Origin of the sequence: Nitrospira defluvii, from assembly GCF_905220995.1 — a bacterium.
GTDB classification, from domain to species: Bacteria; Nitrospirota; Nitrospiria; order Nitrospirales; family Nitrospiraceae; genus Nitrospira_A; species Nitrospira_A defluvii_C.
On sequence record NZ_CAJNBJ010000002.1, the window covers coordinates 1 to 114,002 of the forward strand.

110 protein-coding genes, 2 tRNA genes and 2 pseudogenes (1 of these 114 running past the window's edge) are annotated in these 114,002 nt (G+C 59.2%); 51 read left to right on the forward strand and 63 right to left on the reverse strand.

Annotation, left to right across the window (positions count from 1 at the left end; genetic code table 11):
- Window positions 1-109: 109 nt before the first annotated feature.
- The 3 genes from KJA79_RS07375 to KJA79_RS07385 form a co-directional block, all read right to left on the reverse strand.
- The gene (locus KJA79_RS07375; RefSeq protein ID WP_213041392.1) at window positions 110-268 is read right to left on the reverse strand and encodes a hypothetical protein; all 159 of its coding nucleotides are present in this window, start codon (window positions 266-268) and stop codon (window positions 110-112) included.
- Between the two features lie 867 nt (window positions 269-1,135).
- Complete coding sequence (locus KJA79_RS07380) at window positions 1,136-4,678, reverse strand: vitamin B12-dependent ribonucleotide reductase (protein WP_213041393.1); 3,543 nt, start codon at window positions 4,676-4,678, stop codon at window positions 1,136-1,138.
- A gap of 330 nt (window positions 4,679-5,008) precedes the next feature.
- Window positions 5,009-5,380 carry a DUF4359 domain-containing protein gene (locus KJA79_RS07385; protein ID WP_213041394.1) on the reverse strand — a complete coding sequence of 124 codons (372 nt, stop codon included), beginning with the start codon at window positions 5,378-5,380 and terminating at the stop codon, window positions 5,009-5,011.
- A gap of 158 nt (window positions 5,381-5,538) precedes the next feature.
- Here KJA79_RS07385 and KJA79_RS07390 point away from each other — a divergent pair, with 158 nt between their 5' ends.
- Window positions 5,539-5,829 (forward strand): hypothetical protein, encoded by a 291-nt coding sequence (locus KJA79_RS07390; RefSeq protein ID WP_213041395.1) that lies wholly within the window; start codon window positions 5,539-5,541, stop codon window positions 5,827-5,829.
- Between the two features lie 161 nt (window positions 5,830-5,990).
- Here the strand turns inward: KJA79_RS07390 and KJA79_RS07395 are convergent, their stop codons facing one another.
- The gene (locus KJA79_RS07395; RefSeq protein WP_213041396.1) at window positions 5,991-7,256 is read right to left on the reverse strand and encodes an AmpG family muropeptide MFS transporter; all 1,266 of its coding nucleotides are present in this window, start codon (window positions 7,254-7,256) and stop codon (window positions 5,991-5,993) included.
- A 241-nt stretch (window positions 7,257-7,497) separates the two neighbouring features.
- On the opposite strand from KJA79_RS07395, the gene KJA79_RS07400 reads away from it, so the two are divergent.
- The gene (locus KJA79_RS07400) at window positions 7,498-7,902 is read left to right on the forward strand and encodes a hypothetical protein (RefSeq protein WP_213041397.1); all 405 of its coding nucleotides are present in this window, start codon (window positions 7,498-7,500) and stop codon (window positions 7,900-7,902) included.
- 12 nt (window positions 7,903-7,914) lie between these two features.
- On the opposite strand, the gene KJA79_RS07405 is transcribed toward KJA79_RS07400, so the two are convergent.
- The 9 genes from KJA79_RS07405 to KJA79_RS07445 all read right to left on the reverse strand — a co-directional run bounded on the left by KJA79_RS07405 (window position 7,915) and on the right by KJA79_RS07445 (window position 17,208).
- Window positions 7,915-8,760, reverse strand: a complete 846-nt coding sequence (locus KJA79_RS07405) for a formate/nitrite transporter family protein (RefSeq protein ID WP_213041398.1) — start codon at window positions 8,758-8,760, stop codon at window positions 7,915-7,917.
- On the reverse strand, window positions 8,757-11,480 hold the full coding sequence (gene fdhF, locus KJA79_RS07410) for a formate dehydrogenase subunit alpha (RefSeq protein ID WP_213041399.1): 2,724 nt from the start codon (window positions 11,478-11,480) through the stop codon (window positions 8,757-8,759). The genes KJA79_RS07405 and fdhF overlap by 4 nt, the downstream gene beginning before the upstream one ends.
- Before the next feature lie 110 nt (window positions 11,481-11,590).
- Complete coding sequence (locus KJA79_RS07415) at window positions 11,591-13,081, reverse strand: NADH-ubiquinone oxidoreductase-F iron-sulfur binding region domain-containing protein (protein WP_213041400.1); 1,491 nt, start codon at window positions 13,079-13,081, stop codon at window positions 11,591-11,593.
- A 92-nt stretch (window positions 13,082-13,173) separates the two neighbouring features.
- The gene (locus tag KJA79_RS07420; protein ID WP_213041401.1) at window positions 13,174-13,623 is read right to left on the reverse strand and encodes an NADH-quinone oxidoreductase subunit NuoE family protein; all 450 of its coding nucleotides are present in this window, start codon (window positions 13,621-13,623) and stop codon (window positions 13,174-13,176) included.
- Between the two features lie 74 nt (window positions 13,624-13,697).
- Entirely contained in the window at window positions 13,698-15,068 is a 1,371-nt protein-coding gene (locus KJA79_RS07425; RefSeq protein ID WP_213041402.1) for a hypothetical protein, read from the reverse strand.
- Window positions 15,052-15,276, reverse strand: a complete 225-nt coding sequence (locus tag KJA79_RS07430) for a DUF2934 domain-containing protein (RefSeq protein ID WP_213041403.1) — start codon at window positions 15,274-15,276, stop codon at window positions 15,052-15,054. The genes KJA79_RS07425 and KJA79_RS07430 overlap by 17 nt, the downstream gene beginning before the upstream one ends.
- A gap of 30 nt (window positions 15,277-15,306) precedes the next feature.
- The gene (locus KJA79_RS07435; RefSeq protein ID WP_213041404.1) at window positions 15,307-16,245 is read right to left on the reverse strand and encodes a universal stress protein; all 939 of its coding nucleotides are present in this window, start codon (window positions 16,243-16,245) and stop codon (window positions 15,307-15,309) included.
- 3 nt (window positions 16,246-16,248) lie between these two features.
- Complete coding sequence (locus KJA79_RS07440) at window positions 16,249-16,677, reverse strand: cupredoxin domain-containing protein (RefSeq protein ID WP_213041405.1); 429 nt, start codon at window positions 16,675-16,677, stop codon at window positions 16,249-16,251.
- A gap of 30 nt (window positions 16,678-16,707) precedes the next feature.
- The gene (locus KJA79_RS07445) at window positions 16,708-17,208 is read right to left on the reverse strand and encodes a universal stress protein (protein ID WP_213041406.1); all 501 of its coding nucleotides are present in this window, start codon (window positions 17,206-17,208) and stop codon (window positions 16,708-16,710) included.
- A gap of 499 nt (window positions 17,209-17,707) precedes the next feature.
- Here KJA79_RS07445 and KJA79_RS07450 point away from each other — a divergent pair, with 499 nt between their 5' ends.
- Window positions 17,708-18,349, forward strand: coding sequence for a dienelactone hydrolase family protein (locus KJA79_RS07450; RefSeq protein ID WP_246507512.1), 642 nt, complete (start codon window positions 17,708-17,710; stop codon window positions 18,347-18,349).
- Window positions 18,350-18,359: 10 nt separating this feature from the next.
- Complete coding sequence (locus KJA79_RS07455) at window positions 18,360-19,223, forward strand: universal stress protein (protein WP_213041408.1); 864 nt, start codon at window positions 18,360-18,362, stop codon at window positions 19,221-19,223.
- Window positions 19,224-19,383: 160 nt separating this feature from the next.
- Here the strand turns inward: KJA79_RS07455 and KJA79_RS07460 are convergent, their stop codons facing one another.
- Entirely contained in the window at window positions 19,384-19,791 is a 408-nt protein-coding gene (locus tag KJA79_RS07460; RefSeq protein WP_213041409.1) for a hypothetical protein, read from the reverse strand.
- Between the two features lie 156 nt (window positions 19,792-19,947).
- Between KJA79_RS07460 and mtaB the strand changes: the two genes are divergently transcribed.
- The 4 genes from mtaB (at window position 19,948) to KJA79_RS07475 (ending at window position 24,362) form a co-directional block, all read left to right on the forward strand.
- On the forward strand, window positions 19,948-21,291 hold the full coding sequence (gene mtaB, locus KJA79_RS07465; RefSeq protein ID WP_213041410.1) for a tRNA (N(6)-L-threonylcarbamoyladenosine(37)-C(2))-methylthiotransferase MtaB: 1,344 nt from the start codon (window positions 19,948-19,950) through the stop codon (window positions 21,289-21,291).
- Window positions 21,288-22,646 (forward strand): tRNA (N6-isopentenyl adenosine(37)-C2)-methylthiotransferase MiaB, encoded by a 1,359-nt coding sequence (gene miaB / locus KJA79_RS07470; protein ID WP_213041411.1) that lies wholly within the window; start codon window positions 21,288-21,290, stop codon window positions 22,644-22,646. The genes mtaB and miaB overlap by 4 nt, the downstream gene beginning before the upstream one ends.
- A 463-nt stretch (window positions 22,647-23,109) precedes the next feature.
- Entirely contained in the window at window positions 23,110-23,241 is a 132-nt protein-coding gene (locus KJA79_RS22940) for a hypothetical protein (protein WP_281412667.1), read from the forward strand.
- A gap of 86 nt (window positions 23,242-23,327) precedes the next feature.
- Window positions 23,328-24,362, forward strand: coding sequence for a hypothetical protein (locus KJA79_RS07475; protein WP_213041412.1), 1,035 nt, complete (start codon window positions 23,328-23,330; stop codon window positions 24,360-24,362).
- A 14-nt stretch (window positions 24,363-24,376) separates the two neighbouring features.
- Here the strand turns inward: KJA79_RS07475 and KJA79_RS07480 are convergent, their stop codons facing one another.
- The 4 genes from KJA79_RS07480 to KJA79_RS07495 form a co-directional block, all read right to left on the reverse strand.
- Window positions 24,377-25,093: a 3'-5' exonuclease gene (locus KJA79_RS07480; protein WP_213041413.1), complete on the reverse strand. Its 717-nt coding sequence runs from the start codon at window positions 25,091-25,093 to the stop codon at window positions 24,377-24,379.
- Window positions 25,090-25,491, reverse strand: coding sequence for an 8-oxo-dGTP diphosphatase MutT (gene mutT / locus KJA79_RS07485; RefSeq protein WP_213041414.1), 402 nt, complete (start codon window positions 25,489-25,491; stop codon window positions 25,090-25,092). The genes KJA79_RS07480 and mutT overlap by 4 nt, the downstream gene beginning before the upstream one ends.
- Before the next feature lie 102 nt (window positions 25,492-25,593).
- Complete coding sequence (locus tag KJA79_RS07490; protein WP_213041415.1) at window positions 25,594-26,319, reverse strand: A/G-specific adenine glycosylase; 726 nt, start codon at window positions 26,317-26,319, stop codon at window positions 25,594-25,596.
- 154 nt (window positions 26,320-26,473) lie between these two features.
- Entirely contained in the window at window positions 26,474-26,839 is a 366-nt protein-coding gene (locus KJA79_RS07495; protein WP_213041416.1) for a hypothetical protein, read from the reverse strand.
- Window positions 26,840-27,223: 384 nt separating this feature from the next.
- On the opposite strand from KJA79_RS07495, the gene KJA79_RS07500 reads away from it, so the two are divergent.
- Together KJA79_RS07500 and KJA79_RS07505 are read left to right on the forward strand one after the other, a co-directional pair.
- The gene (locus tag KJA79_RS07500; RefSeq protein WP_213041417.1) at window positions 27,224-27,724 is read left to right on the forward strand and encodes a PilZ domain-containing protein; all 501 of its coding nucleotides are present in this window, start codon (window positions 27,224-27,226) and stop codon (window positions 27,722-27,724) included.
- A 139-nt stretch (window positions 27,725-27,863) separates the two neighbouring features.
- A complete protein-coding gene (locus tag KJA79_RS07505) occupies window positions 27,864-28,481 on the forward strand; it encodes an acetate uptake transporter (protein WP_213041418.1) in 618 nt (205 codons plus the stop codon).
- Window positions 28,482-28,485: 4 nt separating this feature from the next.
- On the opposite strand, the gene KJA79_RS07510 is transcribed toward KJA79_RS07505, so the two are convergent.
- From KJA79_RS07510 to KJA79_RS07530, 5 genes are all read right to left on the reverse strand, one after another.
- A complete protein-coding gene (locus KJA79_RS07510) occupies window positions 28,486-29,205 on the reverse strand; it encodes an SDR family NAD(P)-dependent oxidoreductase (RefSeq protein WP_213041419.1) in 720 nt (239 codons plus the stop codon).
- Window positions 29,206-29,361: 156 nt separating this feature from the next.
- Window positions 29,362-32,394, reverse strand: a complete 3,033-nt coding sequence (locus tag KJA79_RS07515; protein WP_213041420.1) for a PAS domain-containing hybrid sensor histidine kinase/response regulator — start codon at window positions 32,392-32,394, stop codon at window positions 29,362-29,364.
- A 249-nt stretch (window positions 32,395-32,643) separates the two neighbouring features.
- Window positions 32,644-36,174 carry an ATP-binding protein gene (locus tag KJA79_RS07520; RefSeq protein WP_213041421.1) on the reverse strand — a complete coding sequence of 1,177 codons (3,531 nt, stop codon included), beginning with the start codon at window positions 36,172-36,174 and terminating at the stop codon, window positions 32,644-32,646.
- Window positions 36,171-37,430, reverse strand: coding sequence for a metallophosphoesterase family protein (locus tag KJA79_RS07525; protein ID WP_213041422.1), 1,260 nt, complete (start codon window positions 37,428-37,430; stop codon window positions 36,171-36,173). Before KJA79_RS07525 ends, KJA79_RS07520 begins: the two co-directional genes overlap by 4 nt.
- Before the next feature lie 84 nt (window positions 37,431-37,514).
- Window positions 37,515-37,829, reverse strand: a complete 315-nt coding sequence (locus KJA79_RS07530; RefSeq protein WP_213041423.1) for a hypothetical protein — start codon at window positions 37,827-37,829, stop codon at window positions 37,515-37,517.
- A gap of 63 nt (window positions 37,830-37,892) precedes the next feature.
- Between KJA79_RS07530 and KJA79_RS07535 the strand changes: the two genes are divergently transcribed.
- A complete protein-coding gene (locus KJA79_RS07535) occupies window positions 37,893-38,480 on the forward strand; it encodes a sigma-70 family RNA polymerase sigma factor (RefSeq protein WP_213041424.1) in 588 nt (195 codons plus the stop codon).
- A 28-nt stretch (window positions 38,481-38,508) separates the two neighbouring features.
- Here the strand turns inward: KJA79_RS07535 and KJA79_RS07540 are convergent, their stop codons facing one another.
- The 7 genes and pseudogenes from KJA79_RS07540 to KJA79_RS22790 all read right to left on the reverse strand — a co-directional run bounded on the left by KJA79_RS07540 (window position 38,509) and on the right by KJA79_RS22790 (window position 46,997).
- Window positions 38,509-40,002 (reverse strand): type I restriction enzyme endonuclease domain-containing protein, encoded by a 1,494-nt coding sequence (locus KJA79_RS07540; protein WP_213041425.1) that lies wholly within the window; start codon window positions 40,000-40,002, stop codon window positions 38,509-38,511.
- A gap of 170 nt (window positions 40,003-40,172) precedes the next feature.
- Window positions 40,173-40,763, reverse strand: coding sequence for a DEAD/DEAH box helicase family protein (locus KJA79_RS22945; RefSeq protein WP_213041426.1), 591 nt, complete (start codon window positions 40,761-40,763; stop codon window positions 40,173-40,175).
- Window positions 40,763-41,932, reverse strand: coding sequence for a type I restriction endonuclease (locus tag KJA79_RS07550; protein ID WP_213041427.1), 1,170 nt, complete (start codon window positions 41,930-41,932; stop codon window positions 40,763-40,765). The genes KJA79_RS22945 and KJA79_RS07550 overlap by 1 nt, the downstream gene beginning before the upstream one ends.
- On the reverse strand, window positions 41,929-42,822 hold the full coding sequence (locus KJA79_RS07555; RefSeq protein WP_213041428.1) for a nucleotidyl transferase AbiEii/AbiGii toxin family protein: 894 nt from the start codon (window positions 42,820-42,822) through the stop codon (window positions 41,929-41,931). Before KJA79_RS07555 ends, KJA79_RS07550 begins: the two co-directional genes overlap by 4 nt.
- Window positions 42,809-43,609 carry a type IV toxin-antitoxin system AbiEi family antitoxin domain-containing protein gene (locus tag KJA79_RS07560; protein ID WP_213041429.1) on the reverse strand — a complete coding sequence of 267 codons (801 nt, stop codon included), beginning with the start codon at window positions 43,607-43,609 and terminating at the stop codon, window positions 42,809-42,811. The genes KJA79_RS07555 and KJA79_RS07560 overlap by 14 nt, the downstream gene beginning before the upstream one ends.
- 116 nt (window positions 43,610-43,725) lie before the next feature.
- Window positions 43,726-44,883, reverse strand: coding sequence for a restriction endonuclease subunit S (locus tag KJA79_RS07565; RefSeq protein ID WP_213041430.1), 1,158 nt, complete (start codon window positions 44,881-44,883; stop codon window positions 43,726-43,728).
- Window positions 44,880-46,997, reverse strand: a pseudogene (locus KJA79_RS22790) (class I SAM-dependent DNA methyltransferase). The gene KJA79_RS07565 and the pseudogene KJA79_RS22790 overlap by 4 nt, the downstream one beginning before the upstream one ends.
- Window positions 46,998-47,239: 242 nt before the next feature.
- Between KJA79_RS22790 and KJA79_RS07580 the strand changes: the two are divergent.
- The 3 genes from KJA79_RS07580 to KJA79_RS07590 are packed head-to-tail and all read left to right on the forward strand — an operon-like array spanning window position 47,240 to window position 48,047.
- Window positions 47,240-47,458 carry a hypothetical protein gene (locus KJA79_RS07580; RefSeq protein ID WP_213041433.1) on the forward strand — a complete coding sequence of 73 codons (219 nt, stop codon included), beginning with the start codon at window positions 47,240-47,242 and terminating at the stop codon, window positions 47,456-47,458.
- Window positions 47,459-47,460: 2 nt separating this feature from the next.
- A complete protein-coding gene (locus KJA79_RS07585) occupies window positions 47,461-47,736 on the forward strand; it encodes a type II toxin-antitoxin system RelE family toxin (RefSeq protein WP_213041434.1) in 276 nt (91 codons plus the stop codon).
- Between the two features lie 2 nt (window positions 47,737-47,738).
- Complete coding sequence (locus KJA79_RS07590; protein WP_213041435.1) at window positions 47,739-48,047, forward strand: iron-sulfur cluster biosynthesis family protein; 309 nt, start codon at window positions 47,739-47,741, stop codon at window positions 48,045-48,047.
- A 140-nt stretch (window positions 48,048-48,187) separates the two neighbouring features.
- Here the strand turns inward: KJA79_RS07590 and KJA79_RS07595 are convergent, their stop codons facing one another.
- The gene (locus KJA79_RS07595) at window positions 48,188-48,730 is read right to left on the reverse strand and encodes an NUDIX hydrolase (RefSeq protein WP_213041436.1); all 543 of its coding nucleotides are present in this window, start codon (window positions 48,728-48,730) and stop codon (window positions 48,188-48,190) included.
- 34 nt (window positions 48,731-48,764) lie between these two features.
- Here KJA79_RS07595 and KJA79_RS07600 point away from each other — a divergent pair, with 34 nt between their 5' ends.
- The 8 genes from KJA79_RS07600 (at window position 48,765) to KJA79_RS07635 (ending at window position 60,308) form a co-directional block, all read left to right on the forward strand.
- Window positions 48,765-49,934: a THUMP domain-containing class I SAM-dependent RNA methyltransferase gene (locus KJA79_RS07600; protein WP_213041437.1), complete on the forward strand. Its 1,170-nt coding sequence runs from the start codon at window positions 48,765-48,767 to the stop codon at window positions 49,932-49,934.
- A 237-nt stretch (window positions 49,935-50,171) separates the two neighbouring features.
- Window positions 50,172-51,698, forward strand: a complete 1,527-nt coding sequence (locus tag KJA79_RS07605) for an alpha,alpha-trehalose-phosphate synthase (UDP-forming) (protein WP_213041438.1) — start codon at window positions 50,172-50,174, stop codon at window positions 51,696-51,698.
- Window positions 51,699-51,868: 170 nt separating this feature from the next.
- Window positions 51,869-53,851 carry a hypothetical protein gene (locus KJA79_RS07610; RefSeq protein ID WP_213041439.1) on the forward strand — a complete coding sequence of 661 codons (1,983 nt, stop codon included), beginning with the start codon at window positions 51,869-51,871 and terminating at the stop codon, window positions 53,849-53,851.
- Between the two features lie 472 nt (window positions 53,852-54,323).
- Window positions 54,324-56,720 (forward strand): endopeptidase La, encoded by a 2,397-nt coding sequence (lon, locus tag KJA79_RS07615; protein WP_213041440.1) that lies wholly within the window; start codon window positions 54,324-54,326, stop codon window positions 56,718-56,720.
- Between the two features lie 180 nt (window positions 56,721-56,900).
- Complete coding sequence (msrB, locus tag KJA79_RS07620) at window positions 56,901-57,320, forward strand: peptide-methionine (R)-S-oxide reductase MsrB (protein ID WP_213041441.1); 420 nt, start codon at window positions 56,901-56,903, stop codon at window positions 57,318-57,320.
- Window positions 57,321-57,418: 98 nt separating this feature from the next.
- Window positions 57,419-58,582, forward strand: a complete 1,164-nt coding sequence (locus KJA79_RS07625; RefSeq protein WP_213041442.1) for a hypothetical protein — start codon at window positions 57,419-57,421, stop codon at window positions 58,580-58,582.
- An 89-nt stretch (window positions 58,583-58,671) separates the two neighbouring features.
- The gene (locus tag KJA79_RS07630) at window positions 58,672-59,079 is read left to right on the forward strand and encodes a hypothetical protein (protein WP_213041443.1); all 408 of its coding nucleotides are present in this window, start codon (window positions 58,672-58,674) and stop codon (window positions 59,077-59,079) included.
- 1,070 nt (window positions 59,080-60,149) lie between these two features.
- Window positions 60,150-60,308 carry a hypothetical protein gene (locus KJA79_RS07635; RefSeq protein ID WP_213041444.1) on the forward strand — a complete coding sequence of 53 codons (159 nt, stop codon included), beginning with the start codon at window positions 60,150-60,152 and terminating at the stop codon, window positions 60,306-60,308.
- Between the two features lie 129 nt (window positions 60,309-60,437).
- On the opposite strand, the gene clpX is transcribed toward KJA79_RS07635, so the two are convergent.
- From clpX to KJA79_RS07655, 4 genes are all read right to left on the reverse strand, one after another.
- Entirely contained in the window at window positions 60,438-61,721 is a 1,284-nt protein-coding gene (clpX, locus tag KJA79_RS07640) for an ATP-dependent Clp protease ATP-binding subunit ClpX (protein ID WP_213041445.1), read from the reverse strand.
- 182 nt (window positions 61,722-61,903) lie between these two features.
- The gene (locus tag KJA79_RS07645) at window positions 61,904-62,653 is read right to left on the reverse strand and encodes an outer membrane protein (protein ID WP_213041446.1); all 750 of its coding nucleotides are present in this window, start codon (window positions 62,651-62,653) and stop codon (window positions 61,904-61,906) included.
- 183 nt (window positions 62,654-62,836) lie between these two features.
- The gene (locus KJA79_RS07650) at window positions 62,837-63,415 is read right to left on the reverse strand and encodes a DsbA family oxidoreductase (protein ID WP_213041447.1); all 579 of its coding nucleotides are present in this window, start codon (window positions 63,413-63,415) and stop codon (window positions 62,837-62,839) included.
- Between the two features lie 104 nt (window positions 63,416-63,519).
- Window positions 63,520-64,335 (reverse strand): cyclase family protein, encoded by an 816-nt coding sequence (locus KJA79_RS07655; protein ID WP_213041448.1) that lies wholly within the window; start codon window positions 64,333-64,335, stop codon window positions 63,520-63,522.
- Window positions 64,336-64,451: 116 nt separating this feature from the next.
- On the opposite strand from KJA79_RS07655, the gene KJA79_RS07660 reads away from it, so the two are divergent.
- The 3 genes from KJA79_RS07660 to KJA79_RS07670 all read left to right on the forward strand — a co-directional run bounded on the left by KJA79_RS07660 (window position 64,452) and on the right by KJA79_RS07670 (window position 69,459).
- Window positions 64,452-65,597, forward strand: a complete 1,146-nt coding sequence (locus KJA79_RS07660; protein WP_213041449.1) for a RuBisCO large subunit C-terminal-like domain-containing protein — start codon at window positions 64,452-64,454, stop codon at window positions 65,595-65,597.
- Window positions 65,598-65,856: 259 nt separating this feature from the next.
- The gene (locus tag KJA79_RS07665) at window positions 65,857-67,200 is read left to right on the forward strand and encodes a cyclic di-GMP phosphodiesterase (protein ID WP_213041450.1); all 1,344 of its coding nucleotides are present in this window, start codon (window positions 65,857-65,859) and stop codon (window positions 67,198-67,200) included.
- 66 nt (window positions 67,201-67,266) lie between these two features.
- Window positions 67,267-69,459, forward strand: coding sequence for a B12-binding domain-containing radical SAM protein (locus KJA79_RS07670; RefSeq protein ID WP_213041451.1), 2,193 nt, complete (start codon window positions 67,267-67,269; stop codon window positions 69,457-69,459).
- 181 nt (window positions 69,460-69,640) lie between these two features.
- Here KJA79_RS07670 and KJA79_RS07675 read toward each other — a convergent pair whose 3' ends face one another.
- Window positions 69,641-70,276, reverse strand: coding sequence for a peroxiredoxin (locus KJA79_RS07675; RefSeq protein ID WP_213041452.1), 636 nt, complete (start codon window positions 70,274-70,276; stop codon window positions 69,641-69,643).
- 215 nt (window positions 70,277-70,491) lie between these two features.
- Between KJA79_RS07675 and KJA79_RS07680 the strand changes: the two genes are divergently transcribed.
- Entirely contained in the window at window positions 70,492-70,860 is a 369-nt protein-coding gene (locus KJA79_RS07680; RefSeq protein ID WP_213041453.1) for a pentapeptide repeat-containing protein, read from the forward strand.
- A gap of 14 nt (window positions 70,861-70,874) precedes the next feature.
- Here the strand turns inward: KJA79_RS07680 and KJA79_RS07685 are convergent, their stop codons facing one another.
- Window positions 70,875-73,820 carry a DUF748 domain-containing protein gene (locus KJA79_RS07685; protein WP_213041454.1) on the reverse strand — a complete coding sequence of 982 codons (2,946 nt, stop codon included), beginning with the start codon at window positions 73,818-73,820 and terminating at the stop codon, window positions 70,875-70,877.
- Window positions 73,821-74,115: 295 nt separating this feature from the next.
- Between KJA79_RS07685 and KJA79_RS07690 the strand changes: the two genes are divergently transcribed.
- Window positions 74,116-74,619, forward strand: coding sequence for a hypothetical protein (locus KJA79_RS07690; RefSeq protein ID WP_213041455.1), 504 nt, complete (start codon window positions 74,116-74,118; stop codon window positions 74,617-74,619).
- A 160-nt stretch (window positions 74,620-74,779) separates the two neighbouring features.
- Here KJA79_RS07690 and KJA79_RS07695 read toward each other — a convergent pair whose 3' ends face one another.
- The 4 genes from KJA79_RS07695 to KJA79_RS07710 all read right to left on the reverse strand — a co-directional run bounded on the left by KJA79_RS07695 (window position 74,780) and on the right by KJA79_RS07710 (window position 78,967).
- On the reverse strand, window positions 74,780-77,263 hold the full coding sequence (locus tag KJA79_RS07695) for a P-loop NTPase fold protein (protein WP_213041456.1): 2,484 nt from the start codon (window positions 77,261-77,263) through the stop codon (window positions 74,780-74,782).
- Window positions 77,264-77,802: 539 nt separating this feature from the next.
- On the reverse strand, window positions 77,803-78,045 hold the full coding sequence (locus tag KJA79_RS07700; protein WP_213041457.1) for a hypothetical protein: 243 nt from the start codon (window positions 78,043-78,045) through the stop codon (window positions 77,803-77,805).
- Between the two features lie 2 nt (window positions 78,046-78,047).
- Entirely contained in the window at window positions 78,048-78,761 is a 714-nt protein-coding gene (locus KJA79_RS07705; protein WP_213041458.1) for a hypothetical protein, read from the reverse strand.
- Entirely contained in the window at window positions 78,758-78,967 is a 210-nt protein-coding gene (locus KJA79_RS07710; protein ID WP_213041459.1) for a helix-turn-helix transcriptional regulator, read from the reverse strand. Before KJA79_RS07710 ends, KJA79_RS07705 begins: the two co-directional genes overlap by 4 nt.
- Before the next feature lie 202 nt (window positions 78,968-79,169).
- Here KJA79_RS07710 and KJA79_RS07715 point away from each other — a divergent pair, with 202 nt between their 5' ends.
- Window positions 79,170-79,835 carry a hypothetical protein gene (locus KJA79_RS07715; protein ID WP_213041460.1) on the forward strand — a complete coding sequence of 222 codons (666 nt, stop codon included), beginning with the start codon at window positions 79,170-79,172 and terminating at the stop codon, window positions 79,833-79,835.
- A 478-nt stretch (window positions 79,836-80,313) separates the two neighbouring features.
- Complete coding sequence (locus KJA79_RS23305) at window positions 80,314-81,012, forward strand: tyrosine-type recombinase/integrase (RefSeq protein WP_425518106.1); 699 nt, start codon at window positions 80,314-80,316, stop codon at window positions 81,010-81,012.
- On the opposite strand, the gene KJA79_RS07725 is transcribed toward KJA79_RS23305, so the two are convergent.
- The 8 genes and pseudogenes from KJA79_RS07725 to rph all read right to left on the reverse strand — a co-directional run bounded on the left by KJA79_RS07725 (window position 80,963) and on the right by rph (window position 85,916).
- Window positions 80,963-81,039, reverse strand: a tRNA-Arg gene (locus KJA79_RS07725). The genes KJA79_RS23305 and KJA79_RS07725 overlap by 50 nt on opposite strands.
- A gap of 315 nt (window positions 81,040-81,354) precedes the next feature.
- Complete coding sequence (locus KJA79_RS07730) at window positions 81,355-81,789, reverse strand: arsenate reductase ArsC (RefSeq protein ID WP_246507515.1); 435 nt, start codon at window positions 81,787-81,789, stop codon at window positions 81,355-81,357.
- Between the two features lie 165 nt (window positions 81,790-81,954).
- Window positions 81,955-82,695 (reverse strand): annotated as a pseudogene (locus tag KJA79_RS22795) (arsenic resistance protein).
- Between the two features lie 229 nt (window positions 82,696-82,924).
- Entirely contained in the window at window positions 82,925-83,800 is an 876-nt protein-coding gene (locus KJA79_RS07750; protein WP_425518103.1) for an arsenite methyltransferase, read from the reverse strand.
- Window positions 83,801-83,832: 32 nt separating this feature from the next.
- A complete protein-coding gene (locus KJA79_RS07755; protein ID WP_213041464.1) occupies window positions 83,833-84,156 on the reverse strand; it encodes an ArsR/SmtB family transcription factor in 324 nt (107 codons plus the stop codon).
- Window positions 84,157-84,506: 350 nt separating this feature from the next.
- A tRNA-Pro gene (locus tag KJA79_RS07760) sits at window positions 84,507-84,583 on the reverse strand.
- Window positions 84,574-85,188, reverse strand: a complete 615-nt coding sequence (locus KJA79_RS07765; RefSeq protein WP_213041465.1) for an XTP/dITP diphosphatase — start codon at window positions 85,186-85,188, stop codon at window positions 84,574-84,576. Before KJA79_RS07765 ends, KJA79_RS07760 begins: the two co-directional genes overlap by 10 nt.
- Before the next feature lie 2 nt (window positions 85,189-85,190).
- Entirely contained in the window at window positions 85,191-85,916 is a 726-nt protein-coding gene (gene rph, locus KJA79_RS07770; protein ID WP_343224245.1) for a ribonuclease PH, read from the reverse strand.
- A 488-nt stretch (window positions 85,917-86,404) separates the two neighbouring features.
- Here rph and KJA79_RS07775 point away from each other — a divergent pair, with 488 nt between their 5' ends.
- Together KJA79_RS07775 and KJA79_RS07780 are read left to right on the forward strand one after the other, a co-directional pair.
- Window positions 86,405-87,583: an HD domain-containing phosphohydrolase gene (locus tag KJA79_RS07775; RefSeq protein ID WP_213041467.1), complete on the forward strand. Its 1,179-nt coding sequence runs from the start codon at window positions 86,405-86,407 to the stop codon at window positions 87,581-87,583.
- Window positions 87,580-88,077, forward strand: coding sequence for a hypothetical protein (locus tag KJA79_RS07780; protein WP_213041468.1), 498 nt, complete (start codon window positions 87,580-87,582; stop codon window positions 88,075-88,077). The genes KJA79_RS07775 and KJA79_RS07780 overlap by 4 nt, the downstream gene beginning before the upstream one ends.
- 101 nt (window positions 88,078-88,178) lie before the next feature.
- Here KJA79_RS07780 and metH read toward each other — a convergent pair whose 3' ends face one another.
- The gene (metH, locus tag KJA79_RS07785) at window positions 88,179-91,862 is read right to left on the reverse strand and encodes a methionine synthase (RefSeq protein WP_213041469.1); all 3,684 of its coding nucleotides are present in this window, start codon (window positions 91,860-91,862) and stop codon (window positions 88,179-88,181) included.
- Between metH and KJA79_RS22950 the strand changes: the two genes are divergently transcribed.
- Together KJA79_RS22950 and KJA79_RS07790 are read left to right on the forward strand one after the other, a co-directional pair.
- Entirely contained in the window at window positions 91,861-91,989 is a 129-nt protein-coding gene (locus KJA79_RS22950) for a hypothetical protein (RefSeq protein ID WP_281412668.1), read from the forward strand. The genes metH and KJA79_RS22950 overlap by 2 nt on opposite strands.
- Before the next feature lie 63 nt (window positions 91,990-92,052).
- A complete protein-coding gene (locus KJA79_RS07790) occupies window positions 92,053-92,832 on the forward strand; it encodes a hypothetical protein (protein ID WP_213041470.1) in 780 nt (259 codons plus the stop codon).
- Between the two features lie 6 nt (window positions 92,833-92,838).
- Here KJA79_RS07790 and KJA79_RS07795 read toward each other — a convergent pair whose 3' ends face one another.
- The gene (locus KJA79_RS07795) at window positions 92,839-93,504 is read right to left on the reverse strand and encodes a hypothetical protein (RefSeq protein ID WP_213041471.1); all 666 of its coding nucleotides are present in this window, start codon (window positions 93,502-93,504) and stop codon (window positions 92,839-92,841) included.
- A gap of 157 nt (window positions 93,505-93,661) precedes the next feature.
- On the opposite strand from KJA79_RS07795, the gene KJA79_RS07800 reads away from it, so the two are divergent.
- Window positions 93,662-94,114, forward strand: a complete 453-nt coding sequence (locus tag KJA79_RS07800) for a hypothetical protein (RefSeq protein ID WP_213041472.1) — start codon at window positions 93,662-93,664, stop codon at window positions 94,112-94,114.
- Window positions 94,115-94,142: 28 nt separating this feature from the next.
- Here KJA79_RS07800 and KJA79_RS07805 read toward each other — a convergent pair whose 3' ends face one another.
- Together KJA79_RS07805 and KJA79_RS07810 are read right to left on the reverse strand one after the other, a co-directional pair.
- Window positions 94,143-94,412 carry a putative signal transducing protein gene (locus KJA79_RS07805; RefSeq protein ID WP_213041473.1) on the reverse strand — a complete coding sequence of 90 codons (270 nt, stop codon included), beginning with the start codon at window positions 94,410-94,412 and terminating at the stop codon, window positions 94,143-94,145.
- A 235-nt stretch (window positions 94,413-94,647) separates the two neighbouring features.
- A complete protein-coding gene (locus KJA79_RS07810) occupies window positions 94,648-94,932 on the reverse strand; it encodes a hypothetical protein (protein ID WP_213041474.1) in 285 nt (94 codons plus the stop codon).
- 46 nt (window positions 94,933-94,978) lie between these two features.
- Here KJA79_RS07810 and KJA79_RS07815 point away from each other — a divergent pair, with 46 nt between their 5' ends.
- From KJA79_RS07815 to KJA79_RS07830, 4 genes are all read left to right on the forward strand, one after another.
- Window positions 94,979-95,731: an iron-containing redox enzyme family protein gene (locus KJA79_RS07815; protein WP_213041475.1), complete on the forward strand. Its 753-nt coding sequence runs from the start codon at window positions 94,979-94,981 to the stop codon at window positions 95,729-95,731.
- A gap of 2 nt (window positions 95,732-95,733) precedes the next feature.
- Entirely contained in the window at window positions 95,734-96,630 is an 897-nt protein-coding gene (locus tag KJA79_RS07820; RefSeq protein WP_213041476.1) for a formylglycine-generating enzyme family protein, read from the forward strand.
- A 177-nt stretch (window positions 96,631-96,807) separates the two neighbouring features.
- Entirely contained in the window at window positions 96,808-97,557 is a 750-nt protein-coding gene (locus KJA79_RS07825; protein ID WP_213041477.1) for a response regulator, read from the forward strand.
- 41 nt (window positions 97,558-97,598) lie between these two features.
- A complete protein-coding gene (locus tag KJA79_RS07830; RefSeq protein WP_213041478.1) occupies window positions 97,599-98,243 on the forward strand; it encodes a response regulator in 645 nt (214 codons plus the stop codon).
- Window positions 98,244-98,273: 30 nt separating this feature from the next.
- Here KJA79_RS07830 and KJA79_RS07835 read toward each other — a convergent pair whose 3' ends face one another.
- From KJA79_RS07835 to KJA79_RS07845, 3 genes are read right to left on the reverse strand one after another with little or no spacing between them, the layout of a single operon-like run.
- Window positions 98,274-98,963 (reverse strand): hypothetical protein, encoded by a 690-nt coding sequence (locus tag KJA79_RS07835; protein WP_213041479.1) that lies wholly within the window; start codon window positions 98,961-98,963, stop codon window positions 98,274-98,276.
- 5 nt (window positions 98,964-98,968) lie between these two features.
- Entirely contained in the window at window positions 98,969-99,286 is a 318-nt protein-coding gene (locus KJA79_RS07840; RefSeq protein ID WP_213041480.1) for a hypothetical protein, read from the reverse strand.
- 19 nt (window positions 99,287-99,305) lie between these two features.
- Entirely contained in the window at window positions 99,306-99,533 is a 228-nt protein-coding gene (locus KJA79_RS07845; protein WP_213041481.1) for an FmdB family zinc ribbon protein, read from the reverse strand.
- A gap of 81 nt (window positions 99,534-99,614) precedes the next feature.
- Between KJA79_RS07845 and KJA79_RS07850 the strand changes: the two genes are divergently transcribed.
- From KJA79_RS07850 to KJA79_RS07870, 5 genes are all read left to right on the forward strand, one after another.
- On the forward strand, window positions 99,615-99,869 hold the full coding sequence (locus KJA79_RS07850; protein WP_213041482.1) for a hypothetical protein: 255 nt from the start codon (window positions 99,615-99,617) through the stop codon (window positions 99,867-99,869).
- Window positions 99,870-99,883: 14 nt separating this feature from the next.
- Window positions 99,884-101,137: a radical SAM family heme chaperone HemW gene (gene hemW, locus KJA79_RS07855; protein WP_213041483.1), complete on the forward strand. Its 1,254-nt coding sequence runs from the start codon at window positions 99,884-99,886 to the stop codon at window positions 101,135-101,137.
- A gap of 26 nt (window positions 101,138-101,163) precedes the next feature.
- Window positions 101,164-101,364 carry a hypothetical protein gene (locus KJA79_RS07860; protein ID WP_213041484.1) on the forward strand — a complete coding sequence of 67 codons (201 nt, stop codon included), beginning with the start codon at window positions 101,164-101,166 and terminating at the stop codon, window positions 101,362-101,364.
- An 88-nt stretch (window positions 101,365-101,452) separates the two neighbouring features.
- Window positions 101,453-102,124: a hypothetical protein gene (locus KJA79_RS07865; RefSeq protein WP_213041485.1), complete on the forward strand. Its 672-nt coding sequence runs from the start codon at window positions 101,453-101,455 to the stop codon at window positions 102,122-102,124.
- Window positions 102,125-102,194: 70 nt separating this feature from the next.
- On the forward strand, window positions 102,195-102,488 hold the full coding sequence (locus KJA79_RS07870; protein WP_213041486.1) for an ATP-dependent Clp protease adaptor ClpS: 294 nt from the start codon (window positions 102,195-102,197) through the stop codon (window positions 102,486-102,488).
- Between the two features lie 54 nt (window positions 102,489-102,542).
- On the opposite strand, the gene KJA79_RS07875 is transcribed toward KJA79_RS07870, so the two are convergent.
- Window positions 102,543-102,890 (reverse strand): hypothetical protein, encoded by a 348-nt coding sequence (locus KJA79_RS07875; protein ID WP_213041487.1) that lies wholly within the window; start codon window positions 102,888-102,890, stop codon window positions 102,543-102,545.
- Window positions 102,891-103,130: 240 nt separating this feature from the next.
- On the opposite strand from KJA79_RS07875, the gene KJA79_RS07880 reads away from it, so the two are divergent.
- The 5 genes from KJA79_RS07880 (at window position 103,131) to KJA79_RS07900 (ending at window position 106,594) form a co-directional block, all read left to right on the forward strand.
- Entirely contained in the window at window positions 103,131-103,808 is a 678-nt protein-coding gene (locus KJA79_RS07880) for a DUF3386 domain-containing protein (protein ID WP_213041488.1), read from the forward strand.
- Window positions 103,808-104,239, forward strand: a complete 432-nt coding sequence (locus KJA79_RS07885) for a DUF5069 domain-containing protein (RefSeq protein WP_213041489.1) — start codon at window positions 103,808-103,810, stop codon at window positions 104,237-104,239. Before KJA79_RS07880 ends, KJA79_RS07885 begins: the two co-directional genes overlap by 1 nt.
- 323 nt (window positions 104,240-104,562) lie before the next feature.
- Window positions 104,563-105,153 (forward strand): hypothetical protein, encoded by a 591-nt coding sequence (locus KJA79_RS07890; RefSeq protein ID WP_213041490.1) that lies wholly within the window; start codon window positions 104,563-104,565, stop codon window positions 105,151-105,153.
- Between the two features lie 297 nt (window positions 105,154-105,450).
- Window positions 105,451-106,008 (forward strand): universal stress protein, encoded by a 558-nt coding sequence (locus KJA79_RS07895; RefSeq protein WP_213041491.1) that lies wholly within the window; start codon window positions 105,451-105,453, stop codon window positions 106,006-106,008.
- A gap of 199 nt (window positions 106,009-106,207) precedes the next feature.
- Window positions 106,208-106,594: a nuclear transport factor 2 family protein gene (locus KJA79_RS07900; protein ID WP_213041492.1), complete on the forward strand. Its 387-nt coding sequence runs from the start codon at window positions 106,208-106,210 to the stop codon at window positions 106,592-106,594.
- 100 nt (window positions 106,595-106,694) lie between these two features.
- Here the strand turns inward: KJA79_RS07900 and KJA79_RS07905 are convergent, their stop codons facing one another.
- The 6 genes from KJA79_RS07905 to KJA79_RS07930 form a co-directional block, all read right to left on the reverse strand.
- On the reverse strand, window positions 106,695-107,081 hold the full coding sequence (locus tag KJA79_RS07905; RefSeq protein ID WP_213041493.1) for a hypothetical protein: 387 nt from the start codon (window positions 107,079-107,081) through the stop codon (window positions 106,695-106,697).
- Window positions 107,082-107,758: 677 nt separating this feature from the next.
- Window positions 107,759-108,475: a TPM domain-containing protein gene (locus tag KJA79_RS07910; protein ID WP_213041494.1), complete on the reverse strand. Its 717-nt coding sequence runs from the start codon at window positions 108,473-108,475 to the stop codon at window positions 107,759-107,761.
- Between the two features lie 17 nt (window positions 108,476-108,492).
- Window positions 108,493-109,251, reverse strand: coding sequence for a hypothetical protein (locus tag KJA79_RS07915; protein ID WP_213041495.1), 759 nt, complete (start codon window positions 109,249-109,251; stop codon window positions 108,493-108,495).
- A 185-nt stretch (window positions 109,252-109,436) separates the two neighbouring features.
- Window positions 109,437-110,705: an FAD-dependent monooxygenase gene (locus KJA79_RS07920; RefSeq protein WP_213041496.1), complete on the reverse strand. Its 1,269-nt coding sequence runs from the start codon at window positions 110,703-110,705 to the stop codon at window positions 109,437-109,439.
- A 10-nt stretch (window positions 110,706-110,715) separates the two neighbouring features.
- Entirely contained in the window at window positions 110,716-111,261 is a 546-nt protein-coding gene (locus KJA79_RS07925) for a phospholipase D-like domain-containing protein (protein ID WP_213041497.1), read from the reverse strand.
- A 204-nt stretch (window positions 111,262-111,465) separates the two neighbouring features.
- Window positions 111,466-111,846: a hypothetical protein gene (locus KJA79_RS07930; protein ID WP_213041498.1), complete on the reverse strand. Its 381-nt coding sequence runs from the start codon at window positions 111,844-111,846 to the stop codon at window positions 111,466-111,468.
- A gap of 395 nt (window positions 111,847-112,241) precedes the next feature.
- Here KJA79_RS07930 and thiS point away from each other — a divergent pair, with 395 nt between their 5' ends.
- From thiS to KJA79_RS07945, 3 genes are all read left to right on the forward strand, one after another.
- Entirely contained in the window at window positions 112,242-112,442 is a 201-nt protein-coding gene (thiS, locus tag KJA79_RS07935; protein WP_213041499.1) for a sulfur carrier protein ThiS, read from the forward strand.
- Window positions 112,439-113,368, forward strand: a complete 930-nt coding sequence (gene cysK, locus KJA79_RS07940) for a cysteine synthase A (protein WP_213041500.1) — start codon at window positions 112,439-112,441, stop codon at window positions 113,366-113,368. Before thiS ends, cysK begins: the two co-directional genes overlap by 4 nt.
- Window positions 113,369-113,678: 310 nt before the next feature.
- Window positions 113,679-114,002, forward strand: partial view of a HesA/MoeB/ThiF family protein gene (locus tag KJA79_RS07945; RefSeq protein WP_213041501.1) — the 5' portion only. The gene runs 501 nt beyond the window's last position; 324 of the gene's 825 nt are visible here — the first part of the coding sequence; the start codon lies at window positions 113,679-113,681; its stop codon lies off the right edge, out of view.

Here is a 114,002-nt window from a genome sequence, read left to right on the forward strand (position 1 = left end):
GCGCAATTGGGGATGTGACACCCCAGGAATTCATTCGTCACCATCAAGCCGGGGCTCATCGGGCACAGGACTCAACGACCTTGACCGTGGTGTAACAAACGGGGGAAGGTCAATCGAGCCGTCCGAGTCGTTGACCTGGCCCGACAGGCGGGGCGCCGGACTCATCTCCCGCCTGTTGCTGAGCGAGGTATCGAAGACGCCGGTCGAGCTGCTCGGCGGTCGCATCCGCTTCGAGCGCCTGATGCCACAGTTCCAGCGCTCGCAGCACCTCGCCCTGCTGCTGTGCCGTCGCAGCTTGACGGCTTAACTCCGCATGCCGTTCGTCCAGTGCCTTCAGATTGACGCTGCAAGCGTAAACCGTCCGATCCCGATCGAGGCGAGTCGGCGAATATTAGTGCGTTCCGCAGAGTCGGTATGCCGCTGAAGAATTTAGAGTCTGGAAAGCTAATATGGACCGTCTCCACCACATCGGAGGAGACTCTGTAAGAGAATCCCGCCTCGCTTATCTCCTGCTGGTGCGAGCTACCCCATCTACCCTCACCTCAAGACTCTTGATCACCTCAAGGCGCGCGCTCTTATCTGCATCCTCCTGGCTGACGGTGGAACGTCCCGCCGCGAACCGAGCCGACAACCGGTGGCGGCGACGCCGCCGTTCCCGGTGCCTTCGAGCCAGGCCTGGCCGCAGTTCATTTTCTTCGATACGGGAGTTTCCCTCCCTGTAGGAATTCAAGCCTGTCAATAAAGCCATGATCCTGCACGCTGTGCTGTATCATCTGAGCAAAACAATACAACCATTTCATAAGTAGTTGAGAAGTCACGAGTGAAGAAACTGTGGTCAACTTCGATCGACTCGGCCATACGTAGGTCACTCGTCGAAGTTTTTAGACGAGCTATTTATTTTAGGAAGGGCGAGTCTGAGTACGCTCACGTGATATAGGGAATAACAATGCAACCAATTTTCTCGTAACCGAACAGCTCCCTCCTCGATGGCCCTTCGGAGCATGTACTCCCCCCAAATAGGCACAAAAAAGCCGTTCCTGCCCTAGGGTTTGCCTAAAGCAGGAACGGCTTTCGCTGCACGGTACGTTTTCTACCGGGCTATCTGTACAGCACCGACGGGATCATTCAGTGCGCCCTACGAACACCCGCTTGTTTCCCCGCAGGTCATGCACTTCAGACAGGTCCCGTTGCGCACGAGCGTGAACTGTTTGCAATTCTGGCACGGATCACCCTCGTAGCCCTTCTCTCTCGCTTCTTGTCTCACCGAGGTCACGGTCAAGGTCTCTCGCTTCAACTCCAATTTATGGGCGACGCTGCCGTTGCCGGCTCTCTGTGAGTGACCGTTGCCACCGTTCATCCCGTTCCGTCGCACGGGCAGATGTTCGGTGAGGATCGAGGCTTTCTTCAACGCCGTCATGTCGACTTCTTCGTCGTCACATTCTGGGTCCTGATCGTCCTTCTTCATCGAATCCATCCGCAAATCGTCTTCCTGCACCTGTGCCAGATCCTTCCGTTCCAGATACGTGATCGCCAGCTCGCGGAAGATGTAGTCGATGATCGACGTGGCCATCTTGATCCGGTCGTTCAACTTCACCGGCCCGTTCGGCTCGAACCGGGTGAAGACGAAGGCTTCGACGAACTCCTCCAACGGCACGCCGTGCTGCAGGCCGAGGGAAATCGCGATGGCAAAGTTATTCATCAGGCTGCGGAAGGCCGCGCCTTCCTTGTGCATATCGAGGAAAATTTCGCCGAGCGTCCCGTCTTCATATTCGCCGGTGCGCAGATACAACTTGTGTCCGCCGATGATGGCTTTTTGCGTATACCCGCCGCGTCGCGCCGGCAATGAACGGCGCTTGTGGAGGTACCGCACCAACACCCGTTCGGCAACTTTTTCCGCCACCTGTGCGACGCTGGGCGCCGCCTCTGCACCTTTTCCGCTGTCGGATGAGGCGTTCAACGGCTGACTCAGCTTCGAACCGTCACGATACAGCGCCACGGCCTTCACCATGCTCTTCCAGGCGAAGAGGTAGGCCGCTTTGACGTCTTCCAACGTGGCATCGGAAGGCATGTTGATGGTCTTGCTGATTGCGCCGCTGATGAAGGGCTGGGCCGCTGCCATCATGCGGATATGCGCATCCACGGGAATGAACCGCTGGCCGATTCGGCCGCACCGGTTGGCGCAATCGAAGATCGGCAGATGCTCCAGCTTGAGATGGGGCGCACCTTCAACCGTCATCGTGCCGCAGCAATAGTCGTTCGCCGCCGAGACCTCCTCCTGCGTGAAGCCCAGCGACTTCAGCATGTTGAAGGTCGGATCGACCAACTGTGCCTCAGTGATGCCCAGATTCTGGCGGCAGAATTCTTCACCCAACGTATATTTGTTGAAGGCAAACTGGATTTCGAACGCCTGCGCCAACGACCCTTCCAACCGTTCCAAGGCCGCATCGTCGAACCCCTTTTGACGCAACACCTCATGGTTGATGAACGGCGCACCCTTGAGAGTTTGATGTCCGGCGCAATAGGCCACGATGTCACGGATCTGGCCTTCGGTGTAGCCGAGCGCCTGCAGCGCCGGCGGCAGACTTTGATTGATGATCTTGAAATAGCCTCCGCCTGCCAGTTTCTTGAACTTGACCAGGGCGAAGTCCGGCTCGATCCCGGTGGTATCGCAATCCATCACGAGTCCGATGGTACCGGTCGGCGCGATCACGGTGACCTGCGCGTTCCGGAATCCATAGGCTGTGCCCAACTCCAAGGCACGATCCCAGGCGCGTCTCGCCGCCAGCAACATCGCGGGCGGACAATGTTCCGGCTGAATCGAGGCCGGCAAAATCGTGAGCCCCTCATACTCTGCCTGCGGCGCGCTGTATGCCGCCCGCCGGTGATTCCGGATCACGCGTAACATCGACTCACGGTTCCGGCTATAACAGGGGAAGGGCCCGATTTCCGCCGCCATTTCTGCCGATGTCGCATAAGACTCGCCGGTCATGATGGCCGTGATCGCGGCGCAAATGGCCGTCGCCTTCGGAGAATCGTAGGGAATGCTTTGCTTCATGAGAATGGTGCCGAGATTGGCATAGCCCAATCCCAGCGTGCGATAGTCGTAGCTCTTCTGCGCAATCGCGCGGCTGGGAAACGAGGCCATCAGCACGCTGATTTCCAACGCCACCGTCCACAACCGGACGGCATGGCGGAACGACTCCAGATCGAACTCCCCTTCCTCATTAAAAAACTTCACCAGGTTCAACGAGGCCAGGTTACAGGCCGTGTCGTCCAGGAACATGTATTCCGAACAGGGGTTGGACGCGTTGATCCGACCGTCTTCCGGGCAGGTGTGCCACTCGTTGATCGTTGTATCGTACTGGGTGCCGGGATCGGCGCAAATCCACGCGGCCCAGGCAATCTTGTCCCACAGGTCGCGCGCCTTGAGCGTCTTGCTGACCTTGCCGTCGATCCTGCGACGCAGTTCCCAATCGCCGTCGCGCTCCAACGCGTCGAAGAACGCATTCGGAATCCGCACGCTATTGTTGGAGTTCTGTCCCGACACGGTCTGGTAGGCCTTGCCGTCCCAGTTGGTGTCGTACTCGTGGAACACGAAGTGGGTGTAGCCTTGCTTCGCATAGTCAAACATACGGTGGATATAGGCCTCGGGCACCATATCGCGCCGGGCCGTCGTCACGGCCTCGCGCAGTGACTGGTTCTTCTTCATGTCCAGTTCAAGCTGCACCATACCCTGCACATCCGTGGATTGGCAGGCCTTGAGCACGGCGTTCAGCCGTTGCGCACAAATCTTGGAGCCGGTCACCATGGCGGCGACCTTTTGCTCTTCGACGACTTTCCAATCGATGAACTCTTCGATATCAGGGTGATCGAGATCCAGACAGACCATCTTGGCCGCGCGTCTCGTCGTCCCGCCAGACTTGATCGCCCCGGCGGCGCGATCGCCGATTTTCAGGAACGACATGAGCCCGGAAGAGCGGCCGCCGCCCGACAGCGATTCGCCGTCGCCGCGCAAGCGCGAGAAATTGGTGCCGGTGCCTGATCCGTACTTGAAGAGCCGCGCCTCACGCACCCACAGATCCATGATGCCGTTCTCGTTGACGAGATCGTCTTCGATCGACTGGATGAAGCAGGCATGCGGCTGCGGATGTTCGAAGGCGTTCGTGGCCCGGACCACCTCACCCAGCGTGGGATCGACATAAAAGTGGCCTTGCGCCGGCCCCGAGAGCCCGTAGGCGTAATGCAGCCCCGTGTTGAACCACTGGGGACTGTTGGGGGCGGCCATCTGATGGGCCAGCATGTAACACATTTCATCGTGGAAGGCGGTCGCATCTTCCGGCGTCTTGAAATAGCCGTGGTTCTTGCCCCAGAAGGTCCAGCAGCCGGCCAGCCGCTCGAACACCTGCCGGGCATCACGCTCGCCGCCCAGGACGGGTTTGCCTGCGGCATCCACCACCGGCGTGCCGTCCTCGTGAACCTGCGGCACCCCGGCCTTACGGAAATATTTCTGCGCCAGAATATCGATCGCCAATTGCGTCCAATGTTCCGGGATGTCGATATGATCCAACTTGAACACGGTCGATCCGTCGGGATTCCGGATCTCCGAGGAACGTTTTACGAACGCAAGACCCTCATAGGGGCTCTGCCCACGCTTGGTGAATCTTCGTTCAATTCTCACTGGTTCCTCCTTAACAGGTACCGAACGTTCGGTGCTGGGGGCCGGATGGCAACTAGGGTACTGGGTGTGACTGGAAAAGAGGCTTGCCCATCAGGGTCGATCTCTTCAACAAACTCGCACTCAACTGCAATGCCTACTAGATATAGTGATCCCATTTTTTTGTCAAACAAAATGTTGTGGCACACCTGTGAGTAATGGGGATAAGCTGGTGATAGCGTCGATGCCAGAATTGATGCAGGTTTTCTTCATTTTTCGACCAGTTATCCACAGCAAATTCTGGGCTGTGGAGGGAGGTTTTTCACAGCGGGGCGAGAAAATTCATGGCACAGGTTAGAACGCGAGCCGACCGACCTTCAGGGTCGCCTCTTCCACCCCGCGCAACGGGACAAAGTGACCGGCCACTCCCAGCACCAGCACCGGCTGATCCAGCACGTTGGTTTCATACAGACTCAACAACCCCCAATTGTTCCGCGTCGTGTTCGGTTTCACCAACCCCTCCACGAGTTTGGGGCCTTGCGCCCGGAAAATCGCCTTGATCAGGTCGCGATCGTGACGAGGCCCGGATTGGTCCATCTTCTCGATCTCGGCAGTCAGACGAGCCTCGACGAACTGCACATAGGTCTCCATCGTCGGATTGGTCGCCGCCAACCACACGGCCACCATCAAGCCGACCACCACCGAGCTCAGCGTCAGGTTACTCATTACATTGCCCTATTGGGAAGCTGTTGCCGCATGATCTGGACGATCGTGCGGATGGTTTGACAAATGAACCGGCGCTGTTTAGCTTACGCCCGATTTCCAAAGAATGGAATCCCGAGGCGTGCCGAGACGCCGATTCGACGACAACGGAAGGAGTCCCTATGTTTGTGTGGAGTAAACGCCTCGTCACGGGCCTGCTGGCCGGATTCGTCCTGCTCATCGGCCTGTTTCTGATTCAAGGTGAGGCCGAATCGGTCAGCGGGCTGAAGATCCATACCACCCGCTGGATGGCTGTGAATTACATCGGATTGCTGGTCTGGGTCTTCATCTGGATGTTCGATCAAGCCCGGGTACGGGGGAAAAACGTGCTGCTGTGGCTGGTGCCCTTCGCATTGGCTCCGTTGCCGACCTTGATGTTATTCGTGCTGTTTTTGCAGCGGAAGGTGAAGTAGGAGGAGGATGCTGAAACAGGCCGGCAGCGGCGTTCTCGCTTCATTCAGACCCTCAACGTACCCCAAGGGTACGCCTCGGCTCTTCATGTGCTGCGGCCTTGCTGGACAGCCTGTTTGAGCATCCTGACAATGGCCTCACGGAACGAGTGTTTCGCAGCCTACTAGCAGGGCGCCTCGATTTCGCTCCTTCCCACGTTCATCTCGGCATGATCGGCCACCGGCTTCCGCAGATACCACAAGAGCCAGAGGCCCGGCAATGCGGCCAGAAAAGTAACAAAGAAAAACGGCCCCCAGCCGGCCAACCCCACCAGTTTTGCCGCAGGCCAACCGAGGAAGACACGACCGAGCGCCTCAACCGAGGACAGCAGCGCAAACTGGGTCGCCGTGTAGCGATGGTTGCAGAGCGACATGACCAGCGCCACGAACGCCGCCGTCCCCATGCCGCCGGTGAGATTTTCGACTCCGATCGCGAACGCCATCACGGGGTAACTCTTTCCCACCCAGGCCAACCACAAGAACGACAGGTTCGACAGGGCCTGCAGCACCCCGAACAGAAACAGAGCCCGAAAGAGTCCCATTCGCGGCAACAGCGCCCCGCCGATGAAGGCGCCGAGAATGGTCGCGCCAATCCCGAAGGCGCGCACCACGCCGATGTCTTCCGACGAAAATTGCATGCCGCGCAGGAGAAACGACGTCGTCAACGCACCGGCAAAGGCATCCCCGAGTTTGTAGAGTACGATCAGGCCCAGCAAGGCCAGAGCCATGGGACGTGAGAGAAATTCCGTCAATGGCCCCCACACCGCCTCCGCCATCGACTTCGGCGCAACCTGCGCCTCCTCCGGCTCAGGACTCAGGAGAATCGTGACAACGCCCAAGGCCATCAAACCGGCCATGCACAGATAGGCAACCGACCAGCCCATGCGAGAGGCCAGGATCAAGGCTAACGAGCCGGACGCGATCATGGCGATCCGATAGCCCATCACCCAGGTGGCGGCCCCCAATCCCCGTTCTTCCGGTTTCAGCACATCGGTCCGGTAGGCGTCATACACAATGTCTTGCGAGGCAGACAGAAAGGCCACACCCAACGCCAGGGCTGCGAAGACCTGCGCCCCACTGGATGGTCCGACCAAGGCCATGAGCGCCAGCGCGAGGGCGAGACCGGTCTGGGTCACAAGCATCCACCCTCGCCGGCGCCCCAGCCAAGGCGGCACGATCCGATCCATCACCGGGGCCCAGAGAAACTTCAGCGTATAGGGAAGACCCACATAGGCGAAGAGACCGATGGTAGTCAGGTCCATGCCGGCTTCCGTGAGCCAGGCTTGCAACGTCGCACCAGTGAGGGCGAGCGGGAGTCCGGAGGCAAAGCCCAGGGGCAGCATGATGCCGAGGCGCGGAGTCAGATAGGCGCGAATGGATGAATCGTTCATGCGATCAAGCACACAGGAGACTCACGAGGTGCAGCATACCACTGCGGCACGCGCTGACGGCATCAGAATCGTGAATCTCACGACCGACCTGAGGGTTTCTTCTATGGCGACTCGCGCACACCGTTGCCTCGACTACAGCATCACATGAACCGACGCTCCCCGACAAAATCCCTCTGTCATGAATCAGAGGAGGCTTTTGTGTGGCTGACCTGGTATAAGAGGCCATAGGGAGAGGGATGAGATGAACGTGACAAGCTTAGGCCTCTCGTGGAACTCCCGCTACCTGGAATTGGAGCCGACGGAACTCGCGATCGCCGTCGTGGCGGCGCTCCTGGTGGGCGGGGCTGCCCTGTATGTTCTCCTCAAGGTGCTGCGGAGCAAGCCCGTCAAGCTGCTCGGCATGGGTTTGCTGATCGGCGCAGTCGCATTGGTCGGCTGGCTGGCGATCGATCGGCATCAGCAGGATGAGCGCACACGCGTCTCCGAGATCTGGAGCCGCACCTTCGAAAACAGCGCGATCACGGACTTCGAATCCTGCGTGGTCCACAGAACACCGCGCAACCCCGGGGCTCAGTACCGCGTCGAGGTGGTGACGGAATGCGGCGACGTCGCAAAGGCGATCAAGGAAGGGTTGGAAGCCCGCTGATCCGAGGAGGCCTCATCGCGTTTGGGGAGCGGTTCGCAGGTAAATGAACCAATAGACCAGCGCCACTAACACCGTCCCGCCGATGATGTTGCCGAGGGTGACCAGTGCGAGGTTACTCAACGCGTCCGCGATGGAGAACGACGCAGGCCCGCCCGCGGCCAGGGCGAGACCTAACGGCAGGAAGAACATGTTCGCCACGGAATGCTCAAATCCACAGGCGACGAACGCGCTGATCGGAAAGAGGATGGCGAGAATTTTATCCGCCACGGTTCGCGCACCCATGCAGAGCCAGACCGCCAGGCACACCAGCACATTGCAGAGCATGCCGCGGGCGAAGGCCGCCATCGGATCCAGGGCGATCTTGCTGCGCGCGATGCGCACCATCGTTTCGCCGACCGCACCGTCCCCCAACGTCTGAACCCCGGCGAGGAGCACCAGCACCGCCGTTCCGACGGCCCCGAGCAAATTCCCGAGATAGACCCACAGCCAGTTCCGCACAACCTGTCGCGTCTGAACACATCCGGTCGCCCAGGCCATCGCAATCAAATTATTCCCCGTAAAGAGTTCCGCGCCACCGACCACCACCAGGATCAGCCCCAAACTGAAGGTCATCCCTCCGACCAAGCGCAACAACCCGAACGGCAAGGTCGGGCCCTCTTTCCCCACCGTGATCGTCACCGTGTAAAACAATGCGCCCAACGAAATGAACGCGCCGGCCAGCACCGCCAGCGCCAGCATCGTCGGCACCGCCGTGTTCACCTTGGCCAGGCCAAGCTTACACACACGTGCCGCGATCTCCGGAGGCGGATAGGCATCGGCGACGGACCCAGGCGCGGGGATGGCAGGCTCAGTCGTCACGTGATCAACATCACATGCATGGAGGGGGCGGGCACGGCAGTCTGCGTCACTTTCTCAAGCCGCACCGTCGAGACCTTATACTCCGGGCACTTGGAACTTTCATCGGCACTGGACGACAACAGCACGTTCAGATCCGTATCCGGGAAGTGAAAACTCGTGAAGAGCTCTCCCGGTTGGACCCGGTCGCTCACCACCACAGGCAACCGTGCCTCCCCGCGTGCGCTGATCAGTCGGACCTGGTCGCCCTCACGGAGGTCCAGCCGGGCCGCGTCGCCGGCATGAATTTCCAACACGTCGGTATCAACCACCTGCATGATGTCGGTTCGCCTGGTCTGCGCACCACAATTGTAATGTTGCAGAATTCTCCCGGTGATCAGCACCAGCGGATAGGTATCGCTTGGGATCTCTCCGGGCGGCAGATACTCCACGGGGACAAACTGCGCCTTCCCTTTCGGAAACGACTGTTCATGCATCAGCGCAGTACCCGGATGTGTCGTCGAGGGCACGGGCCACTGCAATCCCTCCGGCCGATCGAGCCGGTCGTACGAGACGCCGGCAAACAGCGGCGCCAGTTGCGCAATCTCATCCATGATCGCCGAGGGATGGGAATACTGCATCGGATACCCCATCCGCGCGGACACTTCGCAGACCACCTGCCAGTCCGGCAGCACTCCATTCGGCGGTTCCACGGCTTTCCTGATCCGCTGAATGCGACGCTCGAGGTTTGTAAACGTCCCGTCCTTTTCGAGGAACGACGCGCCGGGAATGACGAGATGCGCCAGCTTGGCCGTCTCGCTCATGAACAGATCCTGCACGATGAGGAACTCCAGGCTGTTGAGCGCCGCATGCACTTTTTTCAGATTAGGATCGGTCTGAGCCACGTCGTAGCCGATGATCCACAATGTTTTGAGTCTGCCGGCCAGAGCCGCGTCCCACATGTCGGGCGTTTTCATGCCCCGCGCCGTCGGCAAGGGTCGGCCGGTGACGGCAAGGTGCGCCGCGCCCAACGTCGAATCGGTCAACGGCTGATAGCCCGCAAAAAAGGTGGGCAAGCAGCCCACATCCGACGCCCCCTGCACATTGTTTTGGCCACGCAACGGATTAATCCCGGTGCCGGGTTTTCCGATGTTGCCCGTGGCCAGCGCCAGATTCACCAGGGCCATCACGCCGTGGCTGCCCCACCGATGTTCGGTCATGCCCAGCCCATGCACGGCCATCGAACCACCGCTCTTCGCATAGAGCCGCGCCGCTTCGGTGATGAGATGCACCGGCACGCCGGTCACACTCGACGTCGCCTCGGGCGTGCAACCGGCCACCAGGTTCAACCACTCGTCGAATCCTTGCGTCCGATTACTCACGAACACCGTATCGGTCAGATGCTCCTTGACAATGACATGCCCCATGCCGTTCAACAGAGCCACGTTGGTCCCGGGATGCAGTTGCAGATGGAGATCCGCCAAACGCGCCAATTCCGTTCGGCGGGGATCGATGACGACCAACGGCACGCCGCGGCGCGCCGCCCGTTTGATGCGCGCCCCCAGCACCGGATGCGATTCGGTGGGATTGGCGCCGACCACCAGAATCAACTTGGCCAGATCTAGGTCATGAATCGAATTGGTCGCCGCCGAGGCGCCGAGTGTTTCCATCATCCCGGTCACGGTCGCGCTGTGACAGACCCGCGCACAGTTATCGATGTGATTGCTGCCGATCACGCAACGCATGAACTTGCCGAACAGATAATTTTCTTCGTTCGTGCCGCGGCTGGAGGAGATCGTGGCGAGGGCGTCCGGACCGTGAGCGGATTTGATGCGGGTCCATTCCTCGGCGATCCGATCGAGAGCTGCGGACCAGGAAATTTCGACCCATTCCTGCCCCTGTCGCAGTAGGGGCGTACGCAGCCGGTCCGGCGCATAGTTATACGTCCACCCGAAGCGGCCCTTCATGCAGGCATGGCCCTGATTTGAAGGCCCGTCATCGGCCGGGACCATTCGTACGACTCGTTCCTCCCGCACGCCGGCCTCGAAACTGCAGCCGACCCCGCAGTAGGCACAGGTGGTACGAACAGCATGTAGCGGCTCGCCTTCTTCAATCACAGTCTTCTCGATCAAGGCGCCGGTCGGACATTCCTTCACGCAGGCGCCGCAGGAGACGCAATTCGACGACGCAAAACCGGCCGACTCTCCGATCAATGCGGATCCTCCCGCCGTCGGTCGGCTCCCGAATCCCCGGTGTAGCATCGTCAGCGCATGCGTGCCTTGAATTTCATCACAGGCCCGGACGCAGCGGGCGCAGGAAATACAGACGGCGTTGTCGAAGATGAAAAACGGATTCGAGCGATCGACGGTGTCGACTCTGGTGGCGGGCTGCGTATACCGGACATGCCCCAGGTCCAGCGCATGCGCCAACCGGTGCAAGGGCTCCGGCACTCGATCTCCCGACGGTTGTTCAGACAGGTACAGCTCGACAAGGTGTTTCCGGAGCCGTCGCACACGTTCACTCTCAGTATGGACGACCATGCCCTCTCGCACCGGCGTCGTGCAGGAGGCCGGCGTACCATGTTGGCCGTCGACCTCGCAGAGACACATGCGGCAGGATCCGAAAGGAGCCAGGTGGTCCGAGGTGCAGAGTGCCGGAATGGCAATGCCCGCCCTCTTTGCCGCGACGTAAATCGTGTCGCCCGGCGAGGCCTCAACCGATCGTCCGTTAATTTCCAGCTTCACCTGGCTTTTCCTCGTATCTCGTCGTTCGTCTCTCGGATTCCGCTGTTCCTCAGTGCCCGCCTGATGTGTTCCGTGTCACATGTCACTTTCGCCGTTTTACACTTTTCGCCTTACGTCCTCAGTTTGCTGCGGAACTCGGCGGGAAAATGTTCGATGGCCGTGAGCACCGGATAGGGCGCCCGTCCGCCCAAGGCGCAGAGACTGGCGAGTTTCATGGTCTCGCCGAGATCGTCCAGCAGCCGGAGATCGTCCATTGTGCCGCTGCCCGCCTGGATACGTTCGAGAATCTCGCGACCTCGGACCGACCCAATGCGGCACGGTGTGCACTTGCCGCAGGACTCGTCGGCGGTGAAGGCCATGAAGTGGCGCGCCAGGTCCACCATATCGGTCTCATGGTCGTAGACCACAATCCCGCCATGCCCCAGCACCGCGCCGGCCTTGGCAAACGCGTCGTAACAAATCGACATATCGAGTCCGGTCGTCGGGAAGAGACTGCCCAGCGGTCCGCCGACCTGCACGGCCTTGAACCGTGAGCCTGGTGCCATCCCTCCGCCGAACTGCTCCAACACCTGGTGGAGACTCAGGCCGAACGGAACCTCCACCAGGCCCGGATGTTTCACGCGCCCGCCCAACTGCAAGACAACGGTGCCGCGCGATTGTTCCGTGCCCAGCGAGGCATGCCAGGATCCGCCCCGTGAGAGAATCTGCGGAATCGTCGCAAACGTGAGGACATTGCTGACGATGGTGGGACAGCCGTACAAGCCGGATTGCGCGGGGTACGGCGGCCGCGCACGCACCACCCCTCGCTTCCCTTCCAGCGATTCAAGCAGGGCTGTCTCTTCTCCGCAGACGTAGGAACCCGCGCCCTCGACCACCTCGATGGGAAACGGTTCCCCGTTCAGCTCCAGCAGCTCCGCTTCATCAGCCTTGTGAATGGCGGCGCGCAACGTGGCCGCAGCGGCAGGGTATTCTTGTCGGCAATAGACATAGCCCCAGCCCGCTCCGATAGCCCGGGCGCAGATCAACATCCCTTCCAGCACGCGAAACGGATCGCCTTCCAGAATCATCCGGTCGCAATAGGTACCGGCATCGCCTTCGTCCGCGTTGGCCACCACATATTTCTGCGCCCCCTTCGCCTGCTGAGCGACCTTCCACTTGTTCCACACAGGGAATGCCGCGCCGCCGCGCCCGCGCAACTGCGAGACTCGAAGCTCTTCGATAATGGCATCGGGCGTCAGTCGAAACGCCGCCTCCAACCCGGACAATCCGCCACGCGCCTGGTATTCATCCAGGGCCAGGGGTTCCGTCTCACCGAAGTTAGCAAAGGTATATCTCGTCTGCTGGGCGAGAAAGGGGATCGTCTGCACAGGTATCCCACCCGTACCGGACAGAATGGCGGGCAAGTCCTGTGGGGATACGTTGAACCAGGCGATCCGGCCGTCGGGACCGTCACGCTCCACCATCGGTTCAAGGTAGAAGGCCCCCCGCGAAGACGTCCGGATGAGCTGGACGTCAGACCGGTCGGACCAGGCCTCGGCCAGCGCAGCGGCACCGGCCGCGCGCGCCGAGGTATCGTTGGAAAGATAGAGTCTTATGGCCATGGTCCTCAGCAGAATATCCGGGCAATGGGAAACGATGAAACTTGCCTGCGGGCCACGAATCCGGCACAGACCGCATCATCTGCGGCACTCGACTATTTGTAGCCCTCGAGTATACGGTCCAGCTGCGACGGCAGCACGCGACCGTACAGGTCGCGATCGATGATGACCGTAGGGGACACCGCACAATTGCCTGCGCAGGACATGGTGTCGAGCGTGAACCGTCCTCCCGGCATCGTCTCATGAACATCGGTCCGCAGGCGTTCTTGTAATTGACGCAGCACTTGCCCGCAGCCGTTGGCGTAACAGGACTCCCCCATGCAGACCCGAATGATGTGACGTCCCGGCGCCGAGGAACGCAGATCCGGGTAATACGATAGGACACCTGCCACCTCCGCAGTGGTGACACCAAGGCTCTTCGCGATGACCGGCACCATGTCGGCCGGCACATATCCGAGCTGTTCCTGGAGGGCGAGGAGCGACTGCAAAATATTGGGCGGTTCGCCGCGAAACCGATCCAGAATGTCTTTCACCTGCTCATGCATACACAGACCGTCGCTCGCATTTCGTCGTCCGTATCTCGCCGAACTCAGGTTCGTTTCACCTTTCACGTCGCACCTCAGCAGAGGCCGACGTGCGCGCGCAGCTTGTTATAGTCGAACGCGGCCACGCCGCTGCGCAGTAGGCCGATATCGCACCGTTCCATTTCATCGATCAGCCCTGCGACCTTGGCTTGCCCCGCCGGCGTCTTGACGACGTGTCGAGGCGTCTCGCCACCAAGCACCGGCGATTCGCGGTCGGCCCATTCGAGATACACAGTTTCGAGAAAGGTGTTCACCAGTGCCCGATCCTCCTCGTGACTCACCACGAGGGTCAATGGCTCCTGGGTTGACAACTCTTCCCTGGTGACCTGACGCACCGGAGGCTGGGCGGTTTCTCCTCGGAAGTGCAACGAAAATCCGAAGGTGGCCGCAAGACTATGTTTGATGCCGTCCAACCGCTCTCGTGAGTCGCACTCCACATAGAGCTCGGTGGCCGTAACCGTCACCCGCGCCTGAGCCGTGGCTGTCGTGTCGGTTCCCTTCGGGCGCAGGATAAACCGACGAAGCTTCTTGGAGCCGGCTGTCGCCTTCACTTGCAGGGGCAATTCTTCAATCCACCCTTCGAGTTCAGCCATGCCACCGGCGATGAAGGTGAATTCGTGGTGTTCGTACAGCGCGATGACATACCAATGAGGCAGACCATCGGGCGTCCGATAGCGAATCTCGCTCACGGCCTCGACCAGGGCCGCGAAACGCATACGAGCAAAATTTCTCAGCAGAATATGGCCGAACCGCTTTGCGAATTCCGGCCAGTCGCCCAGTTCGAAGGAACCGCCGACTACCTCCATCTCCCGACGTTCGTCCGCTGTTTGTTCGTACAGGGTCCGCGCATCTTCGCGCGACAACAGTAAGATCGGCCCGGCCAGAACGGCCAGGGGGCTTTCTGGATCGCCGGGCTCGCGAACGAGGCGGGTCAGCAGCATGTGCCCGGTGTCGATGGTGCGGTCCAGGCTCTCGGCCGGTATCTCATACACCCGACCGTTGCCGATAGACCGCAATGAACGCCGCTGGGCCCCGGACTGACTGGGCAGGACCTCAACCAGGTCGATATAAGAATGTTTGAGCGGGTCGAGCCACACCCGCTCTTCCTCGGGGATGTGTTCGGTGATGACGTCGCGCAGTTGCTCAATCAAGGTCAACTGCCCATCTTCAGGATAAAAGTCTGCGTACAGCAGGAGATCGGCAAGTTCGACTTCTTCCGGCAGCGGCGACAAGGGCGACTGTGTCCCCAATTCCGCATAGACCTGCAATGCGCGCATGAAAGCGAGTCTGCGCTGCTGCTCGAACCCCGGTGCCATGGACAGGCGATCCAGTCTCGACAGCAGATTGTCCAATTCCTTGACGATCGGAACCGAACGCGCGGCAACCCGCTCATTCGCGAGCTTCATGAATCTCCCCCATGACGGCCGATTCCGCATCCAACCAGTCCTGCAGGGCGTACCCTTCGCGGGAGCCCCGCTCCTTCCAGAGCTCGTAGGCTTTCTGCGAGATCCGCTCCCACATGCCCTCAGGCAGCTCGATCGATGCTCCGACAGGCCTGGCTGCAGCTGCGGGTTTTGATTTCACCGCTGACCGTTTTTTGACGTTGGGTTTCATTGACGGACTCCTTTACGCGAGACCAAGCGGTTATGACTCTCCCAGCGGAACGACACGTTGATAGTCCGGACCAACCTTGAGCCGACGGACGGTGAGCACCGGACAGGGCGCATGCCGCAACATGGCGCCGGCAATACTCCCGACCAGCACGTGTGAGAGGCCGCGCCTCCCATGGGTACCCATGATCATGAGGTCGTACCCCTGCGCGGTCACGTAGGACGTAATCGAGTCGGCCGGCAAACCCGGTTTCAGAGCATAGTCGGCCTGAAGATCATGGGCGGTCAGACAAGCCGTGAGCACCGTCAGCCGTTTTTCCAGATAGGCCCGCTGCTCCTTCCATTCTTTTGCATGGCTGAGGCTGAAATCCAACCCGTACGCGACCGGCTCCATGGCATGGAGGATCGTGAGGGAAGCCCCGAGCGGCTTCGCAAACTGCACGGCGTACTCCAGCGCATCCAGCGAACAGGTCGAGAGATCGATCGGCACCACGATCCGTTTGATCGCCGGAGCCTGAGTTGCCGGGGCCGCACCCTTGTCGGCCTTCACCGCGAGCACGGGACAAGGCGCGATGCGCACCACCCGCTCCGCCGTACTGCCCACGAGGACGTGATCGAGCCCGGTTCGCCCATGTGTCCCGACCACCAGCAGGTCGGCACCGATTTCCTCCGCCACGGCTTGCACACATTGGCTCGGGATGCCGACGTCAATACGGGTCGCGATCGAGTGACCGGCCGCCTTGACCCTGCTCTCCAGCGAGGCCAACTGACGCTTCGCTTCGTCCCGCAAATGATCCAGGTACATCTTGTTGACGGTGTAGTCCGGGTCCATTCCCGGATACAGTTCGAGCACCGTCATCACCGTGAGTTCCGACTTCCAGAGATCCGTCAGAGTCAGGGCATACTCCAGCGCCCGGTCGGCGCAAGCCGAAAAATCCGTCGCAAACAGGATTCGTTTGATCAGAGACGCCATGGGTTAGACCGCCTCCACGCTTAGGAGGAGCAGTTCACCCTTCATGTTCTGATGAATCGAACAACGAAATTCATGGCGGCCGGGCCGCTCCATGTTGAACCGGATCACCGCCTCCTTTTTGGCGTCGAGGAAGACTCCGCTGATGCCTTTCCCGTACGAGACGACTCCGCCCGACGTCACACGTGTCGGAATCCCCTCGAACATGGTGGAGCCGAAATCGTGCCGCTCCTCATCTTCATTGGTAATGGCGATGACCGTCGGCACGCCCAGGTGGAGTGGGACCTGTTTCGTCACGAACGCAAAATTCTTGATGCTCACTTCGATCCGCTGCTCCGCCTGAGCTCCCCCCTGCGAACACAGCGTAAGCACACATCCGGTCGCCAACAGGATCTGCTTGCCACTCAACACCACCCTTGCCCACGTCGCACCCATATCGCTGCCTCCTTCTGCTGTCGTTCTCGCCTACGTGCTTTTCGCCGCCCGCACCTTGCCCCGTTTGATCGGCAAGGGTACCGTGAGCACCGGACATCCGGCCGTCCGGACGACTTTCTCCGCGGTGCTCCCGAAGAAAATCTTATCAACACCACCCAACGCCCCTCCGTAACTGCCCATCACCACCAAATCCACCCCTTCTACCCGCGCCGTCCTGGCAATTTCTTCGAACGGAGATCCATCGGCCAGCAACCGCCTGACCGTGACGCCCTTCGCTTCATCCCAGGCCAGCAATTGTCTGGCATTCAGGCGCGCAACATGATGCAACTGCTTCTTCTGCTTCGCCGCCTCCGAAGCCGGCGCCAATCCGAGTCGATTCAGGGCATCGAGACTCTTCGTATCGACGACGTGCAACAGCAGCACCTCCGCTTGATAGGACTTGGCGAAGGAGAGCGCAATCCGGTACGCCTCCTCTGAACAGGGAGAGAAATCCACGGGAACCAGAATTTTCGTGAAGAGCCGATCTGCCATCACACCTCCGGAGCGGGCATCATGCCTAACCATCAGCAAGGCCAATGCCATTGCTGCGGCGCGGAAGCTGTCAGGAATCCTTCAGGAATCCCTGCGTTTCATGGGCAATTTGCTATGCCCCGTCACCGTCTGCTCTCTGCCGGTGGTGTCCTGCTACAGCAGAGATTCGTATCCTGTAGCACAACGCCACAGAGTTCTCAAAGCTGACGCCGGATGGGACTGGCCTCCGGATGAGTCTGTTTCGCTGAATAGAGGACAGTCACGGCCTGCTGCGTTCACACCAGCGGAAGCCCGACTCGCTTCCTTGATGGCATTTGTCTTGCTCAGTGAACCGTTGAAAGGATGACACCATGTCGCGAACACAGTGGCTGTTGCTTGGAGCGGTCTTGATTGGGACCGCCGTTGCGATCTACTTGATCTTCTTCTGCCCGACAGAATGTCATTGAGCGGTCGTCACCTTCGAACGGGGCCCGACGTTTGACCTATGCGCCAGGACAGCATGAATCAGATCACGATCACCGGCGACGGGGTCAGGCTGGACGGCATTCTGAGAATTCCCGACCACGCGACAGGGGTCGTGGCCTTTGCTCATGGTAGCGGCAGCGGCCGATTCAGCCCGCGTAATCAATACGTGGCCCGTGTGCTGGACACCGGCGGTTTTGCCACCCTGTTGCTGGATCTGCTTACTGCCGACGAGGCCGACGATCGACGGAAAGTCTTCAACATCGATCTGCTGACCGACCGACTCCTGCTGGCCCAGACCTGGTTGGCCACACATCGCCCGACCAGCGGATTGAGGGCCGGATACTTCGGTGCGAGCACGGGAGCTGCGGCAGCCTTGCAAGCAGCGGCGCGGAAACCCCAGGCCGTGGACGCAGTGGTGTCACGAGGCGGACGACCGGACTTGGCAGGTCCCTACCTCAGCCGGGTCACCGCGCCGACGCTGCTGCTCGTGGGCGGCGACGACGGCCCCGTCATCGACATGAATGAGGAGGCGCTCGCGCAACTCACGTGCGAGAAGCAGCTCATCATTATTCCCGGTGCGAGCCATCTGTTCGAAGAACCAGGTACCCTCGAACAGGTGGCTCGTGAAGCTTTGCATTGGTTCGAGCGACACCTCAGTCCCGCATCCTCAGCGTAAAGGAGCCCCCATGAAGACCCTGCTGGCAGTCGATGGATCGGACCATTCCTACGAGGGCGTTCGCGCCCTCAAATATCTCCGCCGGGCCGATGATCTCACGCTTCTGCATGTCGTCGACGCGCCGAAACCGGCCTATCCCATGATGATGCCCGAGGTCGCGCAGGAACTGTATGCCCAGTTGGAACGCAGTATGAAGGAAGACGGCGAGCAGTTGTTGACGCGGGTGCAGTCCCTTCTCCCGTTGCACAGCGGGCCGGTCACGAAACTCCTGGAGGTCGGATCGCCGGCGGAACAGATCGTCGCAGCGGCCGAATCGCGCCACGTCGACCTCATCGTCATGGGAGCCAGGGGGCTCGGGCCAGTGAAGGAACGATTGTTCGGCAGCGTATCGCACCGGGTACTGAGCATGGCGCCTTGCGCCAAACTGATCTTGCAAGGTTCCCTTCGTAGCCTGAAGGAGGTCCTTCTCCCGCTGCAAGGGACCTCGGACGCCGAAGCAGCCGTGCGATTTCTGGCGAAACAGCCCTTTCACGAGCCAGTCAACGTGAACCTGCTCACCGTGCTCCCACCGACCCGCCCACCCTGGCCTGTGGACAATAGGGCTGCAGAACAGCTGGAAGCCCAGGCCCTTGGTCATGCCCGGGACTTCGTCGAGGAGGTCGCGGCGAAGTTACGCGCGCTCGGGTATACGACTCGCGCCACGAGCCTGCTGGGGGTTCCCCTGACCATGATTCTTCATGAGGCGGAACGGCTGCGAGTTGACCTGATTCTGGTCGGCTCTCGCGCGAGGCAGGGCATCACCCGGTTCGTGCTGGGAAGCGTGTCCCATGCGGTGCTGCATCGAGCGCCCTGTCAGGTGCTGGTATTTGAGTGATCGAGCGAGGTGAGGAGAGACCGGTGTGCAGGCCAGGCTGCTCAGAACGGTCGTCCAGCAAGGCCGCAGGGAGCACGTCGACTGAGGCGTACCCTCTGGGTGCGTCGCAAGGAGGCGTGCGACGGAGAACGCCGCTGGCGGCCTTTCTGGGCAGCCGGGACTAACATGGCTGGCCGTTAAAAAGACAGGGCTTATACCGCGCCACGTCGAATTCGATGTTTTCCTGGTAGACCTGTTCGTTCCCGTTGACCCCGTCCTGATCGGGGTCGTTGAACATGGTGTGGTTCCACCAGTAAAAAAGCGGATACTGTTCCGTGTAGTAGACCGGATTCCCGTAGTTGCTCCTCGTGTATTCCTGCACCAGCCGCCCCGTCACATAGTCCACCTTACCGTCACCCTGCAACGAATAGAGCATGATGAACATTCTTGACTCATGGTCGTAGACTTCGTCGAGACGACTGTTCACGTCGGGCTCCAACGGGAGGGGGTCCATGGACCATCCGTGGACTGGTGGAAACACCAGCAGAACGGCAAGAACCAGAGCGGCGGCAAGGGGGTGGTTCGTCATAACTCCAACGTCCAGCCGAGATTGAGGCGTGAACATTTCGATCATGCTACCACCCACCGATACTCTGTTCAAGTTGACCGGTTCACGCGCATGCGCATATTTTCACGCGTCCTTCGGCTTGCCCATCGAACACCCGCCCTCTTATAATCGCACACGATGTCCACCAGCATGCCGCGCGCGTCACTCCATACGTTAGGTTGCCGCCTCAGCCAGTCGGAAACCGCCATGTTGGCCGATACCCTGACACGCCAAGGGTACCGCCTGGTCGAGTTCGGCAAGGAAACGGACCTCCTCGTCTTGAATACCTGTTCTGTCACGGAGAATGCCGAGAAAGATTGCCGCTACGCAGTCCGCAAGACCCTGCGCCATTCGCCCAACGCCTTCGTGGCCGTCACCGGCTGTTACGCGCAGACCGGAGCCGCGCAACTGCAATCCGTGCCTGGCATCGACCTGATCGTCGGCACGCAATACAAAATGAACCTGCCGGAGTACCTCCCGGCCCCGGACCAACTCCGGAAACAACCGGAACCGGAACTCCGCCATAGCCGAACGATCGATCGCGAGGACTTCGTCCTCCCCGGCACCGCCTATTCCGACTCGACCAGGGCGCTGCTGAAGATACAAGACGGATGCGATTTCATGTGCAGTTTTTGCCTGATTCCCTTCGCACGGGGGCGCGAGCGCAGCCGGGTGGCCGAGGATGTCTTGCGAGAAGCGCGCGAACTGGCCGGCCACGGTTACAAGGAACTGGTGCTGACCGGCGTGAACATCGGTCGCTACTCGCATCATGGAATGGAATTGGTCGACCTGATTCGTGAGATTGAGGCCATCCCGGAGGTCATCCGGATCAGGATTTCCTCCATCGAGCCGACAACCGTCCCTCCGGAGTTGCTCCGGCACATGGCCGCCTCGACGAAACTCTGCCGCTATCTCCATATTCCCCTGCAAAGCGGCGATGACCACATCCTGCAGGCGATGAACCGGCGATATACCGTCCGTGACTATGAGGACCTGATCGACCAAGCCTTCCGCCTGATGCCCGACCTCGGTCTCGGCACAGACCTCATGGTCGGGTTTCCCGGCGAAGACGAACAGGCCTTCGCCAACACGCGGCACACTGTCGACCGTCTGCCCTTCTCCTATTGTCACGTGTTCAGCTATTCATCCCGGCCAGGAACGGCTGCGACACGACTGGAGCACAAGATTCCGGCCGCCGTGATCAGGCAGCGCAGCAAGACGCTGGCGGAATTATCCCGAAGCAAGGCGTTGGCGTTTTACCAACGACACATCGGCCGCACCGAGTCCGTGTTGTTTGAACAGGGTGACCGTGATGGCTTTCGTACCGGCACAACCGGGAATTTCACCCGCGTCGCCGTCCCGGCAGAAACAGTCGCGGCCGGCTCCATCCACCCCGTCACCATTACCGGCGTGATGGACGGCCTGGCCTACGGCCACCTCGCCGCTCCCTCCGCCATCCACTCACGCAGGCCATTGTTATGACTCAACCGACTAAGCCCCACACCGTCCATATCGAAACGTTCGGCTGCCAGATGAACGAGTACGACTCGGAGCTGGTCCGCACGTTGCTACGCAAAGCAGGCTTCGAGTTCACCGAGGACCGTGAACGCGCCGACGTCATGCTGATGAACACCTGCGCGATCCGTGAGAACGCCCACAACAAGGTCTACGGGCATCTCGCGGAACTGAAAGCCGTGAAGGCGCAACGCCCGCTGGTCGTGGGCGTGCTGGGCTGCATGGCGCAAAACCTGAAGGAAGAGCTCACCGAGAAGCAGCCCCTCGTAGACGTGTTGGTGGGACCGGACGGATACCGGCAACTGCCCGGGTTGCTGACGAGGGCCTTAACCTCAGAAGAGGAGCAGTTGACGCGCCGCGGGCTGGCGGTAGACCTGTCGGAGTACGAAACGTACGACGACATCCTGCCGGAGCGCGACGGCGGCGTGAACGCGTGGATCGCGATCATGCGCGGCTGCGATAACTTCTGCAGTTTCTGCGTGGTCCCGTACACACGTGGACGGGAGCGTTCGCGCAATCCCGAGGGAATCTTGCGCGAGGTGGAAGCCTCGGTGGCATCCGGTCATACCCAGATCACGCTGCTCGGACAAAATGTGAACTCTTATCACCATGACAACTGGGACTTCGCCCGGCTCATTTTGGCCGTCGCCGAGGTGCCGGGCGTGCAGCGTGTGCGTTTTACCTCCCCGCATCCGAAGGATTTTCCCCCGGCCCTGCTAGACGCAGTCGCGGGTCATCCGAACATCTGTAAACACATCCACCTGCCGCTGCAGTCCGGCAACGATCGTATTCTCGACCTTATGAATCGGACCTACAGCCGTAAGGAATACCTCGACTTGTCCGCGACGATCCGTCGCAGGCATCCCGGCATCGCCCTGACGACCGATATTATCTGTGGATTCAGTTCCGAAACCGAAGAAGAGTTTCTCGATACCTATCGCGTGGTGGAGGAGGTACAGTATCACTCCGCTTATGTATTCAAATATTCGGAACGCAAGAACACCATCGCGGCGCGCAAGTTTCCGGACGATGTGCCGGAAGCCGTGAAGGGAGAACGGGTCAGCCGCCTGGTCGACCTACAACGTCCGATCACCGCGCGACTGAACCGTGAACTGATCGGACGAACTCTTTCGGTGATGGTGGAAGGCGATTCGAAACGCTCTACCGACCAGTGGATGGGGCGCACCGATACCGGGGTGTATGTCATTTGGAACAAACAAGATGCGCCGGCAACACTCGGCAGCATCCAACCGATCACCATCTTGGATGGAAGCGCCGCTGTGCTCATGGGACGGCGCGAGGCTGGTGCGACCCTCTCGTGAACGCCTTCTGCTTCGCCCACCCTACCCCGGCCCTGCGTCTCTCACTAGTGCGCGCTGCCGCGCGATCGCACAACCAGCGGGCACAGACTGCAGGTCCGAGGGGACATTGTTGCCCACTCCTGAACAATTCTCGCCAATTTTTAGACGCCCGCCCGCGTCAGACTGACAACCAGGATCGGCACCACCTGTCCTCTCGGTTTCGTCGACCCGAGCGGCCTCACGATGACCGCCCGGTTTATGGAGCGCTCTTGCCACCTTGAAACTTCAATAGTTTAAACAGCAGTCCCCACTGCATCGCGTCACGCAACATTCACGACCATCATCGTAGTGAGCGACTCCCCAGAGTCGAAAACTCGCGCCCCGTAAGTCCATGGAATCAGGGCATAGGCCTTGCTTGGTCCACTCTGGCGACCAACAGCAAGAGAACAGAACAACCACCGATCCGGCCAGAGGACGTCCCGCCATGAAGAAACAGATCGCCCAGAGTCAGGTAGAAGAAGCCCCTAGGGGAATGAGCCTGGAAACCATTATTGCCGTCGGGGTCTTCGGATGGATGGCCCTCGGCGTCGTGATGATGGGCCTGGGTATCTGGTAAGGCCGATCCGTCTCCTCGCGACTTCGCCCTGAAGACGCGCCGCCACCGTTCCCAAGCACATCAACCAGCCGAGAAGGAAGACCGTTATGCTGACCTACGGCTCCCGCTCCCCCCTGACAGCCACCGTACATTCCGCAATCCTTGGGTTGAGTTTCCTTGGAGCAATGGCGGCCGGGTGTTCAGCGACAACCGCCTCCGTTCACCAACAGGCAGGGCAACCTCAGGCGTCTGTCCGGCTGGAAGAAGTCGCCGATTGGGAGTTTGAAGCCTCCCACCCCAGTTCTTTGGAAATCGACACCCTGCGGGACCTCCTGCGGGCTGTCGTGATTTCCGATGCACCGACCGATCTATCGAATCTGCCCGTGGATGGCAGCAAGCCGATGACAGTGTTCAGCGATGAGGACGTGCGATATCTTGCTCCCCTGCTAGCCCAAGCGTTGTCCCAAGCGCAACCCGAATACGTGGTCGCTTTCCGGCTATCCTCATCGGCAGGGTCAGGCGTTGAACCCACCGCGGGCACCCTTTACGTTCACAACGACCGGTTATACCTCACCATCACCGAGCACCAGGGCACGCTCCAGAAAGTTGAATCGACATGGTTTCGTAGCGGCCGACCGGCACGCGTCGTGAGTATTGCTCCGGCCTCGGCCGGTCGCATCGAGCAGGCAGTGCCGGCCACCGTCCAGGGGCAACAGCAGCTAAAGTCGTTGGCCATCGACTACAGCCTGTTTACCAAGAAGGTTGATCCAGGTCCGGCCCAGGCCAAGGATGCAGTCGCAGCCGCGGTTAAACCAGCCCAGACGATGTCCGCGCCGGCGGCTGCGCATCCTGCCGAACGGCCGGTGAGCCTTCGCCCCAGCACGCCTTCGCCCGCCGAGGAACAAGTCGCGGCCAACGTACCGACGATGGCAGATGATCGAATGAGTGAAACCCTGCAGGAATTGCAGGATGCGCGGGACGCCATGGCCCGCAAGGACGCCAAGATCAACGCCCTCCGACGAGATTTAGAATCGATGCGGGTGCAGTTGGAAACGAAGGACAAGGAACTGCGGGCAGTCAAGAATACACAGCAGACACAGCCCAGACGGGACAACCGGAACAAGGCCGAACTTATTCGCTGACCCGGCCACTGCGCTCACCCCACATCAATCAACTCCGGCCTTAACAGCACCACCTCGCGCGAGATCGGCTGCCGGAAATTCATCCGGCAATAGCAGCCATAGGTCACATAGGTATCTTGCAGGCAATAGAGGGCGATCTCCCGCCCCTGCCCCTCCGTCCACATCTGCGCCACCTGCGAGCCGCTTCCGGACTTGCTCTCGACGTTCAACGCCCGGGCCAGCACGTCCAGCTTCACCCACCCGCGATTATCCCAATTGCTCCAGATCGCCATGGTGTCATAGACAGGCTCCGCCCGAAACTTGGCCAGATTGATCTCCATGCTCGGCTTCACCTGATGGATGATCGATCGCTTTTTGATAAAGGGCAGATCGAAATTGAGGCCGTTGTGGGTAATGAACAACGAGGGACGCAGTTGCGCCAAATGGCTCCAGAAGCACCGCAGGAGCTCCTGCTCGTTCCCCCCGTACCAGGAGGTGGCGCCGCGAGGCTCAAGATTGTCGGAAAACTCCAGAAGGCCGATGCAGACAATCTTGCTGAACGTCCCGTCGAAGGACGATTTCTCGTAGAGTTCGTCTTCCAGGCGCTGTTGGGCCTGCGCCTCCCCGACCGCGAAGAGATCGCCCCCGGTTTGATCATAGGCAGCCTCCCCAGAGGTGAGCTGGCGTCCGGCAATCCGCGCCCATTCGTGCTTGGGCGCCTGCACCGTTTCAATATCGAGCACCACCTTCATCGGAAGGACACCTTCTTTTCTCGAAGCGCGGCGATCACCGGCTGATCGGCCTGCGGAAACTCGAACGCTGCCATTTCATTGGGATAGACCCATCGGACTTCCGCACAGTCCAGGGCCACCGCGGTCCCGGTTTCGATCCGACACCAAAAAAAATGCAGTTCTACCACCTTCTCAGGATACTCGTGTCTGACGATTTGGAAGGGAGTCGGAGTTCCGATGCGAATGTTCAGCTCCTCCCAGAGTTCCCGTCGCAGACATTCCTCCAGGGTTTCTCCCGCCTCCCGTTTTCCGCCGGGAAATTCCCAAAACCCGCCGAGATGCACGCCCGCCTTCCGGCGCGCGATCAGGTAGCGTCCTTCATGTGCGATGATCCCTGCTGCGACCTCGATGACTTCCATGGAGTAGTAGTCTGATACCGTCCGATCAACAATCTTGAAGGGTCACGGCATTCTTCCCTGCAGCGTTGAGCATCGACCATTGATCACGAAACAATTCCCTCATCACTTCTTTCCGTCGAAGGGATAGGTCTTGCAGAACGTCTTCATGGGGCAGAGCAGACAATAGGGATTACGGGCGGTACAGACCGTCGCGCCAAAATCCATGATCGCTTGATTGAAGTCATATCCCTTGCCACGAGGAATCAGCGCCTCGGAGAGTTCCCAGAGCGCCGATTTCTGACCTTTCGGGTCTCCCTCCGCAATGAACACACGGTACAAGACGCGTATCACATTGGTATCGAGAATCGGCGCATCCTCGTTGAACGCAAACGAACGGATTGCGCCGGCCGTATACCGGCCGATGCCCTTGAAAGACAAGAGCTCATCCGCATCATTCGGTAACTGCCCTCCGTAACGGGCCACCGTTTCACGCGCGATGCTGTGCAGTCGTTCGGGACGAATGTTGTAGCCCAACGGGTACCAGGTCTGTTTCACCTCGGCCACCGGCGCGTCGGCCAACTCCGTGAAGGACGGGTACCGTTCCAGAAACTCATGGTACTTGGGGATGACGCGATCCACCTGCGTCTGCTGAAGCATCACCTCCGAGACCAGAATGTGGTAGGGATCGGAGGTTCTCCGCCAGGGCAGGTCGCGGCCGTGCTCCTTGTACCATTTCAACAACCGGTTCTGAAATCGCCGCTTCTGCCCGGGGGCGAGCGGAACGGAAGACTTCGACGGTTGCTTCTTGCGCCTCGAGGCTGATTTGGTCGCGCGAGTGTTTGTAGGCATACCGGTTCGTGATGGGTGGCGGCATTCTAAGAGGCAGGGGACTGAAAATCAAACACCGGACAGGAGGCGGAGGACACCGCAAGGCATGGACTTCGCTGACAGTCACCGACCATGCCTTGCGGCACCTGGCGGCCGTTCGAGCAGATCGAAGCCGCTATTGAGGCGAGGCCTGCACCTTGGTCGCCTCCTTCACAGGGGGATCGATGACGATGTTCGGCCCCTGCACCTTCGGCAACACACCGGCGCCCGGTTTCTCCAACACCCGGAGATTTTGGTCGTTGCTCGACAGTTTTTGCGACACGTGTCGTTCATCGAAGGCGGCCGCCCCGATCAACGCCGACTCCCCGCTCGCGTTGGTGCGGCCTGGATCATTGGCGAGTGACTGCCCGTTGACCGGATCACTCGCCTTTCCCATCGGGTAGCCCGGATGCTTCGGCAGCAGAGCCGGATTCCCGAACACCGGGGAACCGGCCAGGACCAGACTCAACGCTCCTGTGTATATGAGTAATGAGCTTTTCATCACAACACCTCCCTGATGACCGGTGAAACCACCACGCCCTCAGACAGAAAAAGTCTGAGGGGCGCACTCCTGATCCGGCTGGAGGACATGACGGCGGGTGAGGGATAGGGTCACCCCGGCTTCATAATGACCTCCAGGGATTCTAGTAGCTTCTGCCGGAGCGGCAGGCCTAGTCAAGCGGAGGAAAACCGGCCAGGCAAGCCGGCCAACCGCATCAGGATCGAGAAGGGGCGATTCTCGCCGCATATCCGGCGCCCTGCAGGAGAGTACTGGGCACGACCATAGATGCCGTTAGGCCATCAGGAGGGCCTAGGCCTAGGGATTTCCCCAACGCCGAATGGTCGGGGACATTATCCTGATCGCACCCCAGAAGAGCGGCGTGGTATGTCATTCCGCTGGAACAATTACCGCCCGCACAGGCTCCTCGTCACTCACGACAGCGTCACGCGACAGGTCTCCGCTGCTGGTGCCGGTTCCGCGCGATTGGTGTTGCTGTCGCAGGGACATGAGGTGCCACGAGGCAACCCCGGCACGGATAGCCGCAAGGACATACAGGACTCCATGACCATGATGGTGCACTATCGGGTGTCCCTCTCTGCCAGTTCAACCAGCGCCGGCGAGGGTCGACTACTGGACCTTTCGGCGGAAGGCTGCCGGATCGAGACACAACAGGAACTGCCCGTCAACACCTACCTTTCGCTGCGGCTGATCATTTCACCAAAAGAGATGCCGGTCCTCGTGGATCTGGCCGCCGTGCGATGGAGCCGTGGAACCGTTTGCGGCATCCACTTTCTCTCTCTCCAGCCGTTACAGACCGCACGGCTGAAAACCTTTCTCGCCTCCGCCACGCCACCCAGTCCCCCGAACACCCCCGACCAAGGCTAGGTCGTCTGCACCCAGACTCTCGCGCCCCCCTAGGATTTTCCCTTGCCTTTTTTGTGCCGCTCTTGCATTCTTGGTCCGCCCCTAGAGATAACCCTAGGTCAATCCAAAGTCCCATCGACCACCCGAGAGGAACGATGTCATGAACGAAGAAAATCAGATTCGGCGCATAGACGTGCTGGCAATCGGTCTTTTCGGACTGGCGGTCGGCGCACTGACGCTCGGGGTAGCGCAGCTTGGTTGGATTCAGCACAAAAACATGGTGGGAGCCCTGGTAATCGCTCTGATCTTCGGCGGGGTGGTGCAAGTCCTCGCCGGCATTACCGACATTCGCTACAACGAACAATTGGGCGGCACCGCGTTAACGATGTACGGGTTCCTCTGGATCACGCTTTGCACCGTCAAACTCGTGAGCGCCAACACCACGTTTCAATTCGATGCCGTGTTGTATGCCCCGATCAATCTGGTTTACGCGGTCTTCTCTGCCGTCATGATTTTTCTGACAGCCTACCGGAATCTCACACTCAGCGCCCTGCACGTCATCATTACCCTGACGTTTCTAGCGACCACCTTCGCCCGCCTGGACTTCATCAGCGAGTTATTGCCGGGATGGGGCCATATCATCGTCGGCCTGATGGCCTTTTATCATGCAGTCGGTAGCCTGACGCAGGCTTTCACGGGGAGATCCATCCTCCCACTCGGGCCACCGCTCCTGTTTCACACACACAAGCACGTTCATTCAATCGCCAAGGTGATGTAAGCCGCTACCAATCCGCGCCGAGCCGATCGACCACGATCTGGTGCACGACCGCCTGCGGCCCAAGACAGGCCAAATAGAGAGCCGTTTCGGCGATATCGAAGGGATCGATCTTGTCGCTGGCAGCTCTCACGTCCGCCGTCGCATCCACTAGTTCGTCGGCCACGCCGCCAGGACAAATGGCGCTGGCCTTGATGCGGTGCTCGCGGCCCTCATCAGCCAGCGACTTCGTCAGTGCCATGATCGCATGTTTCGATGCACTGTAGGTGCCGGTTCCCCGCCAAGCCTGCACACCGGCCACACTCGACATATTGATGATCGTACCTCCTCCCTGCTGTTTCATCTGGGCAAATCCCGCACGACAGCAGAAGAAGGTGCCGCGCACGTTGGTCCGCATCACCTCATCAAACTCGTCAGTGGTGGTGTCCGCAATCCACCGGCCACCGAAAATTCCGGCATTGTTTACGAGGATATCGAGCCGCTGATAGCGACGAACGGTCTCCGCGACCAGCTGCTCGACTTGCGACTCCTCGGCCACATCGGTTTGGAACGCCACCGCCCTCCCGCCGCCCGCTTCAATTTCCACGACGGTTTCTTGGCACTTATCGAGTCGTCGCGCCGCGACGATCACCGTCGCCCCTTCCTGAGCAAACCGTAAGGCAATCGCCTTGCCGATGCCGCTGCTGCTGCCGGTCACAATCGCGATCTTGTCTTTCAGATGTGCCATATTCGTTCCTCTCGTTGCGCATGCTCTCCCACCCGTCGATGGACGCTTCTGCATCGCCCCCACTCACGATCGACGTAGGTTAGGGCACCTTGTGGTCACGGAACAAGATCCGCCGAGGAAAAAGAAAGTGGTTACCACCAAGAGGAGAGGAGACGTTCAGCGACTGCTGTAGAGACCCTTTCTGAGCCATCGTCGCAAGATCGCCTCAAGCAGGTTGAATTGCAGGGGTTTGATCAGGCAGTCATCCATTCCAGCCGCCATCCATTTCTCTCGATCACTAGGCTGGGCGAGGCCGGTCAACGCGATGATGGGCACCCGAGGACGCTGGCCTTGGCTGCGTCGAATCATGGCGGCTGCCTGGTACCCCCCTAGATCGGGCATCTGGCAATCCATGAAAATCAGATCGTAGGCAGTCGTCTGTGCGGCCGCGATGGCTGCTTGCCCGCTGCCTACCACATCGACTAGGCACCCCAGCCGCTCCAGAAGAGAGACCGCGATTACTTGGTTGAGTTCCTGATCGTCCACGACCAACAAACGCGGCCGGTCATGATCGGTCTGTTCCTGAAGACTATGACGGGTGATGAGCGGCCGCGTCGCGCCTTCCTGACCATCGGGCCTGGCCGGGCCCACCTTGAGCAAAGTCGCCAGGCAGCGCCAGAGAGCCGACTGGTGAATCGGCCTGGTCAGATAGGCAGACACACCGGCATCCTGAGCCGCTTTTGCATCACCCCGTTGGCCGAAGGCCGTCACCACGATGACCGGAATGTTCCGCAGGACTGGATCGGCCTTCATAGCCTGAGCGAAGGCAGTCCCGTCGACACCGGACTGTTGCTCCTCAAGAATGGCCAGGTCGAAGGGCCGCTCTTCCAGGACTGCGTTGCGCATGAGGACGACGGCCTCAGCCCCGTCTTTCACCATAGTCCCCTGCATGCCCCGATCGGCGATGGAACGTAACAGCAACGTCTGGCTCGCCCCCGGCTTCCCCACCAGGCAGACGCGCCGACCGTCGAGCGCGGGAAGCAAGGCCGCCTCCCTTTCCCCCGTGGCGGCAGCCTTCGTCAGACGAACCGTGAACCAGAATCGGCTCCCCTTGCCGCGGGTACTTTCCACCCCGATCTCACCGCCCATCAGTTCCGTCAAACGTTTGCAGATCGCCAGGCCCAGGCCTGTGCCGCCATATTTTCGTGCATTCGAGCCATCCACCTGGCTGAACGTCTGAAACAACCTGGTCCGGCCTTCCGGGCTGATCCCGATCCCCGTGTCCGTCACCTCCCCACGCAACAACACCTCGTTGCCCGTCTCCTGGACCACCGTCAGTCGTAGCACCACTTCCCCGGAATCGGTGAATTTGACGGCGTTCCCGAGCAGGTTCGTGAACACCTGCCGCAAACGGCCGGGGTCCCCGCAGACGGCCGACGGCACCGCCGCATCAACGAGCCCCACCAGGTCGAGCCCCTTGCGCTGGGCTTGCTCCGCGAGCAGATCCAGCGTGTCCTCGATCAGGTTTCGCAGATCAAAATCGACCCGTTCCAAGATCAGGCGCCCGGCCTCGATTTTTGAGAAATCAAGAATGTCGTTAATGATCATGAGCAGGTGGTCGCCGCAGTTACGAACCGTCTCCGCATACTCCCGTTGCTCTGCGGTCAAGACGGTCTCGAGAAGCAGCCCGTTCATTCCGATCACACCGTTCATCGGAGTCCGGATTTCATGACTCATCGTCGCCAGAAATTCCGACTTGAGCCTCGCCGCTTCCATCGCCTGGTCGCGGGCCTGAGCTAAGGCGACTTCAGCCTGTTTGCGCTCAGTGATATCCGTGGCGACCCCGCCGATTCCATAGGGGACCCCGTCGAGATTCATGAGAGGGAATTTAAAGACGATGCTCGTGTGTGGACCGTCGTCGTGAAGCGCCACCTCCTCAAACTGGAGCGCGTGTTTCGTCTCAAACACCAAGCGGTCGTTCGCCCGGAAAGTAGCGGCCTGAGCGGCTGGAAACAGCTCCGCATCCGTCCTGCCGATAGTCTGCTCGCGGGTAAGGTGGAATGTGTGCTCAAACTGTCGGTTGATGTCGAGGTACCGGCCCTCAGGATCCTTGAGAAAAATAAGTGCGGGGCTGTGATCAAGAATGGCCCGCAGCTGCGCCTCACTGCCCGCAAGTTTCAGCTCCATTTCTTTCCGGGCCGTGATATCCATAACGGTGCCCAACATGCGACTGGGCATGCCGTCGGCCCCATGCAGCACATCGCCCCGGCACGCCACCCAATGTACCGTCCCATCAAGCCAGACAATGCGATGTTCGATCCGGTATTCCGCATTCGTCTCCATGGACTGCGCGATGGCCAGGAGCAGGCGGTCACGGTCCTGTGGATGGACCAGGTTCAGATAGGCCTCATAGGTGCCGGCAAAGGACCCGCGGGAGAAGCCGAAGATCGCAGACACATTGTCCGACCATTGCACGGCATTTGAGCGGATATCCCAATCCCAAATCCCCAATTGCGCCGCCTTTAGGGCAAGACGCAGCCGCTCTTCACTCACCTGCAAGGCCGCTTCCGCTCGCTTCCGGTCCGTCACATCGATGGCGACGCCGCCGACATAATGCTTCCCTGCCCGATCCTGAAACGGAAATTTGAACGACCACCAGTCGCGGAGGGTTCCGTCCGGATCCGGAGCGGCTTCCACGAATTCCTTCGGCAGACCGTCTGCCAGCACCGCCTGATCGTGCTTCTGAAGCCGCTGAGCGATCTCGCGGGGAAACATCTCCCCAGCCGTCCGTCCCAACCACTGCTCCTGCGTGAGCTGAAATCGGCGCGCGAAGACCTGGTTCACATAGACATGCCGGCCTGCCGCATCCTTCATCCACGCAATGGCCGGACTATGGTCCATAAATTCCCTGAACCGCTCTTCGCTCTGCCGCAAGGCTTCCTCAGCCTGAGTCCGCGCCGCGAGGTCCTGCGCACGGTCGCGCGCCGTATCCGCTATCTCACGCTCCAACGCACGCATGCGCTTGGCGAGCGACAGGACCGCAGGGGCCACCATCAGCGAGATGAGGCCTGCCGTAAAGGGATAATCCCAGGTGATATGTCCGTGAATAAGTCGACTGATGAGGAGACTAAAGAGGCAGGAAAGCACAACCGCGACCAGGACGAAGCGCCAAAGGCTTCCGTGGCCGAACCGGATCAGCAAAGACGCCATACCTTCCCGCGATCTTTCAAGAGTGAATCCTCACGCATGAGGTTCCCAGAAGCAGTCGAATCGACATGGCACAATGCCTGTCGGCACCGGTTCGTCGCGGGAGAATAGCAGTCTCACCGACGCGTTTCAAATTCTCGATCATGAAGGCCCCTCTTCTGCATCCTCTCTGTCCCAGATCTCTACGGTCGAAACTGAGCAGGCCGGCAACAACCGCCTTGAGCGCAGAATCCTGCGTGACTGTTGTTTGTCTCACAACGTGTGTGCGACGAAGGCGTGCCGGCCGAGAGCCGCCTTAGCGATGTCCATGAGATGGCGGTGGTGCGTGAACAACATGACCTGACTCCCCTCGGCAAAACGAGCCAGGGCCCGCAGGATGTTCGCCGCGCGTTCGTCATCCGAGGTGATCAGGGTATCATCCAGCACCAGGGGCATGGCCGGATGAGACGGACGCCGCAATTCCAGCGCCGCCAGTCGGAGCGCCAGGTACAATTGATCGGCAGTGCCTTCGCTCATCTGCTCAATTCCGATCGTCACACCCCCGGCCCGCCGAGCACAGAGCATCGGCTTGTCCCCACGCTCGTCCGTCACCAGCCGTTCGTAGACGCCGCCCGTCATGAGTGAAAAATAGGTGGACGCGTTGGCCATCATGGGAGCCTGCGCCCGTTCTCGAAAACGGCGCAAGGCTGCCTGGAGCAAGACGCGCGCCAGTTTCAGCCTGGCCCATGGTCTCAAAGCCGCGCGATACCGGGCCGCGGCGGCTTCCATCGCTTCCCTCGCCAACGCTGCTCGATCAGACGCATCGATGGCCTCCAACGCCCGGCGAGACTGCTCCTCAGTCCGACGAGCGGTGGATTGCACCTCCTCACTGGTCTTGATGGCGGCACGGCATTGCTCCCGCTGGCTCTCGATGGTCACCGCGTCACGACCAGCCAGACAATGACGCAATTCTTGCTCCGAACGCGAAGAGGCTGCCGCGAGTTGCTGCTTCACTTGAGCCAACGCCCGGCCTGCCTCGCGCTTGCGAAACGCCGCCTCTTCACATTGCGGCAACGACTCGACACCTGCAACCCCGGCAGCAGCGCAGAGCCTGGACAGCGTCGCCTGTTGCGCCGCCTGTTCCAATGCCGCACGCCGTCGCTGATCGACGGCCTTTCGCTGATCACGGATGAGGGTCCCGCGTTCTTGCTCAGCGGCCCTCGCCGCAATCAACCTGCCGCGCAAACGATCCGTAAAGTCCTCGACCGCCGCAGGCGCCGGTTCCCCCAGCAAGGCCGCCACCTGCCGCGATTGCGCGACCAGGTCATCGAGAATGGTCTGCGCCTGTGCCTGCCGCTGGCGCGCCTCACTCAAGGCCGCAGCTTGACGCGCCAGGCTGTCCAATTCATCAAGCCGCACCTTGACGGCATCCGGCACCGTCTCGGATGAGAGAAACAGCCGCGTATGCCACTCCCGCAACGCCGCTCGATGATGCTGTAACCTGATCTCGGTCTCGGCGATCGACCGGTTCACCTGTTCACGTTCGACCCTTCTGGCCTCTGCCGCCTGATGCCTGGCACTCCTTGCCGCATCCGCCTCCACCGCCTGCCGCTCCCACCGCAAGGCGTCCTCGATCAGCGCCGGTAGAGCTTGCACATGATTCACCGTCAGGTCGCCGACCGCATGCCCTAGCTCAGCAAGCGCACTCGTGAGGATTGAGACCGCGTCGTTCGTTTCCTCGCGCAGTCGCTCGCGATCAGCTCGAAGGGAACCCACGCGTTCAACCAGACGCAACGCGTCGAGCCTCCGCCCCTGCCATTCCCGTAACGGCTCCGGAGCCAGGTTCGGTAGCCCCGCGCCTCTTAACCGTCCGGCCCAGGCAATCAGGATGTCTTCACGGCCCCTCGTGAGCGTGGCGATCTGAAGATCGATGTCCGCGCTGCGTCTTTCCATCAACTCGATTCGCCCGGAACATTCTTCAAGACCGGCCGCTCGTTTCGCATCGGCGCGCAAGAGATCCGCTTGCCGATCCGCCTCGCCTACCGCCGCCTCGAAGGTCTCAGGGACGATCCTGGTCGTATCGAATCCCAGCGCCAGTTGATCGCGGTCCTGCACCAGATCGATGTAGGCGCGCCGGATGGCGGCCCAGGTTTCGTCACGTCTGACGCGGGCCTGACGCAACGTCTCCGCCGTCACCACCTCGCCCTCGGCGGCCAGTTGCCTCAGTCGCACTCGTTGTCCTTCCAGGTCGCGCTCCAACCGTTGCCGTTCCTCCAGCAACGTGCGCATCTGTTCATCCGAGTCGGCCAGGTCTTTTCTGGTCTGGGCAATCTGCGCATCTAGAAGAGGTTGTGTGGACCGCAACGCCCGATCGGACGGGAGGCCGACATCGGACAACGCCTGTTCCAGGGCCGGTTCAAGTTCACGGAGCTGCCGTTCCAATTCTCCATACCGCCGAACCACGTCACCCAGCGACTGCGCCTGCCGAAGGGCAGACGTGAGGCGCAATTTGGCAGCAGGATCATCCATGGGTGCTGAGATATCCCGATCCGCCTGCATCGCCTCGTCAAGCCGGCCTGCATGCTGGCGGTAATCCTCCAGTCGGTCGTTCAATCGACTCACCTGTGCCAGGTGATCGTCCAATACGAGTCGATCGGCGGCGGCAGGTACGGCTTCCAGCAATTGTCGCAATGCATGCCCAGGGGCCAGGCGCGCAGCGGATAGGGCAAGATCGGTCTCCAGCGCGGTGATCACCGCGGTACTCTGTTGCACCTCGGTCCGATGGCCGGCGGCCGCAGCCACCGACGTTGCCAACCGTTCGATCGCCCCCGCATGTGTAATCAACAGTGGCTCCACGACCAACGCCTTCAGCGCGAGCGCGCAACGTTCCTCCTCCGCCTCCGCCTCTCTGAGGCTGCGTTGCGCATGATCCAGCGCCTGTACCGCCGCCAGCCGTTCCTCCCTGGCCTGCTCGGGCAAATCAGGAACTCCGGTCAACGAGGCCAGGAGCGCCGAGACGGCCGCATGCTCTCGCAACAGGGGCTCGACCGTGCGCAGCTCGGTCAGCTCATGCTCCTGACGACGCAACGTCTCCAGCGTGCGAGTGACCTCCGCCAACGCCGAGACAGCCGCTTCATGCGCACGATTCAAGGTCTGCCATTCCGCCGGCCTCGTCTGCGCGTCTCGCCAGATCTGCCGCTGCTCATCGAGCCGACGGCGCGCCTCATTGATCACCGCGTTCTGCGCCCGGCCATGCGAACTGTAGAGTTTCTTCGCATCGACCTCCAACGAATCCAACAACCTCGCGATCCCGCCCGTTCCCGCGCTGGCCTCGAATAGAGCCGCCCCCACATCGCCCTCGCCGAGCAACAGGACCTGGCCGCCTTCGCGCAACCGGGCATGGTTGAGGCCGAACATGGCTTCGAATTCCCCCCGGTTCATCCCGCCGGTCAATTCAAGTTCATACGTGCCCGCCATGGGAAGGGCCGCGTCCGCCTGTTCCGTCTCGAGGTTGAGCCGCGAGAGGGTGGCCCCCTTGCCCTTGCGCCGCACAAACCCGACTCGTTCACCGGTCTGCGTGACAAAAATCCCGCCGATGCGCAAGTCGCCCGCCGCATGGACAAAATCATCAGGGCTGCGCAGGGGAATGCCGAATCGCAGATCGATCATGGCGCGTAAGGCCGACGACTTGCCTGCTTCGTTGGGGCCGTAAATCAGATGGAGATCGACAGGACCGGTCGAGAAATCCAAGGTCTTGGCAGTGAAGGGGCCAAACGCCTGGAGCAGAAGCTTGAGTAGTTTCATCGATCCGCACCGGAATCGGTCAGGCGCGCCAAGACCGTCGCCTCGGCATCCATCAGGAGGGACCTCAATTCCACCGGGTCGTCGAGCCTCGGCACATCGCCGACCGCCACCTCCTGCGGGACAGAGCCGAGCAGATCACCGAGTTCGTCCTGCGCCAGCTGGAGCAACTCCGCCTCGTCCCCGGCAATCGAATCCACGAGCCGGACCAGCTCACCCACGGCATCCTGACGCTCTGCGGCCCTGCCGCGATCCAGCGGCGTGGTGAGTTCCAACCGCACCTGCTCGATCCAAATTTCCGCCTCGCCGATATCCTGCGCCGCGCCGTACATGGCCGCGGCCAACGTGCCGGGCTGTGCCGCCTCCAGCCGGTGCAACTCCGTCGAGCCGGTCAGGGTCACGCGCACCGCGTGCAGGCGATCTCCGGCGCCCGCGAGCACAGGGTCGAGCGCCCGCCGAAAGGCCTCGCCCAACGCATCGAGCCGGTGAAGCCCATCGAGCGGCACAGCCACCTGACTCCAACGAACGACATCCAGCGCCAGGAACTCGCTCTCGATGCCCCCCGCCTCGACCGTCACCAGCTCGCAGCCTTTCGCACCGGTCTCCTTCGCATGGCGCCCCTGCAAGTTGCCGGGGAACACGATGCGCGGGCGCTCAGCGATCACTTCGCGCGCATGCACATGGCCAAGAGCCCAGTAGTCATAGCCCTTGTTGATCAACGTCGGCGAATCCGTCGGCGCATAGGTATCGTGCCCGGCGCGCCCCGTCAGACTCGTGTGCAACAGGCCGATATTGAAAAACCCGGGCACCGGCGGAGGGTAAGACGGAACCAGGTCTTCATCGACAGCCCGCTCCGGAAAGCTGCGGCCGTGAATCGCCACCGAAAGGTCGTCGAGTCGAATCGTCTGGGCGGTACGGGAGGAGAAAACCGTCACATGCTGCGGCAGAACCAACTGCTTCGAGATCACCCCCTGCGCATCGTGATTGCCCTGGACGATGAACACCCGAATGCCCGCCCGCCCGAGGCGAACCAGCTGCTCGCGAAAGAAGAGGCCCGTATGGAAGTCCTGCCAGTCGCAGTCGTAGATGTCCCCGGCGAACAATACGAAATCCACCCGCTCCGCCAACGCCCGATCCACGAGACGCTCGAACGCACTTCGCGTCGCCGTTCGTAACCGCGCCACGGGCGCGCCATCGTACCGGTCGAGGCCTCGCAGGGGACTATCGATATGAAGATCAGCCGCGTGGATAAAGCGCATGACGCATTGGGGTCCGAGGTTGTCTGATCACCGCCACGTCGTACGCCGTATGAGTTCCCGACGGGCGAGATGAACGCAGCGCGATCACGCATGATACGCGAGTGGCGAGGTCCTCACAATGCCGGCGCGTGGCTGTGCTTGTGACGATCCGAGTCCCGGCCCGCCGGAGTCCGGCGGGCCGGGACAGAACCGGCTTACCGTCCCGCGGTTCGCTTGCGGCAACCACATTGGCAATTGATCAGCGCGCAGCGACAGGCATTGGCCTGGCACCCGCAGGAACAAGACGCGCAATCGCAGGTTCCGCAACAGTCTGCCTTTGCGATCTTCTGCGAGGTGGATTTTTTCATATCGGCCATGGTCGGTCTCCTTTGATATGACGACGCGTGATTGCGTCGTCACAGAGGCTGACGGAGTGATCCCCGAAACCTTACAGTTCGCCGGAGAGTTTGGTAAGCTGCCGTCATGACGCAGGAATCCACACCATCGACGGCACTCTCACCGGAGGCCATTGCGCAGTTGGTCAAGGGACACCGCGAGTTCTTGTCGTTCCTGGAACGACGAGTGGAATCGAGAGCCGTGGCGGAGGACATTCTGCAATCGGCTTTTACTCGTGGATTGGAACGAGGGGCCGGGGTGGACGACGAAAAAGTGGTCGCCTGGTTCTATCGAGTGCTCCGCAACGCGGTGATCGATCACTACCGGCAACGGTCCACCGCCGAGCGGCTGACGGAAGCCTGGGCGAGGGAATTTCCGGATGTCCAGGAACCGGAGGCGGAACTGCGGCAGGAGATCTGTCAATGCGTATCGAGCCTGCTCGACACGCTCAAACCGGAATATCGCGACGCCCTGCGGATCGTGGATCTGCAAGAAGGCAAACTGAAAGACCTGGCGCAACAGTCAGGCATCACCCCCGAAAATGCGGCGGTTCGTGTGCATCGAGCCAGAGCGGCACTGCGTCGCCGGATCGAACAGGCCTGCGGCACCTGTTCCTTGCATGGGTGCCTGGATTGTTCGTGCGAGGCGGCAGGCGGGAAGGAGTGCGGAGGGTAAACGAACCTCCGCCTAACATTGCGGTGTGCTAGCGGCTACTGTCCTGGCGAGCCTGGCCCCAATGACCCGCCCTGCTCCGCTGCCAGACATAGTCGTACACTCGCCCCGCGACAACCTCGGTCTCGTCATCTGTAAACGGCGGGCGTGGCAGAGCTTGCCACAAACTATCCACAATGCAGACCTTCACCTCGGCCTGCGTCGTAGCGTTTTGAGTCCAGTTCGCCATCGCCTTGAGCAACTCCTGCAATGACTTGAGCAGCACCCTGCTCGCCTGTTTGAGCCTTTCACGGTCGGCCTTGGTGACGTCCTCCCTGAAAATCATTTGAAAGAGGACATACTCGTCCTGGCTCAACCCTTCTTCCGCTGCCTGCTTCTCCTCGGCGTCGAGACTGGTCGCAAGCGCAAATAATTCTGCAAAGGTCGCCTCGACAGTCGCCCGGTCTTTTTCGCGGTTATAGTCGGCAATAATGGCTTGGTACTTCTTGTAATAATCCATGTGCATGGGATTCCAAGCAAGCATTTGGGCCAGCTTCTGCTCCACGACCTCTCGAATGTCTTGGAGCGCAGCATGTTTCCGACGCACCTTGCGCGCGAACTCATCCCGCAACCGGCCCAAATCGATCACACTGAGATCCACCGTGAGCCCTTCCGCATGGTCATCTCCGGGAGCCGCCGCCCGAATGGCTTCATTGACGATCCGGTGCAATTCTTTCAGCACCTCGGTCACATCGGCGGTATCGCGCTTCTCCTGGAGTTTTTTATAAATGGCCTCAATATTGTCATGGCGTTCAGCATAGGCGAATACGCTCGGCTCCATGAGCAACGCCTTGAAGCAGATGAAGACCTGCCGCGCCATAATTTCGAACCGGCGTTTGGCTTCATCTGAGGTATAGAGGGCATCCACCGCATCACGCAACGCTTCGATGCGTGTGAACCCTGTGGCACCGTGAAGCCGGCTGGGATCAAACCCGAGACCAATGAGATGTTGTTCGGCTGCTTCAATGGCCTGAAGCAGAGCCAGCACCAACTCAACGATGGGGGCAACAACATCATCGGCCTCATCCTTCGCATCCTCATCACCCAGCGCATATTGAGCCAGCGCTTCGCGCAGGCTCTTGAGCATGCCGTTGTAATCGACAATCACGCCGCAACTTTTTCCGGGATAGATCCGGTTGGCGCGGGCAATGGCCTGCATGAGATTGTGGGCCTTCATCGGCTTGTCGAGATAAAGCGTTCCGAGGCACTCCACGTCGAAGCCGGTCAGCCACATCGCACAGACGATCGCGATGCGGAAAGGGTGCTCCGGGTCCTTAAAGGCGTCATCCACCGCCACTCGTCTACCGTCTTGGGTCTGGAATCCCCTCTTCATCACCAGGCGGTGCGGGATGATGTCGAAGTCCCACTTTTTGAAATCCCGAACTTCGTTTTGTGCTTCACTGATAACGATTTCGATGATGGTGCTTGCCATCCACTGTTCCTGCCCCCGCAGTCCATCGAGTTCCTTGCTCAGGCGTTCCCTCATATCCGGGTCGATCGCGTCGCCAGTTCCGTTTCCTTACTCAGAAAAGCGGCACGAACCAAGGTCAGTGCAGCGTTCCAGCGAGGCTGGATACGCTGGAACATTCGCGCACAGGTGATCTTGTCGATACAGACCAGCATCGACTTCCCGCTTTGCCAACGGGTGGAACAATGCTAAACGAAATCGTCGGCCAGCTTGTCGAGACGGTCGTCCGCGGTGATCACTTCATAGTCCTGGCCCAGCAGGCGTTCGAGCAAGGCTTCCTGGTCCGGATTCAGTTCAGCCTCTTCAATCTTTGCGGCGATTCGATCGTTCAGGTCCAGCCTGGCGAGTCCCAGCTTCTCGCCCCGGTTCTCATAGACGAGCCTGACGGTGGATTGGTCCTCCTCCGACCGTTTGAAATCGTAGCGGGAAATGTAGCTTCCGAAGATCCGCCGGGTGAGTTCGTCATGCTTGAAGAGCGGCGTGCCGGTAAAGCCGAGAAACGAGGCGTTGGGCAGGGCCAACCGCATGTTTCGGGCAAACTTCCCCGCCTGCGTCCGGTGGGCTTCATCCGAGATGACAATGATATCGTCGCGCTCGCTGTACGGGGCAGTAACCGGCTGATTGAACTTGTGGATCAGGCTGAAGACAAACCGGTGATTCCCGCGAAGAGTTTCTTGGAGCTCCTTCCCTGAGGCGACGCGCGGGGTCTTCTCGTCAGAGACGCCACAGCCGATGAAAGTGCGCCAGATCTGCTCGTCCAGGTCTTCCCGGTCGGTCATCACCAAAAAGGTAAAGTTACCGGGACCACGCGCCGCACCTTCTCCGCAAAAAACGCCATGGAATAAGACTTCCCGCTCCCTTGCGTGTGCCAGAACACGCCTAACCGTCCGAGATCAGGGTGTGCCCGTTTGAGGAGAGGAAGCTCTATCAGATCCTGTGACTGCGCGGGAGCGGCTGGTAGATAGGCCTGATCTTCCGGTACAGACTCAGCCGCGAGGGAGGGCCGTTCAATTGATGCCCGGTATTCGACAAGCCGCTGCTCCGGTGGATACTGTCGTTTCAGTTCCTCCTGGTGAATCACTGAACCCACCGCATTATTCACGCCGAGCACTTGATGATTGCGAGCAACCACCTTGCGCGTCCCGCCGGCCCGGCTCTCATCAAACAGGATGAAGTTCTCCACCAGATCGAGCAGCCGATCCTTGGCCAGCATTCCATCCAGAAGCGCCTCGGCATCCACGCGTGCCTGAGCCGACTCTGTATCGCGCTTCCATTCGACAAAATGTTCCCACTTGCTCGTGATCGAACCATAGCGGGCGCGATCGCCGTTGCTCACGACGAGAAACGCATTGTGGTGAAACGCATGGGCGATGCTGTGCGCACTCAGGTAATCGGTCAGGTTGTCGTCGAACCCGGCGCGGATGTTCCGATAGACCGCCTTCAGTTCGATAAAGACCAGCGGCAACCCGTTCACAAAGCAAACCAGGTCGGCCCGGCGGTTATAGTGCGGCACCAGCAGGCCCTGAATCTTGAGCTCGCGCACGGCCAGGAACCGGTTGTTCTCGGGAGCACGAAAGTCGATCACCCGGGCATGGGCATGGCAGGTTTCGCCTGAATCATCCCGCCACTCGACCGGGACACCGCCACGAAGAAACCCATACAACTCCCGGTTGTGCTGGATGAGCGATCGCGCGAAATCGGTGCGCGTCAGCGTTTCAACGGCCTGCTCTCTAACGGCAACTGGAAGATCGGGGTTCAATCGTGCGAGCGTCGCCTGAAGATCGCGCACCAATACAACATCTCGCTCGGATGAGCGCCCTAACAAGCCTTGCGGTCCGAAGGTCTCGGCATTGTAGGCATAGAGGCTTTCCCAGCCCAGCCGATCACGCAGATGGTCAGCGAAGGTCTGCTGAACCAGCCGGTCTTCGCTGTTGATGTCGGTGATCATGCTGCTGGCCCAACTGCTACTGCCACTTGGGCCACAAGACCGAATGCACGATCGAGATCGAATGCGCGAAGCTCGCCGACTCGAAGGACAGGTTTCAGGAACAGCTGGACCTGGTCTTGCAAGACCCTCAATCGCCTCTCTGACACATCGACAGGCTCGTTACCCGGCACAGCCAACTTGTCCCTGACCATGCGCAGCCACAACGATTCTGTGAGATCGACCTGAGAATGCTGAATTGCATAGTCGATATCAAAGTAGTCCCGCACTGCCGGCTCTCGACGGGTCATGGCGGCACGAAACTTCTCGGCCAACGCTTCCCGTTTGGCAATACACGAGAAAGGGATCGGTGCAACTAACGGCTTTCCCGAAAGCGGATTCTGGAGGATCGTGGCAACTCCGTGATTCTCGGACTGTTCGACCAGTGGTTCGCGCAGGCTGATTTCAATCTTAATCGTCTCCCTCCGACGGCGAAGCGGCGACTCATAACTCAGGCTGCCGACATACTGCCTGGAAGCATTGGCGCCTGTGAGCGGCTCCTCTTCACGAAATTCCGGCATGGCCTCGCACAGCATACGTATCGCCCGTTTCACCGGCTCGATCTTCCGGCTGCGCTCCGAACGCGGAGCATCGACCGGCAAAGAGATCGCGAAGTCGAGATCTTCACTCAGACGATAAAATCCCGCGTGCACTTTCGTCAGACAGGTGCCGCCTTTAAAAACCAAGTTTCCACCGGACAATCCGGAGAGATAGGTCAACACCACGCTGCAAAAATAATCCTTCTCGATCAAGGCCGACACGAATCCTTGTTGCGCCGAGGTAAACGCAATGGCCTCGGAGAAGAAGGCGGCATCGTGATGGTGGCGCAGCAACCGAGTCTCAGGTTCCCGCATTGTCCACGACCCCCCATCGGCGATTGATTGTGCCGCGTTTGGCTCTTGACGGAACGCAAGGAATACAACTCCTTGTAGGCTTCAACGCGCGTTCCAGCCTCTGGAGAAGCGACGCCTCAACCCCTTCTTGTTCGAGGCAGTACCCCATGCGTCTAATCGTTCCAACATCGCCGTACCGCAACGTGACCTGTACGAGGTCTCGCGCCGTCACACGTTGCTTCTTCAAATCGGCGCGGATCCATTCATACGCCCGTGGCAGCGAGCCGAAGCGAGACCAGTCGTAGACCGCATCGAGCAGAGTTCGCGCTCGTGAAGAATAGAGTCCCCGCTCGCCGTCCGCCGTCGCCGTTTCTTCAGTCGAACCCAGTCGTCGATCTGCCACCTTAATCAAGGTCAGCTGCACCGGGCCGACCTTGCGCTCACCATGCAGGCGATTGTTATAGACATAGATGCGATTCGGCACCTGCTCGTCATAGCCGTATCGATTGAAAGCGTTGGGACCACAGATCTGGTATCGTCCCTTCCGATCGCCGATGAGGGTATTGAGTGCGAGAATTTCCGAGGGAGCCCAGCTTCCGCCCAAAGGCAGGCGCTGAGGAATCAGATAAAGCCCCCGGCGCGCCTGCGCAATCATGCGGGCGGTTGAGAGCCGGGTGAACAGCTTGCTTTCCTGCTTGCGCGATATGCCGAGCGCTGTGGTCAAATCACCCGTTCGCAGGGTTCTCAGGCCGCGCATCTGCGCATAGGCAAACAGTTGGCGTTCGAGATTGCCGAGCGTCTGTTTCATGCGTGTACACTATTTCATCCAGATTCCCTGATAGGGAACTTGGATATAATAGTGTGCAATGTGGATTCATGCAACCAACGAACAGGGAATACGCTCCGTTTGTAATGTCGGAACGGTCAGATCGCAATCTCTCCGTTCATCAAACGCGGCAGCAGTAGATCGCGGGCGGCGCGAAGCTTTTCAATTTGTGCTGTCAATGAACCGATTTGCTGAAACAACGGGGCGGCAAATTCATCAAACGATCTGACAAGGGGTTTCGGCGGCATAAGAATTTCGGTTCGATGCACTGTTTTCCTATCAAGTGTCGGAACCGATGCCCCACCATTAAATTGCTTCAAGTCCATCTCACGCATCAGAAATAGCGTGAAGAGCGGCGGCACTCGGCGGAACTCTTTGACCCACAAAGCCGTGTTCAAGGGCCAGAAATCACCCTCAATGTAGCGCACCTCCCCGAGGGTTCCGCTTCTACCAGTAACAATCCCCGGCCCAACAACCTTCGCCTTGTTGTGAAAGCCATTGATACCGGTTGAGCCATAGATTGGTACGTCGCCATCTTCCCGATCCTGCACTGGCAAATCGAAACCACGCTGTAGAACTAATGCTGATTCAAATGGAACTTTTTTCCATCCCGCCGGCACGCCGTTGGTGATGCGGGTATGTTCATGGCCAGGGAAGCGGAGACGGACGAACCATTCGCGGTAGAGCTGCCGCGCCGCCTCCTCCAGCAGCGCCATCCGCCGTTTGTTATTCTCAATCAGGTCGTCGTAGGCGGACAAGATGTCGGCGATTGCCTCTTGAGCCACACGTGGGGGTAGTCCGAAACGGAATTCGGCAATCTGCTTACCGCTAACGTGTGGCACGCCGACACCGCGGGCGGCATTCTTTACATATGCGACGAAGTCGGAAGATGCGATCACATAGTAGAGAAATCTTTGGTCGAGGTCCCCTGTGGCACGGAGTCTTGCGACCCGTTGCACCACGAGCGCTTCCGGATCCGACTCGCCGATCCGAGCAAACTTGAGACCCGCAGGCACCCACGGCCGATCCATGGCCAGTACGATGTCGTCCCGCTGGAGTCGATAGCGGGCAAGATCATCAGCATCCTCACGCGGCCAGCGTTTCGAAATTTCCCAAAGAATCTCGCCTTGCCCCACGTTCTCGCCTTTCACCAAGGCGACATCGTCCGGGTCGTCGGTGAAGTGGGCGCTCTTGAAGGGGTAGCCGCTAAAGACTTCACAGAGAGCACCGAGCGCAACTTCGGGCCATCCTGTCATGCCCCTAACTCCTCGAAGTTCTCTTGAATCTTCGCGGCCAGCTCGACGGCTTCTTTGTTAAGATCAGCCAGCTCGGAGTGGATGTCGCGGAGGGTCTGTTCGAAGTCGAAGTCTTCGTCCTCTTCCGGCGGCGCGACGCCGACATACCGGCCGGGAGTGAGGCTCCAGTCGGCAGCCTCAATCTCTTTGCGGTTCACCAGCTTTACCAGACCCGGCACGGCCTGAAGCTCGGCTTTCGGAAAGCGGTCTTGCAGCCAGGCTACTTGCCGGTGGAAATACACTGCCTGCTTGAGTTGTTCGACAGCAGCCTTGCGCTCATCATCGAGCAGCTTGCCCGTTGCGCGTCGGTCGTAGGCTTCCGCAAGGACATCATCCGTCGCCAACTCAGCGCCCATGTCGGCATTGCGCGCGACAAGCTTGTAGAGCAGGTCCACCTGCTTGATGAGATCGCGGATGGATGTGGCGCTTGCGTCATAACTCTTACGGGCGCTGTGCTGCGCGTTGTTTTTGTCGGGCAAGGCCTTCGCGTATTTCTTGACGAAGTCGCCAAGAGCGGCGAGCAACTGTTTTCTGTCAATCTCATACAGCGACTGCGCCTCCCGCAGTTCGGTCACCGCCTCGGCAAGCACCTGTTTCTTCTCTCCGTCGAGCGTCTCATGTTTCTCCACGGCAGCGGCGAGACGGTCGAAACGCCCGCGCAACTCCGCGAGCCTGGCGTCGAAGATTGCCACTGCCGCTGGTATGGCAGCGCTCTCGGTGCAGACCCGGCCGATGTAGTCCCGGATGAGGGCCAGGAAGCGAGCCGTTTGGCCACGGTAGAGCCAGACAATGGCGGCAAGGTTCTGCATCTGTTCGGGCGAAAAATCATAGATTTTGCGCGTGACCTTCCGGTAGACGTTGCGCGCGTCAAGCATCAGGACTGTGTCTTTGCGGTCCGCCGGCTTGTCCCGGTCGAAGTGCCACAACTCGCAAGGGACGGTGCGAGTGTAGAAGAAGTTGGAGCGGATGGAAATCATCACATCGACATCGCCCGTCTCGACGATCTTCTGCCGGACTGTTTTCTCACCGTGACCGGCACTCGACGCCTGGGACGACATGACGAACCCGGCCCGCCCTTTCTTATTGAGGTAGCTCTAAAAATACGAGATCCAGAGGTAGTTGCCGTTGGAGACTTTCTTCGCCTTGTTCACGCCGGGCAGCCCGAAGGGAAGGCGCCGCTTGTCCTCCTCGGCTCGCACCGCATCCACCAGATCCACATTAAACGGCGGATTGGCCATGACAAAATCGCACGTGCCGACGAGGCTGTATTCGTCCTGGTAGTAGGTGATGGCCTCGGCGATTTTCCCTTCCAGCCCGTGCACGGCAAGGTTCATCTTGGCGATGCGGATGGTTTCTCGATTCTTCTCCTGGCCGTAGAAGATGACCTTCTTCGCCGTGTCGCCGCCTTCATGCTCGATGAAGTGGCTCGATTGCACGAACATGCCGCCGGACCCGCAGGCTGGGTCGAAAATAGTGCCATGGTTCGGCTCGATGACGTTGACGATCATCTGCACGATTGACGCAGGCGTGAAGAACTCGCCGTTGTCGTGCGCCTTCTGAATCGAGAATTTGGCGAGGAAGTATTCGTAGATGCGACCGAATACGTCGCCGGTGGCTTGCTTGATCTGCTCGCTGTTGAAGAGACGCATCAGATCTTCGAGCACCTTCGCCTCGAAGATGCCATAGTCTTTCGGGAGCACGCCCTTCAACGGCATGAACACATCTTCGATCGCCGTCATGGCGTTGGTTACCAGCGTGGGAAGACCGGAGGGATTGACGGTCGCCTCCGACATGATGTGGTCATAACGCGCTTCCACCGGAAGCCACAGCGCCCGCCGGCGGACATAGTCCTCAGGCAGGACCTTCCGCTTCGGCATCTTTCCGCTGGCTCGATCTGCATCAATCTGTTCAGTCGCGACATCGAAACGATTCTTCGCATGGCGCAGAAAAATCACGCCGAGGACCGGCATGAAATAATCGTTGGACGTCAGCTTGGAATTAGCCCGGAGGTTATCCGCCGCTTCCCAGAGTGAGGTTTCGAGTTTCTCGATATCTTTGAAGCTTCCGTCGGTCATATGATCCTTCGCGCTGATGCTCTGCCGCTGTAAGTACCTGTCCTTTTAGTTCCACGGGAGAATACTGCTTCGGCCGGCGCCACACAAGCGACTGCGCGAGAGTTTCTACCCTACCACCCTACCGTGACATCCGGGGTCACGATTCAGGTGGCCAGGCCGAAGTTTTCTGGATGCGATCGGCGGGGATTCTTGCATTTGGCGTAACCGCCCCCGTATGCTCCCAGCAAGATTTTGGTGATGTAATGACGGAACCGACACACAAGCTTTCTGAGCTCACACTGGCAGAATTGAAGGACCTGGTGCAGGGCCTGGTCGATGACCGGTTGCGCACGTTGATCGGCGACCCCGATCTCGGCGCGCCGCTCGGGGAATCCGTCCGCGACCGCCTCAAACAGTCCCTCGCCTCGACGGAGCGTCTCACGGGCGACGAAGTGGCCGACAAGCTCGGCCTGCGGTGGTAGCGATGCCCTGGTTTCGTCTCGCGTTCCGGCCCGATGTGGTGGGCGATCTCAGCGCCGCCGAGCCAGCCATGGCGCAACGGCTGTTCGACAAGACGAAATGGCTGGCCTCGAACGTCGACAATTTACGGCACGAACCGGTCGCGGCCGATCTTCCCGGCATCCATAAGTATGCGGTCGGCGACTGGCGGATTTTTTACTCGATCGACCGGGCCGAGCAGCTGGTAGACATTCACTACATTCAACACAGCCCGCCCTCAGGCCGGGCATTCGGAGCGTGACGATGCTGACCCTCACCCAAACGGCACTCGAACGCTTGCGCACGTTGATCCAGGAACATCCGGAGGACCCTATCGTGCGGATCGCCCTGCGCGACGTGAACGCGCAACGCCTCTCGCTGTCGATCACCCTGGAATCAACGACCCGTGAGGATGACGCGGTGGAACAGATTGACGGAGTCACGGTCGCCTTGGACAGGGCCAGCGCGCACCGGACCAGTGGGATGACGGTGGATTTTCAGGCAGACAAGGGATTCCTGTTCGTGCATCCGCCGGCCAATGAGTTGGGGCTCATCATGCCTGGCCGCAACTAGCTCGTGGAGGGGAGCTGATGGTGCAAGAGAAGAACCGATGACCGATAGAAAGAGTCAAAGCCGTAACGGATCACGGACGGTACACCGTTTGATGTCTTGCCATACACTATCAGCCATACGCCATAAGCTCTTATAGCGTATTACGATTTCATCCGGGGGAAGACGCTGCCGAAATGCATGGGGAAGGTGCCGCGGGCTACGTCCGCCACGTAGCGTTCGAGGGCTTCGTGGATAACGGGAAAGGCCAGGTCGTCCCAGGGAATCTCGTCCAACGCGAACAATCTGACATCCAAGCTTTCCGTACCAGGTTTAAACTCCGGTTTGTGCAGGACACCGCGAAACACCATATGCACCTGGCTGATGCGGGGCAGGCTCAACACGGCATACAGAGACGTGATTTCCACGTCGGCATGGGCTTCCTCGAGAGTCTCGCGGATCGCCGCCTGCTCGGTGCTCTCTCCGATTTCCATGAAGCCGGCGGGAAAGGTCCAGTGACCGATCCGCGGTTCGATCGCCCGGCGACAGAGCAAGATCTTGTCCTCCCATTCGGGAATGCAGCCGGCGACGATTTTCGGATTGATGTAATGGATGACCTGACAGGTATCGCAGACGAACCGCGGCAAATTATCGCCTGGAGGAATTCGTGTCGACAGCTCGGCCCCGCATTCGCTGCAAAACTTCATGAAACCCCTCGATGAGGACGACGGAACGACAGAAATGGATAACACACTTCACGTTTTTTTTACACCCTGCCCCCGAGGCCTTGAGCCAGTGCTCGCCCAGGAACTGGCGGACCTGGGCGCGGCCGATATCAAGCCGACCGCAGGGGGTGTCGCGTTTGCCGGTCCCCTCACCCTCTGCTACCGCGTGAACCTCGAAAGCCGCATTGCCAGCCGTGTTCTGCTGCGTATCGCCGAAGGCAGTTATCGCGACGAACAGGATGTGTATGACGCGGCCCACGCCATCCGCTGGCAGGACTGGTTCACGCCGCAGCAGCGGATCAAAGTGAAGGTCAGCGCGCACCACTGCCCGCTCAAGAGTCTGGACTTCGTCACCCTGCGTGTGAAGGACGCGGTGTGTGACCGATTTCAGTATGCCAGAGGCAGACGCCCGTCGGTGGACACCCATGCGCCGGACATGTTGATCGCCGTGTACCTGGACAGCACCCAGTGCACGTTCTACCTGGACACCTCCGGCGAGCCACTGTTCAAGCGGGGCTGGAGGAAGTCGGCCGGGGAGGCGCCGATTCGGGAAAATCTTGCAGCCGGGATCTTGCGTCTTGCCAATTGGACGCCGGACACCCTGCTCTATGATCCCATGTGCGGCAGCGGAACTTTCGTGGTGGAGGCCGCGTTGATGGCGCGTCGGGTCGCCCCCGGCATCGGTCGCCGGTTCGCGTTCGAAAAACTACTCTCATATGATCCCCGCCCAGCCGAGGCGCTTCGCGTCGAACTCAAAGAACGGGAAATCGACGGTACACCAGGCCTGATCCACGCCGCCGACCACAGCGCCACCGCCCTCACGTCGATCGGAGCCAATTTGACCATCGCCGGATGCAGCGAACTCGTCACGTTACGGCAAGGTGATGCACGGCAACTGCTCGCACCGGCCGAAACGGGCCTGCTTGTCACCAACCCGCCTTATGGCCAGCGCATGGGGGACAGCGAATCGCTCAAGGCCTTCTACCCGCAGTTCGGCGATCACCTGAAGAAACATTTCTGCAACTGGACGGTCCAGATTTTTACCGCCGACATGAAACTTCCCGGGCAGCTGCGGTTGGCCCCTTCCCGCCGCGTTCCTCTCTTCAACGGCGCGATCGAATGCCGTCTCTTCGAGTTCCGCATGGTGACGGGCAGCCCCCGGAAGAAAAGAGCAGATGGCAGATAGCCGATAGCTACCAGCCCGGAATCTGAGTTCCGCAGACCGGAGCCAGGCACCTTCTCAATATTTCATTTCTGCCCCGACCGACCGGCCCCGGCATCGTGCCCTTCTCGCTATCGAGCATCAGCCATACGCTCTTGTGTCTCACGCTTCCCTGCTTGACAGCCGGGCGAAAGGCTCCTATTTTCAATCCATGGTCAGGACACAGCTGACACCAGCTCACAGGGAAAGTGAGGGTGGCACGTGAACACGTCTCACGCTCCCCTCGAAGCGGCACAGCGCGAAAGCGATCTCTCCCTCGCACGCCTCATCATCGTCTCGAATCGTGAGCCCTACGAACATCGTCTGGTAAAAAACCACCTCATCTGGGAACGGACCTCCGGAGGGCTCGTCTCGGCGCTGGACCCAATGATGCGGCGTCTCGGCGGGACCTGGATTGCCTGGGGCAGCGGCAAGGCCGACCGCGACGTGGTGGATCAGGACATGACCGTTGAAGTCCCGCCCGACGCCCCGACGTACAGACTCCGTCGCGTGTGGCTGGAATCGGGCGAGATCAAAGGCGGGTATCAAGGATACGCGAACCAGGTGCTCTGGCCCTTGTGCCACTTGACCTTGGATCGCGTCGACTACCGCAAGCTCTATTGGCACGCCTACCAAGCCATGAATGCCCGCTTCGCCGAAGTGGTGCTGGGCGAACTTCAGATGAAGCCCGGGTTCGTCTGGGTGCATGATTTTCACCTGGCGCTGCTCCCGGGCATGGTGAAGGCGTCGTTGCCCAAACAGCCGGTCGCAATGTTCTGGCATATCCCCTGGCCGGGCCCGGATGCCTTTCGCATTCTGCCGGAGCGACGCGAAGTGCTGGAATCCCTGCTCACCTGCGATCTGCTGATGTTCCAGACACAAAGTTTTCTTCATTGCTTCGTCGAATGCGCAAAAGAGTTCCTGGGCGCGGACCTTCACGCGGACGACGGTCACCTCGAGTATAAGGGCCATGCGACCAGGGTCGTGTCCCGCCCGATCAGCATCGGCTTTCAGACGTGGTCCGAGCGGGCCCAATCACCTCAGGTCACCCGTTCAATGGATGTCCTTCGCAACCTGCATGTCTTTCAGCCGGAGGTGCGCATTGGGCTCGGGGTGGACCGCCTCGACTATACAAAGGGGCTGCTCAAACGCCTGTGGGCCATCGATGCATTCTTCCAGCAGTTCCCGCAATACCGGGGCCGGTTCACCTTTATTCAAATCGCGGTGCCGACCCGAGGGGACGTGGAAGCCTATCGACGCTACCGTGAATTGATCCGCGAAACGGTGAACGACATCAACATGCGCTACAGCAGTATTTCCAATCCCGGCAGCTCTCACGCTTCGCGTTGGCGGCCGGTCGAATTCCGCGAAGGGCGGATCGGCCTGGACACCTTGGCGGCGTACTACCGGATGGCGGACTTGGCACTGGTCAGTTCCGTCTATGACGGCATGAACCTGGTTGCGAAGGAATATGTCGCCAGCCAGGTGGATGAGAAGGGCGTGTTACTGGTGAGCCACATGGCCGGCGCGGCGGAAGAAATGACCGACGCGTTGGTCATCAACCCGTACGACCCCGAGGGTGTAGCCGAGTCGATTCGCCAGGCGCTGGAAATGCCGCTGCAGGAGCGCCGGGAACGGATGCATCGCATGCGGAGCTATCTGGCGGCACACGATATTCGAGCCTGGGCCGACGAGTGTCTGCGCGATGCGGGCATCCTCCCCCCTCATGACAGTCCCTCCTTTGAGTAACCGGTGAGTACCCTGCACCTGCACATTCTCGGAGCACACCTGTGATCGGCGCCGCTCCTCAGCCCGGCCACCGCTCAACCAATCCACAGCGCCACGGTGCCATTCGGACTGTCGTTCCAGAAAGGAAGCGCCCCGCGGTCCCGCATCGGCACCTCGGCCTCCTCATGGTCTTGGCGCTTTCGGTCCTATTGGGCGGCTGTGCCAGGCTCTCCACCCTGTTCGCCGTCACACCACCGCCGGACCAACAGATCGACCGGCAGCAACAGGCCATGGTGACACGGCTGAAAAACCTTGTCGAACCGGAACTGCAAGACAATCTCAACGTCACCCTTCCGGCCCTGCGAAAAAGCCTGGCCGATCAATCCAACAAGGCGGCGAAATTCAAACGCAACCTCGTCCTGCGTACGCTGGCTGATCCCTGGGACGGTCTCGCCGCACTCGAACAGGCTGGACTGTTAGCCTCGACCGCTGCCGAATCAGGTGTCGAAGGGCTGCCGGCCGTGATCGACATTCTGGAAGGAGGCATGGATCGCACCGGTGCCTCCTTCGCGCCGCTGACGTTTCCCGTCACCCTGGCCAGCGAGGAATTGCTGACGTTTCTCACGGACGTGCTCGAACAGGCCTACCAGGACCGCGAGCAGGCGCTGCGCCATTTGTCGCCGCAGGATCGGGAGTTTCTCTTTTCTCACGCCCGGCCTCTCGTCGAGCAGTTCACGCCGCAAATCACGCCACCGGCCCACCTGGCAGAGGCGGAGGCAGCAGTCACCTACGCCACCTTGCTCATGCAGCAAGTCGACTACGGCTCACTCATCACCGCCGCCCAACGATTAGCCCGGCTCGGGAACAGAAAATTTCTCCAGCAGCTGGAGATTGCCCTGCAGCACCGAAAACCGGTCGCGCAAAGCATCCCCGGCATCACCGGGGACATCCTGCTGATACAGCAGACGTCCTACGGGTTGCTTGTCATCGGGGGATACGGCCCCAATACGTACGACCTCGATAGGGGCGCGGCGCTGATCATCGACCTGGGAGGCAACGACAGCTACCGCGGAGTCATCGGTGCCAGCCCGAACAGTGATCTCGGCAACAGCATCGTGATCGACCTGAGCGGCAACGACACGTATCAACCGGCTCCGCTGGGCCTCGCCACCGGACGTGCGGGGATCGGCATCGTGATCGACCAGAGAGGCGACGATACCTATCGTTTGACCCCCGGCTCCGGCGGAGTCGGCCTCGCGGGGCTCGGCATCCTGTATGATGGAGAAGGCCATGATGTCTATGAAGGCAGCCGGTTTACCCAGGGGGCGGCCTTCGGGGGATTCGGCCTCCTGGTTGACCGTGCGGGCGACGACCGGTATACGAGCTACGGCTACGCGCTCGGATTTGGAGGCCCGCTGGGCGTCGGGGCGTTGATCGACGTGGCCGGACACGATGCGTACGAGTGCGGCGGACGATACCCCAGCGCCTACAACGAGACTGAGGCTCCGCACGCGCGCCCGCAAGACCCTTCGTTTCAATACGATTGTTTTGGGCTTGGAACGGGTGCCGGGCTTCGCGTCTTCAGCAAACAACCGGCGCAACGGGCCCAGAGTCTGGCCGGCGGCTGGGGCCTCCTGATCGACCTGGCCGGTCGCGACCGGTATCGCAGCGCGAACTTTTCCCAGGGACACGGCTATTTCTTCGGAGTCGGCGTGAAACTCGATCTGGCGGGAGACGACGAGCATCAGGCGGCGCGGTATGGCCACGGCAGTGCGGCACATTTCGGAGTGGGCCTGACCATTGATTACCAGGGCAAGGACCGATATGGTTCAAGAGGTCCGTTCTACAACGGCGGCACCGCCTGGGACGGCAGCGTGGCCCTGGCCGTCGATGGGGGTTCGGACAGCGACTTCTATGACCTGCCGACCTCGACGGGTTTAGGCATGGCCGACCTAGGCGGATGGGGGCTCTTCATCGAAGAAGGCGGAGCCGATCAATATGCGATCAGCCGAGGGCTCGGGCTTGGCGCTGATACGAGTGTCGGCGCGTTTCTGGACCTCGAAGGACGAGATGACTATTCCTCCGTGCCTTCCGCCAAAGCCGGGGCGCGGCCCGAACGGCTCAATCGGCGAACCTATCTGGAGAACCAGGGCAGCCTCTTCATCGACCGCTAACAGGATGTGGAAAACGCCCGCCAGCAGCGTTCTCGCAAGACACGGCCACCTCACCGGCTCGGCGGCGTTCACAAACGTGCCGCGCGTTATTCCGCGCGACGTGAACCTCAGAGGCTCACCGTACGGCACGAGTATGATTCGCCTCTTCGTTCGCTGCGGCCTTGCTGGACGGCCTGTTTGCACATCCTGGGGGCTATTCTGACGCCTGACGGCCAGTGTGCAAAACGCGACGCATGACGCAATCATCGAGTTTTTCCGCAGCCTGCTAGCGGTGCGGACCTCGTACCCCCGCGCATAGACTCTTCTCCGCGCCGGCTCCAGACTATCCATCGTTCACTCGCCTCTTCAAGACCGGCGCTTGACTCACCTCTCCCCGTGGCTATCTAAAAGAACGGTGATCGGCGTGAGAGCGGATGTGCCGCAATCCTTCCCGCTGTAACGCGAAGATCTTCCGAGAACCCTGGAGGAAGACATGACTGATCTCAACACGCCCATACTCACGCATCTTCCCATACTCCCGTTGAAGCGGACCGTGCTGTTTCCCGGTACGATGATGCCGCTGACGGTGGGACGCGACCGGTCGATCGCCGCCGTGGAGGCAGCGCTCAAGACAGAAGACAAGACCCTGCTCGTCGTGGCCCAACGGGACGCACAAACCGATCAACCGACCTTGGAAGATCTCTACTCGATCGGGACCAAAGCCGTCATCAAACAAACGGCCAGAGCTCCGGAAGGTCACTACAATATCTTAATCCAGGGCCTGGAGCGGTTCGTCTTGCTCAAGCTCGACCAAGTGGACCCCTACCTCCAAGCGCGCGTGAAGCAGCTTCCTGCGCCGGCGGAACGGAGCACGGAAGTCGAGGCCTTACACCGGGCGATTCTGGACATCATCACGGAACTCCCGAAATTGATTCAGACTCCGGGTGTGCATGAAGCGGTGGCGGCACTGGGAACGGAAGAGGATCCCGTGACCCTGGCGTACCGCATCGCCTCCTTGCTGAATCTGACGCTCGACGGCGAGCAGCAATTGCTGGAGGCCTCCACCAGGGCGGACTTGCTGCGGGGGCTCTATGCGGCGCTTTCCCGCGAGGTCCAGATCCTCCAGTTGCGCGACAAGATCACCAGCGAAGCCAAGGAGAAACTCGGCAAGACCCAGCGAGAGTACCTGCTGCGCGAACAACTCAAGACGATCCAGCAAGAGCTGGGCGAAGTGACCGGAGAAGAAGACGAGGTAGCAGCCCTGAGGAAGAAGCTTCAGGATGCCGGTCTTCCTGAGCACGTTCGCAAGGAAACCGATCGGGAACTGGCTCGACTGGCAAAGACGCCCAGCGCCTCCCCCGAACATCAAGTGATCCGGAGTTATCTCGAACTCGTACTGGAACTGCCGTGGAACAAGTCTTCCGAGGAAGGGCTGGACCTGGCGCACGTAAGAAATGTCCTCAACGAGGATCACTACGGCATCAAGGAAGTCAAAGAGCGCATTGTGGAACATCTGGCGGTCTTGAAGTTGAACCCCTCCGCCAAGGCGCCCATTCTCTGCCTGGTCGGCCCTCCCGGCGTGGGAAAGACCAGCCTGGGGCAATCGATCGCCAAGTCGATGGGGCGGACCTTCGAACGCTTCAGTCTGGGCGGACTCCATGACGAAGGGGAACTGCGAGGTCATCGCCGCACGTATGTGGGCGCGTTGCCCGGCCGCATCATCCAGGCAGTCCGACGAGCGGGAGTCAATAACCCGGTCATCATGCTGGATGAAGTCGACAAGCTGGGACGGGATTTCCGCGGCGACCCTGCGTCGGCATTGCTCGAGATTCTGGACCCTGCGCAGAACCACACGTTCCGCGACCACTATCTCGATTTGCCGTTTGATCTGTCGAAGGTGTTTTTCATTACGACGGCCAACACGTTAGAGACGCTCACTCAGCCTCTGTTGGACCGGATGGAGATCATCCGGGTCAACGGGTACAGCGAGCGGGAAAAACGCGAGATCGCGCTGCGCTATCTCTGGCCGAGACGGCTGAAGGAAGCCGGTCTACGGGCTGAAGACGTCACGCTACCGGACCAGGTGCTCGACCACATCATCAGCCGGTACACGCGGGAGTCGGGAGTCCGGCAGTTGGAGCAGATGCTGGGCCGCATTACGCGGAAGGTCGCGGTGACCTTCGCCGATAGGCCGGTGGATTCGGCGGCATCACCGGTGGACATCACGGAAGCACTCCTGGATGAATGGCTCGGCCAGGAACGGTTCCAGCCGGAAGAGGCGAGGAAAAACCTGCCGGCCGGCGTTGCGACAGGATTGGCCTGGACACCAACCGGTGGGGATGTGCTCTACATCGAAACGACCCTCTTGCCCGGCAGCCACGAACTGACCCTGACCGGACAATTGGGGGACGTGATGCAGGAGTCGGCTCGGGCGGCGCGCAGTTACCTCTGGTCGCATGCCGAAAGCATGGGACTGGACATCTCGCGCTTCAAACGCAACGGCGTGCACATCCATGTCCCGTCCGGAGCCATCCCGAAAGATGGCCCGTCCGCCGGAATCACCATGGCCACGGCGCTGGCTTCGGCCTATGTCGGCAAGCCGGTGCGAAGCGATACGGCCATGACCGGAGAGATCAGCCTGACGGGCTTGGTGCTGCCGGTGGGCGGCATCAAGGAGAAGGTGCTGGCGGCTCATCGAGCCGGGATCAGGCGCATCATCCTCCCGAAGGCCAACGAGAAGGACCTGAAAGAGGTGCCGCAGGAAGTCAGGGATGAACTCACGATTCTCCCTGTCGAACGGATTGAGGAGGTGCTGCCGGCGGCATTCAATCAGGATTCCCGTTCCTCGGCGGAACGACCTGAACCAGTGACGACATCACGCGCATCGTGATACTCAAGGCCCCGGCTCAACGGCCGGGGCCTTGTTCCCCGTGACTGATGGCCATCCCCCCTGAACTTCACGCTTCCACGACGCATCCGTTCGCCTTGCCCTTCCGTACAGACATCTGTAAGGTGACAGGTACCGGCGTCAGTGATGCCCAGCCACGACGCCCTATCCAAGGAGATGACCATGCCGGCACACATAGAGATCGGACCGATCGTGAAAGTCACCAAGACCGACGACGAGTGGAAGAAACAGCTGTCCCCTGCCGCCTACCAAGTCCTCCGGCACGAGGACACTGAACGGGCATTTACCAGCCCGTTGCACGACAATCACCAGCCCGGCATCTACCATTGCGCCGGCTGCGACCTCCCGGCCTATTCGTCGGAACATAAGTTCGATAGCGGCACCGGCTGGCCAAGTTTCTGGCAACCGATCGATCCGAAGGTGGTGGAGACGCGCACCGACAGTAAATTCTTTATGACGCGCACAGAAGTCCACTGCGCTCGCTGCGGCGGCCATCAAGGCCATGTGTTCAACGACGGCCCCAGACCTACTGGTCTGCGGTATTGCATCAATGGCCTGTCTCTGAAATTTGTCGCGTCGTGAACGAGAACGGTCGCCTCTCCTGCATCGGCTATCAATCCGGCACGGATCATCTGCACAACTTGCAATTTGTCGCGAAACGCTCCTAGACTTGCCACTCCATGAATCTTTCGTCCACGATATGCCGTGCCTGTTATGCCCTCCTGCTGAGCGCGACGGTCTTCGGTTGCTCACAGTCGAATGAGGCCCTCTCGAACAACTTGAATGCCTGCCTCATCGTGACTGAGGCCGACGTGGAACTCGCCATCGGGACACCCGTCACCCCTGGTCTACGCCAGAACGACCGGCAATGTCTCTATCAGGCCAAACGAAACCCGCAGGAAACCGTGGTGGTCGAGCTGGACTCCGGACCCGACGGGGACAAGAAAAGCCTCTTTCACGATCAGCGTGCCAAAGCCGGCCATCAGCCGGTTCCCGGCGTGGGCGACGGCGCGTTTACCCTCCGCTCACCGATCGGCGGTATCCAACTGACGTTCTTAAAAGCGGATGCGCTGGTCACGCTCTCGCTCACCTCGTCCAAACAGACGAATCCACAAGCGGCGGTCACGAATCTGGCCAAGGTCGCGGCAACGAGGCTCGGCGCCCCGATCCGCACGCCCTCCGCTGCGACGGAGCCTGGAATCACTGGTACCCCCTCTCAGTGGGCCGGTGATTGGTACGGATGCATGCCCGTGGGCCTGATGTACGGGAAGGGGCACCTTGCCTTGAGCGAACGCGGCACCTGGACCCTGACGACCGCCATCGTGATGCCGGGGACGGTCACCGCAGGCCGTGGTCGCTGGGAAGCCGAGTCCTACCCTGAGATTTTGCATGGAACCTACCAGGTGGCGAACGCTGATCGGTTTTCCACCACCGGCATTTTGAGCGTGACCTGGGATAAACTCCCCAAGAATCAGACACCCAGCAAATTCGATCCCCTACTTTGGCAATCGTTTACGGCCGTTCCACACAAGCTGGCCGTCAAGCGGCTCCCCCCGGTTGAACCGTCTCTGGTAGGAACGTGGGAGGGATCGTCAAAATTCGTCGATCGCCAGGAGGAATTTGTCTGGACGATCACCGCAGCCAACGTGTCCGAATTTTACAAAGCGACCTCGCAGACCGGCCGCCTTGAACAGGAACAGGATCGCTTCCGTCTCGTCGTGGCCCAGAGCAAGACTGCTCCACTTTCAGTCCGTGTCTTGTCCCAGGATAAACTGGAACTGACCGACACAAGCGGCACCGTATCGCAGTGGAATCGGAACGAGAAGCTCCTCACCCGTTGCTAGATTGGGCCGTCGACCCTGCCGTTGAGCCTCTCCCGCCGTCAAGTGCCTGCGGCTTGACGGGATCCTTCCCCTCCCGATAGAGTGACTGCATGCGGATCTGGATCATCTCCTCAATCCTCATCACCGCGCTCTTCCTCTCAACAACAAGCCTCCACGCTGCATTGAGCGACGAACCGCGTAACTCGGACCAGGGTATCGTATGCAAGGGCCTGATGCCCGAAAGGCTCCTGTGCGACCTGTACAGCCAAGCGCTCGCCACATTGCGGGAACATGTCGAGATCAACGGCATGCTGCCGGGCAACGGCTCCACGGGACCACGAAAGGGAGAATTCCGACTGAAGTTCTTCCCTCATGGTAAATCCCGCTCGCAGGAACACCTCAGCGCTGAAGGGTCGTTCAACCTTTCACCCGAAAGCAAAGAACCGGAACTGACATTACGTTTCAAATCCTCCAAGCCCCGGCAACCCGACGCCTCCCTGAATCTAGACACGATCTAGCGACTTTTCTTCCCCTGTTCATCTTGGGTTCACCGGCTGGCGGACTGAGGTTGCTGCTGTTCTCGGTGACATGGTGCTCGCCGTCGTCGAAGCAGATCGACTTGCCATCGCTGTGCGCATGCTTGACTGGTTCGGACGCAAGGCATAGAATTTAGTCTCGTTCATACCCGATCCGCCTCATTCAGGAGGTGGCTGTCATGTTCTTCCGTGGAGCACGAATCCAGCGGGACGGACAGGGCAGGTGTACGCTTTACTCACCACGCACTCTTCCCAACGTTCACGCCGAGTTGCCTTCTGTAGCCGGGCTTGCCCCATTCGGTTTTCGCATTCCCGACTACCTTGAGCGGACCTCGTCCGAGTTCGCGACGCCAGCTGAACGGAATGCAGAGGTCGAAGAATCGATCCCCGTGCTGCGGGCGCCACGAGGCGCATCGCTGTTTGAGACACTCGTGGGATCTCTGATCGCACTAACGCGCAGAATGACCTGGTCCGTTGGCGAACTCCCGTTACTCGTTGCATCCGGATCATCCACCGTAAGGAAGCCACGCCCCCGCCGGAGCGCCACACGAAATCACCACGGCAGGTCGGGCGTGACACAAAAGGACTCGCGCAGTACAGCCGCGAGTGCGTGACCTATGTCAGGAGTGTATTGGGGAATCGTAGCAGGACTCTTGGCGATGGTGGCGACTCTGTTTGTGTGTATCGACATTGCCTATTCCGTCCGGAACGGATCGCCTAAGACCTCGGGTGGAAGCATCGAGGGAACGAAGGAGACTGGCACTCACGCGAAAGCCAGCCCTCGCCAAGCCGCCTAGCAGGATGCGGAAAAAGTCCGCCAGCGGCGTTCTCGCATCGCTCAGAGGCTCACCGTACGGCGCGAGTACGATTCGCCTCTTCGTTCGCTGCGGCCTTGCTGGACAGCCATTTTTCGCATCCTGCGGGCGATTCTGACGCGAGACGGCCCCTGTGCGAAATACGACGTATGACGCAATCATCGAGCTTTTCCGCAGCCGACTAGAAGCCTAACAGCAGGTCACAGGAGCCTGCTCTTTACTTGCCGGAGGTGCCCTATGGTCGAGATCATTGGTCTGGGGACGATGATTGCGCTTGTGTGGCTGATCGCCTGGTCGATGGCGGGCGAAAGTGAATCGGAGAAGCGGCGAATGATTTCCGCTCTTCGAGACAACACGGCCACTACAAGCCACCAGCGAACCAGGCACGCCGCATAATCCGACTGCCCGCAGTGCCCAGACGCTCTTGTTTCATCAAGAGAAGGGGATACGATTGTGCCGAATGGAAACCGGCGTGCGGCACCCGCTTTCCGTAGATAAGAATGCGGGCCATCGTGCCGGAGGGGCTTAGGTCAGCACCTGCGGTTGTTGAGTTCCGGCAATCACGTCTTCCGTGATGATCACGGATTTGACGCCGACCAATGCAGGAACATCGTACATCAGATCCAACATCACTTCTTCCAGGATCGTACGGAGCGCCCTGGCGCCGGTTTTCATCACCGCCGCCCGACGAGCGATCGCCTTGACCGCCGAGTCGGTAAACTGCAATTCTACGCCTTCAATCTCAAACAGGGCTTGGTACTGTTTCACCAGGGCATTGCGGGGCTCGGTCAAGACTCGAATGAGCGCGGGCACATCCAGGTCTGCCAAGGTGGTCAATACGGGGAATCTGCCGACGAACTCGGGAATGAGACCGAACTTCAGCAAATCTTCAGATTGCACATGGCGCAGCATCTCGGTATGGCCGTCGATCTCTCGGCTGGAAGTGAGCGCCCCAAACCCTAACCTCTTGGGCATCGTCCGTTGCCCGATGAGTTGGTCGAGTCCGACGAACGCCCCACCGGCGATGAACAGGATGTTTGTCGTATCCACACGAATATAGTCCTGCTCAGGATGCTTCCGGCCCCCTTTCGGAGGCACATTGCATATCGTACCCTCCACAAGTTTCAGCAGGGCCTGCTGTACACCCTCGCCTGAGACATCTCGCGTCAGGGACGGGTTCTCGGACTTGCGGCTGATCTTGTCGATTTCATCGATGTAGATGATACCGGTCTCTGCCCGCGCAACATCATAGTCACAGCTCTGCAGCAATTTGAGAACGACGTTTTCGACGTCCTCCCCTACATATCCGGCTTCGGTCAGCGCCGTGGCATCGGCGATGGTAAAGGGGACGTGAAGAATGCGGGCCAGGGTCTGGGAGAGGAGTGTTTTCCCGGTCCCGGTCGACCCGATCATCAGAATGTTGCCCTTCTGCAGATCGACGTGTTTGAGGCGTTCCCTATTGGCGATGCGTTTGTAGTGGTTGTGGACGGCGACCGAGAGCACCTTTTTGGCATGCTCCTGCCCGATCACATACTCATCGAGTGCGGCCTTGATCTCGGTTGGTTTGGGCAGGAGCGGCGGAAGTGACGAGGAGGGCCCCTGCGTACCACCCTGCTTGCCCTGGGCCAGCGAGAGGGAGCAGCGTTCAACGCATTCCTCGCAGATCACGAGCGGAGAGGATGTCCGGCATGACCGGCAGGTATACGGCTCGGGACTGGAGATCAAGGACTGAACGGAATTTTGAGGTTTGCCGCAGAAGGAACAGAGGCTATCCGGTTGTTGCGCAGACTGTCGCCTATCCCAGAACACAGCGCATGCCTCCCGGTCATCGAGTGAGCTGCCTGCTGGGGGTATTGTATGCTTCACGCGCGCCACCCTGCAAGCAGGTGGCGGCGGACGCAACGGCTCTAGCCGCCTCGAAGAATCCTGGTAAGAACGAAAGGAGGGCGCGCGCTCACCACAAACTGCAGCAAGAGCACTGAAGAAGCGGATTAAAAATGAAACCCAAGCCCCCCGGCGATCACGTGCATCCGAGAGTTCAGGGTGAAGGAGGGACCCCGGGAGCCGTTCGCCAATTCACTTTCCCATTGATAGTTCGCCACAAAATATTTGTACTCGGTAAAGAGGAAGAGACGTTCGCCGACATTGGCACGCAGCCCGCCGATGAACTGATAGGCCAACGCCCCGTCCGCAGCATTCTCATGGACCGTGCCGATGGAGCTATGTTGCAGGTTCAGATCCCGTGCGAACCCTCCAGATAAACCGGCTCCGACTCCGATATACGGTTGAATGACCTCGCCCGGGTAGCGCAACAGGACATTCGCCATGGCATTGATGGATTGGAGGCGAAAGTTCGCGCTTCTCGTCACCCCACCGGTCGTCGCCGTGGGCGCGTTGACCTTGCCGTCGAGGCCGGATAGTTCGGCTTCCAGCCCGACGAGCCGCCCTGTGAAGGCCGGAAAGAATCCTACCTTCAGTCCGCCGCCTAATCTACCTTGCACATCAGTATTGGCGAAGGGATCTTCCTGCAACCGCACCGGACGATTCAGGGGACGACTCCCCTGCAAATAGACACTCACATACCACTCGGTCTTCTCCTCATCCTGTTTCGCCTCGGGAGAAACCGTCGGAGACTTGGCCACAGTGGGTGCGGCGTCCGCAGCCGACGCCTTCGAGACCGCGGCGTGACTGCTCAGGACCGTGAGGATACCCGCAGCCAGAACCCAGGATGGTGTTTTCATGGATCACTCCCGTGAGATGAACGGCAAGGCAGGACCGAAGCGCCTGTCTACCAACCCACTCTTACCACGGAGGTGATCGAGGGCAAACTGATTCGGCACTTGCTGCAGGAGGGGTCAGTGTGGGAGCGAGGGAGACTACGCGACTGAGACGTTGACCTCAAGGGAACAACGAGACACGAAGACTTACGTGCCGGCGAGAAACGTTTTCAGTGTCTCCAGAGAAACCAGCCCCACTAATAACCGACCATCCTGGCGCTGAAGCAGCGGAATTCCCTGATGCTCCGTTTCCTCCCACTGGTCGCCCCACGTGTTGAGAAGTCGATCCACCGGCGTGGCACCAGCCTCGACGAGCTCCTCTGCGGTAAATCCTTGCCGGAGGGCTTCCTTCCGCAGGACCTCTTGATCCGATAGATCTTGACCGTCGCACCAGAACCGTCGATACAACGCACGCACAAACACACTCCCGCGCGAGTGATCCAGGTGCAGCGCCCGAGCGGCGGCGGCGATCGCACGGCCCGTATTGGGTTTGCCCATCGGCACGATGATAGGCAGCTCTGGCGCGAGCCGGCGAACCATCTCGACCTCCTGCTTCAGTTCGACACCCAAATGCCCGCCCCACGTGACCATCGGCACCGGCAAATGCGGGGCATGCTGCACGCCCCGCCACTCGATCTGGTCCATCACCTCAAGCCCGTGCAACCGTTCATGCAATGCGTAACAAAAGGGACAATTAAAATCGCTATACAGTGTGTAGACTGTCATCCCCTAGCACAGACCTTCACATACGATGTTGGCCCGGTTCCTCGACGCACGTATGCATCACACGGCTTCACGCCGTTTCCTTAGCAAAGAGCTCCGCGCTAAAGTTATTCAGGCAGAATTCCTAGGATTCGTACGGGAGCGCCGCTCCCGCCGGCGATTTTCATCGGCAGGGCGATCAACGTGGCGCCGGAAGCTGGAAGCTCATCGAGCCGCGCAACGTTTTCCAGTCCGTACAGGCCGGCGCCATTGACGATGCGGTGCACCACAAAGTCCTGCGACGGACCATAGTCGATGCTCGGCGTATCGATCCCGATGCCGGAGATGTGTCGTTCGGTCACCAGGAACCGTGCCGCTTCTTCGGAAAATCCCGGAAAATGCAGCGTCGTGGGCGCATCGGGCGTCGCGCTGCCGAAATAGCGCTCCCGATGCTGCCAATGCGCTCCCCAGCCGGTCAACATCATCACGACGGCACCGTTCGGGATGGTCCCATACTGCGCCTCCCAACGATGCAGATCAGCCGGGGCTAACCGATAGTCCTCTTCCTTCCCTGCGGCGGCACGCACATCGATCACCACCGCAGGCCCCATGAGATGCTCAACCGGAATCCCGTCGATTCCGACCTGACCCTGCGCGAAATGGATCGGCGCATCCATATGCGTTCCGGCATGCTCCGACAGGGCCACCTGTCCCGTCGCATACCATGCTTCATCGGCCGTTCCGCCCCGCTGACTCCCGTCCCGGTGAAATGGAGGATTGCGCGGCCACACGAGGGTCGTCTCATCAAAACTGTACGTCAGGTCAACCAGACGCGACGCGGCATGGACAACCTGATGCCATCCCCCGACAAGCAGCAGGCCGACTAGCCCCCAGAGAATTGCTCGGACCGGACCCGCTGGTCGTGCCGCCAACCGCTGTTGCATCCCTCGCTCCTTACCTGTCGCCAGGGTCTTCAGTCTCATGACAAGTCAGCCCTACCCTCCCACGCGCGGATACGGTACCCTTTCGTCCGTCAGAAGTGCAACGGGAGGAAGGCATCATGACTGCTGACCAACTACGATTTTCAGGGCAACGCTTCACTGTGGAATACCATCTTCAGGGATCGGCCGCAGACGCACGTCGACGCGCTGATCTTCTTTGTATCGACCAGACCGTCGAGGCAGCGGACCATGTCATTCCCCCGGGGCCAATCAGAAATGAACTGTTGGGGCGAGTGGAACAGTTCGAAGGTCTCGACGACGAGGTGCATGCCGCCTCGCTGACATTTCCTATCGAACTGCTTGATGGCACCATGAGTACGCTCCTGCACATGAGTTTCGGCATGGCGAGCTTACAGGGAGGAGTGCGTCTCGTAAATCTGATCCTTCCCGATGTGGCCCTCACCCGGATGGCCGGCCCGCGGCTCGGGATCGCAGGACTTCGCGCACAACTTGAGGTTCCAGCGCGACCGCTGGTCTGCGCGGTCCTGAAGCCACTCGGCCTCAGCCCTGATGCACTCGCGACACTGGCCTATGAATTTGCCCTCGGCGGAGTCGACCTCATCAAGGATGATCAAAGCCTGGGCGATCATCCGTTCTGTCCATTCGAAGAACGCGTCTCACGTTGTGCCGAAGCCATCACCTCGGCCTCGAAAGAGACCGGGCGCACCTGCCTCTACGCGCCGCACGTCTTCGGGCCATGGCCGAAGCTCCTCGAACGAGCTACTCTGGCCAAGAGCGCCGGGGCAGGCGCGCTCCTGATCTGCCCAGGACTGACAGGGTACGATGCCGTCGCCACGCTCTCTCGACTTTCTGCTCCCTGCTTGCCTCTGATCCTGCACCCGGATTTTCTCGGGAGTCACTACGTCAGCCCGGACAGTGGCATCGCCCCGGCCGTCCTGTTCGGACTTCTACCTCGCTTTGCCGGTGCGGACGTCTCCATCTACCCGACATACGGGTTGACGTATCCCATCACCCACACGGATTGTCGCGGCATTGCGCAGGCCTGCCGAACCCGGCTCGGGATGCTCTCCTCGACGTTTCCAACCGCGGCAGGCAGGATGAACGCCTCACGCATTGATGAGATGATGGCGCTGTACGGCTCCGATGTCGTCTTCATTCTCGGCAGCGACATACGCCGTGAACCCACACAAATTCGCGACGCATGCCGAACATTTCGACGTTTGATCGAAACCGCCCACCCTTGAATCCCCCATCTAGATACACATCACGTATCATTCATAACTAATTGTTTTGTATGATCTATGCCGCCTCATTACCGCGCACAATCGAACTGTTACTGCTCCGGCCTCTCTCCCTCGGACCAAGTCTTCGCTTCTCTGTCTAAATGGGCGTCACCAGCAAGACTCACGATTTTCATCAAGTTTCATTCGGTTGTCACCGATACAGGCCATAGCCTAAAGTCCTTACGTAGGTCCCAATAATCAGTTCGTGCACGAGAAGGTCATGCCGCTCGCAAAAACGTCCAACGATCCAACGAAGGTCGATACGTCCGACAGCATGAAGCTCAGTCCCGAGTACCTTCGCGTGGGCATGTATGTCGATCTGAACTGCTCCTGGTTTCGGCACCCCTTTCCGCGACGATCCTTCAAGCTGACCTCACAAAGTCAGATCGACACGATCAAAGGCCTCGGGTTAGGCACCGTCCTGGTCTACCCACGGGAATCGGATCCCGACACGGAGGGAGAAGGAGTTCCGATCGAAGCAACGGCCGAGCATCAATCGGCACCGGAGAGCCCCGCTCAAGGGCACCAGGAGGAAGCAACAACCGAGCCGGTTTCCCCTCCTGACGAGCGAGAGAAGCCGACGCAGGGCGATTACCACCAGTCGGCGCAGATGGCGTCCGAGGCCTACCGCGAGATGCTCGGAACCAGTTCGAAGATGATGAAGGAACTCTCGAACGGATCTGCGGAGGGAATCCGTTGCGCGGAATCGATGATCGGCGGACTCAACATCCTTCTCTCCAACACGGAAGCAGCCGGCACCGTGGCCAGCGCTTTCGACCCTGAAGATGTGGAGAATGCTTCTGTCATCCGTGCCATGAATGTCGCCACCCTCTCCATGCTGGTCGCTCAGCAGTTCGATATCGACCAGGAGGCGCTGCAGATGATCGGTATGGCCGGCCTCCTCCTGGACATCGGAGAACATCGCATCCCGAGACATATCCTCCAAACCCGCGCACGCCGGTCAGAAGTTGAAAACGTGAAGTATCAGCTTCATCCCTACCTGGGCGTGGAGATGCTCCGAAAATTCCCTCACATCCCGGAAGAAGTCCTGGATGTCATCCGCAGTCACCATGAGCGGCTAGACGGCTCGGGCTACCCCGAGAAGCTGAAAGGGGACCAACTCTCGCTCCCCACCAGAATCGTGAGCGCGGTGGACCACTACGACTCGCTGGTCAACAGCCTCTACCCTGAAGAGGCCCTCTCGCCGGCCGAGGCACTCTCGACCATGTACAAGTACCAGAAGCAGATGTTTGCCGCGGATGTGTTGGTGGCAATGATCCAAACCCTGGGAGTCTATCCGCCAGGAACCGTCCTCTCCCTCTCGGACGGACGGTTCGCCCAGGTACTCAACATCAACTTCAAGTATCGGTTGAAACCGCTCGTCCTCCTTTACGACGAGGATGGCCCGACCGGAGAGCCAGTCACCGCGGATCTCCAGTCACAGCCAGAGTTGACGATCCTCCGTGGCATGACTCGCGGCGAGCTGCCGAGCAAAGTGGTCGAGTACTTTCAGCTCAAACGATGGACCGGCTACTTTATCCAGTCCTCCATTCGCGCGGCCTGAAAAGATCTCCCGAGACACTATCGATGCGACTGGCAGCCACCACATGCAGTGTGGTATGTCCCAGCCATGGCTCAGCCGCGAATTCTGCTCGTCATTCCACCCCTCACGCAACTTAATACCCCCTACCCGGCTACGGCCTACTTGACGGGCTTCCTGCGTTCTCGCGGATATCAGGCACAACAAGCTGATCTCGGCCTCGACATGATCCTGCGCCTCTTTTCACGCCCTGGACTTGGAAAGGCCTTTCACCGGATCAAGCAGAGGGATGCGGCCTGGCCCGGAGAGGTCCAGCAAATTCTGGCTCTCGAGGACGCCTACCTGGCGACCATCGAGCCGGTCGTGGCCTTCCTTCAAGGAAAAGATCCGATGTTGGCTCCTCACCTGGCCAGGCCGGGATTCCTGCCGGAGGGCCCTCGCTTTGCCGCCGATCAGCGACCCGGAGGAGCCCTGCACGCCTGCTCACCGGCCGACGCAGCCCGCCACCGGGCGACCTTGTACATCGAAGATCTGACGGACCTGCTTCACGAAACCGTCGCGCCTCATCTGTTTTTGAATCGTTACGCCGAGCAGATCATGGGGGCGACGTCTTCCTTCGACCGGATTGAAGAAGCCCTGTCGCAACCGTTGAGCTTGACCGACGAATTGCTCCTCGAGGCACTCGGGCCACACCTCGCTCGCACAGCTCCTGATCTCGTCGGCCTCACTGTCCCCTTCCCCGGCAACTTGTTCGGCGCCTTGCGTATTGCGCAAGCGATCAAGACTCAGCAACCCGCCACCAAGGTTGTGCTGGGCGGTGGCTACGTGAATACGGAGCTGCGGCGATTGCAGGACCCTCGATTGTTCCAATACGTGGATTACGTGACGCTCGACGACGGCGAGCGACCACTCCTCTGTCTCCTCGACTTCCTGTCCGGCGTACGCCCCCTCAGCAGGCTGTGCCGGACGTTCGCACTGGTGGACGGCCGGGTGTCATTTCAGGACGGCAACACGGAGCCGGACGTGCCGATGCAGGAACTCGGCACTCCAACATATACCGGACTGCCGTTGAACGACTACCTCTCCATCCTCGACAGTCTGAACCCGATGCACCGCCTGTGGTCCGAAGGACATTGGAACAAACTCACCGTTGCCCACGGCTGTTACTGGAAGCAATGCACCTTCTGCGATGTGGGATTGAATTATATTGCGCGCTACGAGACGACGCCCACCGACCAGTTGCTCCGGCAAATCGACACCTTGATCAACGAAACAGGACAGCGGGGTTTTCACTTTGTCGACGAAGCCGCGCCGCCGGCAGCGTTAAAAGCCTTGGCGCTTCGTCTGCTGGAGACGGGCCAGACTATCTCCTGGTGGGGCAACATCCGCTTCGAGGAAGCCTTCTCGCCCGATCTGGCACGGCTCCTGGCCGCATCCGGCTGCATTGCGCTGACCGCCGGACTTGAAGCGGCCTCGGACCGTCTGCTTGAACAGATGAAGAAGGGAATTACCGTCGACCAGACCGCGCGGGTAGCGGCGGCCTTTCGTCAGGCCGGTATTCTCGTCCACGCCTATCTGATGTACGGATGCCCGGGTGAGACCATTGCCGACACCGTGGATTCGTTGGAACGCGTGCGCCAACTGTTTGCGGGCAACCTGCTGCAATCCGCCTTTTGGCACAAGTTCACGGCCACCGCACACAGCCCCATCGGAATCAATCCGGCAGCCGAAGGCCTCACCATTCTCGGGCCGGTGTTTGCCGGGTTTGCCGAAAACGATCTTCGCCATGCCGACTCCCGCGCGACCTGCCCACCCTGGCTCGGAGAAGGTCTTCGCAACGCGGTCTTGAACTATATCGAGCAGGCAGGTCTCGAGCTTCCGGTACAGCGATGGTTCTCGCATCGCGTCAAACCGCCCCGCGTCGCCCGCACCTGGCTCAAGCAGGCCCTTGCTGAACCATTCTCCGTTTCGCTCACGGCCGAGCGCCGCTGTGTCTGGATCGGCGGCCAGCCCGTTGTCCTGTCGCCGGGAAAGACGCGAACCAGAATCGTCCTTCCCACCCGAACGGAAGATTTCTCACTGACACTCTCTCCGGCACAGGCCGAGTGGCTCCTCACCCTCATCCGGGCTTCAACGCCGTCGTCGTCTAGGAGAGACGGCATCTACCCGCGCCTGGCCGATGTCCGGGCGTCTTTCCCTGGTTCCGGCGCTCGGGCCTTTGAGCGATTCACGGGGACCGCCGCCTGGGAGATCACCAGGCAAGCAGGCCTACTCCTGGTGTGACACATTGATCGGCATGCGCGGCAGTCAGCTATGCCGAGAATGCACGGCCACACATCCTGAGACCCCGGTACATGAGGGGGCCAGCGGACGCTGAAAGCAAGAGAGATGAAATGGAGCAACCGGGGAGGAGTCGGCCGGCAAGCCGGCTCCTCCCGGTGGTTCAGCGAGAATGCCGCAACCTCTACTTGTTGGGCTGCGGGGTCACGCGCAAATAGGGCTTGATGGTCTTGAACCCCTTCGGGAAGAGCGTCTTGGCTTCCGCATCATTCACCGCAGGGGTGATGATGCAATCCTGCCCGTCCTTCCAGTTCACCGGGGTCGCCACCTTGTACTTGGCCGTGAGCTGAAGGGAATCCACCACCCGCAGCAATTCGTCGAAGTTTCTCCCGCAGGAGGCCGGATAGGTCAGCATCAACTTGATCTTCTTGTCGGGCCCGATCACAAACACCGATCGCACCGTCATGCTATCCAGCGAGTTCGGGTGAATCATGTCATACAGGTCGGCGACCTTCTTTTCCGGATCGGCAATGATCGGATAGGCCACGGTGCAGTTCTGGGTTTCGTTGATATCCTTCATCCAGCCGCGATGTGAATCCAACGGATCCACGCTGATGGCGAGGATCTTCACGCCGCGCTTGTCGAACTCCCCTTTGATCCTGGCCATGTACCCCAACTCGGTCGTACAGACCGGCGTGTAGTCCTTGGGATGCGAGAACAAGATCCCCCACCCGCCCCCGAGCCACTCGTGGAAATTGATCGGCCCCTCCGTCGTTTCAGCTGTAAAATTCGGGGCGTCATCGCCCAGTCGTAGTCCCATGATGTCCTCCTTCCATAACGGTTCGAACGTATTGATCTGACTGTCGAATGACCGCAAAAAAAATCGATTAAGGTTACCGTGTCTGACAAGTGTGGTGCAAGCAGAAGCTGCCCCCCGGTGAGGCCGGACATTCCCCCAAATGTCTCACGACGAGGCATCCTCTCAAGTTTTCGCTCCCCCATCCGATAAGTAGCCCAGGAGCCAACGGAGTTCGCATGGATCACTCACCACCACCCGCGTCTGGACTACGAATCTCAAACGATGCCATGTACCGGTTGCTCCGCGAGGGGTGCATCAAGGAATTCAACGTCAAACGGGCCTCCGGTGAGAAGGTAGACCTGACCCGTTGTGATCTGCGCGGGCTGGATTTACGCGGTCTGGACGTCGATGGACTGGACTTCACTGACTGTTACTTCCGGCAGGCCGATCTCCGCGGCATCGATTTCCGCAAAGCGAACCTCGAAGGCGCCAGCATCAATGCGGCCAAGATCTCCGGCGCCTATTTTCCCCCGGAACTGAGCGCGAGCGAAATTGAGCTCTCGCTGCTTCACGGTACGCGGATGCGCTATCAGCCAAAGTCCTAGCCTGAATCGTTCCACTAATTGCCTGTCAAATTGAGGTGGGCTCTGATCGGCTTCCCTTCCGACTGGGCCAGTTCCACTTCTACCAGAAAGACCCGATCCTCCGGCAAACCGCCCTGTTCGATCAAGCGCTCGCGAATGGCTTTGGCACGGCCTTGCGCCAACAGTCGCAACTCCGACTCCTCCACCCCCATGGCCGGCACCAACTGTTGCCGCAGTTCGTCGGCTGTCAGCACTCGCTCCACGGATTTCCCTCCCGGCAGCTCTTCCTTCTTCATAGGCTGCTTGCCCAGCTTCTCCGCATAGAGATCGCTGAGCAGTTCGAACTCGCGAGAGGGCGAGAGGACCGCTTGGAGATTTTTTGTTCCCCCCTGCGTAAATCGTCGCTGCACATCGGCGGAAATTTTCTGCATCGCCAGCGCGTCACGATCACGAGCGGGATCGGCAGTCCCAATCACATCCACCCGCAACGCCGGTCGCTCCTGAAGCGCGTTGGCGATTGAGTCGATCTTCCGCTGCTCCGCTTCTCCCACCTCCTCGATCCCGGCGGCAAATTCGATGAACTGTAAGTCTTCTCCTCCGCCGCCCACGAGCCCACCCAGCGCCGAAAACGGCGAGGTGGCCACTTTCGTAATCAGATTGACCAACGCATTGAGCACCACTCGGCCATAGCGGAAATCAGGTTCGTTCAAGTCCCCGCGCACCGGCAAGTCGATATCAATCAGGCCCCGCCGGTCTTTGAGCAATCCTACGGCCAGGCGCACCGGCAGACTCGTCGCATCCGGGCTATCGGTTTTTTCCCCGAAGGTCAGCTGGTCCACCAGCACCTTATTTTCCCCCACCAGCTGCTTCTTCGAGACTTGGTACATGAGGTCGAGCGACAGTTTCCCCTTGGTGATGGGATAGCCGACATATTTCCCCGCATAGGGCGAGACCGCCGTGAGATCTACCCCCTGGAACAGAAACGTCAGATGGGTGTACGCGTCTTCACTCAAGGGATTGATCTGGCCTTGAATCTTGATCGGCGCCACTTCGTCGACTTCACCGGCCAACACCACCTGAGCCTTGGCCACCTGCTTGGAAGACAAGCCTTTGATGGTGCCGCTCAGATCAGTAATGCCTGTCGCCACGACCGGGTCGATCGATTCGTCGATGAAGGTCGCCGACAATTTGGACAACCGCACCACATCGATATCCACCGGCGTGGGGGCCGTCTTCTTACCGGGCGATTCGCGAGCCGCCGGCGGCGGGGTCGACTCTGCTGCCTGCGGTTCCGTCTTGCGCATCAGCTTCGAGAGGTTCAGCGAGCCGTCCTTCCCGGTAACCAGCCGAACCGCCGGATCGCGAAGTGCGATTTCGCCGATCTTGACCTTGGTCGGTGAGAGGTCCAGCTCCACCTTCTGCAATCCGAAGGCGGTCCATCCCAGAAATTCTTTCCCCGACACCCGCTCAGCCACATGCAACTTGTTCACCCCCACCTGGCCCACGTAGCGCAACATCGGTTCAGACTCGGGCCGGCTTCGATAGGTCACCTCACCGTCCAGTTCTACTTCACCATCGGTGATGTCCACCTGCATGGTGCGATCCAGGTAAGGTTGGAACGGCCGCAGGCCGATATGCGCCAATTTGAGCGAGAGCGACGCCTGCAGAGGGTCAAGTTGCAGAGTCCCCCGGCTGTCGAATGTTCCTTGCTGATTGAGGGTGAAACCGGCCGTCACCGGAATCGACCCTCGGAACGGCACGTGCAGATCCTTCGCGGTCACCTGCAGATTTTCGATGGTCACTTGCGCGGGCGTGGCGAGGGTCCGATCTTCAAACTCCACCTGTGACTTATCGACTTCGACAGCCTGCACGTCGACGGTCCATGGGGGCCCCGCAGCGGCGGGAGCGGGTGGCTCCGTTGGTCCTGACGCCTTCTCCGGCGCAGGCACCGGAGCAAACAGCGGCTTGAAATTGACCACGCCATCCTCGGCCAACCAGGCACGAACGTCCGCACCGCTAAGAACGACTCCGCCAATCCCCAATACCCGTTGAGGAAGGTCCAAGCGGATACCGTGCACCCCCACAGAGGGCAGCGTGATCACCGGATCCCGACTCCCTGCCGCAGCCAACCGGAAATCGGCCAATTCAATCTTGGCATCGTTGATTTGGAGATTGACCGGAGCTTGGTGAGTGTCGAAATGGTAGCGTCCGTCGACAAGAAACGTCCCGCTCAGGATGTCGAATCGAAATCGGTCCCGAAGGCTGGGCCAGAACGTCGTGAGGTCGACATGCGACAGTGAGACATGACCATCCGATTCCAGCGGATCGAGGTGAAGCGTCCCCTCCCAAGCCAGGACTTCGCCCTCACCAAACTCCGCCGAGAAGGCATAGGCGTTCTCGCCCCCACGCCGCGTCCCGAAATTGCGCAACGTAATTTCAATCGGCACGACATCGATCGTGATGGGCTGCTGTTTCGTATCATCCCGATATTCAATCACTCCCCGTTGAATACTGAGCAGGCGAATCTCCACCGGAGGAAGAGGCGTCTTCTGCGTCTTCGCTTCGGGCGCGACCGGTTGAGGCGGCTGTTCGGACGCCGGAGGGGCCAGACCGAGCAGGTTCAACGTGCCGTCCGTCCGCAGATGCATGAGCCCGAACGGGAGCGTCAGACGAATCTCGTCGAACGTGTAGGCGGAACTCACGAGGGAAGTCCCCTCGAAATCCACGAACAGTTCCTGAAAGCCGACCATCGGCGTCCGGTCCGGCTCCTGAATCTCGAAGCCCTTCAACGTGACGGAAAAGGTGAAGGGATTGATGCGAACATCGCCGAGCAGGACGGGATGCCGCAATCGCTCGGACAAGGCGGGAATCACATAGGTCTGCACCACATAGGGCGCGATGACAAAACCCAGCAGCGCGTAGAACGCCAGGCAGCCGCAGAGCAGGATGAGAACAATTCGGTTCCGCGCAAACAACGCCATGTCAGGAACGGGATAGAAGATGGTGCGCCCGGTTGGAATCGAACCAACGACCCTCAGCTTAGAAGACCCACCAGAAGCCAATGATATTAATAAAGATTCAGTGTGATTGTATCGCCTAAACGAATGCTAAACCAAGCGAAAATCTTCCTTGCAGGTGGGACTAAGTAGGATTAGGTTTGACTGGCAATCGGGAGCAAAACTGGGAGCGAACCGGGAGTGAAATCGGGAGTGGGTTCTGATAGATTCCCCTCTCATTTCACAACGATTTTTACGACGCTTTCAATGTAGGAAGCACATGGATCCTCTCTTCAGACCGTATAGAACCTGGTTTTGGGGTATGGCAATTTTCCTGGTCGGTTCAGCCATCTCTGGCCATATCTATGCAGCGGAAGGCCAGCCAGACTTCTACCTCATAATGAAACATTGTGAGACGTCCGCAGGCTATCTCACGTCACCGGACGCTCCAATAAAACGCCTTCAACCCGCACCCATCCACTTCGAATGCTTCCGACCATCGAACAAGAGTGTGAAGTGTAATCTAAAATTTTCAGAGGGAGACGCAGGACTAAAAGGGGCAGAAGCAAAGTTTGACGTTATTTTTGATGTACCTCCATCGCTGCTACTGGCTAATAAGCACTTTGCAGATTTTGCAGCTATTGATTCTGTGAACCATTCTGCCGTGGTGGTTACTCGCATGCTTGAAGATGAATATCTTGCCTCAAAGGTTTGCCACGGTGATTTTATCACTGCCTTTGAAATGGAGGGGATACTGGAGCTTGAAAATGCCATCCGTCAATAAGGCTTTGGCGAGTGGGACGCAGAACCGGATCACAATTTTCTCTTACCGGCGCTTTCTTCCTATTGACCTTTCTTGCTAACGCCTGAAGCTGCTTTCTCTCCGAATGGTAGATCGATTGAAGGCAGCAGTATCTCAGCACCTTCATCCATACGATATTTCATCACTCTCCTGATTGTTTTTGAAGCCATTTCTTGTAGGTCTCTTCGTACAACAAAACCACCTTTTGGTCCTTTTCCGTCATGGGAACAGTGCCCTTCATTTGAAGCACTAGCTCCATAAAAATTTTGGGGTCATGCACTTTTTCGAAATGCGGAAAATCGAACGTGCCGGGCGAATCAAATCCGGCGAAATGCCGAACGAAGCCGCTTAAGATATCTATTACTCTTCTTGGCGTCTTCTGGGAGAGTTTAAGAACATAAGACTCGACTAGAGCCTTACTGTTTCCATTGCATGTCCTCCAATCACTCCCCCATTCACTCAGCACAAAATTCGCATCCGCAGGCATTACGTCAAAAATGTCTCTTCCGCCTTCAATAAGATACGCTGCAAGGCGTTCGGTGATAATCGTTCGCAGATGACCCAGATTGGCCCTTTCCGCAATGTTGAACATTGAGACTTGTGCTGCTCTATGACATGAATATGTTATTAGGGCAGCTAAGGCTAAATCGGAATTGCCGACTACATCTTCAAGCAGTAGTCTCAAGTCATCATCCTTCGCACGATCATTAATAAGACGTAAAATTAATCGTTCGGCCCTAGCATACTCCGTTCTCCACACCTCTAAGTTCCGTCGATCAAGTAATGGAGCGGTTCGGTAAAGCCCACGAACAACAGCCTGAAGACGCTCTTGATTTAAAAGCTGAGAAAAAATGGCTATTTTTCCAACAAACTGCGTGAGCTTTTCATCTTCTTTATATTTGGAAAAAGTCGTATCGACGAATACTTCGGCAGCTGACTGGTCTAGCGCATTTAAGTCGGAGAGGAACTTCGATACGAGAGAATCTGGAATGTCGTCTATGGGTGAGCGATACATAAAGTATTTGGGGAAGCACTCGGGATGGGTCAAACGTTTTTCGCTCCTATAGGTAGCTGCACTCCCACTATGGTTTACCCCCCGGCCATGAAAACCGCTTTCGATCTGCACAAAAAACAACTCTTCAAGTATTACGCGGGCCACATCGGCCTGATGGAGACCTTGCAAAATAAGATTGATATGCTCATCAATTTCCCTACTACGCTCATCAGCTCCACCAGGTAACGGGTCAGCCAGTTTGAGTTCCATTGTCCATGCAGGAACATAAAACCAGGGGTTCACCCAAATATCTTTGTAGAGAGCCGGCCAATTGACACGAATCGCCTCTAGAAGACAAAAGTCAAACAAATTTACTTCGTGTACCACGGCGGGTAACGACCCTCTTAAACTGTTCAGATATCGTTTGGCTTGACGAAGATTGGTGAAGAGTTTCTTAAATGAAGGCTGGTAAAAGCCCACCATTTTCTCATCGAAGTTGTTCCTGACGCTGTCATCTATTTTTAGCGTATCAAAAAGTCTGTCAATAGCCGACCTGTGCTTCCCAGTGTCTAGCGAATCCGACATGAGAAGAAAGCGATCTATCAATTTCTGTTCGGCCGCGGGAAGTTTGACAATCTGCTGAATAATCTTCTCTAGATAAGCGGGATCGACATTTATGGCGTCCTTCAGAAGTTTATGAATCATTGAATGATCAAAACATAGGACAAAAATTGTGTTTCTGAAACGCGCTGTCAGTCCGATCAATTTAAACAGTGCCTCAACTTGGCTGGAGCGGAGCCTGTCTATGTCATCAATTATAATAATAAGGCGACGGCCCGTATGATTTATGAAATTTGCTATCTCATTGTGAAGCGCGATCGGATCATCGCTGAACGTAAAATCGACTCCAAGAAATTTAAGCCCTGGCGTCAATAAGTCTCGGTATCGGTGAATCGTACGCCGTATACCAACGCAGCTATATTCCCTGAGTACCGCTCTTTCTAATGCCGAATAAAATGAGTTCACCAGTGAGGCGTCGGTCGAGACATACCAAGGATTAAATGAGACTAGAATAGCGTCTGGATTACGCCGAAGTCTGCGTTGCAGTAAATTGAGAACGGATGTTTTTCCTTCGCCCCACCCACCGTCGAGACTGAATACATAGGGTGCGCGTAGAGGCAGTCCGACAATTTGGTCAGTCAGTGCGTTGACGAATTCAACTCTATTTAGGATATCCTCCTCGTCGCGGGTAATTGGATCATCGAAAATTTCAGCACTTTGGTTTTGCTTCAAGGTTAAGCTTGTAGAGGAAGCCGCATTGGATGGATGAAACAGTTTAACTGTCCAAATTCCGACCATGCCTACAAGGCACACTAGGAACCATCTGAACTCGTCTGAAGCACTGACCAAGAAGAGGGAAAGTATAGATTTCCAGTACAACACTACGACTGTTGTCAAGAAGGCAACGAGTAACGATGCGGCAATGTCAATATACTGTAACGGAGGATTCTGAAGTTCTTTGGTTCGTCGATAACGGGCCCAATAATGGCTCGACCTTTTGTATAGCAGCACCAAAAAGCTCAGGCCAACTAACAGCACCGTAAGCCAGAGTCGATAATCTTTAACTGCCACAAGCTGCCTAATAGCCGATTGTTTTACCAAATAATGTATAGAAAATGACGTTGCGCACCCTAACAGGCATGCGATCGTAAAAGGCTTACGGTTATCCCAGATGTATTGAAGGTTCATAACTTTACAATGCTAAGGCGTTGACTTTTATACCGGCCCATTTGTCCAGTCAAGACAGAGGAGTTCGTAATACTCCTCACATTGCTATCTTCGTCAGTGCTGGCAATAGAAACACGCACCGCGTAATGCTACTTTGACCATATAGATCAAGTGAAGCGGGGGCTGCGCCCCCGATCCCCCCGGCCGTCCGGTCCAGTGGTCCGGAACGGCCGGGCGGCCTCGTTGGGCGAAATCTTTGCGTGACCAATCTCCCCATGGTTTCAGTATCCCTATTCTCTTCTGTCCGTTTGACACCAACCTTACCCAGAACGGCGGCCAAGCTGACGCATCGCCGCCTTATGCAAGGACGGAGCATCGTTCCCTCTCACCCGTAGCGGATAGGGGACGGGTGACAGGGACACATTGATTAGATCGGGCAAGCCTCACCGTCGCCGGGTAAGCCCCGCACAGTCCACACAGAGCCAGATTTCGCATATGACGTCATGCTCCCTATAACAAAACCGTACCCACGCCCGTTCGAATTGGCAGAACTCGCACAGCCGCTCCTTCGTATGTTCAGGACAGAGCCAGGCTTTGCGAGCCCGGTCATAGGTGGTCGCTTCCCGTCCGCAACAGGCTGGACCAAAGAGACTCGGCAGCTTCAGATCGCATCGATGCCAGATCATGGTCACACCTCCTGATAGACAAGCCCTTTTCCCAGCACGAGTTGCAGAATGGTGCCGCTGAACCAGATGGGGTGTCCCGAGAGCAGATCCTCCCAGGTCTTGATAAAGACGAGGCGCGGTATTTCGATCTCCCCTCTGATCCGGCGATACGCGTTCCTGGTGGACCATTGATGCCGCATCTCTTCCCACAGTCGGCTGATGGGAAAGCCAAGCGAGCGCTTCCAGGACCAGCACATGTTCACGTAGCCGCATTGATCCTGGACATACTGGCTGATGACGTAGCGGCTCAGACGGTTTCGGGAACGATGACTAGGCTGATAGGCCTTGATCCAGACCACCGGAGCCCCGTGGAGGGCCTGCCATTGAGACGAGAGCCATTCCTGGGAAATCCAGAAGCGACGAGCCCGTTCTCCATCCGGCACCCGCCAGGCCCAGAAAATGTGGAGGACGCCATGCCCCTCTTCTGTCCGGACCTGGTAATACTCCAAGCCTTGAAAACCAAGCTGCCGCTCAATCCGTTGACGCAGTTGCTTGTGATGGTAGGTCAACTTCTCCGCATCCCCGCCTTCTGCAGTCGACAGCGTGACCCACAGGACTTGGAACTGGTGGCACTCCCAGAACCACAGGAGCGACCGGACCCGGTGATAGCCCCGTTTCTGTTTCCTGGTCCATTCGCCGGCGACGGGCTCCCGTCGGAACTCCTTCCAGCGGCTCATCGGGCACCTTCCGGCTGGGGAATTACCGGCCTGAGGCCGGCAGAGAGAATCCGTTCCAGTTCCTCGATGGGAATCCGCACGGCGCGCACCGACGGCTTCACATAGGCAATCTGCCGCTTCAGGATGTACTTCCTGATTGTGCTTTCCTTGAGCCCTAACCGGTTCGCGGCTTCTCGAATGGTGATCAATTTTGTACTCGGGACCATCGGACACCTCCTTGAAACAATGGTTGTGAAGAGTCACGCTTATTCATTTTTACGCGTGATGACTCTTGACAGCCATTAGCAGTGAGGAGGTACACTTGCCAAACAAATTCCGGTCAAGACGGTCCTTCAACGGGACACTTTTTTTAGTGGTGTTGGGATCGGGAAGACAAAGAGGGTTCGGTATCAGAAAGGAGTGGAAGGCATGAGCGCACAGGGGAAAGCCGAGCAGGACTTCCAACTGGAGTACCAGAAAGCGATTGAACGTATCCGCACAATGCCGGATGGCGCCGTCGGGTGGGTGCTCACTTTCCTGCAAACGAACCTCGAAGCCCTGACACCAACGGAGTGGACCCTGGTGGCGTTCGAAGTCGCGGCCTTTGTCGATGAGACGGGAGATCGATTCGGCGGGATGGTCGCCCCGGAAAGTGGCTGGAGCGTGGAAGGGGTGCCCAACGCGAAGAATTACCAGACGATTCCCAGTCGCAAAGAAGCCCTGGACATTCAGGCCACAGTCCTGGAGCAGTTAGAACTCTATTGGCATGAAGGATACACCGCCTTCACGTTTCCGCAGATGACGCTGGTCGTGGTCTCGCCCGGCGAGGGCTCTGACGAGGCCGGGACAATCTTCGTGAGCGCGAAACGCAAGGCCAAGGAGTTTGAGTACCGCTTTGTACACCTCCTGGCCCAGTCGGGAGACTACATTCGACGCTGTCCGGAATGCGCCAAGATCTATTTAGCGATCAGACGCGACCAGCTATACTGTCAGCCGCGCTGCCAAAACCGAGTCGCGGCGAGAAAGTGGCGCGAGGCCCAGAAGACCGGGGAGCGAAAGGAGAGCCACCGTGGCACGAAAAGACGGAAAGGATAGAGGCATCGTCGAAAAGCCGACGGGATCCGGGAAGTGGTGGGTAAGGCTCACCATTAACGGCCGGGAGAAATGGTTCCGTGCCACCAACAAGAGCCAAGCGAAAGCGCTGTATGGCCGACTCAAGGCCGAGGCGCGTGAAGGAACCTACTTCCCAGAAAAGTATAAGCAGACAAAACAGGTCACGTTGCGAGCATGGATTGCTCGCCATCTTGAGGGTTGTTCGAATCGAAGCGTCGCCAATTCACGACGGTATGGCCGGTTTTGGTCACTGCTGTTGGGGAATCGAACCCTTCGAGACATCTCTACGGAAGACTTACGACGGATTCAGGCACAACTGAAAGCACGTTACGACTTGGACAAGGCCAAGGGAACCAGGCGCAAAGCTCCACCGACTATCAATAGATATTTCTCCTATCTCAGGCATGTCCTGACGCTGGCGGTGAATGACGGCAAGATCGACCGCAACCCTATCAGCGGCGTGAAATTTTTTCCAGAAGCCATCAAAACCCGGTTTCTAACTGACGACGAAATCTACCGCCTCCGCCACTTGATGGAGCCGCGAGTGTGGGAAATGGTCGCATTCGCGATTGAAACGGGGTTGCGACGATCGGAACAGTTTAATCTACGATGGTCGCAGATCGACATGGATAATCGGGTGCTCAACTTACCGATGCCCAAAGGTTCGAAAAGCCGATATGTGCCATTGACCGACGGGGTATGTGCATTACTTTCCCGGTGGGATTCATTCACGAAGTCCCCTTTCGTATTTCCCGGAAAAGATCCTCTCAAACCCCTGGACGCACGCTCATTTGTCCACCGGCACTTTGACCCAGCGCTACGGCGAGCCGGAATCGTCGGCGCAAGCTGGCATTCCCTGAGGCATACGGCAGCCACCCGGCGGGTACTATCCGGCGCGAGTCTTTACGGGGTGCAGCAACTGTTAGGACATCGCGATATCAAAACGACGGCGAGGTACAGCCATCTGACACCCGGCTTTATGCAGGAGACAGTGAGTAAAGGAAGCCTGTTTTCGAGCGTTGACAGTCAGGCAGAAACGGCAACCGGGAGTAAAACCGGGAGTGCGGGTTCCACTGAGACAAGTGGATTTGGACAACCTATTGATTTTATGGTGCGCCCGGCTGGAATCGAACCAGCGACCCTCAGCTTAGAAGGCTGATGCTCTATCCGACTGAGCTACGGGCGCGCGTTATCTGTCACTCACTTCGGAGAAGTCTACCCAAGCGACGATTCTCTCGATGTTCCTGGTCTGTCCTTCTGTATCCATCCGTGATTCAGCCAAAGAGCCTGAGTCAGGCACTACAACTCAATCGCCCTCACTTATACAAGAAGACGTGTCGGGATTCCAGGACTCCGCTGTTGAGACCTGTTCATGAGGGACCAGAAGGGATCGGCAGGCTCCCCGGAGGCAAGGAGTTGTTGTGTGCAGAAACCTCTCAGCGAGCCGGACGCAGCGGGGGGACGATGATCAGCATCTCGTGCCAGACCGGGGCCAAACTGCTCAGCAGCAATAGCAACGGAAGGAGGCGAGGGACAGCTGGCACTCTTCAACCAGAAAACGACAGATCCATTTGGCGATTTCATCGCGCATCCGCCGAAAGACCACCAACCGGGTCTCCGGCGGCGCCGCAGCCGGGTCATCGAACGACCAGTTGCGGATGTTTCCTACACCAGGCAGGACCGGGCACGTCTCCTTTGCACGATCACAGACGGTATTGACAGAGTCGAAGGACTGCCCCAAATACTCCTGCACATGTTTCGATTGATGATGCCTGACGTCAACACCTACTTCCTGCATGGCTTCGACAGTGACAGGGTTCAACCCGGCCGGATGCGTGCCTGCACTGTGAGCTTCGAAGTGATTTCCGGCAATCGCGCCGAGTAGCGCCTCGGCCATCTGACTGCGAGCCGAGTTTCCGGTGCACAGGAACAACACGCGCTGTGTCCTGCCTGCACCTCCCGGGCAAACCAATGACGTGTCCGATTGCAGAATCCACAGATCGAGAGCATCACAGGGGCCTCGACGAGGACACCCACTACCGTCGCCAGCGCGGCACTGGACTCCGCCCCGAACAGCACAATTGCCGTGGCCACCGCCAATTCAAAGAAGTTGCTCGCTCCGATCAGCGCCCCGGGCGCGGCCACCGAATAGGGCACTCCCACATTCAGCATGACGACATAGGCGAGCGATGCGTTCAGATAGACTTGCAAAAATGAGCGGCACGGCGATCAGCAGGACATGCCAGGCCTTTCCCAGGATGTTGTCGGCTTGAAAGGCAAAAATTAGCACCAAGGTTAGCAACAACGCCGCAATCGCGATGGGAGAACAACGCGGGAGAAACTCTTCGGTCAGCCACCGCTCCTCGTGTCGCTGAATAAGCAGGACACATGCGATCGTGCCGATGGTCAGCGGAATCACGATAAACCCCAAGGCTGAATATCAGAGGACAGAATACGGGACAATCAGTGACGACGTGCCACTCACCAACAAACCGATGATGGGCACGAACAACACCAGCATGAGGAGATCGTTGACAGCCACCTGGACCAAGGTGTAAGCCGGATCTCCGTCGGTGAGAGAGCTCCAGACGAAGACCATGGCCGTGCACGGCGCGGCTGCCAGGATAATGCAACCGGCGATGTATTACTCCACATCAAATGGGGGGTGATCCAGGCAGCAAAGGGAGAGCGGAAGAACACTCATGCAAGCAAAGGCTATCGAGAAGGGCTTCACGAGCCAATTCACAAACAGGGTGACGACCAAGCCCATCGGCCGTTCTCCGACCCTGCGAACGGCCAGAAAATCCACCTTCATCATCATGGGAATCATCATCAGCCACATGAGGATCGCGATCGGCACATTGATGTGACTGCCTTCCCCGAACTCCGACCTACGAAGCGCGTCGGCGAGACCGGGAGCGGCTGACCAACCAGCACGCCCACAACAATACAGAGCGCACCCACACTGTCAGGTACCGCTTGAACAGATTCACGCATTTGAGTTCACCGGCAGCCGGCACAGCAAGCACTACCTCCATGGCTCCCCCCTCTGTTGCCAGCTCCATCTCACATCACGAACAGCAACCGGGACTGCAACAGGCCGTCTCAACGGTCGGCTTTGTAGCGCGGATGAATCCACTGAGAAATTTCCCGTCGACCGCCTTGGCCACCACCTCTACATCCAACCCCGCCCCGATGATGAAATCCCGGGCGTCGTCCGCCGTGTAGACCCTGGTGGGTTCAAGGCTCACGTGCTCGAACCCGGCGGCTGTCAATTTGGACAGATAGTCGTTTTCGTCCAGAGCCCCTGCCACACACCCGGCCCAGAGTTCGACGCTGTGACGGATTTCCGATGGAATGGCACCACGGACCACAATGTCAGATACAGCTAACCGCCCACCGGGTTTGAGCACACGAAATGCCTCCTTGAACACGCGAGACTTGTCCGGGGAGAGATTGATGACGCAGTTCGAGATAATCAGATCCACCGAATTGTCCGGAAGGGGGATGTCTTCGATCTCGCCCTTGAGAAATTCCACATTCGTGACACCGGCCTTACGTTGATTCTCCCGTGCCAAGGCGAGCATGTCGTCGGTCATATCCAGCCCATACACCTTGCCGGTTGGTCCTACTCTGCGCGCCGATAGGAACACGTCGATCCCGCCCCCTGATCCGAGATCCAACACCGTTTCACCTGGCTGTATCGTGGCCAAGGCCGTCGGGTTTCCGCATCCGAAAGACGCCATCAGGGCTTCGGATGGGAGCCCGACGGTCTCTTCCGTGTCATAGAGGTTTTGGGTAATGGGATCGAGCTTGCCGTCCTCCAGAATGCTACCGGATCCACAGCAGGAGGCTTTCCCCTGTTTGGCCCGACGAGCCGCTTGGCCGTATTCGGCCTGAATGACCTGCTTGAGCACCTTCTCATCCTTCATGGCATCACCTTTCATCAAGACAGATTGATATGTTTGAGCAAAAAAAATCACCCGCAGCAGGTCGACCGCCCGGGTGCCTTTGAAACCGTTCTGAGTAGCCTCAGAAACTCTTCTAACAAGTTCAGTCCCTCCGGGTTCAGCGAGTAGTACATCCAGCGCCCGTCACGTCGATCGAGCACCAACCCCGCCTCCTTCAAGACTTTCAAATGGAAGGAGAGTCGGGATTGTCCGGTCTGGAATGCATCGGTGAGATCACAGACGCAATGTTCTCCTCCCTGGAGCTGCTGCAGAATGCGCAAGCGCGTTCCATCAGACAGCGCATGAAAGAGGTTTGCGGCCTGCTCGAGGTTTTTGCTACGTAACGTGATCATGCGTCATCATACATCAAGAATAATTGATTAGTCAAGAAACACGCGCCCGTCACGAACGAGAGCCACTCTCACGGACCCGTTTCATCGTCACACCAATTCGATGCGGGAGATCCGAACATTGTCACGGGGGCCACTGATCCGAATGAGAGGGCCTCCACAGAAACATTGCTCACAGGCAGGAGGAACATTCAGAGGAGTGAGAGGGGGCTGCTCCCCCCATCAAAGCCACAGGCCGGCCGGTCGCACCTCCCCGCGCCCTACCCTGCGTGGCCCAACGTCAGGTCCGCACCACGGGTGCGATCGGCGCCAGAAAGGTCTGGCCAAAGATGAACGACGATATGGAAGGTGTTTGGTCGGGGCGAGAGGATTTGAACCTCCGACATCCTGCTCCCAAAGCAGGCGCGCTACCGAGCTGCGCTACGCCCCGACTGAGTGTTGTTCAGCCATCACCTGTTGCAACAATGTCCTTGCCTGGGTGAAGGCGCGGGCACGATGGCTGATTTGATTTTTGACCTCCGGCGACAACTGCGCCAGGGTTCGACCGTATTCCGGGAGCACAAACACCGGATCATACCCGAATCCATGGGAACCGGTCGGCTGTTCGGCAATCATGCCTTCCAACACGCCTTTGACCGACAACCGTCTCCCTTCCGGCGTCGCAATGGCCGCGACGGTCACGAAACGGCCACTACGCCGTCCGGCGGGAACACCCTGGAGTTCCTGCAATAACTTACGGCAATTGTCCTCATAGGTGGCCTGTTCGCCTGCGTAGCGGGCGGCGAAGACGCCAGGGCGGCCGCCCAAGGCATCAACTTCCAGCCCGGTATCATCAGCCACCGCCGTGAGCCCCGTGTACTGCGCTATCTCCACGGCCTTCTTCATGGCGTTGGCTTCGCAGGTGTCACCGTCCTCCACGACCTCCGGGGCCTCAGGAAAATCATCGAGCGTTCGAATCGTGATGTCCAGACCACGCAGCAGGTCGATCAGTTCCTGCTTCTTGTGTTGATTCCTGGTTGCCAACACAATGTGCATGCTTAACTCAACGCACCGATCAGCGACTTCTGCAGGTCCACCAGCTCACGGATGGCTCCCCACCCAAGGTCGAGGAATTCGTCCATATCTTTCTTGTTGAACGGCGTTTTTTCAGCCGTCCCCTGTACTTCGACGTACTGCCCGGCGCCGGTCATCACCAAGTTCAAGTCCACTTCAGCGTGCGAGTCTTCCTCGTAGGCCAAATCCACCATCACATGACCACCGACCTTACCGATACTGATGGCGGCCAGGTAGTCGGTCAATGGATTGACCTTGATCAGTTCGCGCCGTTTGAGCACAGACACAGCATCCGCGAGGGCGATGAACGCTCCGGTGATGGACGCCGTGCGAGTCCCCCCGTCGGCCTGGATGACATCGCAATCGATCCAAATGGTCCGCTCTCCCAACCGGCTCGTGTCGATCACGGCGCGCAGCGCCCGACCGACCAGGCGTTGAATCTCCAGCGTCCGCCCACCTTGCTTGCCCTTCACCGATTCGCGAGGTGACCGATCGTGCGTGGCCCGCGGCAGCATGGCATATTCGGCGGTCACCCAGCCGGTCCCTTTCCCCTTGAGAAACGGGGGAACCTTTTCCTCGACCGAGGCGGTGCAGATGACCTTGGTGTCCCCCATCTCGATCAGGACTGAGCCTTCGGCATGTTTCGTAAAATTGCGCGTGACCTTCACGGGCCGAATTTGATCCCGCCGTCGTCCATCGATACGCCCCAACCCTGCCCCGCTAGCCATTCAGTTCTGCTCCTTCATCGCCTGCCGATCTAAAGGAGCGGATTATAGTGAAGGGGCCCACAAAGAGCAAATGCAGGTCGTGGGGGATGATGCGAGATGCAGGCGATGTTCACAAACTGCGTTTCGGCTGGCGTTCACCAAGTGCCTCTGTATAATCCACTCTCATGTGTCGTGAAGGAACAGGATCGTTTCCGTCCCACAGCGGCCGACGTCAGAGTTGACGGCACCGTCACACCTCTTGGTACAGCGTCTGTAATATTGTGGTGCAGGTGTGAAGCAGAAAGCTGCCCTGTCGGACTCCTATGCATTCTGGGCGCAGCCTGTGGTGGACGGTACGATGGCACGGAAGATGCAGAATTTACGCGTGCTCCCGCGCACTTCAGAGTTAGGACCCGATAGCCGATATAGACGCTATCCCTGAGACACCCTCAGGAACGTCTCTCGATTACCTCAACCAGCGAGCCAGGTCTATGAGCATTCCGAGCGTGAGTGAAGTGGCCACCCAGCAGTCGATTCTCGAAAACCGCAACATTCTCATTGTCGACGACGAAGAACCCATTCGTCGCCTGCTGGGTTATCTGCTTCAACCCCACGGCTACCAGGTGACCCTAGCCGGCGAGGCGCGCGAAGCCAGACAACGGATGGAGAGCGGTTCCTTTGCCATGGTGCTGTGCGACGTGAACATGCCCGGCGAGTCGGGCATGGACCTCATTCGCCACATCCTCACCCAGTATCCCACCACCGCCGTCATCATGATTACCGGACTCGACAGCCCCGTGCTCGCGAACGCGGCGCTGGATATGGGCGCCTTCGGGTACATCATTAAGCCCTTTGAGGCGAACGAAGTCCTGATCAACGTGGCGAACGCCCTGCGGCGGCGGAAGCTGGAGATCGAAAACTCCATGCACCGGGAAAATCTTGAAGAGGTCGTCCGGACCAGGACGATCGCCCTGCAACAGGCCCTCGAATGGCTGGAGCGCAGCGAAAAGGAGCTCCGCCTCTCACGCGAAGAAACGATTCAACGGTTGGCGATTGCCGCCGAATTCCGAGACAGCTCGACGGCCCAACACATTCAACGGATGAGTCATTACTGTGAATTGCTCGCGCGCCGGTACGGGTTGTCGCCTGAACGCTGCGATCTCATCCGCACCGCGAGCCCCATGCACGACATCGGTAAGATCGGCACGCCGGATCATGTGTTGCTGAAGCCCGGCAAGTTCACCCCGGAAGAGTTCAAAGTCATCACCCAGCACACGGAAATCGGCTACAGAATTCTGGCCGGCTCCGACTCGGAACTGCTGAAGGTCGCCGCCATCATCGCCTGGACCCACCATGAACGGTACGACGGCACCGGATACCCACGAGGGCTGAAGGGGGAGGAGATTCCGCTGGAGGGACGAATTACCGCCATCGCCGATAACTTCGACGCCATCACGACACAGCGGGTGTACAAGCCGGCCTATGACTTCGATCATGCAAAGGAACTCATGCTGAAAGAACGGGGCAAACATTTCGACCCCGATCTGCTCGACATCTTTTTCGACTCCATGTCCGACGTCCAGCGCATCTATGACCAATTTGCCGATCCGAGCTGGCTCTCCACCTCCCGGCAGCGTTCGATGATCCAGGACCAGGGGGAAGCCCGATGAGCCGCGCATCACGAAACTGGATCGCCTATCTGTGCGAGAACCTCGCCTCATCCGGCATGATGCCGACCTGGGAGGCCGCGACCTACCTCACCGACAATCTCTTCGGGGACCGCCCCAACCCGCGGCTGCTGCGAACCGCGTGCCCCTATGAGGACACGACGAACTTGCTCCACCGCCTCTATCAACCGCTCGTCGCCGCTGCGATGCGCGACATACTCATGCCGCAGCCAGCTATGATCCACGTGTTCACGGACATCAGCCTGACCGGGAAATCCGCCGTCTTAGTCGTGTATGTCCCGGGCCAGAATCAGCCGCATCAGCTCTTGCTGCTGGATGCCGCCAAAGCCTGGGAACTGGTGTTCGACAATTCAGAAGAGTTCAATGCCTGGGCGGAAGAACGGTATCAGTGGATCAAGACGGCGCTCGCGAGTGTCACCGCCGGCAGCCCCCTGTCTCCGACGATCTCCTCCCCGCTCGAAGCCGTCAAAAACTGATTGGAAGATGAGAGCCTATGGCTGATGGCCTATAGCCCAGAGGCCGGAGCCTTCCTCGCCCTTCTGTCCGTCAGAGGCTCTCCGCCATCAGCTCTTCGTAACTACGCATCGTAGTTGAGATTCGGCGCCAACCACCGCTCCACCTCACCCACAGGAAGCTTCTTCCGCTTGGCATAGTCCTCGACCTGGTCGCGGTTGATTTTGCCCACGGCGAAATACTTGGCCTGTGGATGAGCAAAATACAGGCCGCTCACCGCGGCCGCCGGCAACATGGCGTAGGACTCGGTCAGGGTCACTCCCGATTGTGATTCCGCCTGCAAGAGGTCAAACAGAATCCGCTTCTCGGTGTGATCCGGACAGGCCGGATATCCGGGCGCAGGACGAATACCCCGGTAGCGCTCGCGGATCATGTCCTCATTCGTCAGCGATTCCGACTTTCCGTATCCCCAATCAGACCGAACCTGTTTGTGTAACCATTCTGCGAACGCTTCAGCCAACCGGTCCGCCAACGCCTTGACCATGATGGAGTTGTAGTCGTCATGGTCCTTCTCAAACTTCGCGCACATCGCTTCAACGCCGATGCCTGCCGTCACGACGAAGGCGCCGACGTAGTCCGTCCGACCAGCGTCCTTTGGCGCAACATAGTCGGCCAGCGCCAGATTGAACTGGTCCGCAGGCTTTTCCATCTGTTGCCGAAGCGTGTGGAGCGTGCTGACCACCTCGCGCCGGTCAGGGGTCCGGTAGAGCTCGATGTCGTCGCCGACACTATTCGCCGGGAAGAACCCATACACGCCGCGAGCCGTCAGCAGGTCGCCGCGAATGATGTCCTCCAGCAGAGACTCGGCATCCGCAAGGAGCTCCTTGGCCTTGGTGCCGACGGTGGGATCCTCCAAAATGCCAGGGTACCGCCCACGTAACTCCCAGGTATGAAAGAACGGGGTCCAGTCGATAAAGGGCACCAGCTCCCGGAGAGACATGCGATCGATTCGGCGCACCCCGGTGAATGCCGGGACGGGAAGATCCGCCGCAGCCCAGTCGGTCGGCAGCCGATGCGATCGCGCGGCTTCCAGACTGATGAGCGCCTTGGATCCTCTTTCCTGGTGCGCCTGGCGTATCCGGTCATAGTCGGCGCGAACCGACGCGGAAAACTCCACCCGTTGCTGCACGTTGATCAAACTCCCCACGACACCGACCGCGCGGGACGCGTCGAGGACGTGCACCGTCGCGTTCCTATAGGACGGAGCGATCTTTACGGCCGTATGGGCTTTGCTGGTCGTGGCGCCGCCGATAAGCAGAGGTACCGTAAACCCTTGCCGCGTCATCTCCTTGGCCACGTGCACCATTTCATCCAATGAGGGCGTGATCAAGCCGCTGAGACCGATCACATCCACTTGCTGCTCTCGTGCGGTCGCAAGAATGGTCTCGCAGGCGACCATCACCCCTAAATCGATCACCTCGTAATTGTTACAACCCAACACCACCCCGACGATGTTCTTGCCGATGTCATGCACATCCCCTTTCACCGTCGCGAGCAACACCTTGCCGTTCGCGCGGGAGGTGCCCAAACGCTGCTTCTCGGCTTCCATGAACGGCATGAGGTAAGCGACGGCTTTTTTCATCACCCGCGCGCTCTTCACGACCTGCGGCAAGAACATCTTTCCTGATCCGAACAGATCACCGACGATATTCATCCCCGCCATCAACGGCCCCTCGATCACATCAAGCGGGCGGGCTGATTTCTGCCGGGCCTCCTCCACATCCTGATCGATAAAGTCCGTGAGTCCCTTGACCAGCGCGTGAGCCAACCGTTCTTCAACCGGCCTTGAACGCCACTCGTCGTCTTTCACCGCCGCCTTGCCCTTTTGCTTGACCGTTTCGGCGAAGGCCACCAGCCGTTCCGTTGCATCCGGCCGGCGATTCAGCAGGACGTCCTCCACCAGGGCCAGCAGATCTTTGGGAATCTCCTCATACACGGCCAGTTGCCCGGCATTGACGATGCCCATATCGAGCCCGGCCTGAATGGCATGGTAGAGAAACGCCGCATGCATCGCTTCGCGCACGACATTGTTGCCGCGAAACGAGAATGAAATATTACTGACCCCGCCGCTCACCTTGGCCAGGGGGAGATGCTGCTTGATCCAACGGGTCGCCTCGATGAAATCGACGGCGTAGTTGTTGTGCTCCTCCAGTCCGGTCGCCACCGTAAGGATGTTCGGATCAAAAATGATGTCCTGTGGCGGCACGCCGACCTGCGTAGTCAGGAGGCGGTACGAGCGTTCGCAAATCTCGATCCGTCTGGGCAGCGAATCGGCCTGTCCCCGCTCGTCGAACGCCATCACCACCATCGCCGCGCCATACCGGCGGATAAGGCGGGCCTGTTCCAGAAACTTGGCCTCCCCTTCCTTGAGGCTGATGGAATTGACGATCCCCTTCCCTTGCATGTTGCGAAGGCCTTCTTCGATGACCTCCCACTTGGAACTATCCACCATGATGGGCACGCGCGCGATATCAGACTCCGCGGCAAGCAGGCGCAAAAACTTCTGCATGGCCGCTTTGGAGTCCAGCATGCCTTCGTCCATATTGATATCGATGACCTGCGCCCCACCCTCGACCTGCTGACGCGCCACCGTCAGGGCCTTATCGTAATCCCCTGCCAGAATGAGTTTGGAAAATGCCGGAGACCCGGTGATGTTGGTCCGCTCGCCGACATTGACGAAATTGGATTCAGGCCGGACCGTCAGCGCCTCCAGGCCGCTGAGTCGCAAATACGGCTCCACCCTGCCCGGCCGTCTGGGTGAGACGCCGCGCACCGCGTCCGCAATGCTGCGAATGTGGTCTGGCGTCGTACCGCAACAGCCGCCCACAATATTGAGCCACCCGTTTTGCGCCCATTCGCGCAACTGCGGAGCCAACGATTCCGGAGTTTCGGGAAACCCCGTCGGCAACAGTGGGTTGGGCAAGCCCGCATTCGGGTGACTGCTCACATAAATGGGCGCGAGCTGCGACAACTCCTCGATCAGCGGCCGCATTTCCTTCGGCCCCAGCGCGCAATTCATCCCGACACTCAGGAGCGGCACATGGGAAATGGAATTCCAGAACCCCTCGACGGTTTGGCCGGAAAATCCTCGATTGCTGCCGGCCTGAATGAAGGTGACCGACGCCATGATCGGCACCTGCCTGGCGCCTTCGGCAAACAGTTGCTGAATCCCAAAAAACGCCGCCTTGGCGTTGAGCGTATCGAAAATCGTCTCGACCAGCAGCAGATCGACGCCGCCGTCCAACAGGCCGCGGATTTGTTCGGTATAGGCCTCCACTAATTCAGGAAACGTCGTGCCGCGGGCTGCGGCATCGTTCGAATCGGTCGAGATTGAGGACGTCTTCGTGGTCGGGCCGATGGCACCGGCGACGAAACAGCGCCGAGCAGGCTGCGCCGCAGTGACTGCAGCGACGGCCCGCCGCGCACACTCCGCCCCGGCTTTCGAGAGCTCGTAGCCCAGCGCGTCCATCCCGTAGTCGGCGAGTGACACGGACTGGGAATTGAAGGTATTGGTTTCGATGATGTCCGCGCCGGCTTCAAGATACTGGCGATGGATCGCCTCGATCACCGCCGGTTGCGTGACGTTGAGGAGGTCGTTGTGCCCCTTGAGGTCCTTGTCCCACTGCTGAAATCGTGTCCCGCGAAACGCGGCTTCGTCCAGCTTGTACCGTTGGATCATGGTGCCCATGGCACCATCGAGGATCAAGATTTGCTCCCGGAGCAGGGCTTCTACTTCATGTACCGGCATGACTACCTATGTCTTTCTGTCTCCGAACGTCGGGCAGGCGCCACGGACGACCGGGACTCGCGATGGAGCGGGCATCATATCGGGAACCGACTTTTTTCAGCAAGCCATGACCGACGCCGTGCCTTGACATTGCCTACCCTGGCCGATAGGATGCCGAGCATTGTCTGGCTCGAGCCTGAGTGTACATCCTATGGCGTTTCAGACAGTCACTCGCCTGTTGTTGCTCTCCTTCTTCTGCATCTCTGTCATAGGATTCGGGGCTAGCCCGACCTGGGCAGAACCGTATTTTGACGACGGCTATCTAGGGCTGACACAAACCCAGCTCCACGAAAAACTCGGGCTGCCGCAGGCGGTGCGTGACCGCAAATCGGCCCTGCGCGTCTTTACCTATTACCCCATCGCCGATTGGGAGCAGTACTTCAAAAAAGTCGCCTCGCCGGAGAACGGCGAAGATGTCTACACGTTTAAACGCGACGGAGTGGACGTTCGCTACTCGTTCAGCTACACCTTCGATCCGAACGACCATAGCGAGCAACGGCCCCTGTTCGTCCGGCTCGTGGATATCGAGTTCACCCCACCGGTCGCCTTGAGCAAAATCCCGCAGCTCGTTCCTGAATTTAAACCGTCCGACGACGCGGCGGCGCCGGTCTTCCGTTCGAATATCATGTTGTTGTTTTTTTCCGGCAAGCCGTCGGCTGAGGCGAGGTTTATCGTCCGGGAGAAGGGGAAGGACACACTCGATTGGTCACTCGCGTTTCAGATGTTCGCGCTCCAGGGCTTGCCCGATCCACTCACGCTGAAAGCCCCGATCGACCGCCTCGAAATCAGCACCCAAAGTCTGCCGCTCGTGAAACTCCGCCAGCGTAACACCCACGAACCGGTCCTGAATCCCTACTCCCGGGCCTTCGCACAACAGCCTCCGCCCGCTCCGGCGGCAAAAAAGATTCCGATGCCGACGTATGCGGACTAACCACCGTCAGGGCGTTGGTGGTTCGGCTGGTTCGATTTGGCGGGCTGTCCGTTCGTCCTGTGCGCGGTAATTCCGCTCGGTTTGGCTCCTCAGCCGCCCCAACACATTCTCCACCGCTTGCCCTGAACCTTGCTGAGGAGGTCCGGCAACGGCCTCCAGCGTCGGCGTCTCAAACGCCACCACATGATAGAGCGCGGCGCCCGCGACGAGTACAAGGAGGAACTTGCAGAGGATTCTGATCGCGGGGTTTGCGCTGAGAAATATCATCAGGAGGAGGACCACGGCGGCAGCGCCTGCCACAATCGCCACTGCCGTCTGATACGGCGTGAGCCCCTTGATGGCTCGCGTCCCCAGTTTTTCAGCCACCGCGTGGAGCAGGTCTCCGATGACCCCCTTCGACGCCGGGTGGGGAGCGACGGACCCCGCTGCAACCGGTTCAGGTGCCGGCGCCGCCGACGCATCAGGACCGGTCATGGTTCGCACCCGCCCCCGGTATGCGGCGGGCACCTGCTCAAGATTGTCGGTCAGGACCGGCTGCCCCTGGGTGTCCGTATACACGTAGAGCGGTCCCGCTTCCACAGGACTTCCCTCACCGGTCACGAGCCACCCCCCCAAGAGGATCGCCCACAACAGGCCTTCCCGCCATCTCCCGCCCTGTCCTGCCATCGCCATCCTCACATTCCTCCACTAAGCATAGCAGGTCAAAATCGGTCCTCACGGCGAAAAGACACTGTCGGCGCCCCATTCCATCCCTTGACGGACCGAAAAACGATTGTTTAGCATGCAAGAGCAGTTGGAAACGCGCCCATTCGTTACCGGAAGGATCCCCGTGACCGATCACACGACCTCGGCCAGTCCCGTTTCGACCCTCCCCCCGGCGGAGGAACCGACGCCATTTATCCGGCAACGGCCGGTCCGGTTGATTATCAACTCGTTCCTGGTGCTATTCGTGGTGGCTCTCATTGCCTTTCGATTTGTTCCCGGCTGGCTGGACCCGGATTTCTCCAAGCACATCGAAAGTCACCGCGTGATGGTCGGCATGGACCGTAAGCAGGTGCTGGATTCGTGGGGATCCCCGAACACGATGAACGTCACGCACACCAAGGACGGCTTACGACGGGAAGAGTGGATATTCGAAGATTGGGAAAGTCCGGCGGTCGTCAAACACCGCTATCTGTACTTTGAAGAAGGAAAATTGATCGGCGGGCATTTCTCGGGGTCCGATGTCCGGCTGCCTATCCCGACCAATCCTGAGCCGGTCAAGCCCAAGGGGCACCCGTAACGTACTGCCTCGCCCCTCGAGCCAGCTATCATCCAGGCTCGCCAGTTGCCTCCCGCACCTGAAGCGCCAAACGACTGAGCAGAATCTCGGCCCGCTGCCTGTCCCGTGAGTCGACCATCACCCGACTTCCTAACAGAGCGACGCCAGGGTACAACGCGCCGACGTGCTCATGCTGGACGGCGTAGGGAATCCTATTTCCATCGAGCAGACTTCTGATCAGCGCCAGTTCACCCACATCACCTGATTCACACAGCGTAACGAAGGTGCCGGCACTCTCAGGTTGCTGTCGTGGCGTCACAGTGGGCCTCCCGGTGGTCGGTTCCGCGCAACCACTGGGTCGGGCGAGGTGTGAACCGGCTTCCCAGGCTGCGAAGTACGTGATTCGTTGCAATTCACTCGGATGGTCAATACACTCACAGATACGTAGACGAGTGGGTGTCAGCGTTCGAGCGGTTCGTTTCCGCACCAAGATCGTACGCCGAGGAGCAGGCGGTCTCGAATCGAACCCGCGGCATCTCATTCAGGGAGCCGACCTAGGGGGTCTCGGTGATCTGCACCCGCCGTTCCTTCCCGGGGCCTCCGGACACCGTCAGGACGCGCTTCCATTCGCGAATCTGATAGATCGCCCAGGCTTGCGGCTCATTTTTGTAGAACGCGTCCGGGTCTTCGCCGGAGGCATTGAGATAGATCGGTTCGGTGAATCCTTCATCGAGCACATAGTCCAGCAGGCAATCGGTCGTGAACCCTTTGCCCCGCAAGGAGACCTCGACGAGGAAATTGAGAATGTCGTCTGAATTCTGAATGGTAATCGGGTTCATCTGATCGGGTCTGATTGTAGCCAGCGAGAAAGAAGGAAGGCAAGGCATGACACAGAAACGACTGAGCCGCGCACAATTTCTTGAGCGCCTGCTGTCCATCATGGATCGTAAGCACCACTGGGCCTGGCCGATCATTATGGGGCCCGGGATCTCCAAGGCGCAGCTGAAACTCCACTACCAGCAAGAGTTTCTTGTCTATGTACGAGACTTCCCCGTGCTGCTCGCCCGCGTCCATGGCCAGAATCCGCCCCCCGACGTACGCCGCATGTTGGCCGAAAATATTTACGAAGAAGATACCGGCGGTCTCTCGTTCGGCCGGTCTCACCCGGAACTCTTCAACGAAATGATGCAGGGCCTCGGGTTCACCCCCGAGCTGTTCCGAACCGCCAGACTGCTCCCCGCCAGCGCCCGCTACAGGCGGTGGCTGGAGAAGGTCACGGCCAGCCGAGACTGGGTGGTCGGTGCCGCCGCGCTCGCCGTATTTGTCGAAGGCAGCATCAAAGATCGCCAGGAAATTCAGGAGCCGTCGAAGCCGAAAAGCGAGGCGGAGATTGAAGCCTATATCGACGCCCATCCCCTCATTCGACACCACAAGATCGCACGGCAATCCATGGATCTCATCCGTGCGCATCAAAAGGTGGAGGCAGGCCACCGCCAGGATGCCTACGCCATGGTGGTCGGCTACGCTGAAACCAGGCGGCAACAGAATGCCGTCCTTGCCTGTGTCTCACAAGGGCTTACGCTCTGGATGGCATACCGGGACGGCATCGCCAAGGCCTGCAAACTGGTCAAACCATGATCATGCGCCACACAGTTCAGCGCCTGGCGCTCTGCGTCATCCTCGGCCTCCTTCTCCTTGCCCATCAGGAATCGGCTTCGGCGGAGCGCGCGCCAGACGACATGGTGCTGGTTCCCGCCGGTGAATTCACGATGGGCGCTTCCTCCGAAGAAGGCGGGCTACCGGACGAGCAACCGCTGCGCCTGGTCCACCTGGGCGCCTTTTGGATCGATCGATATGAAGTAACCAATGCGCTCTACGCTCGCTTCGTGCAGGAGACCGGCTACCAAGCCCCTGCCAATGCCGCCCCTGCCCTCACCCTCTGGGACCACAACAGTCCCCTGCCCGGGATCGAACAACATCCGGTGGTCAATGTCAGCTGGCTGGATGCCGTGGCCTTCTGCCGCTGGGCCGGCAAACGGTTGCCGACGGAGGCAGAATGGGAAAAGGCCGCGCGGGGAACCGACCGGCGGATCTACCCCTGGGGCAACGAGTGGAACTTCGATCACGCCAACAGCGCCAGCTATTGGGCGCAAAAAACAGTCCAATTCGCCGATAGCACCCAATGGGAAGCCTTTTGGATCAAAGGGCTTGGCGCGGCCATTTCCAAGGAGAAGGGCGTGAGGGGCGAGATTTTAACCCTGCCGGTGGGCAGCTTTCCGGCCGGCGTCAGTCCTTACGGAGCCATGGATATGGCGGGCAATGCAGCCGAATGGGTACAAGACTGGTACAACCCCAACCACTACCGGTCGGCATCCCTGACCAACCCGCAGGGACCGGAGCGCGGAGCCATCAAAGCGATGCGTGGCGGGTCCTGGCTCAAGCCGGCCATCAGTCTCCGCACCACCGATCGAGACTGGGGCACGATGGACAGCCGCCCTTCTGGAACCGGTTTTCGCTGTGCGCGCGATAGCTATTGATGGCCGACGGTTTCGTGATGAGACGACTGCCTCGCCCCGCGCAGCAGAACAGTCCTGCTCCGCTCCCGCGTGACCATCCCCCATCTCACCAACTCGTTCAGGGCCTGTCACAATTTGAGGAGATTCTAGGTACCGCAGACCTCAGCCGCTATACTGCTAGTGAGCCCGAGGACGGACATGACAGTCTCTCTCTCTCAATCCACGACAGCCACGCAGGGAAGCACATTTCGCGTCCTGCTGGCGGACGACTCCGTCGAGTCACACCTGTTGCTTCAGTGTTATCTTCGCGACACGCCGTACCAAGTCGAGGCGGTGTCGGATGGAGCGCAGGCTGTGGCGGCCTTTACGGCTCGTCCCTTCGATCTGGTTCTCATCGATCAGCATATGCCCGTCATGGACGGATTCACCGCAACGCGCCGCATTCGCGACTGGGAGGCCTCTCAGCAGCGGGCGCCGGTCCCGATCCTGGCATTGACTGCTCACTCATTCGACGACGCGCAGGAGCAGAGCCGGTCGGCCGGTTGCACGGAGCTGCTGTCGAAGCCCCTGACGAAACAACAGCTGTTCGACACGTTACGCACCTATTCTGCCGCCAAGACGTCACCTGACATGGCGCGGGAGGCTCCCTCGCGAACGGACATCACCGCTCGCATCGAGAAAGCCATTCAGCGACAACGCCCGATCTTCCTCGACCATCGCCGCCAGGACGTGAAGAAGATGCGCGACGCCGTCGACCAGGGGGACTATAAGAGCCTCCAAACCATGGGCCACCAGATCAAGGGCCTGGCCGGATCCTATGGATTTCCGGAGATCGGTCTGGCCGGCGCACATCTCGAGTCGGCCGCTCAGGCGCGCGACCTCACCTCGGTCCAGCAGGCCATCACCGAGCTGGCCCTGATCCTCGCTCGGACTGAGCAGGCGGCGTAGACAACCCTGTTCCTGACGGCGCCAAGGAGCCACCAGACACCATGAGCATTCTGATCATCGACGATTTTCAAGAAGAACGGGATCTGCTTCAGACGATTCTGCAGAGCGCCGGATTTGGGCCGCTCCTGCCGGTCGGCAGCGCCCGCGAGGGTCTACAGTTGTTGGGGATCGGACAGCGGGGAAAACCAGCGACCGCGATTGATCTCGTGCTGATGGACATTGAGATGCCGGAGATGACCGGATTGGAAGCCTGTCAACAAATCCGGCTGGAGGAGCAGCTTCAGGCCCTGCCCATCATCATCACCACCGCGCACACGACAGCCGAGGATATTCAGTCGGCCTATACGGCAGGCGCCACCGATTACATTCGCAAGCCCGTCATTCCTGCCGAGTTACTGGCGCGTGTCGCCACCGCGCTCAGCCTCAAACAAGAGATTGATGCGAGAAAGCTTCGTGAACAGGAGCTGCTCGAACGAACGAAGGAGCTCGACCGTGCGTTCGAACACATCACCACGCGCCATGGCACCATTCACATTTGTGCCAAGTGCAAACGGGTAAAAAGCGACGGATCCTACTGGCAGCGGATTGAAGATTATCTCCGCCGTCAGGCGCGCTCAACCGTCAAGGAAGCCGTGTGCGAAACCTGTCTGCACCAGGCCTATCCTCACCTGAAGCAGATGCCGTGACCATGGCACCGCTGCATCCCTGAAGCCTCCTCACGGCCGTGAGGTTGGGTTCTCCCGTAACAAAAACGCCACGGCGTCGACGCGCACCACCGGCATAATGATCCCCTGCCCCTCCACCTCGTGCGAAAAGTCATAGACCAACGACTCTTCTTCGATCAGCCGTCCCGCCATCAACACCTCGATGTCGATCCGTTCCCCCTGCTGAAGCCTCGTCCTCAGATGCGCCGTCTCGTCACCCGCCAACGCAATCAGGGTGGCCGGGAGGTCTTCATGCTTGAACCGCACCGCGCCCCAACTGGTCCGAGTGAACTTCGGCCCCAGGGCCACGCGAAAGCCGCCTTCTTCCTCATCAAAACGCGACAGTTCCCCGAGCCAGGCAAAAGCCACCACCCACTGAAGGGCGCCGTTGCCTGTCCGATTCGCATCACGCTCACGGTTTAAGGAAAAGAGTCGTTCATCGTGGCCGGGATCATGGTGTCCTTGACCGTATACCGCGGCCCAGTCCGGTGAATGCCCATCCAACGCAGTGAGAAAGCGTTCGATCGATTCGGACTCAAGGAGCTGGTGACTTTGGGCGGGAAGGGAGGCGAGCGCGGCGGAAAATTCGCGATGCAACGGCTGCACACCGGATATTCCATCAGCCCGCACTGTCGCCGGCAGAAGGCAGGCCGGCACGAGCAGGGCCGTGGCAAGGAACATCCGCAGGATGCAGCGGTTCATAACTATCAGGCGACGGGGGCCGACAGGCGCTGAAATAACTCGCGAAGCTGTGCGGTTCCCGGATGGTCCCAGGACAACACCCCGGCATCGACCAACACCTGAAGTCGAGGGGTCGGATCCAGTCGAGGCAAGAGGTCTGCCGATACCTGGTGAGACTGTAACACCTGGGAGTAGACCGCCATCCATGACTCGGTCACGGCGCGCAGCCCCGGGTCGGTCGCCTTCATCCGCCCGAGCCGTACCTCCTGCAGTAATTTAATCAGGGGGTCCGATTGCAACAACGTCCCGATCGCACGACGCATCTGGTCTTCGGCCTGTTCCATTAGGCGCCCCATATCCTGTTCAATTCATCGAACAGGCGCCGGGACCACGTGGATCGCCACAGGACCCGCACCCGCCACCGGAATTGGACGTGACCGGCCACCCTCCGGTCGCCCCGACGCCAAAGGCTGAAAACTGCTTGTGTAACGACGTCGCGTTACAGGAGGGACAGGCGGGCACGGTGCTTCCCTGCACGAGAAGCTCAAAGCGATGGTTGCATTCCTGACAGACGTATTCGAAGATGGGCATGGGGTTGTACTCCTTGGGATGTCACGCATTATAAGTAAGGTCCGTTTCACTTCGCAATTACCAGCCGATGGGAGCCAACAGATGTGGTCAGAAGATAAATCGTTCGTGTTTCGCATCAGCCTTGAAGCACAATTTCCCGACGACTACGACGGCCCGCACGATGAACGGGCATGGCTTAGGGAATGGGAGACGCAGATCAAGCCGGTGTTGATTAAAAACCTCTTTGATACGCTGCGGGACTATCCGGCCTGGAAATCCCATGTTCGAAACCGGGGAATTTCGCCGACCGACGAGATCGAGGTGGCCATGGTACGTGATTTTTCCTCGGCTTCTTAAAAGAACCAGCGACCATGCGGCAGACGACTGATCAGGGTCTCTATATTCATGTGCCGTTCTGTCATCAGCGCTGTCACTTCTGCGCCTTTTATCTCGAAATTCACCACCCACACGCCGCGGTGGAATTCGTCGCCTCATTGCTGACAGAAGTGCGTCTCTACGCCGAGGATTCCCCCCTCGATCCTCGTCCATTAGGCTCAATCTATTTCGGCGGCGGAACGCCGACCACTCTGGACGCGGATCACCTGACACGGATCCTCTCTGCGGCCCGAGAGGCCTTTGGCCTCGAATCGGATGCCGAAGTGACTGTCGAGGCACACCCGGGATCAGTGACATCAGAGAGTCTGCGTGAACTCCGAAGCAGCGGCTTCACCCGTCTCAGCCTGGGGGCCGAATCCATGAACCAGAGCGAACTGGATCGGGTCGGACGCCCTGGCTCCCCGCTCAATACCAGGCAGGTCCTGACCACCGCGCGCGAAGCCGGCTTCGAGAATATCAATCTCGATCTGATGTACGGCTTGCCGGGGCAGACGGTGGCGAGTTGGAACAACTCGCTACAGGAGATCCTGGCCCTCAATCCCACTCACCTGTCGTGCTATGCTCTGACGGTAGAGGACGGCACGGCTCTGCAGACAGCCATCCTGCGAGGGAGGATCCCCGCCCCGGACGAGTCGCTTCAAAATGAGCTGGAAGATCTTGCCGAGACGACCCTCGCCGGAGCCGGTTATCGACGCTACGAGATTTCGAACTATTGCCGCCCCGGTTTTGCCAGTCGACACAACCGACTGCACTGGACCGGCGGGCACTATCTGGGACTGGGCCCGAGCGCCCAATCGTCTGTGGGCGGTCGACGATTCGGGAATGTGAGCAACCTGGCGGCGTACCATTCCTCCCTCCAGAACGGCCGGCTTCCGGTGTCGGAATCCGAACAACTCAGTCGCGCCCACCAGGCGTGCGATCGCCTGATCTTCGGGCTTCGCCTCACGGAAGGTGTGGCATTGAATGAGATCAATGCCTTGTCCTTCCGTGGACTCGCAGGCACCATTGACCGGTTGGCGGCCGACCGTCTCCTGGAGCGCAACGGCCATGTCGTGCGCCTCGCCGCTCGAGGTCGACGTTATGCGGATACTGTGGCGGTCGCCCTGCTCGCCGGGATCGAGGAGGCACCTCACAGCGCCTCTGCTCTTGACTTCTCTCCTCTGCCGCGTCAACAGTGTACAGAAGCTGCGGACGACATTGTCGTCGGGCGAGAAGCTGCATCCCCCTAGTCGACGAGTGTGAGGAGGCCTGTGCGATGCCGGTCAATATGGATCCCAGCAAACGCCGCCGCCGCCAGCCTGTTGAAGAACAACCGGCGGCCGCGGCCGGGCAAGACACTGCAGAAGTCAGGAAATTCGGTGAGGATACGGAAGCAGATCGTGAGAAGGCGATTGCCGAAGCGGAACTGAAAAATCTGTGGGATGCCACTGAAGTCATCGACATGGATAGCTGGTAGACCAAAATCCGCGACAGGACACAGGCTCCCGCACATCCCCCAGCCCCTTATCGAATTTCACAGATCAGCTTCTGATCACACCACGTCGATGACCTCGCCCCCCACCCGCAACGCCCTTTTCCACCCGTTTCACCTCTGTTCTCCCGAAACCCTGGAGCGCCTGCTCTCCCAGTACGACTCCATCCATTTCCGGGATTACATGGCGCTTCGGCTGACACCGTTGATGGGTACCACGGCGTACCAAGACCGCATGGGCGACGACCACCCGACCCTCGTTACCGGCGGCCAAATCGTACAGGGGTATCAGGTCTCAGGGCCTTTGGATGCGGCCGCTGTAGCAGAGATCGACCGTGACCTCACCGACCCTTCATGGCGCGCCTTGTTCCACACAGGCCTTCGAGAGGATCGTCGTTTTCAGCGCGGCCTCTTTGACTTGACCCACGCCATGCAAATCGGCGGCATGCTGGTCCCAGGTCCGGCCGCGTTACTCCGCCTGCTGGAGCCGGAACGAGCCACTACTCACTGCACGGTCGCGCTGGTGCAAGCACTGGCGAAGCCCGGTCTGACGCTGGGCGACGCCTATCGCTTCGAGTACGGCCTCGCCCTGGTTAAGACGGCCGCGGCCCAGGTCTATACGATTCGTCTTGCCCAAGCACATAACCTGACACCCGTCACCGATTCTCGCACCCACCACACCTTGTTGGACCGAAGTCTGACGCGGGAGCACCGCGATCTTCCACACGAATACCTCCGGCGATGATGCCCGACACAGAGTGGTTGCGCTCAGCCCCATCTCACCTGGTACACTCCACTCCCGACGAGACGAGCGCATGAGCACCCTTACTCCCGTCATAACCCCCGAAGCTCTCGACACGACCGACGTAGGCACCGGTGACGATCTGGAAGCCCGCGTGATCGTCTTCAATTGCGAGTGCCATACGTACCAACAAGTCATCACCTTGTTCTGCAAATATATTCCAGGCATGAACTCCTCCCGGGCTTTTGAATTAGCCTGGCGCATCGATCATGAAGGACAGGCGACGGTCTACTCCGGTGCGCGAAAGCTGGCTGAGGACATCGGCGCCAAACTGGCCGCCGGAGGATTACGAGTCGGAGTTCAGTAGGGAGGAAGGGGGATGTGCGCTGGTCTGCGCCGACCGAGTCGACGCAGACGCCGGTTATTTGGTGCGCTTTTGGGGCGCAGCGGACTTCGTGGATTTCACTTTGGTTGCCGGAGCAGCCAGCGCGGCAGGCTTCTTGGAACTCCCCTTCGCACTGCCGTGGGTAGCTTGCGCGCTTTTCGCTGCCTTGGCCGGGACTTGGGCCGCCTTCTGTTCCTGCGCAGCCGCTGCCTTGTAATACGACTTGTTGAGTTTGCTCAGCATCTCGCCGTTCAACACGCGAACCTGATACAGCTCGAACAGCTTGCTGATGGCCTTGGGATCACCCTTTCGGGCCAGACCCAACAAGCGTCGCCGTTGGTTCATTTCTTCTTCTTCAGTATGAGACGCTGCTCGTCGCTCCATAGCGCTCCTTTCACGGAATGCCTGAGACCCAATGCCCTCATCCGCCACATCGCCGGATGAAATGCTTCAAACTATAACAGATTCGGCCTAGCCAGTACTACACAAACCTGCGCCAGGAAGAGAAAAACTTATGCGCCGGCACACAGAGCAGGGTGGTCGGCCCCCTCCTCCGGTTGTAGATATCGGACGAAGAGCTCTATAATTCCGCTTCAGATCAACCACGAGACAAAGGAGCCTCCAATGCAACATGCTGCCCCGGTCGATACAGCAGTGACGGTCGCCGACGACCCCCAAGCCCGCGCCCTGCTTCGGCAAGCCTTTGAAAGCACCGCGCGCTGGCAGCCGGACTTTCGCGGGTTCTCAGCCGACCTGACCGTCAATACCAACGGCCAGCTGGTGAGTGGCACCGTCGTCGTCAAAGGGCCGCGTGAAGTGACGGTGCAATTGCCCGACGAAACCATCCAAAAATGGGCCCAAGAACAGATCGGCATGATCACCGTGCACCGCGCGCCCCGCAAGTTTGAGGAATCGGACGGCAAACATCGTCTCACGATGGAAGCAGGCGACCAACATCCGCTCGGCCGCCGCCTCGACATCCATGGCGACGGCATGCAGTCTTTTTATCGGATCAAAGATAACCGTATCACGCAGATCAACCGGAAAATGCCCCATGTCGCGTTCACGATCAACGTGGAGGAAAGCAGCACGACGCAGGACCAGAAGCAACTGACCACGAAGTACACCGTCTATTATTTCGCGCCGAAGGACGGCACACTTCGCAACGTGGAGAGTTTTACGGACACCCATGTGCGTGTCGGCGCGTCCGACCTTCCTGCGACACGGCGGATCATCTCCTATGAAAACGGCACCGTACTCGTACGGACGCTGACCTTCAGCAACCACAAACTGTTGGCGTGATGGATTTACGTACGACGTTTCCGCGCAGCATGAAGACGAGGTTGGCCGGCTACGTGCATCTGGCACGGATGATCGACAAGTGCCGCGCGGTATTGGCCGGTACTGAAGGGGAGTACATCTATCCCTGCCCGATGGATGAACGGCTACTGGACTATGCCGGCATCACGGCCGAACAATTCACGGCGGCGGTGAAGGCCAATCAGACCGATGACGGGGTGGTGGAGTGGTTTCGACGCACCGCCACCCCGCATGGGGAAGCGGAGCGTGAGGCATGGAACGGGAAGTTGCTCGAGCGCGGGCCGAGTTCGCCCGAGAGTGCCGCAAAATTCAAGACGTACCGTGATGCAGTGGATCCCTCCCGCACGGACATCACGGCCTGGTCGGATCTGCAAGACCTGGAGGAAGGCAGGCCCGTTCCTCGCAGAAGATAGTGCCTCACTGGCGTAATCAACTGGCATGCGGCGATTGATTACGTATGCATCCTGTTCCCTCCTTTTCGTAGCGGACCTTCGAGCGTATCCGAACAGATCCACTGTATCCCTCCCGATACGTTCCCGTTCCATCGTAGAGGCCTGCAATACAAGTCCATCGGAGTTCATCGATATCCGCGCCATTCGTGCTGGCCTCATCTTTCTGGAAATTCTCCTCAGGCCAATTTCATAGGAACCAGACCTGGCACGTGAATGGCATACTGGTTTGGTCACTCGCACAATGACAATGCTCCGCTTTCAACCCATCGGCAGGAGGTACGTACATGGCCCTCATTCAACAGAATCTCGTTCCCGGCACCGGCGACCACCTGATTACGCTCGACACAGACACCAACCTTGAATGGCTCAGCCTGAACGCGACGGCCAATCTGTCCTACCTGGAGGTCTTGGGCGGCGCCGGCGGCTATACCACCACCTACGGCTTTCGTTATGCCACGGGGCAGGAAATCAGCCTGCTTCACCAACATGCCGGCATTACGAAATTCGGCCTGACACAAACCGTGCCCTTTCCTCAGAGCAATCATGTCGCGATGGAAACGCTCATCGAATTGATGGGCGGCGCAGCGCTGTATCCCTCGGTCTCCAGCGGGTCGGTTCTGGTTCAAACACAGGGCATGATGAAATTTCGTGGAGCGGGCGTTCCAACGCCGATGACGCCCATGAGCGTCGTACAGCTCTGGCTGTTCAAGAACAACCCTACCAGCTCCTATGCGGACAGCAATCCGGGCCGACCGGCCGGCACCCGAATTCCTGAAATTGCCTCGTACCTGGTACGCAATCGCGTTGTGCCCGTTGGTGGCGTCTTTCGCGGAAAGTCGGCTCGCAAGACACGTGGAACCAAGAAGAAGTCCTGATCCCATCCGCCACTCTCGTCCCCTGAAGTCGGTCACACGACTTCAGGGGACGCCCGCCACCACACGAGTAGCTACAGTCTCCTAAAACTGGCTTGCCCAGCGATTGATTTGTCTTCCGGAGAAGCATAGGCTATTGATGATGCGGACGCGGTACGCGGCGGCGGCAGCACTCCGATTACACTCCACCCCGTCTTCCTGAGGGCCTCATGAAACGTCTTCTCTGTCCAGTGCCACATTCCTCTCAAGATTGTCATAGCCACAAGACCGGAAGGGCGCCAACCCAGCCATGGTGACATCATGAAAACCACCGCACCGCGCGACCAATCCCGCTTTGCACCAGACACGGCCTCGAACGGCTCAGTCTCCCCGAAGAACCTGCTCATCGCCGTCGACGACTCGAATGCCACGACCCGAGCCCTCCAGTATGTTGGAAGACTGCTCCGCGAGACGCCGAATGTGAGCATCACCTTGTTTCATGTGTTAAACCCCATGCCCCGCGAATTGATGGAACATGGCGGCTCGGAAAATCCGGACATGGAGCATCAACTCGGCGAACAACTCCGCAAAGACCAGCAAGAATGGATGCACATGGAGGAGACCCTGGAATATCCCATCCTCGAAAGGGCGCTTGAGCGACTCAGGGACACGGGGTTTCCGACCGACCGAGTGACGCTGAAATTGGGATACGCGGGCGATGTCGTCGACACGATTCTGGATGAAGTCCGCTCCGGCGGCTATGGCACCCTCGTGGTCACCAGGCACGGCCCACCGGGCGCGGCACGCCTCTTCAGCAGCAGCATTGCCGATCGTCTGTCACGAGACCTCTCCGGCATCGCGCTCTGGGTGATCGAGTAGGGCCAGGCCGACCATCGTGACAGGCCCCTCTCCTCTGTCGTCTCCGAGCCAGATCCTGGAATTCACCCTCGATTCACACTCCCCACCCCGATGCTCGCCGCAAGCAATCCGATGATCGAATCACGTCGTAGTATGAACAGCGGTCGGGAAACCGGCCGGTGTGACACACAGCAGCTTCAGAGATCACAGGAGGAATGACATGACCGTTGAGACGATTCCAGCAGCCGTGCAGCAGTACTTTGCCGCCATCGGGAAGAAGGATGCAGATTCCTGGGTCAGCTGTTTTCATGAGGAGGGAATCAGCTACGAACCAGGAGCACCGACAGCACTACAGGGGCATGCGGCGCTGGGTCAATTCATCCGCGGCGTGCTTGCCCTGTTCCAAACCATTGAGTTGACGGCGGATCATGTCTTCGTCACGGGCAACCGCACGGCGGTCAAATTCACGGGCCGCGGACGAGGCAACAACGGACGCGATGTTCTCATAGAAGGCATCGATGTATTCGAGATCAATGAGAACGGAAAAATCCACACCATGTGGGGCTACTGGAACCCCGCCGCGATGATGGCGCAACTGCAGGGGTGAGGAGAACCGGCCAGAAGGAATCTGCTTCATCCAGCTGAGAATCGGATCATTTGACATAAAGCCCCGCACGATTCTGATGAAGCGGATGCAAGGCGATAGTTCATTCAACGGATACTTCGGCGTATGCAGCGGCATTCGCTACCCTTCCGCGCAGCATCTTTCGCCAAAGCTCAAGACGCCGCTTCGAGGGTATATCGGCCCAAGGTACCAGGACGATGCCTGCCTTCAGGTAGTCGCCGCGAGCACGCATTGCATCATAATTTTCTTTGGCAGTGACTATATGAACACGCTCATAATCAATAACCGTGCAAATAAACTCCTCTGCATTTGGAGATTCAGCTGTTCTGTGGCGATCAACAAGTGCTGTAAGGGTCGTCTGAATTCTCATGTAGTGCTCAAGACGAAGATCCACGCCCTGTGTGACGACAGCTTGCTGCGACACTCTTCCAGTGAAATTACGAAGCCTTAGCTTCACGCTATCGGCCATGATGTGCGTGTACCATCCACGTGCTCGGCTCGGACTGACATTCGGACGTCGAGCAAGCCACATAACCTCTTCATAAATGGACACTAGCGCCGCGCGTAGTTCAGGATCAATGTCAGTGCACGCTCCACTACGCCTCGGCCAAGCTTGCTTGCTCACTTCATCTCTCCGAGAAAGGTGGCCCGCTTGGTCTCCTACTGCGCGCGTCCAACGAGGGCCTTCTGAGGCCGCGCGTTGCGCGAGCAAGGGAGACTAACGGGCCACCTTCTTTCCGTCCTTACACGCCCCACTTATCAAAAGAGGGTGGGCTGGCGGGTCCTCCACTACGCGCACGAGCACCTTTCTTCAAAACTCCTTCGGAGCTTGTCTATTCTTCCACCACCAGGAGGGGCCGTCGGGGTGGTTCCAATTGCGCGCGTCCAACGAGGGGAGTCTTCGACCGCGCGTTGCGCGACCTAAGGGAGACCAACGAGCCGCTCTCTCCGCGATTTTCCCCTCGCTTAACCAGGAGGGTGGGCTGGCGGGTCCTCGACTGCGCGCGTCCAACGAGAGCCTCTCTTCTTTCCACTTCCCTGAAAGGATGAGGTCGGGCAGTCCTTCCCTGCGCGCATGGGACGAGCACCGTCTTCGTGTGCGCGTTCTGTGAGCAAGAAGGACTGCCCGATCTCGTCCTTCCCCTCCTACTTCCACCCCTCCCCACTCATCCCACCGCCCATGCCGCCGAAGTTCCCGCCGAATCCGCCTTGTCCGCTTCCCCAATACTGTCCCTTCCGGATGCGGCCATAGGGATGCCGCAGATCCGGACGGCTGAGCCACCAGAGAAACCACAAGGCGCCGCTGGCCGTGGTGACGGTGATCCAGAACCCCAGTCCGCGAAAGTGTGCCTTCTTCGTGGTACCGACGCGAATCTCCTGTGAGACAGACGCCAAGGCCACGACCGTGCGATAGAGCCCTTCGTCGAAATGCCCGTTCTTAATCGCGGGGTCGAGATACTCGTGTCCGACCTTGCCGACGACCTCCCCGCCCATCACCGGGATCATGCGCCGCCCCATGGTGACTGCCGCCTGCCGCTCCTGCACAGCCAACAGGATCAACACCCCATGTTCATCCTGGGCGGAGCCAATGCCCCATTTTTGGTAGAGCCCCATCGCATAGTCGTTGGCCGACGGATAGGGCTTCAGTGTGGGCACGGTCACCACGACCATTTCGACACCGGTCTTTCGTTCAAGGTCCTGACAGACCGAACGAATCCTCGCGCGCCAGTCCGCCTCGATGACCCCGGCATGGTCGCTGACGTAGCCCTGCGGATCGTAGTTGGGAATCGGCTCCCTCGCATGAGCCGACGAAGCCGCCATCGTCAACCAGGCGACCCACAGTCCTACCATGAGGCGGATCATCGTCTTGCCTCTCCTCTTCATCGCGGCGTCACCATCCCGTTGGAATCGACCACAGCCATCAACGCGGCGAGATTGTCGGCATACCGCTCGTACAGCCGCGGGACCTCGACCGGCCCTGGAGAAATAATCCCTCGCTTGAGTTCCAACACATCGCCGAGTCCGACAAGGTCCAGGCCTGTCATCGCGCGAATGCCGGTGAGCAACGCATCGGACTGATAGAGGGCCGGCTGGCCTGCCAGACGCTGCAAGCCACGCAAACAGGGCAGGAGCGCCGTCAACGATAACGGCAGCAACATGGTCATCGCTTCTTCCGTACCGCCGCCTTCAATATACCGTTGCCGCAGCCGCACCAGATTCCCCTGAATGCTCTGTTGCACCTGGTAGGCCAAATGCGTCCGGTCGATGTGCAGGCCGATAAACGGATCCCGCCCCCAGAGCACGCGATGTTGTTCCTGAATCTCCAGATACTCCAGCGGGAACAGGCAGCGAGGCCTGGTGAGTTCCGCCTCCGTCACCACTAACGGCACGACGAACTGTTCACGACTCCATCGTTTGTGGGCTTTGGCATAGCGCTTTATCGCCTCCCGTTCATAACCGGAGAGCATCAAGAGGAGATTGAGATTGGAACGGCCCGGCAGAAATTCCCCTCCCACCGCGCTCCCGTACAGGAGAATGCCTTCCAATTGTGGGCCGAGCAATGAGGTCGTCTCCTTAACGTATCGCTGCAGGAGCTGCTGAACTTCGGATGGGACATCGAGTGCGGTTGGTTGGGTCACAAACACCTCTGCTGTGTGGCTACGGAGTTCATCAGGCGCACTATCTCACAGATCACGACAGAACATATCACCACAGGAGGCTCAAAACGTTCGCCCGCAAGGCCGCAGCCAAGTGAGGAGCCGAGGCGTATCCTTGCGGTACGTTGAGGTTCTGAACGAGGCGAGAACGCCGCTGGCGGACGTTTTCAGCCTCCTGCGACCTGAGCGCGTGGATCGGGCAGCAATCCCGCAGCCATAACCCGATCCAATAATGAAAACGGTGGCTGGTTCCGTAACCCCGCCGTGGTCGTGAGCACTCGATAACGAAGCCGCGCATTGCGGTCAAGAGTCCTGAACACCCGATCGCGCAACATGGCCAGGAGCGGATTGCCTGTATTCCAAAACCGGCATTGTTCATCCGCCAACCGCTGCAACATCATGACCTGCGGCCGTCTTGCGACTTCAAAGACGCGCAAAGCTCCCGCAGAAACATCGTTGGCCTTCAGCCAGCCGGGAATGAGATCAGCCACCGTTACCGCATCCACCATGGCTTGCATCCGTCCCTGCGAGGCATGGGGATTCATCGCATGAGCGGCATCGCCGATGAGCAAGGCGCCGTCCGCTACCCATCGATCCGTTCTGACTCGCCCGGTCGGCATATAGCCCGTCTGATTCCAGTCGACGAGCCCCGGCACGATGGCCTCCATACCCGGATCGATCCGCACCCACGCACGCCGCAACGCCTCAAGCCCTTGAGCCTTCACGGCTTCATACGATCCGGCCTTGATCATATAAAACGCATAGACCTGCTGCCCCGCAGCGGGAAACAAACCCAGAATTTCCCGCGTGCCGACGAGATACCGTGCTTCCTCAAAGCCCGCCGGAGCCTTGAGAATCGCGATGAGGTAACTCTCGGGATACCGATAGAGATCCGCCTGGATGCCGAGGCAGTCCCGCACTTTCGAGAAGGCGCCATCCGCCCCGACCACGAGGCGCGCCGACACCTCCACCGGCTCGCCGTGACAGGTGGCATGCAAGCCGACCACGCGCCTGCCGTCGAAGCGAAGTCCGGTAAACGTGCTGTCATACCAAAGCCCCCCGGGATTCTGCTGCTCCAACGCCTTGAGAATGGCATGGTGCGCCACATTCGGGAGGGTGACCACGGCACGATTGTAGGGAGCGGGAAGGTCACTGTAGTCGATCGTGCAAAGCCGTTCCCCGCCGGACCGGCAGAAATTGAATCGATGCACCGATCGCACGGCCTGAGCCGGCAGTGTGTCGAGCACCCCCAAGCGATCAAGCACGCGCTGGCCATTCGGCTGCAAAATTTCGCCGCGCAGCCCCTGCGGCGGGCCGGCTGCCCGCTCGAGCACCACAGAACGAATGCCCTGCTGGGCAAGCATCAGCGCCAGCACGGCACCTCCGCCACCCGCACCGACGATCGCCACGTCCGTTTCAATTATTGCCTGCGCCATGGCTCTCGTCCTACTCCGTCCACACGACAAATCGTTCGTGATCGTTCCACATGGTCAGGAACTTGTCCCGAGCCTTCGCGGTCAACCGTGCGTCGGTAATGACATCGAGCCGCTCATCATTGTACCGGTTGCCGCTCGTCGTGTGGTTCGCCGACCCGGAGGTATTGATCGCATCGTCGATCACCACCTGCTTGAGGTGCATCAACCCATCATGCCGATTAATACGGACGGGCACACCGGCCAGCCGTAAGGCATTCACCGCGCTGTGCTGCTTCGGATCGGTCAGCCGTTCGCGATCGGTGATCACCCGCACATCCACCCCGCGATGTTTTGCCGCCACCAACGCCTTCACCACCGAGGGCGCAGTCAAACCATACACCGACACATAGATATATCTGGTCGCTCGGGCGTACAAACCCACCACACGGTCGATGGGATGGTCTTCCGGAGCATAGTAGACATCGATGGTGGCGGAAGCACAGACGGATGGCTGCGGCACACACACACAGCCAGCAACAATCACGGCGATCGGGAGAAGACAGGTCGGACGACTCATGCGCGGTCTAGCTGGAAGAAGAGATTCGATGAACGCAAGTGAACGTCGATGAATGTACACATAAATTCCGCAGCATGCTCAACACGTTCATCCAGCAGGGCCGCAGCGAATGAAGACCCGAGGCGTACCCTCGCGGTACGTTGAGGATCTGAATGACGCGAGAACGCCGCTGGCGGAGGTGTTCAGCATCTTGCTAGAAGCGGATCACTCTAGATCAAAGAGAGTTCGAAAATGGTCGTCGGATTCTTCCCAGGCTTGAGGGGAAGTCGTGGACAACCACTCGCGCAAAAATCCCTTCTGCTCCGGCGTCAACATCTGCTTAATCTGATGCGTACGACCCTGCAAGGGTTGGAGAAACCCCGCGCGGGTTTTGAAATCCAGCGTCGCGGTACGCACATACATATTCGTATACATGGTGGGGTGTTCGTCTTCACCTTCCCCTTGTACCCACACGGAGAGGAACTTCTCCATCTGCAGCCCGGCGCTGTCCAAAGCCGGTTCGGCGTCGTCATGAAATAGTTCATTCTCCGACTCTTTCAACGGCGCTGCTTCCTGCGCGCGGAATAAGAAATTTTTCTTCCACATACCCTACCCTCCAGCCGCGCGCATACTGTAAGCTAGGCAAGGTGAAAGTCAAGAAAGCGGCCGTCTTCATCGCTCGCATCCGCGGCAGTCTCCTCCTCTCGACCCGTTAGGCGTCTGTTGCCTTGACAATACAAGAACGCGTTTGCTAACTTCTTGAAATTATTTAGCAGTTTGCTGCAAATCACAGTGAGCTCATCGAAACACTGAGTGCCTACACGTAAGGCGCAACAAGAATCCCCTTTGACAGGATGCTCAAAATGGCCGTCCAGCAAGGCCGCAGCGAACGACGGGACAAGGCGTACCCTTGCGGTACGTTGAGAACCTGAGAGATGCGAGAACCCCACTAACGGACCGTTTCAGTATCCTGTCGGACTCTTACCTTCTCAGGAGCAGATATGCAGGTGATGATCAATGGCAAAGCGGAAGAGATCGCAGGCGGCACGGTCTTGGATCTCTTAAAAGCCAAGAGTATCGAGCCGCAAATGGTCGCGGTGGAAGTGAATGACACCATGCTTGAGCGGACGCACCTTGAGACCACGCAGCTGAAAGACGGTGATCATGTGGAATTCCTCTTCTACATGGGTGGTGGACGGTGACCGTGAAAGCACACGCAGACATTACCGAGTTGATCGGCGGCACGCCGTTGGTCCGGCTTAACCGGTTGACCAAACCAGGCTCAGCGACCATCTATGCCAAGGTCGAGTCGTTCAACCCTGGCGGAAGTATCAAGGATCGCATTTGCCTCAACATGATCAACGAGGCGGAGCGGCTGGGTAAACTGAAGCCGGGCGGCACCATCGTCGAACCGACCAGCGGCAATACGGGCATTGGCCTGGCGTTGGTGGCGGCGGTACGCGGCTACAAACTGATTTTGGTCATGCCGGAAAGTATGAGCATGGAACGCGCGAGCCTGCTGTCGTCCTATGGGGCGCAACTTGTGCTGACGGCAGCGTGGGAAGGGATGAAAGGTTCGATCAAAGAGGCGGAGAGCATCGTCGCGCAGAATCCGTCGTATTACATGCCCGACCAATTCTCCAATCCGGCGAATCCGGCGATGCACCGCAAAACGACCGGTCCGGAAATCGTAGACGCGCTGGATGGACGCGTCGATGCCTTCGTTGCGGCTGTCGGAACCGGCGGAACCATCACCGGCTGCGGTGAAGTAATCAGGGAGCGTAATCCGGCTGCGAAAATCGTCGCGGTGGAACCGGCCGGCTCACCCGTCCTGTCGGGTGGCGATCCGGGGCCCCATAAAATTCAAGGCATCGGCGCCGGGTTCGTGCCAAAAGTGTTGAACCGGACGTTGCTCGATCGCGTGATCACGGTCACCGATGATGAGGCCTATCAAACGGCCAAGTTGTTGGCGAAGAAGGAAGGACTCCTCGTCGGCATTTCCGCGGGAGCCAACGTCTTCGCGGCACAAAAAGTTGCGGAGGAATTGGGGCCGGGCAAGAATGTCGTGACGATCCTCTGCGACACCGGCGAGCGGTATATCAGCATCGAAAAGTATTTCAACATTTGATCACCGGATTGAATGATTGAGGGGGAGCTCAAAATGGCTTCTCGGCAAGGCCGCAGTCGAGAGGAAACCGGAAGCGTACCCTCGGGGGACGCTGAGGATTTTGACTTGCCGAGAACGCAGCTGAAGGCTTTCAGCGCCTCTATGTTGTTCGACATCTGCAGTTAGTTCGGGTCACTTAAGGAGAGGAGGCTCAAAATCGTCATCCAGCAAGGCCGCAGCAAGTGAAGGCCTGAGGTGTACCCTGGCGGTACGTTGAAGGCGTGAACGACGCGAGAACGCTGCTGGTGGCGGTTTTCAGTCTCCGCAGGATATGGAATTTACAGAAACACAAATCAATCGCTACAGCCGCCACATTCTTTTGCCCGAAGTCGGCGGGAAGGGTCAGAAAAAGATCATCCAGGCGAAAGTCCTGATCGTCGGCGCCGGCGGCCTTGGTTCGCCGGCAGCCCTGTATCTGGCTGCCGCCGGCATCGGCACGATCGGCCTGATCGACAGCGATGTGGTGGATCTCAGCAACCTGCAGCGGCAGGTCATTCACCAAACACCGGACGTCGGCCGACCGAAAGTGGTTTCCGGCAAGGAAAAAATCCAGGCTCTGAATCCCGACGTGAATGTGGTGATGTATGAAGAACGG

Excerpts from the sequence above, each read along its gene's own strand:
- KJA79_RS07505 (WP_213041418.1), top strand. The coding sequence starts at position 27,864 with ATGAACGAAGAAAATCAGATTCGGCGCATAGACGTGCTGGCAATCGGT.
- KJA79_RS07635 (WP_213041444.1), top strand. The coding sequence starts at position 60,150 with ATGGTCGAGATCATTGGTCTGGGGACGATGATTGCGCTTGTGTGGCTG.
- KJA79_RS07420 (WP_213041401.1), bottom strand. The coding sequence starts at position 13,623 with ATGCATGAGCAGGTGAAAGACATTCTGGATCGGTTTCGCGGCGAACCG.
- KJA79_RS07460 (WP_213041409.1), bottom strand. The coding sequence starts at position 19,791 with ATGACGAACCACCCCCTTGCCGCCGCTCTGGTTCTTGCCGTTCTGCTG.
- KJA79_RS07820 (WP_213041476.1), top strand. The coding sequence starts at position 95,734 with ATGCGCCACACAGTTCAGCGCCTGGCGCTCTGCGTCATCCTCGGCCTC.
- KJA79_RS07665 (WP_213041450.1), top strand. The coding sequence starts at position 65,857 with ATGCCGCTCGCAAAAACGTCCAACGATCCAACGAAGGTCGATACGTCC.
- KJA79_RS07810 (WP_213041474.1), bottom strand. The coding sequence starts at position 94,932 with ATGAACCCGATTACCATTCAGAATTCAGACGACATTCTCAATTTCCTC.
- lon (WP_213041440.1), top strand. The coding sequence starts at position 54,324 with ATGACTGATCTCAACACGCCCATACTCACGCATCTTCCCATACTCCCG.
- KJA79_RS07425 (WP_213041402.1), bottom strand. The coding sequence starts at position 15,068 with ATGAAGCTCGCGAATGAGCGGGTTGCCGCGCGTTCGGTTCCGATCGTC.
- KJA79_RS07455 (WP_213041408.1), top strand. The coding sequence starts at position 18,360 with ATGAAGACCCTGCTGGCAGTCGATGGATCGGACCATTCCTACGAGGGC.
- KJA79_RS07675 (WP_213041452.1), bottom strand. The coding sequence starts at position 70,276 with ATGGGACTACGACTGGGCGATGACGCCCCGAATTTTACAGCTGAAACG.
- KJA79_RS07705 (WP_213041458.1), bottom strand. The coding sequence starts at position 78,761 with ATGAGCCGCTGGAAGGAGTTCCGACGGGAGCCCGTCGCCGGCGAATGG.
- KJA79_RS07390 (WP_213041395.1), top strand. The coding sequence starts at position 5,539 with ATGTTTGTGTGGAGTAAACGCCTCGTCACGGGCCTGCTGGCCGGATTC.
- KJA79_RS07755 (WP_213041464.1), bottom strand. The coding sequence starts at position 84,156 with ATGATCACGTTACGTAGCAAAAACCTCGAGCAGGCCGCAAACCTCTTT.
- KJA79_RS07480 (WP_213041413.1), bottom strand. The coding sequence starts at position 25,093 with ATGAAGGTGGTGCTCGATATTGAAACGGTGCAGGCGCCCAAGCACGAA.
- KJA79_RS07895 (WP_213041491.1), top strand. The coding sequence starts at position 105,451 with ATGAAAACCACCGCACCGCGCGACCAATCCCGCTTTGCACCAGACACG.
- thiS (WP_213041499.1), top strand. The coding sequence starts at position 112,242 with ATGCAGGTGATGATCAATGGCAAAGCGGAAGAGATCGCAGGCGGCACG.
- KJA79_RS07500 (WP_213041417.1), top strand. The coding sequence starts at position 27,224 with ATGTCATTCCGCTGGAACAATTACCGCCCGCACAGGCTCCTCGTCACT.
- KJA79_RS07795 (WP_213041471.1), bottom strand. The coding sequence starts at position 93,504 with ATGGCGATGGCAGGACAGGGCGGGAGATGGCGGGAAGGCCTGTTGTGG.
- KJA79_RS07835 (WP_213041479.1), bottom strand. The coding sequence starts at position 98,963 with ATGAACCGCTGCATCCTGCGGATGTTCCTTGCCACGGCCCTGCTCGTG.
- KJA79_RS07540 (WP_213041425.1), bottom strand. The coding sequence starts at position 40,002 with ATGAGGGAACGCCTGAGCAAGGAACTCGATGGACTGCGGGGGCAGGAA.
- KJA79_RS07650 (WP_213041447.1), bottom strand. The coding sequence starts at position 63,415 with ATGACAGTCTACACACTGTATAGCGATTTTAATTGTCCCTTTTGTTAC.
- KJA79_RS07885 (WP_213041489.1), top strand. The coding sequence starts at position 103,808 with ATGGATTTACGTACGACGTTTCCGCGCAGCATGAAGACGAGGTTGGCC.
- KJA79_RS07890 (WP_213041490.1), top strand. The coding sequence starts at position 104,563 with ATGGCCCTCATTCAACAGAATCTCGTTCCCGGCACCGGCGACCACCTG.
- KJA79_RS07825 (WP_213041477.1), top strand. The coding sequence starts at position 96,808 with ATGACAGTCTCTCTCTCTCAATCCACGACAGCCACGCAGGGAAGCACA.
- KJA79_RS07870 (WP_213041486.1), top strand. The coding sequence starts at position 102,195 with ATGAGCACCCTTACTCCCGTCATAACCCCCGAAGCTCTCGACACGACC.
- KJA79_RS07905 (WP_213041493.1), bottom strand. The coding sequence starts at position 107,081 with ATGGCCGATAGCGTGAAGCTAAGGCTTCGTAATTTCACTGGAAGAGTG.
- hemW (WP_213041483.1), top strand. The coding sequence starts at position 99,884 with ATGCGGCAGACGACTGATCAGGGTCTCTATATTCATGTGCCGTTCTGT.
- KJA79_RS07860 (WP_213041484.1), top strand. The coding sequence starts at position 101,164 with ATGCCGGTCAATATGGATCCCAGCAAACGCCGCCGCCGCCAGCCTGTT.
- KJA79_RS07475 (WP_213041412.1), top strand. The coding sequence starts at position 23,328 with ATGCTGACCTACGGCTCCCGCTCCCCCCTGACAGCCACCGTACATTCC.
- KJA79_RS07580 (WP_213041433.1), top strand. The coding sequence starts at position 47,240 with ATGACGGAACCGACACACAAGCTTTCTGAGCTCACACTGGCAGAATTG.
- KJA79_RS07550 (WP_213041427.1), bottom strand. The coding sequence starts at position 41,932 with ATGATCACCGACATCAACAGCGAAGACCGGCTGGTTCAGCAGACCTTC.
- KJA79_RS07880 (WP_213041488.1), top strand. The coding sequence starts at position 103,131 with ATGCAACATGCTGCCCCGGTCGATACAGCAGTGACGGTCGCCGACGAC.
- KJA79_RS07395 (WP_213041396.1), bottom strand. The coding sequence starts at position 7,256 with ATGAACGATTCATCCATTCGCGCCTATCTGACTCCGCGCCTCGGCATC.
- KJA79_RS07750 (WP_425518103.1), bottom strand. The coding sequence starts at position 83,800 with ATGAAAGGTGATGCCATGAAGGATGAGAAGGTGCTCAAGCAGGTCATT.
- KJA79_RS07510 (WP_213041419.1), bottom strand. The coding sequence starts at position 29,205 with ATGGCACATCTGAAAGACAAGATCGCGATTGTGACCGGCAGCAGCAGC.
- KJA79_RS22940 (WP_281412667.1), top strand. The coding sequence starts at position 23,110 with ATGAAGAAACAGATCGCCCAGAGTCAGGTAGAAGAAGCCCCTAGGGGA.
- KJA79_RS07925 (WP_213041497.1), bottom strand. The coding sequence starts at position 111,261 with ATGAGTCGTCCGACCTGTCTTCTCCCGATCGCCGTGATTGTTGCTGGC.
- KJA79_RS07845 (WP_213041481.1), bottom strand. The coding sequence starts at position 99,533 with ATGCCCATCTTCGAATACGTCTGTCAGGAATGCAACCATCGCTTTGAG.
- miaB (WP_213041411.1), top strand. The coding sequence starts at position 21,288 with ATGACTCAACCGACTAAGCCCCACACCGTCCATATCGAAACGTTCGGC.
- metH (WP_213041469.1), bottom strand. The coding sequence starts at position 91,862 with ATGCCGGTACATGAAGTAGAAGCCCTGCTCCGGGAGCAAATCTTGATC.
- KJA79_RS07670 (WP_213041451.1), top strand. The coding sequence starts at position 67,267 with ATGGCTCAGCCGCGAATTCTGCTCGTCATTCCACCCCTCACGCAACTT.
- KJA79_RS07495 (WP_213041416.1), bottom strand. The coding sequence starts at position 26,839 with ATGAAAAGCTCATTACTCATATACACAGGAGCGTTGAGTCTGGTCCTG.
- KJA79_RS07830 (WP_213041478.1), top strand. The coding sequence starts at position 97,599 with ATGAGCATTCTGATCATCGACGATTTTCAAGAAGAACGGGATCTGCTT.
- KJA79_RS07415 (WP_213041400.1), bottom strand. The coding sequence starts at position 13,081 with ATGGCCATAAGACTCTATCTTTCCAACGATACCTCGGCGCGCGCGGCC.
- KJA79_RS07765 (WP_213041465.1), bottom strand. The coding sequence starts at position 85,188 with ATGCACATTGTGTTGGCAACCAGGAATCAACACAAGAAGCAGGAACTG.
- KJA79_RS07525 (WP_213041422.1), bottom strand. The coding sequence starts at position 37,430 with ATGCGCTTTATCCACGCGGCTGATCTTCATATCGATAGTCCCCTGCGA.
- KJA79_RS07565 (WP_213041430.1), bottom strand. The coding sequence starts at position 44,883 with ATGACAGGATGGCCCGAAGTTGCGCTCGGTGCTCTCTGTGAAGTCTTT.
- mtaB (WP_213041410.1), top strand. The coding sequence starts at position 19,948 with ATGTCCACCAGCATGCCGCGCGCGTCACTCCATACGTTAGGTTGCCGC.
- KJA79_RS07435 (WP_213041404.1), bottom strand. The coding sequence starts at position 16,245 with ATGGCGTCTCTGATCAAACGAATCCTGTTTGCGACGGATTTTTCGGCT.
- KJA79_RS07560 (WP_213041429.1), bottom strand. The coding sequence starts at position 43,609 with ATGAAACAGACGCTCGGCAATCTCGAACGCCAACTGTTTGCCTATGCG.
- KJA79_RS07660 (WP_213041449.1), top strand. The coding sequence starts at position 64,452 with ATGACTGCTGACCAACTACGATTTTCAGGGCAACGCTTCACTGTGGAA.
- mutT (WP_213041414.1), bottom strand. The coding sequence starts at position 25,491 with ATGGAAGTCATCGAGGTCGCAGCAGGGATCATCGCACATGAAGGACGC.
- KJA79_RS07440 (WP_213041405.1), bottom strand. The coding sequence starts at position 16,677 with ATGGGTGCGACGTGGGCAAGGGTGGTGTTGAGTGGCAAGCAGATCCTG.
- KJA79_RS07385 (WP_213041394.1), bottom strand. The coding sequence starts at position 5,380 with ATGAGTAACCTGACGCTGAGCTCGGTGGTGGTCGGCTTGATGGTGGCC.
- KJA79_RS07490 (WP_213041415.1), bottom strand. The coding sequence starts at position 26,319 with ATGCCTACAAACACTCGCGCGACCAAATCAGCCTCGAGGCGCAAGAAG.
- KJA79_RS07815 (WP_213041475.1), top strand. The coding sequence starts at position 94,979 with ATGACACAGAAACGACTGAGCCGCGCACAATTTCTTGAGCGCCTGCTG.
- KJA79_RS07520 (WP_213041421.1), bottom strand. The coding sequence starts at position 36,174 with ATGAAACTACTCAAGCTTCTGCTCCAGGCGTTTGGCCCCTTCACTGCC.
- KJA79_RS07450 (WP_246507512.1), top strand. The coding sequence starts at position 17,708 with ATGAATCAGATCACGATCACCGGCGACGGGGTCAGGCTGGACGGCATT.
- KJA79_RS07600 (WP_213041437.1), top strand. The coding sequence starts at position 48,765 with ATGGATAACACACTTCACGTTTTTTTTACACCCTGCCCCCGAGGCCTT.
- KJA79_RS07715 (WP_213041460.1), top strand. The coding sequence starts at position 79,170 with ATGAGCGCACAGGGGAAAGCCGAGCAGGACTTCCAACTGGAGTACCAG.
- KJA79_RS07900 (WP_213041492.1), top strand. The coding sequence starts at position 106,208 with ATGACCGTTGAGACGATTCCAGCAGCCGTGCAGCAGTACTTTGCCGCC.
- KJA79_RS07630 (WP_213041443.1), top strand. The coding sequence starts at position 58,672 with ATGCGGATCTGGATCATCTCCTCAATCCTCATCACCGCGCTCTTCCTC.
- KJA79_RS22945 (WP_213041426.1), bottom strand. The coding sequence starts at position 40,763 with ATGACCGACCGGGAAGACCTGGACGAGCAGATCTGGCGCACTTTCATC.
- KJA79_RS07585 (WP_213041434.1), top strand. The coding sequence starts at position 47,461 with ATGCCCTGGTTTCGTCTCGCGTTCCGGCCCGATGTGGTGGGCGATCTC.
- KJA79_RS07690 (WP_213041455.1), top strand. The coding sequence starts at position 74,116 with ATGGATCCTCTCTTCAGACCGTATAGAACCTGGTTTTGGGGTATGGCA.
- KJA79_RS07910 (WP_213041494.1), bottom strand. The coding sequence starts at position 108,475 with ATGATCCGCCTCATGGTAGGACTGTGGGTCGCCTGGTTGACGATGGCG.
- KJA79_RS07775 (WP_213041467.1), top strand. The coding sequence starts at position 86,405 with ATGAGCATTCCGAGCGTGAGTGAAGTGGCCACCCAGCAGTCGATTCTC.
- KJA79_RS07920 (WP_213041496.1), bottom strand. The coding sequence starts at position 110,705 with ATGGCGCAGGCAATAATTGAAACGGACGTGGCGATCGTCGGTGCGGGT.
- KJA79_RS07680 (WP_213041453.1), top strand. The coding sequence starts at position 70,492 with ATGGATCACTCACCACCACCCGCGTCTGGACTACGAATCTCAAACGAT.
- msrB (WP_213041441.1), top strand. The coding sequence starts at position 56,901 with ATGCCGGCACACATAGAGATCGGACCGATCGTGAAAGTCACCAAGACC.
- KJA79_RS07430 (WP_213041403.1), bottom strand. The coding sequence starts at position 15,276 with ATGAAACCCAACGTCAAAAAACGGTCAGCGGTGAAATCAAAACCCGCA.
- KJA79_RS07645 (WP_213041446.1), bottom strand. The coding sequence starts at position 62,653 with ATGAAAACACCATCCTGGGTTCTGGCTGCGGGTATCCTCACGGTCCTG.
- KJA79_RS07875 (WP_213041487.1), bottom strand. The coding sequence starts at position 102,890 with ATGGAGCGACGAGCAGCGTCTCATACTGAAGAAGAAGAAATGAACCAA.
- KJA79_RS07840 (WP_213041480.1), bottom strand. The coding sequence starts at position 99,286 with ATGGAACAGGCCGAAGACCAGATGCGTCGTGCGATCGGGACGTTGTTG.
- KJA79_RS07930 (WP_213041498.1), bottom strand. The coding sequence starts at position 111,846 with ATGTGGAAGAAAAATTTCTTATTCCGCGCGCAGGAAGCAGCGCCGTTG.
- KJA79_RS07595 (WP_213041436.1), bottom strand. The coding sequence starts at position 48,730 with ATGAAGTTTTGCAGCGAATGCGGGGCCGAGCTGTCGACACGAATTCCT.
- KJA79_RS07625 (WP_213041442.1), top strand. The coding sequence starts at position 57,419 with ATGAATCTTTCGTCCACGATATGCCGTGCCTGTTATGCCCTCCTGCTG.
- KJA79_RS07590 (WP_213041435.1), top strand. The coding sequence starts at position 47,739 with ATGCTGACCCTCACCCAAACGGCACTCGAACGCTTGCGCACGTTGATC.
- KJA79_RS07790 (WP_213041470.1), top strand. The coding sequence starts at position 92,053 with ATGGCGTTTCAGACAGTCACTCGCCTGTTGTTGCTCTCCTTCTTCTGC.
- KJA79_RS07865 (WP_213041485.1), top strand. The coding sequence starts at position 101,453 with ATGACCTCGCCCCCCACCCGCAACGCCCTTTTCCACCCGTTTCACCTC.
- KJA79_RS07685 (WP_213041454.1), bottom strand. The coding sequence starts at position 73,820 with ATGGCGTTGTTTGCGCGGAACCGAATTGTTCTCATCCTGCTCTGCGGC.
- KJA79_RS07655 (WP_213041448.1), bottom strand. The coding sequence starts at position 64,335 with ATGCAACAGCGGTTGGCGGCACGACCAGCGGGTCCGGTCCGAGCAATT.
- KJA79_RS07850 (WP_213041482.1), top strand. The coding sequence starts at position 99,615 with ATGTGGTCAGAAGATAAATCGTTCGTGTTTCGCATCAGCCTTGAAGCA.
- KJA79_RS07700 (WP_213041457.1), bottom strand. The coding sequence starts at position 78,045 with ATGATCTGGCATCGATGCGATCTGAAGCTGCCGAGTCTCTTTGGTCCA.
- KJA79_RS07515 (WP_213041420.1), bottom strand. The coding sequence starts at position 32,394 with ATGGCGTCTTTGCTGATCCGGTTCGGCCACGGAAGCCTTTGGCGCTTC.
- KJA79_RS07710 (WP_213041459.1), bottom strand. The coding sequence starts at position 78,967 with ATGGTCCCGAGTACAAAATTGATCACCATTCGAGAAGCCGCGAACCGG.
- KJA79_RS07445 (WP_213041406.1), bottom strand. The coding sequence starts at position 17,208 with ATGGCAGATCGGCTCTTCACGAAAATTCTGGTTCCCGTGGATTTCTCT.
- KJA79_RS07535 (WP_213041424.1), top strand. The coding sequence starts at position 37,893 with ATGACGCAGGAATCCACACCATCGACGGCACTCTCACCGGAGGCCATT.
- KJA79_RS07555 (WP_213041428.1), bottom strand. The coding sequence starts at position 42,822 with ATGCGGGAACCTGAGACTCGGTTGCTGCGCCACCATCACGATGCCGCC.
- KJA79_RS22950 (WP_281412668.1), top strand. The coding sequence starts at position 91,861 with ATGACTACCTATGTCTTTCTGTCTCCGAACGTCGGGCAGGCGCCACGG.
- KJA79_RS07780 (WP_213041468.1), top strand. The coding sequence starts at position 87,580 with ATGAGCCGCGCATCACGAAACTGGATCGCCTATCTGTGCGAGAACCTC.
- KJA79_RS07400 (WP_213041397.1), top strand. The coding sequence starts at position 7,498 with ATGAACGTGACAAGCTTAGGCCTCTCGTGGAACTCCCGCTACCTGGAA.